At 36.1% G+C, this 115,343-nt stretch carries 125 protein-coding genes and 4 tRNA genes (2 of these 129 running past the window's edge); 46 read left to right on the top strand and 83 right to left on the bottom strand.

The annotated features are described in order from the left end of the window. The 3 genes in view from RHP76_RS17760 to RHP76_RS17750 are tightly spaced (each overlapping or abutting the next) and all read right to left on the bottom strand, a layout consistent with a single transcriptional unit that may run on beyond the window. Positions 1-414, bottom strand: the 5' portion of a protein-coding gene (locus RHP76_RS17760) for a DUF4129 domain-containing protein (RefSeq protein ID WP_311228700.1). Its footprint begins 378 nt before the window's first position; 414 of the gene's 792 nt are visible here — the first part of the coding sequence; the start codon lies at positions 412-414; the stop codon falls past the left edge of the window. Further along, the gene (locus tag RHP76_RS17755; RefSeq protein ID WP_062673691.1) at positions 407-1,369 is read right to left on the bottom strand and encodes a DUF4013 domain-containing protein; all 963 of its coding nucleotides are present in this window, start codon (positions 1,367-1,369) and stop codon (positions 407-409) included. Before RHP76_RS17755 ends, RHP76_RS17760 begins: the two co-directional genes overlap by 8 nt. Further along, complete coding sequence (locus tag RHP76_RS17750) at positions 1,353-2,336, bottom strand: stage II sporulation protein M (RefSeq protein ID WP_311228699.1); 984 nt, start codon at positions 2,334-2,336, stop codon at positions 1,353-1,355. Before RHP76_RS17750 ends, RHP76_RS17755 begins: the two co-directional genes overlap by 17 nt. A 28-nt stretch (positions 2,337-2,364) precedes the next feature. Between RHP76_RS17750 and RHP76_RS17745 the strand changes: the two genes are divergently transcribed. Both RHP76_RS17745 and RHP76_RS17740 read left to right on the top strand, forming a co-directional pair. Continuing rightward, positions 2,365-3,114, top strand: coding sequence for an RDD family protein (locus RHP76_RS17745; protein ID WP_311228698.1), 750 nt, complete (start codon positions 2,365-2,367; stop codon positions 3,112-3,114). 191 nt (positions 3,115-3,305) lie between these two features. Then, positions 3,306-3,596 (top strand): GNAT family N-acetyltransferase, encoded by a 291-nt coding sequence (locus RHP76_RS17740; protein WP_062673684.1) that lies wholly within the window; start codon positions 3,306-3,308, stop codon positions 3,594-3,596. On the opposite strand, the gene RHP76_RS17735 is transcribed toward RHP76_RS17740, so the two are convergent. The 5 genes from RHP76_RS17735 to smpB all read right to left on the bottom strand — a co-directional run bounded on the left by RHP76_RS17735 (position 3,585) and on the right by smpB (position 8,316). After that, positions 3,585-4,556 (bottom strand): glycosyltransferase family protein, encoded by a 972-nt coding sequence (locus RHP76_RS17735; protein ID WP_288443903.1) that lies wholly within the window; start codon positions 4,554-4,556, stop codon positions 3,585-3,587. The genes RHP76_RS17740 and RHP76_RS17735 overlap by 12 nt on opposite strands. After that, positions 4,557-5,381, bottom strand: a complete 825-nt coding sequence (locus RHP76_RS17730) for a UDP-2,3-diacylglucosamine diphosphatase (protein WP_311228697.1) — start codon at positions 5,379-5,381, stop codon at positions 4,557-4,559. Positions 5,382-5,438: 57 nt separating this feature from the next. Further along, positions 5,439-6,179, bottom strand: a complete 741-nt coding sequence (locus RHP76_RS17725) for a YebC/PmpR family DNA-binding transcriptional regulator (protein WP_034694756.1) — start codon at positions 6,177-6,179, stop codon at positions 5,439-5,441. A gap of 95 nt (positions 6,180-6,274) precedes the next feature. After that, positions 6,275-7,780, bottom strand: coding sequence for an OmpA family protein (locus RHP76_RS17720; RefSeq protein WP_062673678.1), 1,506 nt, complete (start codon positions 7,778-7,780; stop codon positions 6,275-6,277). A 77-nt stretch (positions 7,781-7,857) separates the two neighbouring features. Continuing rightward, positions 7,858-8,316: an SsrA-binding protein SmpB gene (gene smpB / locus RHP76_RS17715; RefSeq protein WP_034694839.1), complete on the bottom strand. Its 459-nt coding sequence runs from the start codon at positions 8,314-8,316 to the stop codon at positions 7,858-7,860. A 121-nt stretch (positions 8,317-8,437) separates the two neighbouring features. Here smpB and RHP76_RS17710 point away from each other — a divergent pair, with 121 nt between their 5' ends. Beyond that, on the top strand, positions 8,438-10,060 hold the full coding sequence (locus RHP76_RS17710; protein ID WP_034694751.1) for an ABC-F family ATP-binding cassette domain-containing protein: 1,623 nt from the start codon (positions 8,438-8,440) through the stop codon (positions 10,058-10,060). 81 nt (positions 10,061-10,141) lie between these two features. Here RHP76_RS17710 and RHP76_RS17705 read toward each other — a convergent pair whose 3' ends face one another. Then, positions 10,142-10,954, bottom strand: coding sequence for a M48 family metalloprotease (locus tag RHP76_RS17705; RefSeq protein ID WP_311228696.1), 813 nt, complete (start codon positions 10,952-10,954; stop codon positions 10,142-10,144). Between the two features lie 343 nt (positions 10,955-11,297). On the opposite strand from RHP76_RS17705, the gene recJ reads away from it, so the two are divergent. From recJ to RHP76_RS17665, 8 genes are all read left to right on the top strand, one after another. Next, complete coding sequence (gene recJ, locus RHP76_RS17700) at positions 11,298-13,010, top strand: single-stranded-DNA-specific exonuclease RecJ (RefSeq protein ID WP_123278489.1); 1,713 nt, start codon at positions 11,298-11,300, stop codon at positions 13,008-13,010. Between the two features lie 57 nt (positions 13,011-13,067). After that, positions 13,068-13,412 (top strand): four helix bundle protein, encoded by a 345-nt coding sequence (locus tag RHP76_RS17695; RefSeq protein WP_253297030.1) that lies wholly within the window; start codon positions 13,068-13,070, stop codon positions 13,410-13,412. A 35-nt stretch (positions 13,413-13,447) separates the two neighbouring features. After that, positions 13,448-14,032: a nicotinate (nicotinamide) nucleotide adenylyltransferase gene (gene nadD / locus RHP76_RS17690; RefSeq protein WP_120232612.1), complete on the top strand. Its 585-nt coding sequence runs from the start codon at positions 13,448-13,450 to the stop codon at positions 14,030-14,032. 83 nt (positions 14,033-14,115) lie between these two features. After that, complete coding sequence (locus RHP76_RS17685; protein ID WP_062673669.1) at positions 14,116-14,454, top strand: DUF3817 domain-containing protein; 339 nt, start codon at positions 14,116-14,118, stop codon at positions 14,452-14,454. Between the two features lie 364 nt (positions 14,455-14,818). Continuing rightward, positions 14,819-17,080, top strand: a complete 2,262-nt coding sequence (locus tag RHP76_RS17680) for a TonB-dependent receptor domain-containing protein (RefSeq protein WP_311228695.1) — start codon at positions 14,819-14,821, stop codon at positions 17,078-17,080. Positions 17,081-17,124: 44 nt separating this feature from the next. After that, positions 17,125-17,535, top strand: a complete 411-nt coding sequence (locus RHP76_RS17675) for a hypothetical protein (RefSeq protein WP_311228694.1) — start codon at positions 17,125-17,127, stop codon at positions 17,533-17,535. 27 nt (positions 17,536-17,562) lie between these two features. Further along, positions 17,563-19,383, top strand: a complete 1,821-nt coding sequence (locus RHP76_RS17670) for an outer membrane beta-barrel family protein (protein WP_311228693.1) — start codon at positions 17,563-17,565, stop codon at positions 19,381-19,383. Positions 19,384-19,463: 80 nt separating this feature from the next. After that, positions 19,464-20,324 carry an alpha/beta hydrolase fold domain-containing protein gene (locus RHP76_RS17665; protein WP_311228692.1) on the top strand — a complete coding sequence of 287 codons (861 nt, stop codon included), beginning with the start codon at positions 19,464-19,466 and terminating at the stop codon, positions 20,322-20,324. Positions 20,325-20,372: 48 nt separating this feature from the next. Here RHP76_RS17665 and RHP76_RS17660 read toward each other — a convergent pair whose 3' ends face one another. From RHP76_RS17660 to RHP76_RS17610, 11 genes are all read right to left on the bottom strand, one after another. After that, the gene (locus RHP76_RS17660; protein ID WP_288443914.1) at positions 20,373-22,127 is read right to left on the bottom strand and encodes a discoidin domain-containing protein; all 1,755 of its coding nucleotides are present in this window, start codon (positions 22,125-22,127) and stop codon (positions 20,373-20,375) included. 27 nt (positions 22,128-22,154) lie between these two features. Beyond that, complete coding sequence (locus RHP76_RS17655) at positions 22,155-23,180, bottom strand: hypothetical protein (protein ID WP_311228691.1); 1,026 nt, start codon at positions 23,178-23,180, stop codon at positions 22,155-22,157. 4 nt (positions 23,181-23,184) lie between these two features. Further along, positions 23,185-24,714: a flavin monoamine oxidase family protein gene (locus RHP76_RS17650; protein WP_311228690.1), complete on the bottom strand. Its 1,530-nt coding sequence runs from the start codon at positions 24,712-24,714 to the stop codon at positions 23,185-23,187. A gap of 37 nt (positions 24,715-24,751) precedes the next feature. Further along, on the bottom strand, positions 24,752-26,266 hold the full coding sequence (locus RHP76_RS17645) for a polyamine aminopropyltransferase (protein WP_311228689.1): 1,515 nt from the start codon (positions 26,264-26,266) through the stop codon (positions 24,752-24,754). Beyond that, complete coding sequence (locus RHP76_RS17640; protein ID WP_062673653.1) at positions 26,259-26,474, bottom strand: DUF350 domain-containing protein; 216 nt, start codon at positions 26,472-26,474, stop codon at positions 26,259-26,261. Before RHP76_RS17640 ends, RHP76_RS17645 begins: the two co-directional genes overlap by 8 nt. Before the next feature lie 13 nt (positions 26,475-26,487). Next, the gene (locus RHP76_RS17635) at positions 26,488-26,682 is read right to left on the bottom strand and encodes a hypothetical protein (protein ID WP_062673651.1); all 195 of its coding nucleotides are present in this window, start codon (positions 26,680-26,682) and stop codon (positions 26,488-26,490) included. Continuing rightward, positions 26,672-28,138, bottom strand: coding sequence for a DUF4178 domain-containing protein (locus RHP76_RS17630; RefSeq protein ID WP_311228688.1), 1,467 nt, complete (start codon positions 28,136-28,138; stop codon positions 26,672-26,674). The genes RHP76_RS17635 and RHP76_RS17630 overlap by 11 nt, the downstream gene beginning before the upstream one ends. Position 28,139: 1 nt before the next feature. After that, positions 28,140-28,499: an S-adenosylmethionine decarboxylase family protein gene (locus RHP76_RS17625; RefSeq protein WP_062673647.1), complete on the bottom strand. Its 360-nt coding sequence runs from the start codon at positions 28,497-28,499 to the stop codon at positions 28,140-28,142. A 21-nt stretch (positions 28,500-28,520) separates the two neighbouring features. Further along, positions 28,521-29,444, bottom strand: coding sequence for a citrulline utilization hydrolase CtlX (gene ctlX, locus RHP76_RS17620; RefSeq protein ID WP_062673645.1), 924 nt, complete (start codon positions 29,442-29,444; stop codon positions 28,521-28,523). Between the two features lie 55 nt (positions 29,445-29,499). Next, a complete protein-coding gene (locus RHP76_RS17615; protein WP_311228687.1) occupies positions 29,500-29,913 on the bottom strand; it encodes a four helix bundle protein in 414 nt (137 codons plus the stop codon). Positions 29,914-30,013: 100 nt separating this feature from the next. Next, a complete protein-coding gene (locus RHP76_RS17610; protein ID WP_062673641.1) occupies positions 30,014-30,928 on the bottom strand; it encodes a dimethylarginine dimethylaminohydrolase family protein in 915 nt (304 codons plus the stop codon). Positions 30,929-31,218: 290 nt separating this feature from the next. Here RHP76_RS17610 and RHP76_RS17605 point away from each other — a divergent pair, with 290 nt between their 5' ends. Further along, positions 31,219-31,383: a hypothetical protein gene (locus RHP76_RS17605; protein ID WP_156121335.1), complete on the top strand. Its 165-nt coding sequence runs from the start codon at positions 31,219-31,221 to the stop codon at positions 31,381-31,383. Positions 31,384-31,472: 89 nt separating this feature from the next. Here the strand turns inward: RHP76_RS17605 and RHP76_RS17600 are convergent, their stop codons facing one another. Beyond that, positions 31,473-31,859: a winged helix-turn-helix transcriptional regulator gene (locus RHP76_RS17600; protein WP_062673639.1), complete on the bottom strand. Its 387-nt coding sequence runs from the start codon at positions 31,857-31,859 to the stop codon at positions 31,473-31,475. Between the two features lie 121 nt (positions 31,860-31,980). Between RHP76_RS17600 and RHP76_RS17595 the strand changes: the two genes are divergently transcribed. Both RHP76_RS17595 and RHP76_RS17590 read left to right on the top strand, forming a co-directional pair. After that, the gene (locus RHP76_RS17595) at positions 31,981-32,775 is read left to right on the top strand and encodes an SDR family oxidoreductase (RefSeq protein WP_311228686.1); all 795 of its coding nucleotides are present in this window, start codon (positions 31,981-31,983) and stop codon (positions 32,773-32,775) included. Between the two features lie 18 nt (positions 32,776-32,793). Then, complete coding sequence (locus RHP76_RS17590) at positions 32,794-33,117, top strand: nuclear transport factor 2-like protein (RefSeq protein ID WP_120232602.1); 324 nt, start codon at positions 32,794-32,796, stop codon at positions 33,115-33,117. A gap of 60 nt (positions 33,118-33,177) precedes the next feature. On the opposite strand, the gene RHP76_RS17585 is transcribed toward RHP76_RS17590, so the two are convergent. The 8 genes from RHP76_RS17585 to RHP76_RS17550 form a co-directional block, all read right to left on the bottom strand. Next, complete coding sequence (locus tag RHP76_RS17585; protein WP_047427632.1) at positions 33,178-34,464, bottom strand: citrate synthase; 1,287 nt, start codon at positions 34,462-34,464, stop codon at positions 33,178-33,180. Between the two features lie 88 nt (positions 34,465-34,552). After that, a complete protein-coding gene (gene eno, locus RHP76_RS17580) occupies positions 34,553-35,845 on the bottom strand; it encodes a phosphopyruvate hydratase (protein ID WP_034694712.1) in 1,293 nt (430 codons plus the stop codon). A gap of 229 nt (positions 35,846-36,074) precedes the next feature. Then, positions 36,075-37,268 carry a hypothetical protein gene (locus RHP76_RS17575; RefSeq protein WP_311228685.1) on the bottom strand — a complete coding sequence of 398 codons (1,194 nt, stop codon included), beginning with the start codon at positions 37,266-37,268 and terminating at the stop codon, positions 36,075-36,077. 9 nt (positions 37,269-37,277) lie between these two features. Continuing rightward, complete coding sequence (locus RHP76_RS17570; RefSeq protein WP_120232600.1) at positions 37,278-37,685, bottom strand: hypothetical protein; 408 nt, start codon at positions 37,683-37,685, stop codon at positions 37,278-37,280. Between the two features lie 25 nt (positions 37,686-37,710). Further along, positions 37,711-38,040 carry a hypothetical protein gene (locus RHP76_RS17565; protein WP_114819956.1) on the bottom strand — a complete coding sequence of 110 codons (330 nt, stop codon included), beginning with the start codon at positions 38,038-38,040 and terminating at the stop codon, positions 37,711-37,713. Between the two features lie 71 nt (positions 38,041-38,111). Then, entirely contained in the window at positions 38,112-38,900 is a 789-nt protein-coding gene (locus RHP76_RS17560; RefSeq protein WP_311228684.1) for a sensor histidine kinase, read from the bottom strand. Positions 38,901-39,518: 618 nt separating this feature from the next. Next, positions 39,519-40,349 (bottom strand): hypothetical protein, encoded by an 831-nt coding sequence (locus RHP76_RS17555; RefSeq protein ID WP_288443932.1) that lies wholly within the window; start codon positions 40,347-40,349, stop codon positions 39,519-39,521. A gap of 5 nt (positions 40,350-40,354) precedes the next feature. Further along, positions 40,355-40,987, bottom strand: a complete 633-nt coding sequence (locus RHP76_RS17550) for a response regulator (protein ID WP_311228683.1) — start codon at positions 40,985-40,987, stop codon at positions 40,355-40,357. Positions 40,988-41,556: 569 nt separating this feature from the next. Here RHP76_RS17550 and RHP76_RS17545 point away from each other — a divergent pair. Continuing rightward, on the top strand, positions 41,557-41,991 hold the full coding sequence (locus RHP76_RS17545) for a hypothetical protein (protein WP_062673620.1): 435 nt from the start codon (positions 41,557-41,559) through the stop codon (positions 41,989-41,991). A gap of 144 nt (positions 41,992-42,135) precedes the next feature. Here RHP76_RS17545 and rplQ read toward each other — a convergent pair whose 3' ends face one another. The 29 genes from rplQ to RHP76_RS17400 form a co-directional block, all read right to left on the bottom strand. Beyond that, positions 42,136-42,657, bottom strand: a complete 522-nt coding sequence (rplQ, locus tag RHP76_RS17540; RefSeq protein ID WP_062673619.1) for a 50S ribosomal protein L17 — start codon at positions 42,655-42,657, stop codon at positions 42,136-42,138. Positions 42,658-42,663: 6 nt separating this feature from the next. Beyond that, a complete protein-coding gene (locus RHP76_RS17535; protein ID WP_062673617.1) occupies positions 42,664-43,659 on the bottom strand; it encodes a DNA-directed RNA polymerase subunit alpha in 996 nt (331 codons plus the stop codon). Between the two features lie 33 nt (positions 43,660-43,692). Continuing rightward, the gene (rpsD, locus tag RHP76_RS17530; protein WP_062673615.1) at positions 43,693-44,301 is read right to left on the bottom strand and encodes a 30S ribosomal protein S4; all 609 of its coding nucleotides are present in this window, start codon (positions 44,299-44,301) and stop codon (positions 43,693-43,695) included. 19 nt (positions 44,302-44,320) lie between these two features. Next, positions 44,321-44,710 (bottom strand): 30S ribosomal protein S11, encoded by a 390-nt coding sequence (gene rpsK / locus RHP76_RS17525; RefSeq protein WP_034694697.1) that lies wholly within the window; start codon positions 44,708-44,710, stop codon positions 44,321-44,323. A gap of 12 nt (positions 44,711-44,722) precedes the next feature. After that, complete coding sequence (rpsM, locus tag RHP76_RS17520; RefSeq protein WP_034694696.1) at positions 44,723-45,100, bottom strand: 30S ribosomal protein S13; 378 nt, start codon at positions 45,098-45,100, stop codon at positions 44,723-44,725. A gap of 7 nt (positions 45,101-45,107) precedes the next feature. Next, positions 45,108-45,224, bottom strand: a complete 117-nt coding sequence (rpmJ, locus tag RHP76_RS17515; protein ID WP_007839480.1) for a 50S ribosomal protein L36 — start codon at positions 45,222-45,224, stop codon at positions 45,108-45,110. Between the two features lie 64 nt (positions 45,225-45,288). Beyond that, entirely contained in the window at positions 45,289-45,504 is a 216-nt protein-coding gene (gene infA, locus RHP76_RS17510; protein ID WP_027381317.1) for a translation initiation factor IF-1, read from the bottom strand. Positions 45,505-45,507: 3 nt separating this feature from the next. Continuing rightward, complete coding sequence (secY, locus tag RHP76_RS17505) at positions 45,508-46,887, bottom strand: preprotein translocase subunit SecY (RefSeq protein WP_311228682.1); 1,380 nt, start codon at positions 46,885-46,887, stop codon at positions 45,508-45,510. A 9-nt stretch (positions 46,888-46,896) separates the two neighbouring features. Beyond that, positions 46,897-47,346, bottom strand: coding sequence for a 50S ribosomal protein L15 (gene rplO, locus RHP76_RS17500; protein ID WP_062673611.1), 450 nt, complete (start codon positions 47,344-47,346; stop codon positions 46,897-46,899). 21 nt (positions 47,347-47,367) lie between these two features. Beyond that, positions 47,368-47,544, bottom strand: a complete 177-nt coding sequence (gene rpmD, locus RHP76_RS17495) for a 50S ribosomal protein L30 (RefSeq protein WP_027371710.1) — start codon at positions 47,542-47,544, stop codon at positions 47,368-47,370. Positions 47,545-47,555: 11 nt separating this feature from the next. Continuing rightward, positions 47,556-48,077 (bottom strand): 30S ribosomal protein S5, encoded by a 522-nt coding sequence (gene rpsE, locus RHP76_RS17490; RefSeq protein ID WP_002983245.1) that lies wholly within the window; start codon positions 48,075-48,077, stop codon positions 47,556-47,558. A gap of 19 nt (positions 48,078-48,096) precedes the next feature. Beyond that, positions 48,097-48,450 (bottom strand): 50S ribosomal protein L18, encoded by a 354-nt coding sequence (rplR, locus tag RHP76_RS17485; RefSeq protein WP_034694689.1) that lies wholly within the window; start codon positions 48,448-48,450, stop codon positions 48,097-48,099. A 15-nt stretch (positions 48,451-48,465) separates the two neighbouring features. Next, on the bottom strand, positions 48,466-49,011 hold the full coding sequence (gene rplF, locus RHP76_RS17480; protein WP_034694687.1) for a 50S ribosomal protein L6: 546 nt from the start codon (positions 49,009-49,011) through the stop codon (positions 48,466-48,468). Positions 49,012-49,028: 17 nt separating this feature from the next. Further along, a complete protein-coding gene (gene rpsH / locus RHP76_RS17475) occupies positions 49,029-49,427 on the bottom strand; it encodes a 30S ribosomal protein S8 (RefSeq protein WP_002983236.1) in 399 nt (132 codons plus the stop codon). Between the two features lie 146 nt (positions 49,428-49,573). After that, positions 49,574-49,843, bottom strand: coding sequence for a 30S ribosomal protein S14 (rpsN, locus tag RHP76_RS17470; RefSeq protein ID WP_002983233.1), 270 nt, complete (start codon positions 49,841-49,843; stop codon positions 49,574-49,576). A 3-nt stretch (positions 49,844-49,846) separates the two neighbouring features. Next, positions 49,847-50,398, bottom strand: a complete 552-nt coding sequence (gene rplE / locus RHP76_RS17465; RefSeq protein WP_062673609.1) for a 50S ribosomal protein L5 — start codon at positions 50,396-50,398, stop codon at positions 49,847-49,849. A gap of 13 nt (positions 50,399-50,411) precedes the next feature. Beyond that, positions 50,412-50,738 carry a 50S ribosomal protein L24 gene (gene rplX, locus RHP76_RS17460; RefSeq protein WP_029297774.1) on the bottom strand — a complete coding sequence of 109 codons (327 nt, stop codon included), beginning with the start codon at positions 50,736-50,738 and terminating at the stop codon, positions 50,412-50,414. Between the two features lie 21 nt (positions 50,739-50,759). Continuing rightward, positions 50,760-51,128, bottom strand: coding sequence for a 50S ribosomal protein L14 (gene rplN / locus RHP76_RS17455; RefSeq protein WP_002983226.1), 369 nt, complete (start codon positions 51,126-51,128; stop codon positions 50,760-50,762). Between the two features lie 2 nt (positions 51,129-51,130). Further along, complete coding sequence (rpsQ, locus tag RHP76_RS17450) at positions 51,131-51,385, bottom strand: 30S ribosomal protein S17 (RefSeq protein WP_027371715.1); 255 nt, start codon at positions 51,383-51,385, stop codon at positions 51,131-51,133. A 12-nt stretch (positions 51,386-51,397) separates the two neighbouring features. Further along, positions 51,398-51,583, bottom strand: a complete 186-nt coding sequence (gene rpmC, locus RHP76_RS17445) for a 50S ribosomal protein L29 (RefSeq protein WP_034694678.1) — start codon at positions 51,581-51,583, stop codon at positions 51,398-51,400. A 12-nt stretch (positions 51,584-51,595) separates the two neighbouring features. Then, positions 51,596-52,021, bottom strand: a complete 426-nt coding sequence (gene rplP / locus RHP76_RS17440) for a 50S ribosomal protein L16 (RefSeq protein ID WP_034694677.1) — start codon at positions 52,019-52,021, stop codon at positions 51,596-51,598. 98 nt (positions 52,022-52,119) lie between these two features. Continuing rightward, the gene (rpsC, locus tag RHP76_RS17435; protein WP_034694675.1) at positions 52,120-52,869 is read right to left on the bottom strand and encodes a 30S ribosomal protein S3; all 750 of its coding nucleotides are present in this window, start codon (positions 52,867-52,869) and stop codon (positions 52,120-52,122) included. A 7-nt stretch (positions 52,870-52,876) separates the two neighbouring features. Beyond that, positions 52,877-53,275 (bottom strand): 50S ribosomal protein L22, encoded by a 399-nt coding sequence (gene rplV, locus RHP76_RS17430; protein WP_002983214.1) that lies wholly within the window; start codon positions 53,273-53,275, stop codon positions 52,877-52,879. Between the two features lie 2 nt (positions 53,276-53,277). Continuing rightward, complete coding sequence (gene rpsS / locus RHP76_RS17425) at positions 53,278-53,556, bottom strand: 30S ribosomal protein S19 (RefSeq protein ID WP_002983209.1); 279 nt, start codon at positions 53,554-53,556, stop codon at positions 53,278-53,280. Positions 53,557-53,558: 2 nt separating this feature from the next. Then, on the bottom strand, positions 53,559-54,380 hold the full coding sequence (gene rplB / locus RHP76_RS17420; RefSeq protein WP_027381305.1) for a 50S ribosomal protein L2: 822 nt from the start codon (positions 54,378-54,380) through the stop codon (positions 53,559-53,561). A gap of 22 nt (positions 54,381-54,402) precedes the next feature. Next, on the bottom strand, positions 54,403-54,693 hold the full coding sequence (gene rplW, locus RHP76_RS17415; RefSeq protein WP_002983204.1) for a 50S ribosomal protein L23: 291 nt from the start codon (positions 54,691-54,693) through the stop codon (positions 54,403-54,405). 3 nt (positions 54,694-54,696) lie between these two features. Beyond that, positions 54,697-55,326 (bottom strand): 50S ribosomal protein L4, encoded by a 630-nt coding sequence (rplD, locus tag RHP76_RS17410; RefSeq protein ID WP_034694672.1) that lies wholly within the window; start codon positions 55,324-55,326, stop codon positions 54,697-54,699. Continuing rightward, a complete protein-coding gene (rplC, locus tag RHP76_RS17405) occupies positions 55,317-55,943 on the bottom strand; it encodes a 50S ribosomal protein L3 (RefSeq protein ID WP_002983195.1) in 627 nt (208 codons plus the stop codon). Before rplC ends, rplD begins: the two co-directional genes overlap by 10 nt. A 223-nt stretch (positions 55,944-56,166) precedes the next feature. Beyond that, positions 56,167-57,030 carry a LysR family transcriptional regulator gene (locus RHP76_RS17400; protein ID WP_311228681.1) on the bottom strand — a complete coding sequence of 288 codons (864 nt, stop codon included), beginning with the start codon at positions 57,028-57,030 and terminating at the stop codon, positions 56,167-56,169. Between the two features lie 131 nt (positions 57,031-57,161). On the opposite strand from RHP76_RS17400, the gene RHP76_RS17395 reads away from it, so the two are divergent. Together RHP76_RS17395 and RHP76_RS17390 are read left to right on the top strand one after the other, a co-directional pair. Next, positions 57,162-57,554, top strand: coding sequence for a rhodanese-like domain-containing protein (locus RHP76_RS17395; protein WP_288443940.1), 393 nt, complete (start codon positions 57,162-57,164; stop codon positions 57,552-57,554). Positions 57,555-57,571: 17 nt separating this feature from the next. Further along, positions 57,572-58,015 (top strand): GNAT family N-acetyltransferase, encoded by a 444-nt coding sequence (locus tag RHP76_RS17390; protein WP_288443942.1) that lies wholly within the window; start codon positions 57,572-57,574, stop codon positions 58,013-58,015. Positions 58,016-58,099: 84 nt separating this feature from the next. On the opposite strand, the gene RHP76_RS17385 is transcribed toward RHP76_RS17390, so the two are convergent. Beyond that, complete coding sequence (locus RHP76_RS17385) at positions 58,100-58,864, bottom strand: DeoR/GlpR family DNA-binding transcription regulator (protein WP_288443945.1); 765 nt, start codon at positions 58,862-58,864, stop codon at positions 58,100-58,102. A gap of 116 nt (positions 58,865-58,980) precedes the next feature. Here RHP76_RS17385 and RHP76_RS17380 point away from each other — a divergent pair, with 116 nt between their 5' ends. The 6 genes from RHP76_RS17380 (at position 58,981) to RHP76_RS17355 (ending at position 65,461) form a co-directional block, all read left to right on the top strand. Beyond that, on the top strand, positions 58,981-60,579 hold the full coding sequence (locus RHP76_RS17380) for a glycerol-3-phosphate dehydrogenase/oxidase (protein ID WP_311228680.1): 1,599 nt from the start codon (positions 58,981-58,983) through the stop codon (positions 60,577-60,579). A 10-nt stretch (positions 60,580-60,589) separates the two neighbouring features. Then, positions 60,590-62,086: a glycerol kinase GlpK gene (glpK, locus tag RHP76_RS17375; RefSeq protein WP_123278505.1), complete on the top strand. Its 1,497-nt coding sequence runs from the start codon at positions 60,590-60,592 to the stop codon at positions 62,084-62,086. A 24-nt stretch (positions 62,087-62,110) separates the two neighbouring features. Continuing rightward, the gene (locus tag RHP76_RS17370) at positions 62,111-62,842 is read left to right on the top strand and encodes an MIP/aquaporin family protein (protein WP_062673601.1); all 732 of its coding nucleotides are present in this window, start codon (positions 62,111-62,113) and stop codon (positions 62,840-62,842) included. 5 nt (positions 62,843-62,847) lie between these two features. Continuing rightward, complete coding sequence (locus RHP76_RS17365) at positions 62,848-63,660, top strand: hypothetical protein (protein ID WP_311228679.1); 813 nt, start codon at positions 62,848-62,850, stop codon at positions 63,658-63,660. Between the two features lie 162 nt (positions 63,661-63,822). Continuing rightward, positions 63,823-64,245, top strand: a complete 423-nt coding sequence (locus RHP76_RS17360) for a hypothetical protein (RefSeq protein WP_311228678.1) — start codon at positions 63,823-63,825, stop codon at positions 64,243-64,245. A gap of 238 nt (positions 64,246-64,483) precedes the next feature. Then, on the top strand, positions 64,484-65,461 hold the full coding sequence (locus RHP76_RS17355; protein WP_288443950.1) for a hypothetical protein: 978 nt from the start codon (positions 64,484-64,486) through the stop codon (positions 65,459-65,461). A 2,362-nt stretch (positions 65,462-67,823) separates the two neighbouring features. Here the strand turns inward: RHP76_RS17355 and RHP76_RS23460 are convergent. The 9 genes from RHP76_RS23460 to rpsL all read right to left on the bottom strand — a co-directional run bounded on the left by RHP76_RS23460 (position 67,824) and on the right by rpsL (position 77,448). Then, positions 67,824-67,955 carry a hypothetical protein gene (locus RHP76_RS23460; protein WP_123278796.1) on the bottom strand — a complete coding sequence of 44 codons (132 nt, stop codon included), beginning with the start codon at positions 67,953-67,955 and terminating at the stop codon, positions 67,824-67,826. Between the two features lie 363 nt (positions 67,956-68,318). Continuing rightward, complete coding sequence (locus RHP76_RS17345) at positions 68,319-70,523, bottom strand: zinc-dependent metalloprotease (RefSeq protein ID WP_311228676.1); 2,205 nt, start codon at positions 70,521-70,523, stop codon at positions 68,319-68,321. A 142-nt stretch (positions 70,524-70,665) separates the two neighbouring features. Beyond that, positions 70,666-71,172 (bottom strand): low affinity iron permease family protein, encoded by a 507-nt coding sequence (locus RHP76_RS17340; RefSeq protein WP_394361131.1) that lies wholly within the window; start codon positions 71,170-71,172, stop codon positions 70,666-70,668. A gap of 126 nt (positions 71,173-71,298) precedes the next feature. Continuing rightward, positions 71,299-71,586, bottom strand: a complete 288-nt coding sequence (locus RHP76_RS17335; protein ID WP_311228675.1) for a hypothetical protein — start codon at positions 71,584-71,586, stop codon at positions 71,299-71,301. A 10-nt stretch (positions 71,587-71,596) separates the two neighbouring features. After that, the gene (locus RHP76_RS17330) at positions 71,597-73,768 is read right to left on the bottom strand and encodes a TonB-dependent siderophore receptor (RefSeq protein WP_311228674.1); all 2,172 of its coding nucleotides are present in this window, start codon (positions 73,766-73,768) and stop codon (positions 71,597-71,599) included. 320 nt (positions 73,769-74,088) lie between these two features. Then, entirely contained in the window at positions 74,089-74,394 is a 306-nt protein-coding gene (gene rpsJ / locus RHP76_RS17325) for a 30S ribosomal protein S10 (protein WP_002661363.1), read from the bottom strand. Positions 74,395-74,410: 16 nt separating this feature from the next. Continuing rightward, positions 74,411-76,528, bottom strand: a complete 2,118-nt coding sequence (gene fusA, locus RHP76_RS17320) for an elongation factor G (protein ID WP_062673585.1) — start codon at positions 76,526-76,528, stop codon at positions 74,411-74,413. A gap of 6 nt (positions 76,529-76,534) precedes the next feature. Further along, positions 76,535-77,011 carry a 30S ribosomal protein S7 gene (gene rpsG, locus RHP76_RS17315; protein ID WP_062673583.1) on the bottom strand — a complete coding sequence of 159 codons (477 nt, stop codon included), beginning with the start codon at positions 77,009-77,011 and terminating at the stop codon, positions 76,535-76,537. 23 nt (positions 77,012-77,034) lie between these two features. Then, the gene (gene rpsL / locus RHP76_RS17310) at positions 77,035-77,448 is read right to left on the bottom strand and encodes a 30S ribosomal protein S12 (protein WP_002983146.1); all 414 of its coding nucleotides are present in this window, start codon (positions 77,446-77,448) and stop codon (positions 77,035-77,037) included. Between the two features lie 435 nt (positions 77,449-77,883). Between rpsL and RHP76_RS17305 the strand changes: the two genes are divergently transcribed. The 3 genes from RHP76_RS17305 to RHP76_RS17295 all read left to right on the top strand — a co-directional run bounded on the left by RHP76_RS17305 (position 77,884) and on the right by RHP76_RS17295 (position 80,233). Then, positions 77,884-78,360: a Dps family protein gene (locus RHP76_RS17305; RefSeq protein ID WP_062673577.1), complete on the top strand. Its 477-nt coding sequence runs from the start codon at positions 77,884-77,886 to the stop codon at positions 78,358-78,360. A 96-nt stretch (positions 78,361-78,456) separates the two neighbouring features. Then, the gene (gene pncB, locus RHP76_RS17300; protein ID WP_311228673.1) at positions 78,457-79,635 is read left to right on the top strand and encodes a nicotinate phosphoribosyltransferase; all 1,179 of its coding nucleotides are present in this window, start codon (positions 78,457-78,459) and stop codon (positions 79,633-79,635) included. 127 nt (positions 79,636-79,762) lie between these two features. After that, positions 79,763-80,233, top strand: coding sequence for a YciI family protein (locus tag RHP76_RS17295; protein WP_311228672.1), 471 nt, complete (start codon positions 79,763-79,765; stop codon positions 80,231-80,233). A 144-nt stretch (positions 80,234-80,377) separates the two neighbouring features. Here the strand turns inward: RHP76_RS17295 and RHP76_RS17290 are convergent, their stop codons facing one another. After that, complete coding sequence (locus tag RHP76_RS17290; protein WP_062673572.1) at positions 80,378-81,778, bottom strand: MAC/perforin domain-containing protein; 1,401 nt, start codon at positions 81,776-81,778, stop codon at positions 80,378-80,380. A gap of 318 nt (positions 81,779-82,096) precedes the next feature. On the opposite strand from RHP76_RS17290, the gene RHP76_RS17285 reads away from it, so the two are divergent. Beyond that, positions 82,097-82,351: a hypothetical protein gene (locus RHP76_RS17285; protein ID WP_062673570.1), complete on the top strand. Its 255-nt coding sequence runs from the start codon at positions 82,097-82,099 to the stop codon at positions 82,349-82,351. Between the two features lie 72 nt (positions 82,352-82,423). Beyond that, the gene (locus RHP76_RS17280; RefSeq protein ID WP_280213380.1) at positions 82,424-83,179 is read left to right on the top strand and encodes a DUF5995 family protein; all 756 of its coding nucleotides are present in this window, start codon (positions 82,424-82,426) and stop codon (positions 83,177-83,179) included. A 59-nt stretch (positions 83,180-83,238) separates the two neighbouring features. On the opposite strand, the gene RHP76_RS17275 is transcribed toward RHP76_RS17280, so the two are convergent. From RHP76_RS17275 to RHP76_RS17255, 5 genes are all read right to left on the bottom strand, one after another. Continuing rightward, complete coding sequence (locus RHP76_RS17275; RefSeq protein ID WP_311228671.1) at positions 83,239-86,337, bottom strand: efflux RND transporter permease subunit; 3,099 nt, start codon at positions 86,335-86,337, stop codon at positions 83,239-83,241. After that, the gene (locus RHP76_RS17270; RefSeq protein ID WP_311228670.1) at positions 86,337-87,452 is read right to left on the bottom strand and encodes an efflux RND transporter periplasmic adaptor subunit; all 1,116 of its coding nucleotides are present in this window, start codon (positions 87,450-87,452) and stop codon (positions 86,337-86,339) included. Before RHP76_RS17270 ends, RHP76_RS17275 begins: the two co-directional genes overlap by 1 nt. A gap of 3 nt (positions 87,453-87,455) precedes the next feature. Further along, the gene (locus RHP76_RS17265; protein ID WP_311228669.1) at positions 87,456-88,730 is read right to left on the bottom strand and encodes a TolC family protein; all 1,275 of its coding nucleotides are present in this window, start codon (positions 88,728-88,730) and stop codon (positions 87,456-87,458) included. A 146-nt stretch (positions 88,731-88,876) separates the two neighbouring features. After that, positions 88,877-90,241, bottom strand: coding sequence for a sensor histidine kinase (locus RHP76_RS17260; protein WP_311228668.1), 1,365 nt, complete (start codon positions 90,239-90,241; stop codon positions 88,877-88,879). A 2-nt stretch (positions 90,242-90,243) separates the two neighbouring features. Then, positions 90,244-90,918: a response regulator transcription factor gene (locus tag RHP76_RS17255; protein ID WP_062673551.1), complete on the bottom strand. Its 675-nt coding sequence runs from the start codon at positions 90,916-90,918 to the stop codon at positions 90,244-90,246. 219 nt (positions 90,919-91,137) lie between these two features. On the opposite strand from RHP76_RS17255, the gene rmuC reads away from it, so the two are divergent. From rmuC to RHP76_RS17235, 4 genes are all read left to right on the top strand, one after another. Next, positions 91,138-92,643, top strand: a complete 1,506-nt coding sequence (gene rmuC / locus RHP76_RS17250; protein ID WP_120232577.1) for a DNA recombination protein RmuC — start codon at positions 91,138-91,140, stop codon at positions 92,641-92,643. 10 nt (positions 92,644-92,653) lie between these two features. After that, positions 92,654-93,493, top strand: coding sequence for a LytTR family DNA-binding domain-containing protein (locus RHP76_RS17245; protein WP_216443413.1), 840 nt, complete (start codon positions 92,654-92,656; stop codon positions 93,491-93,493). Positions 93,494-93,583: 90 nt separating this feature from the next. Then, positions 93,584-94,375: a CPBP family glutamic-type intramembrane protease gene (locus RHP76_RS17240; protein WP_311228667.1), complete on the top strand. Its 792-nt coding sequence runs from the start codon at positions 93,584-93,586 to the stop codon at positions 94,373-94,375. Between the two features lie 20 nt (positions 94,376-94,395). Then, positions 94,396-95,163, top strand: coding sequence for a TrmH family RNA methyltransferase (locus tag RHP76_RS17235; RefSeq protein ID WP_311228666.1), 768 nt, complete (start codon positions 94,396-94,398; stop codon positions 95,161-95,163). 122 nt (positions 95,164-95,285) lie between these two features. Here the strand turns inward: RHP76_RS17235 and RHP76_RS17230 are convergent, their stop codons facing one another. Next, positions 95,286-95,615, bottom strand: a complete 330-nt coding sequence (locus tag RHP76_RS17230) for a hypothetical protein (protein ID WP_034694620.1) — start codon at positions 95,613-95,615, stop codon at positions 95,286-95,288. 184 nt (positions 95,616-95,799) lie between these two features. Between RHP76_RS17230 and RHP76_RS17225 the strand changes: the two genes are divergently transcribed. Together RHP76_RS17225 and RHP76_RS17220 are read left to right on the top strand one after the other, a co-directional pair. Then, on the top strand, positions 95,800-96,981 hold the full coding sequence (locus tag RHP76_RS17225; RefSeq protein ID WP_311228665.1) for a hypothetical protein: 1,182 nt from the start codon (positions 95,800-95,802) through the stop codon (positions 96,979-96,981). Beyond that, positions 96,965-97,546, top strand: coding sequence for a hypothetical protein (locus tag RHP76_RS17220; protein ID WP_062673539.1), 582 nt, complete (start codon positions 96,965-96,967; stop codon positions 97,544-97,546). Before RHP76_RS17225 ends, RHP76_RS17220 begins: the two co-directional genes overlap by 17 nt. On the opposite strand, the gene RHP76_RS17215 is transcribed toward RHP76_RS17220, so the two are convergent. From RHP76_RS17215 to RHP76_RS17200, 4 genes are read right to left on the bottom strand one after another with little or no spacing between them, the layout of a single operon-like run. Beyond that, positions 97,495-98,022, bottom strand: coding sequence for a 5-formyltetrahydrofolate cyclo-ligase (locus tag RHP76_RS17215; protein WP_311228664.1), 528 nt, complete (start codon positions 98,020-98,022; stop codon positions 97,495-97,497). The two genes, RHP76_RS17220 and RHP76_RS17215, sit on opposite strands and share 52 nt — an antisense overlap. Positions 98,023-98,075: 53 nt before the next feature. Continuing rightward, positions 98,076-98,306 (bottom strand): ferredoxin, encoded by a 231-nt coding sequence (locus RHP76_RS17210; RefSeq protein ID WP_062673534.1) that lies wholly within the window; start codon positions 98,304-98,306, stop codon positions 98,076-98,078. Beyond that, complete coding sequence (locus RHP76_RS17205; RefSeq protein ID WP_311228663.1) at positions 98,306-99,550, bottom strand: peptidase U32 family protein; 1,245 nt, start codon at positions 99,548-99,550, stop codon at positions 98,306-98,308. The genes RHP76_RS17210 and RHP76_RS17205 overlap by 1 nt, the downstream gene beginning before the upstream one ends. 58 nt (positions 99,551-99,608) lie before the next feature. Then, positions 99,609-100,970 carry an oxygen-dependent tRNA uridine(34) hydroxylase TrhO gene (locus RHP76_RS17200; RefSeq protein ID WP_120232570.1) on the bottom strand — a complete coding sequence of 454 codons (1,362 nt, stop codon included), beginning with the start codon at positions 100,968-100,970 and terminating at the stop codon, positions 99,609-99,611. Positions 100,971-101,310: 340 nt separating this feature from the next. Between RHP76_RS17200 and RHP76_RS17195 the strand changes: the two genes are divergently transcribed. Next, complete coding sequence (locus RHP76_RS17195) at positions 101,311-102,837, top strand: trypsin-like peptidase domain-containing protein (protein WP_062673528.1); 1,527 nt, start codon at positions 101,311-101,313, stop codon at positions 102,835-102,837. 166 nt (positions 102,838-103,003) lie between these two features. After that, the gene (locus RHP76_RS17190) at positions 103,004-103,573 is read left to right on the top strand and encodes a GNAT family N-acetyltransferase (protein ID WP_311228662.1); all 570 of its coding nucleotides are present in this window, start codon (positions 103,004-103,006) and stop codon (positions 103,571-103,573) included. Between the two features lie 65 nt (positions 103,574-103,638). On the opposite strand, the gene RHP76_RS17185 is transcribed toward RHP76_RS17190, so the two are convergent. From RHP76_RS17185 to RHP76_RS17175, 3 genes are all read right to left on the bottom strand, one after another. Continuing rightward, positions 103,639-104,094 (bottom strand): hypothetical protein, encoded by a 456-nt coding sequence (locus RHP76_RS17185; RefSeq protein WP_062673523.1) that lies wholly within the window; start codon positions 104,092-104,094, stop codon positions 103,639-103,641. Continuing rightward, positions 104,094-104,474, bottom strand: coding sequence for a RidA family protein (locus RHP76_RS17180; protein WP_311228661.1), 381 nt, complete (start codon positions 104,472-104,474; stop codon positions 104,094-104,096). The genes RHP76_RS17185 and RHP76_RS17180 overlap by 1 nt, the downstream gene beginning before the upstream one ends. A gap of 144 nt (positions 104,475-104,618) precedes the next feature. After that, on the bottom strand, positions 104,619-107,204 hold the full coding sequence (locus RHP76_RS17175) for a putative LPS assembly protein LptD (RefSeq protein WP_311228660.1): 2,586 nt from the start codon (positions 107,202-107,204) through the stop codon (positions 104,619-104,621). A 53-nt stretch (positions 107,205-107,257) separates the two neighbouring features. On the opposite strand from RHP76_RS17175, the gene RHP76_RS17170 reads away from it, so the two are divergent. The 10 genes from RHP76_RS17170 to RHP76_RS17125 all read left to right on the top strand — a co-directional run bounded on the left by RHP76_RS17170 (position 107,258) and on the right by RHP76_RS17125 (position 114,711). Beyond that, positions 107,258-108,544: an N-acetylmuramoyl-L-alanine amidase family protein gene (locus RHP76_RS17170; RefSeq protein WP_311228659.1), complete on the top strand. Its 1,287-nt coding sequence runs from the start codon at positions 107,258-107,260 to the stop codon at positions 108,542-108,544. A 61-nt stretch (positions 108,545-108,605) separates the two neighbouring features. Then, positions 108,606-108,680 (top strand) — tRNA-Glu (locus tag RHP76_RS17165). Positions 108,681-109,115: 435 nt separating this feature from the next. Continuing rightward, on the top strand, positions 109,116-111,167 hold the full coding sequence (locus tag RHP76_RS17160) for a DNA/RNA non-specific endonuclease (protein ID WP_311228658.1): 2,052 nt from the start codon (positions 109,116-109,118) through the stop codon (positions 111,165-111,167). A gap of 447 nt (positions 111,168-111,614) precedes the next feature. Continuing rightward, complete coding sequence (locus RHP76_RS17155) at positions 111,615-111,935, top strand: hypothetical protein (protein ID WP_034694584.1); 321 nt, start codon at positions 111,615-111,617, stop codon at positions 111,933-111,935. 66 nt (positions 111,936-112,001) lie between these two features. Then, complete coding sequence (gene rpsT, locus RHP76_RS17150) at positions 112,002-112,256, top strand: 30S ribosomal protein S20 (RefSeq protein WP_002983073.1); 255 nt, start codon at positions 112,002-112,004, stop codon at positions 112,254-112,256. Between the two features lie 10 nt (positions 112,257-112,266). Further along, positions 112,267-112,338: transfer RNA gene (locus RHP76_RS17145), tRNA-Glu, on the top strand. 82 nt (positions 112,339-112,420) lie between these two features. Continuing rightward, positions 112,421-112,492 (top strand) — tRNA-Glu (locus RHP76_RS17140). A 64-nt stretch (positions 112,493-112,556) separates the two neighbouring features. Further along, positions 112,557-112,628, top strand: a tRNA-Glu gene (locus RHP76_RS17135). 296 nt (positions 112,629-112,924) lie between these two features. After that, positions 112,925-113,698 (top strand): T9SS type A sorting domain-containing protein, encoded by a 774-nt coding sequence (locus tag RHP76_RS17130; RefSeq protein WP_123278532.1) that lies wholly within the window; start codon positions 112,925-112,927, stop codon positions 113,696-113,698. Positions 113,699-113,922: 224 nt separating this feature from the next. Further along, entirely contained in the window at positions 113,923-114,711 is a 789-nt protein-coding gene (locus tag RHP76_RS17125) for a T9SS type A sorting domain-containing protein (protein WP_082798770.1), read from the top strand. 165 nt (positions 114,712-114,876) lie between these two features. Here the strand turns inward: RHP76_RS17125 and RHP76_RS17120 are convergent, their stop codons facing one another. Next, positions 114,877-115,343 carry the 3' end of a T9SS type A sorting domain-containing protein gene (locus RHP76_RS17120; RefSeq protein WP_311228657.1) on the bottom strand. The gene runs 1,792 nt beyond the window's last position, so the window shows 467 of its 2,259 coding nt (coding positions 1,793-2,259); its start codon lies off the right edge, out of view; it ends in the stop codon at positions 114,877-114,879.

Here is a 115,343-nt window from a genome sequence, read left to right as displayed (position 1 = left end):
ATATTTAATAATAAAATACAACAGAAAACCTACAAGAATAATTGCAAACAGACGAATAATGATCGTGGTCAGCTCTGCCGATTTAGTGAACGCTGTTTCTCCAAAAATACTCTGTATAATCTGATTGATTTTTCGCATCAGCTTTTGAAAGAAAGATTCTCTCGGTTTTGATACGGAATAGTCAAATTCATTTCCTTTATATCTTGACGGAATATTTTCTTTGAATGTTTTCGGATACACCTCATTCTCTGATACCGGATTTTTCATCAGCACAGAATCCGCACGCAGCATATTTCTGTAATGTCCGGTGGTGTATAGTGAATCTACCAGATCATCAGAATCGGAATTATCATCCTGAGCATGAACCAGCCCAAGAGAGAAAAAAAGCAGTATGAAAAAAATAATTTTATTCATTGATTCCAATCGTATCTATTTCTGCCAATTCTACTTTCTGGTGAAGATCTGTTCTGCTGTCATAATACATTAATCCCGCATTCACATACATCAGGTTTGAAAGAAAAAATGAAAATAACATAGAAAATCCATAGAATACAAAAAAAATGATTCCGGCAGTTCCGGTAAAAGGATTCTGTTCAAAATTTCCGTCCGGTGTAGAGGTAAGCAGTGATCCGTAAAAAAACATCATAGGGATAAATGTGAATATAGATGTTATCATATACATAATAATAAACATCACAAATGCAGATCCCCAATATTTCCAGTATGGTGATTTTTCACTTCCATTCGGGTAAGAAAACTGAGAACGTAAAGCATAGCTCAAGCTTCCCCAGAAACCTCTGTCCGAATTAAAATAATCATACATCAGAAAGGTAGTAAAATTAAATATCGTTGGATAAAGAAGCAGGATCAAAAACAATCCGATAATAATAAAAATCAGGATATAAGAAAAACCTACTACAAATAAGATTGCCGGAGTAACGATAAAGATCATTCCCAGACATAGTTTTCCAATTCTTCCGGCATTGTTTTTAAAGTCGCCGAGAATTTCATCAGTCTTTATTTTTTCTGCTCCCTGTGCAATTCTTTTTAAATAAAAAACAGGATACAGATAATTGACAATCATCAGGATCATGAAAAGCAGGAAAGTCAGTAATCCTACTGTGATCAGCATTCCGGAATTTTCTGAAAAATACTGTTCAAAATAATAGGTTTCACCGCCAAGATTAGATCCGAATATCTGTGAAAACAGTTCCTTATATCCGAAGATAACAACAGTAACCATTAAGATCAAAAGCAGGCCATTGATCAGAATATAGTTTTTGAAATAATTCTTTCCGTATAATTTGAAAAAATTGAAACTGTCACTGATGAAAGTTCCAAAATCTCTTTTTTTATAAAATTGTATCATAGATGTGTTTATTAGTTTTTTTGTAAACAACAGAAGGATATACAAAATAGTAGTATCCAATAATTGCAAGTGAGCCAAAAATGATGATAAGGTTTAAAATTAAAGGCATCTTCAATGCATGTCTGGTGACATATCCTTCTATAATCCCTGCACAAATAGTGAAAGGGACAGTACTTAAAAATATTTTAAATGAATCTTTAAATCCTTTTTTAAACGAGTTAAATCTTGAAAATGTTCTTGGAAATAAAATAGACGCGCCCAGAATCAATCCGCACATCGCTTCTACTACCATGGCAAAAATTTCAAAAACCCCGTGAAGCCATATTCCTCTTGCACTGTCTTTCAATGCTCCGTAATCATAGAAGAAATATTGAAAAGCTCCCAGCATCACACTATTCGAAAGCAATGCGAACAATGTTCCCACTCCCCCGGCAATTCCGTAAATATATAATTTTGCTCCAACCTGAATATTATTAAAGATAATTCCGATGGTGCTTCCCCAAGTGCTTCCGCTCTGATAAACGCCTACGGCATTATTATTTTTAATATTTTCGATCGTTTCATTCACATACCCATCCCCTAGTATAATATTCACAAAGCCTTTATCATAAATGGCAGAAAGCACTCCTATTGATGTAAACAAAATGAAAAAGAGAAAGGCATACATCAGATATCTCCGGTATTGATACATCAGCAACGGAACTTCAGTTTTGAAAAAGTAAACCAGCCTGTTCTCCTCTACTCTTTTTGTTTTATAAATTTTCTGAAAAATCTGGGCAGATAAATGGTTCAGATAAACAGTAGTATTGCTTTTGGGATAATAAGTCTGGGCAAAAGAAAGATCATTGATCAGGTTTATATACAATGAGGACAGGTCATCAGGATTTTTTTTTATTTTCCCTTGAATAACCTGTTCGATTCCCAACCATTTTTCTTTATTTTGTTTAATGAAATAAACTTCTCTCATAATTATTAAGGCTAAAATAATAAAAAATATGTCTCAAATTGCGATAAATACCTCACAAAATGTAAATATTAATTTTAATATTGCAGGCGTAGGAGAAAGGATGCTTGCCTTCATTATTGATCTTCTGATCAGGATTGCTTATGTAGTTGCTATCCTGTATCTGTTCTTCAATATTCTTGATTTGGGATATCTACTGGATGGTCTTGACGGCTGGTCAATACGTGCAGTATATCTTGTCCTTACCTTTCCTGTTTACATTTATCCGCTTGTATTGGAAAGTTTGATGGAAGGCCAGACTCCCGGTAAAAAACTCATGAAAATAAAAGTAGTGAAAATTGACGGTTATCAGGCTAGTTTCGCAGATTATATGATCCGGTGGGTTTTCAGAATTGTAGATGTTTCATTTGCCGGAGTAGTAGGACTTATTTCTATGATTGTTTCTAAAAATAATCAGCGTTTGGGTGACATTGCTTCCGGAACGGCCGTTATCTCTCTAAAAAACAACATTAATATTTCTCATACAATCCTGGAGAATATCCATGAAAATTATGTTCCTTCTTTCCCTCAGGTAATTGCTTTGAGTGATAATGATATGAGAATCATCAAAGATAATTACACCAAAGCTCTGAAAGTAGATGACCGCCAGATCATCAATAAACTATCCGAAAAAATCAAAAGCATTCTGAAACTGGAAATAGATCCTACGAAAATGACGGAAAGGCAGTTTATCAATGTGATTATCAAAGACTACAACTATTATACGGGGAAAGATAATTAGGTAGATCTATGGTCAATTTTGCTTCGCAAGTGAATGGTTATCAATTTAAAAACATTTATTGCTTATTGCTTATTGCTTATTGCTTATTGCTTATTGCTTATTGCTTATTGCTTATTGCTTATTGCTTATTGCTTATTGCTTATGCAAAGCTCGGTGTAATTTTTGTATATTGAAGAATAAAGTCCTGAATCATGAAATTTGAAAACAATAAATCCGGAAATGGCGGTGTTCTTACTTTAAATAATGAAACAAAAGAAGTAGGAAGACTTACCTATACTATTTTCCCGGAAGACCATAAATTCATTATCTCTTTCGTATTGGTACATCCCGAATTTGAAGGCAGAGGAATGGGAAAATTTTTAGTGGAAGAAGCCATCAAATTTGCCAGAGAAAATAACTGGAAAGTATATCCGCACTGTTCCTATGCAAGATCTGTAATGATGAGAATGAGTGATGTGGATGATATCTTTTTAAAGAATTAAAACTTCATTAAGAAGGATGTCTTCAATATCATCCGGATAATCTACTCTGAGATGATGATCTGACGCTACCCACTCCATAATTTCCTGAAGATTTAAAACCTTGGAATTGGGAATTCCCATTTTATCCAGAGCGCATGCATTGCATTCCTGCTCATATTGATTGTGGATGGGAATCACAAATAGCTTCTTATCCATAAATAGCGCTTCTGCCGGAGTTTCAAAACCTGCATTGCACAAAATTCCGTCGCAGCCTTCAAAGTATTTCAGATACTGGCTTTCATCAATAGGAAATACTTCCACATTTTTTACCTTGACCTGTACTTTACTGTATTTTGAAAACACTTTCCACTCCACGGGAATCTTTCTTAAAACCTTAATGATATTCTCATCTGCAAAACTGGGAAGATAGACCAGATAATATCCCTGTTTATAAGGGTTCAGATTTCTGATCTTTCTCCTGATTACAGGTTTTTTGATCTGCGGATGATAATTTTCAAAATGAAAACCGATTTTTCTTTGGCTGGGAACGTAATATTTTAAAATCATTTCTCCCAGAAAATCTTTTTTTTCTGGTTTGGGTGTTTCCACAAAACTCATGGAAGCCTGATGGCTGAGTTCTATCATGGGAAGCTTTTTCAGTTTGGAAGCCCAACCTGTCAAAGGTTCATAATCATTGATAATCAAATCATATTGTGACAGCTCCAGTTCTCTGATGGTTTTAACAGCTTCAAAGAATTTATTTTCTGTAAATGTTTTTCGGTAGGATAAACCGCCTGTTTTATTATAAAGAAGAGAAATACCTCTATGTTGAAAATTAATATTAAAATCAGCCTTTAATTGCGACTGGTGTCCACTGATCAAGGTATCAACAGACACATGTTTTTTGAGAAGAGGAATAATTTCCTGTGCTCGGGCAACATGCCCGTTTCCAGTACCCTGGAATGCATACAAAACCTTCATTTAGGAAAAGTTGGTTACAATTTTTAAAAGAGCAGAATTATCCATTTCCGGAATTTCTTCAGCTTCATCATCTTTCAGCAAATGCTTATGCTCATCGTAATAAAAAATCTTCCATTCTTTATCATGATATTCTAAAGCGGACAGATTTTCAATCCAGTCACCGGAATTCAAATAAGTACAAGATCCTTTTTTATTAACAACCTCACGGATCTGCGGTTGATGGATATGTCCGCAAACGACATAATCATAATGATTGTCAATGGCCAGCTCAGAAGCAGTAAGTTCAAAATCACCGATATATTTTACTGCTTTTTTCACATTGTTTTTGATCTTTTTGGAAAACGAGTATTTTTCTTTACCCATTTTTTCTAAGAACCAATTTACAACATTATTGATAATAATAAGGAGGTCGTAACCTTTTCCGCCGAGTTTGGCGATCCATTTGGAATGCTGGACGGATGCATCGAAAACATCACCGTGAAATATCCAGGTTTTTTTCTGATCTATGTTCAGACAGATTTTATTACAGACTTTAAGTTTTCCCAGTTCAAAATCTGTGAACTTACGGAACATTTCATCATGATTGCCTGTAATGTAATAAACATCTGTGTTTTTGGTAGCCAGTGAAAGAATCTTTCTGATTACCTTCAAATGAGGTTTAGGGAAGTAAGACTTTTTAAACTGCCAGATATCAATAATATCACCGTTTAAAACTAATGTTTTAGGGTGGATAGAATTGAGGTATCTCAACAATTCTTTAGCCTTACATCCATAAGTTCCCAAATGAACATCCGATATAACAACTAATTCAACGTTTCTTTTCATAGTTTTGTACAAAGAAACTAATTGAAAATTAACTGTATATGAATGCTATGTTATTTTTTATAAAGAGTTCATCAGCTCTTCTGTGATTTCCATATTGTGGTAAACGTTTTGCACGTCATCATCTTCTTCGAAACGCTCAAGCATTTTCATATTAGCCTTGAACTGTTCTGCATTTACTTCTTTTGTATTGTTTGGAATTCTCTGAAGTTCTGCACTTTTTGCTTCAATTCCAAGCGCATCCAATTTGTGAGATAGAGAACCGAAATCTTCAAAAGCTGTAGTGATCATTACTTCCTCCTCATCCTTTTCCACATCTTCTGCACCTCCATCAATCATTTCCATTTCGAAATCATCCCAATCCATTTTAATCTGGGCTAAATCTATTGTGAAAATACCTTTTCTGTCGAAGATAAATGCCAGCTCACCATTTTTCCCAAGGTTACCATCAAACTTATTGAAAACAGCTCTTACATTAGCTACAGTTCTTGTAGTGTTGTTCGTAGTGCATTCTACAAAAAAAGCAACACCACCTTGCCCATAACCTTCATAAGTGATTTCTTCATAGTTTTCTGCATCTGCACCACTTGCTTTCTTAATTGCTCTTTCAACATTATCCTTAGGCATATTCGCCCCTTTTGCGTTTTGGATACATCTTCTCAATGCAGGATTGGATTCCGGATCTGTTCCGCCAGCTTTCACTGCTAAAGCAATATCTTTTCCAATTTTAGAGAATGTTTTGGCCATCTTGTCCCATCTGGCCATTTTAGAAGCTTTTCTATATTCAAATGCTCTTCCCATTTTAATTTTTAAATTTCCAACAAAATTACTCAAAAGTCCACAAAAAAAAAATACCCCCAATCAAATTGGAGGTATTCATTATTTAGAAAAATTAATTATTTTTTCTTTTTAGCAGCAGCTTTTTTCTTAGCTGGAGCTTTTTTAGTAGCTTTTTTCGCTGGTTTAGCTACAGTTAAGTCATTTTTCTTATAAGTATCCCACTCAGCACCTGAGATAGCTCTTACGATAACTTTTCTGTCTTGTTGTCTTTCAGCATCACTTGCAGTTGCAGGAACAGTAGCTTCCTGAGAACCGATACCGATAGATTTCAATGTTGCAGGGTTAACACCTCTAGCTTCTAAAGCACCTACTACAGCAGCAGCTCTTTGTTTAGAAAGTTTCAAGTTGTAAGCAGCAGCACCTTTAGCATCTGTCATACCTACTACTACGAAGTTTTCAGCTGGAGCATCTTTGATGATCTTAGCAGCACTGTCTAATTTATCATTAGATTGAGGTCTGATTGTAGCTTTGTTGAAATCAAATAAGATATCTTTAAGAGCTTCAGTAGCAACAACAGCAGTTGGTTTCTTAGGAGCTGGACATCCGTTGTATTCAGGAAGACCTGGAACAGTAGGACAAGCATCATCTTTATCTAAGATACCATCACCGTCAGTATCTGGCCAAGGACAACCGTTGTTTTCAGCAGGACCCGCTACTGTAGGACAAGCGTCATCTTTATCGATTACACCGTCACCGTCAGTATCTGGCCAAGGGCATCCGTTGTTTTCAACTGGACCAGCCACTTCTGGACATTGATCGTCTTTATCTGGAACTCCGTCACCGTCAGTATCAGGACATCCTTGGAATTCTGGTAAACCTGGAGTATCTGGACAAAGGTCATCTTTATCTAGGATACCATCCTTATCTCTATCTCTGTTTCCAAATCTGAATAAGATAGAAGCAGAAGCTTGCCAGAAGTTAGCAACAGTAGATTTATCACCTGGAGTTGATACATAATCTCCCTGAATACCAAGACCGAAGTTCTTAGTTACCCAGAAGTTAGCACCAGCACCTGTAGCTACAGTAAAGTGATTAGCTTTACCGTTTTCGTTACCATCCTTACCGTTTGTTACAGTTTCGATTGCGTTACCGTTAGCGTCAACAGATGTTCTAGGGAAAGTAAGAGCTGTATAGTCATGTCTTAAGTAGTTAGCACCAACTCTTAAATATGGATCAAACCAAGATTCTTCGTTCCATAAAAGACCTGCAGCGTGAGCCTGGAAACCAAGACCTGTCATTAGGAAAAATTCTTTCCCCATGTTGAATCTTTTGTTTTCAACATTTCCAACAGAAGTTTGCCAGTCAATTACTAAACCTTTTCCAACGTTTCTAGCAACTGTTAACTTAGATAGTGGAGGTGTAATAGAAAAGTTGTTCACATTGAACATACTTTTTGTCAAATTGTTAGCAGAGAACGTATTACTGAAGTTACCTCTTGCTGCTACGTGGTTTTCAGCATGAGCACCAACTCCGATTAACCACGGATTGTTGGTAGTCTGTGCGAAAACAGTAGAGGCAACAGTAAGCGCCAATGCTGAAATTCCTAATTTTAGATTTTTCATAGAATTAAATGATTAAATAATTGATAATGCAAAATAAATATAATTTTTCTTTATATACAAAGTTTTTCAAATGATTTTTAACTTTTCTTTAATATTCTGTCGAGGTTCCGTTTATTTTCTCTATCTTTTATCGCCTCTCTTTTATCGAAAAGTTTTTTCCCTCTACCAAGCGCTATCAGCACCTTTGCTTTCCCTCGGTCAGTGATATATAATTTTAAAGGTATTATGGTGTTCCCAGCATCCTTTAACTTTTTTTCAAGTTTTTGTAATTCTTTTTTGTGCAAGAGCAATTTCCGTTCCCTTTTTGTTTTATGATTGTAAAAAGTTCCCAATTTATACTCATCAATCATCATGTTGATGATGTACAATTCCCCATCAATAAACTGACAGAAGGATTCTGTAATGGATGCTTTGGATGAACGTAAAGATTTTATTTCCGTACCCGTCAAAACCATTCCGGCTTCGTATTCTTCGAGAATTTCATATTCAAAACGGGCTCTTTTATTTAATATGCTAACTGTTTTCTCAATCTTCATCATTTTAAAATTTCGTTAATGAAATATATAAAAAATACCATACATTTAAAAACTTGACTATTATATTATTACAAAATACCCAAATTCTTTTCGTATTTTTGCGCCAAATTTACAAAACTATATGTTAACAGTATCTAACTTATCTTTACAATTCGGGAAAAGAGTTCTTTTTGACGAGGTAAATATTATGTTTACCAAAGGAAACTGCTACGGGATCATCGGAGCAAACGGTGCGGGAAAGTCTACATTCCTGAAAATACTAACAGGAAAGCAGGATCCTACAACAGGGCATGTATCTCTGGAACCAGGGAAAAGAATGTCAGTTTTGGAGCAGGATCACTTTGCATACGATCAGTTTACGGTTCTTGAAGCTGTTTTAAGAGGTAATAAGAAATTATTTGAGATAAAAGAGGAAATGGATGCGTTATACGCAAAGGAAGATTTCTCTGACGAAGACGGTATTAAAGCCGGAGAATTAGGTGTAATTTATGATGAGATGGGTGGCTGGACTGCCGAATCTGATGCTCAGACGATGCTTTCTAACGTAGGAATTACGGATGATATGCACTGGCAGCTGATGAGTGAACTTGAGAACAAAGACAAAGTAAAAGTACTTTTGGCTCAGGCACTTTTTGGAAACCCTGATGTATTGATTCTGGATGAGCCTACCAACGACCTTGACATTGACACCATCTCATGGCTGGAAGACTTCCTTGCTGATTATGAAAACACGGTAATTGTTGTATCTCACGACCGTCACTTCCTTGATACGGTTTGTACCCATATTGGTGACCTTGATTATTCTAAGCTTAACCTATATACAGGTAACTATTCTTTCTGGTACCAGGCTTCTCAATTGGCAACAAGACAAAGAGCTCAGGCCAACAAGAAAGCTGAAGAGAAGAAAAAAGAACTTCAGGATTTCATTGCACGTTTCAGCTCTAACGTTGCTAAGGCAAAACAGGCAACTGCAAGAAAGAAAATGATCGACAAATTAAATATTGACGATATTAAACCTTCTTCAAGAAGATATCCTGCTATTATTTTCGAAATGGAGAGAGAAGCAGGAGATCAGATCCTTGATGTAAAAGGTCTTGAGAAAACAAAAGACGGAGAATTATTATTCTCTAATGTTGATTTAAATCTTAAAAAAGGAGATAAAGTAGCTGTACTTTCCAAAAACTCTTTAGCCATTACAGAATTTTTCGAAATTCTGGCTGGAAATGTTGAAGCGGACAAAGGTACGGTTGCATGGGGAGTTACTACCAATCAGTCTCACATGCCTTTGGACAACACCAACTTCTTCCAGGAAGACCTAAGCCTGGTTGACTGGTTGAGACAGTTTACAAAGAACGATGAAGAGCGTCACGAAGAATTCGTAAGAGGATTCTTAGGAAGAATGCTGTTCTCAGGAGATGAGGCTTTGAAATCTTGTAAAGTACTTTCCGGAGGTGAAAAAATGAGATGTATGTTCAGTAGAATGATGCTTCAGAAAGCTAATGTTCTTTTATTGGATGAACCTACCAACCACTTAGACCTTGAGAGTATCACAACTTTGAACAACTCTTTATCTAACTTCAAAGGAAATCTTTTACTGGCATCTCATGACCACGAAATGCTTTCAACAGTCTGTAACAGAATCATTGAACTGACTCCTACCGGAATCATTGACAGAGAAATGACTTATGACGAATACCTTGCTGATAAAAAGGTAAAAGAATTAAGAGAAAAAATGTATTCTTAATCAGAACAACATTAAAATTTATATAAAAATACCTCAAAGCAATGCTTTGAGGTATTTTCGTTTAAACAATAAATAAAATAATTATTTCGTCAATTTAGCAGTGGGTAACGCTACAGTTCCCGGATCTTTCCATAAACCTTCTTTCTCTGCTTTCTTTTTGATAGATTCTGCTCTTTTGTTGCTGTCGGGATGAGAGTTGAACATTTTTTCAAAATTAGTCTGTGTACTTCTTTCTGAAAGTAAAGCTAATTTTTTAAAAGCCGTATAAGCACCTACTACATCATATTTATTAGCTTTCATAAAGTCATATGAATAAGTATCTGCTTCAGACTCCTGCTTTTTACTGTGCGAAGCATCTAAAAAGGCATTCGCCATCTTTCCTATCTGGCTTTCATTAAGGGTAGATACAGCTGACGAAGCTGATGATGCAGCATCTAATGCAGCCGCCTTCAGATAGGCTGATTTCATAGCATCTTTGGTATCCTGATTCTTTACATGGCCAATTTCATGTCCGATTACAGCAAGCAATTCATTATCAGTCATAATATCCATTAATGAAGAGAATACGCGTACACTTCCGTCAGCACAGGCAAACGCATTGATATCTTTTACTTTATAAACTTTATAATTCAGGTTCAGACCATCCTGAGATTTATGTTTTCCAAACAGCCTGTTCAGTCTCACAGTATATGGATCTTTAGGCCCTGCTACAGGATTGTTTTTATCCATCCAGTCTACTGATTCTTTGGATAATTTAATAGCATCTTCGTTGGTAAATGTTAAGGCTTTTGCACCATTTGAAACCATCCCGGCAGCTTTTCCAAGGTTAATCTTCTGTGCATTGATCGAATACATAGCCCCAAATGACATAAGGCTTAGCATAATTTTTTTCATAGTCATTTAAAATTTGGAGCACGAAGATAACATTTTTTAACAATTACTAAGTCAAAAATTCTCCTAATATCCGCATTGAATGTTATTTTTTTATTATTAGAAAGAAACCCGAAAGTTCTTACCGTTTATTTTAAACAAAACAATCATAGAAACGTGTGATACATATAGTTTGAATGAATATAATTTTCCTACAGAGATCATTTTTAAAATGAATAAAAATATAATTATTCTGATCAATTTAACTAACAAGTATCAATTTTCTCATCCTTATGCCACCTATTTTAAAATCTAATTTGCTGATTTTTAAAGACGCTTTTAGAACTTTTTTCCTTATTTTTGTGAAATGAGTCAAAAATGGATTTACAAGCCTGAACCCGATGAGGAAGTTGTTGACAGACTAAGTTCGTCACTTGGTTTTGGTACTTTTGAATCTAAAATCCTCGTTCTAAGGGGAATTGACAATTATCAAAAGGCCAGAGAATTCTTCAAACCCAACCTTAACGATATACACAATCCGTTTTTAATGGCAGACATGCAAAAGGCTGTAGAGCGTATTGCCACCGCCATTGAAAATGGAGAAAAAATATTGGTATATGGTGACTATGATGTGGACGGAACCACAGCTGTTGCTTTGATGTACCTTTATCTCAGCAAAATTGTTGAGAAAAAATATCTGGATTATTATATTCCGGATAGAAATTCTGAAGGATATGGAATTTCCACCGAAGGAATTGATTTCGCCAAAGAAAATGGTTTTTCATTAATCATTGCTCTGGACTGTGGAATCAAAGCCCTTGATATGATCAACTATGCCCGTAATCTGGACATCGATTTTATTATCTGTGACCATCACCTTCCGGGTGAAGAGATTCCTAATGCTGCGGCTGTACTTGATCCTAAAAGAAGTGACTGCAGATATCCTTTCAAAGAACTTTCCGGATGCGGTGTTGGCTTTAAGCTTTGCCAGGGACTGAATACGATTTATAAATTACCGGAAGCAGAATTATTTGAGCTGACAGATCTTCTGGCAATCTCCATTGCTGCAGATATTGTTTCGATGACAGGAGAAAACAGGGTTCTGGCTAAAATGGGATTAAAAACCCTCAGAAAGACCAGAAATCTTGGTTTAAGATTATTGATTCCTGAGGATAAGCTTTCTCATTTTGAAATTTCCAATATTGTTTTTGAAATCGCTCCTAAAATTAATGCTGCCGGAAGAATTTCCCATGGTAAAGCAGCTGTAGAGCTTATGGTTTCTGATAATCTGAAACATGCCAATCAGATTGTGAATGATATCATGAACCTCAACGATGAAAGGCGTGAACTGGATATGAATTCCACTCTTTCTGCCCTGAATCAGATCATAGAATCCCAGCAGGAAACCAAGCATACTACTATTGTTTATCATCCGGAATGGAATAAAGGAGTAATTGGTATTGTAGCCTCAAGGCTTATTGAAACCTATTATAAACCTACACTTGTTTTTACTGATGGTAATAACGGAGAAATGGTAGCTTCCGCAAGATCTGTTTCTGATTTTGACGTACACGAAGCTCTTGATATGTGTTCTGAATATTTCCTTAAATTCGGGGGACACCATGCTGCGGCCGGACTTTCGATGGAGAAGGATAAATTTGATGCTTTCAAGGAAAAATTTGAAAGAATTGTTTCGGAAAAAATCAAAGATCATCAGAAAGAACCTTCTATTACGATTGATACAGAGATTAAAGTAGATGAAATCAACAGAGAGTTTATCAATTTCCACAGAAAACTGGCTCCATTTGGACCGCATAATATGAAACCTATTTTTACATTAACGAATCAGAAGCTTTCCGGATATGTAAAAACAATGGGGAAAGATAATAATCACCTGAAGTTTTATATCAAACAGGAATCTACAGGACGAAATATTGAATGTGTCGGGTTCAAGCTGGGACAGTTTGTTGACGATTTTAAAAATAAAAACTTTGATCTTGCTTTTACCCTGGAAGAAAATCACTGGAAAGGCAATGTCACTCATTATCTTAATATCAAGGATGTAAAATTTAGAGAGTAAGAAATAGGGATTAGGATTTAGTAATCAACGAATAGGGAAATACATATGGGAAATTATATGGAATTAATTGTCTGGAACAAATCTGTAGATCTCGTTACTGAAATCTATTCAGTGACCACTATTTTTCCAAAAGAAGAACTATATGGACTTACTAGCCAGATTCGAAGAGCGTCAATTTCAGTTCCGTCCAATATTGCTGAAGGACATTCCAGAAGATCTACCAGCGATTATCTTCAGTTTTTGAAAATTGCAAGAGGTAGCTGTGCTGAGCTGGAAACCCAATTGATTATTTCAAAAAATTTAAGTTACCTTAGTTCTGAAAAATTTAAAATTCTAATTGAAAAAACCTCCGAAATATCAAAAATGTTGAATGCTATAATCACAAAACTTCAAACTCCCTAACCCCTAATTCCTACGACCTAGCTTCTTAATAGCACATGAAAAAAATCGGTTTATTTTTCGGATCATTCAATCCTATTCATATCGGGCATCTTATTCTGGCTAATTATATTCTGGAAAATTCTGATATGGATGAACTTTGGTTTGTAGTAAGTCCTCAAAATCCTTTTAAAGACAAAAAATCTTTACTCAATGACCATAACAGACTTGATATGGTACAGCTTGCGGTAAAGAATTATCCTAATATGAGAGCTTCCAATGTGGAGTTTTCTCTTCCGAAACCAAGTTATACTATTGATACCTTAACGTATCTGCATGAGAAATATCCTGATTATTCTTTCAGTCTGATCATGGGAGAAGATAATCTGAAAAGCCTTCACAAATGGAAAAATGCTGATATCCTGATCAAAAATCATCATATTATTGTTTACCCAAGAGTATTTGAAGGTGAGAAAAAAGATTCCGAATATTTACAGCATGAAAATATCTCTCTGGTAAAAGCACCGATAATAGAGCTTTCAGCTACAGAAATCCGTAATATGATAAAGGATGGTAAAAATGTAAGACCTATGCTGCCACCAGAAGTTTTTGACTATTTGGATGGTAGTAGTTTTTATAAGTAATTTTGCATATTGGAAATGAGAGGCTAAAATTAAAAGCAAGAGAAAGACTCTTACCTTTTATCTCTCACCTCATAATTTAAGAAATGGACTTCATCGAAAAAATATTCTCAAAATATTCTCAGGAAAAAATCATCAGATGGTTTAAGCAAATTTGTCTTGCGGAGGCCATTTCATGTCTTTTGTTGTATGGTGTTGCGATGATCTGGATCCGGTATGATGAAAATTTGTACTCTATCATCTTCATCAGTGTTATTGGTAGTTTACATGGTTTATTTTTTACCCTTTACCTTTTACTCTGCCTTCCTGCCAGAAAAATTTATAATTGGGATGATGAAGATTTTGTTTTTGCCTTATTATCTGCATTCTTCCCCTTTGCAACGGTTTGGGTAGATAAAAAGCTTGCCCGATTCGACAGAGAATAAACAATATAATGAAAGGACCTTTTCGGTCCTTTTTTATTTTTACAGTTATTACAACCCAGATTCACATATGTCTTTGTGTGAAGCATAACTCCGGAGCTAATGGGAATAAATTCCAGGTATTAATTAAAAATTTCTCATAATTTCTTTCATTGATGTAACATTTTGCATCATTTATTTGTCTTATTATACAGAAAGGTCAAGCAATCAATATTTTAATGTTAATTTTTATTAATTGATAATCAATTGATTATAATGATTTAAAAATATTTTTAAGTACTTTGTATTACAAAATACTAAATTTATTATATATCTTTGTAATGTTAAATAACAAACCATACAAGCTATTAATTAAAAAAGAATAATCATGAAGACTCAAATTCTTATTGCAGCATTATTTTTCGGTGGACTTATCACTGCCCAGCAGAAAAAAGATAGTTTGAAAGTCAATGCTATTGATGCAGTGAATCTCAAGAAGCAGGTTTTCAAAAAGCAGGGTGACCGTTTGGTATACGATGTAGCTTCTTCATCTATCGCTAAAGGAACCAACACCTTTAATCTTTTGAAACAAACACCGATGATTTCCAGCATAGACGGAAAAACGCTGAAGATTTTGGGAAAAAATGATGCAGTCATTTATATCAACAATAAAAAAACCAATATGGATTCTGAGGCATTGATTGAAATGCTGAAGTCTACTCCGTCTGAAGATATCCAGAAAATTGAAGTCATTACAGTTCCCGGAAGTGAATTTCAGGTTGAATCCAAAGAAGGAGTCATCAATATTGTCATGAAAAAAAGCAAAAACAACGGCTATAACGGAACGTTGAAAATGCAGAACGAGCAGGCTTATTACAATAATCCTAATGCGGGAGCTTCTTTTAATTTCAGACAGGGAAAATGGTCCGGTAATTCTAATTTCAGAATGGGAAGCTGGACAGACAGACAAAGATATACGCTGTCCAACGGTGATCCTACTTTCAGAAATGAGTCTTTTGGGTTTAATGATGATCCTAACAAAAATTTTGGTGGAGGATTCAATGTTGATTATGAAATCAATAAAAAACACAGTCTTGGATTTTCCTACAACATGAGATACAATAAAAGTTTCAATTCTGTACTGGATATTACCAACTGGCAAAACGGAGTATTAAATAACAGAACTGTCAACAACGAGGATGCACAAACAAGAAATCATTCTTTCAATTTGAATTATGAGATGAAAACAGATTCTCTGGGAAGTAAGCTTACATCCAACATTTCTTACTTATGGTTCAACAGGGATAAAGTAAGTTTCAATGAAAGTTTTCCTTTAACGAATGATACAATCAACAAATATTCAGCATTACATCAGGCAGTACCCCAAATCATCAACAACTACGCTGCCAATATTGATTATCTGAAAAAAACGGCTAAAGGAGCAACATGGTTAATGGGAATCAGTTATAACCACACCAATACAGATAACGACACCAAACAGGATAAATTAAAAAACGGACAATTTATCATCGATCCCAACCAGACCAATCACTTCATTTATAAAGAAAATATACTTGGGATTTACCTGAATTATGAAAGAAAATTAACGGAGAAGATATCCGGAAAAATAGGAGCCCGTTACGAAATGACCAGAAGTACAGGCGATATTGTGGATAAAACAGGATTTGAAAGAAATTACAACAACCTTCTGCCTTATCTGAATTTAAATTACGCCATCAATTCCGATCATAATCTGAGCTATACTTTCTCCAGCAGAATCAGAAGACCCAGATTCTGGGAACTGAATCCTTCAAGAACCTACTTTACTCCAACCAATTATACGCAGAACAATCCATTTATACTCGCTTCCAAATACTATAATCAGGAAATCAATTATATGTACAAAAATGCATTCTATGCCAATCTTAGTTTTAATATGGTGGAGGATGCAGCAGCCTCAGACCTGATTCCATTACAAGGAACTGTAACAGCTCCTAAAAAAGATTCTGAGGGGAAAATCATAAAGGACATCAAAGGAAATCCGATTATGGAAACTACCAGATTCTTAAGATATATCAGAACCAATTATGGAAAAAACAGGGAGATTGCTCTAACTCTTGGAATGAACAAATCCTGGTTTAAAGATATATGGACAACCAACTATTCTGTCAATTTAGGTTATGTTACCTACAAAGGCGGAGTATTTGAAGACCCAACTTCTATGCCCGTTCCGGGAGAAACTGAAGTAGTAGATCCTTACATCATTGATGTCAAAAACTACAATATGTCTGCAACCCTCAATAATATCATCAGACTTTCTTCTAAAAAAGACTGGTTCCTGGGAGTGAATTACTTCTTTGCTAGCCAGACTGCAATGGAAGGAGGAATGATAGGTACAAGACAAAGCTTCGATCTCAGTCTGAAAAAAATCGCTGGAGACTGGACGATTGTAGCGGAAGTGAGTGACTTATTCAATCAAAGCTTCTACAGTATTAAAGGAGTACAGCCTAACGGAAAATATAATAATATCACCAACTTCAATTATCCAAGGTTAATGAGCATCGGAGTTACTTATAATTTCGGAAATCAGAAACTTAAAAAAGCAAGGGAAATGAAATCAGCTAACGATGCTGTGAAATCCAGAACCTAATTTATAAAACTTATACACTAAATCCACTCTTAAATAAAAACAACATGAAACGTATAATTTTGTCAATGGCCATTGTATTCAGTACTTGTGCATTTGCGCAGGAAAAGAAAGCTGATACGGCAAAAACAAAAAACATAGAAGGAGTTACCATCACAAAACAGGTTTTCAAAAAGCAAAGCGATCGTTTTGTATATGATGTAGCAGCATCTCCTGTTGCAAAAGGAAATACCACTTTTGATCTTTTGAAGCAGACCCCATTATTATCTTCAACGGATGATAAAACATTGAAAATAGCAGCGAAAAATAATGCCCTGATCTATATCAACGGAAGAAAAAGCAATATGGACGCTGAATCTTTAGTTCAGTTTCTGAAAAATACTCCGGCAGAAAATATCCAGAAAATTGAAGTGATTACCGTTCCGGGAAGTGAGTATCAGGTAGAATCATCTGATTGAATCATCAATATCGTTTTAAAGAAAAAAATGAGTGATGGTCTCAATGGAAATATGAGAATGTCTAACACTACCAATAAATATAACGGGAGTCAGGCGAGTTTCTCGGCTAACTACAGAAAAAATAAACTGGGAGTAAGTGCCAGTCTTAGCGGGGGTGAAAATATCGAACCACAGACCTATACTTTAAGAAATGGTACTGCCAAAACTTCTAATGAATCCGTAGGAGATGTTGATGATCCGAATAAAAACATCGGTGGCTATCTGAATATTGATTATCAACTGAATGATAAAAGCAATCTCGCATTATCATGGAATACATGGGCTAATAAAAGTTATAATTCAACGGTAGATTTATTTAATACCATAAAAAAAACTAATACGGAATATACGTGGTCTAAAAACCGGGAGGATTCAAGATCTTATAACAATTCTGTGAATTTAAATTATGAATTAAAAACAGATTCATTGGGAAGTAAACTGAATGTAAATGCAGCCTACCTCAACTACAGAAGATTCCAGTCCACAGATAACCAGACCTTTGCTTCGGATATCAACAGAAAAGTAGGAAAAATAAAAACACAGGTATTCCAGGATCTTCCTCAGATTATTAATAATTTCTCCGGAATGGTGGATTATAATCAAAAGTTTAAAAATGATCTGACTGTATCTATAGGCGGAAATTATAATAAGACTAAGACAGATAACGATTCTAAAAACATAACTTATTCTTTTAATCCTGTAAAAGCTCCGGATTCAAGACCCAACCATTTTATCTATGATGAAAACATCTACGGAATGTATCTTACCGTTGAGAAAAAGATTTCCGACAAACTTTCCGGAAAAATAGGTGCCCGATATGAGATCACCAACAGTCTTGGAACTTCTGACAACGCTCCCACAGAAGCTCTTAGAAGAATTGAAAGAAATTATAAAAACCTTCTTCCCTATCTAAGTCTGAATTATGCAATTAATGATAAAAACAATATCTCTTATTCCTTCTCCAGCAGAATGAGAAGACCTAGTTTCTGGGAACTTAATCCGGTAAGGAACATTCTTACAGATGATAATTATACTCAGAATGACCCGTTCGTAAAGGCATCTTCTACCTATAATCAGGAGCTTACTTATATGTTCAAGAATTCCTATTTCCTGATTTTAAACCATTCCTACATTCAGGATGTAATTACGCAGGTACCACTTCAGGGATATCCGGTATCACCGGCTGGAAAGGAAGGCGAAAACCCGGCATTAAGATATATCAGAACCAATTTTGGGAATAAACAGGAAATTTCCGCAATGGTAGGTATTCAAAAGTCATTTTTCAAGCAATACTGGACAACCAATTTCAATATCGGTGTACAGCATAATATTAACAATGGAAGCCTTGATACTGATCCTACAACAGGAGACAGATTCAAAGATGAAAAAGGGCCCAGTGGAAAATTTATTACATACACCAATAAAACCAATTCTACCAGTCTTTTGATCCAAACCAACAACACCGTTCGTCTTGATAAAAAGAAAACATGGTTCTTCGGACTTAATTACTTCTTCGTAGATAAGCAACAGATTGAGCTTGGTTCATTGAAAAACCTGATGAGTTTAGATCTTAGCCTTAAGAAAATGTGGAACGACTGGACGTTTGCAGTGAATGTAAATGATGTATTGAATACCAACATCGTTAAAATTGAAGACTTTCAGGAAAACGGAAATTATAATTATGTCCACCAAAACCGCTACAACAGAAGCTTAATCGTAAGTCTTACGTATAATTTCGGAAATCAGAAAATCAAAAAGGTAAGAGATATCGAGGGTGCTTCAGATGCAATTAAAAGCAGAACCAGATAAAGAATTATCTTTCTTCATATTCAATTATTCTTACGATATCCGCTGATTCTTTTCAGCGGATTTTTTTATATTTAATAGCTATGAAAAAACACATACGAGTTATTTTAATTTGCCTTAGCCTCCTTTTTCTGTGGACGGCCTGCAAAGAAAAAAAGATAAAGCTTGGCAAAGATATCCACTTTGATAAGGAGGAAAATATTCACTATGGAAACAATCCAGAGCAGGTTATGGATCTTTATATTCCATCTACACGAACAAACAAAGAAAAGGATGTTTTTATTATAATTCATGGTGGAGGCTGGAGGGCTGGAGATAAATCGCAGCTTACCTTTTTCACACTCTCTATGATGCAGAAATTTCCTGATCATATTTTTGTCAATATGAATTACAGACTGACATCAGAAACTCATTATGGCTTACCCAATCAGATAAATGATATTAAATATGTTTCCGCCTTCCTAGAAAAAAAGCTTGGGTACAGTCCCAAGCTGATATTATTGGGAAACAGTGCGGGAGCCCATTTATCCATGCTGTATGCTTATAAATTGGATACAGATAAAAAAATAAAGGCTGTAATTAATATTGTTGGTCCTGCAGACCTTTCAGATCGGGGTTTTAAAAACTATCAGGAATATTCCTTTGTGGAAAGAAGACTTGTAGATCCTCGTGTAGTGGATTCTGAAACTTCCAGAATAGATTTCGCAAGCCCTGTGAAATGGATCAATGAAAACTCTCCTCCTACTTTATCTTACTATGGAAATTCGGATCGTGTTATCCCGTCTTCACAAGAGAAAATCTTAGATTCTGTTTTAAATAAAAAACATATCTTCCATGAGTCTTATTCATTCAATGGCGGACATCTGGACTGGGATAAACACCCAAATGATCAATTTCTTATCAATAAAATAGAAACATTTCTCAAGAAAACAGACAAAAAATAACACGTCCTGATTTTTCAAAACGTGTCATTTTTTATATTTTACTTTGATCTATTCTGATTTTACAACAGTCGTTCTTTCAGAAACGCCATTCGCATTAAAAGCTTCAATCTGGAAATAGTATGCATCTGTTCTGTCTGCCCCTGTAAAGAAATACTCATTCTTTCCGTAGACCATAATACTTCCATACAATTTATCGGGAGTCTTTCCAAAATAGATTACATAACCATCCGCTTCAGGGTTTTGCTGCCATTTCATCCAGATACTTCTTCTTTCACCATATTTCTTTGGATCAGCTCTCAGAGGAACAAACCCTTCCACTTTAGCAGGCTGTTTCCCTGCTCCTTTTCCAAACACTCTGAAGCCGCTTAATGCAAATTTTCCTGTTGGCATCTTCAGATTTTCCATTTTAAGGAAACGGGCTTTTGCAGGTTGTTCAAGTTCTACATAATCGTGAGGAACATCTTTAGTGTTTTTGCTTTTATCCACAATCACACTCCATTTTTTCCCGTCATTGGAACCATAGATTTTGTACTGATGCATTTTCCCAAAGGTTTTCCCCATAAACTCGGCATCCTGATCTGCATAATTGATCTGAATGGCATTGATGGTAGAAACTTCTCCCAGATCTGTCTGAAACCATTCTCCGGAATTTCCGGTTTTGGCACTCCAGTACGTTTTGATATCTTCATCTACAGCATAGTTGGGCTGATACCCTCCCAAAGTAGATGAAACCTGAACCGGTTTATTATAATTCAACAGCATCCATCCGGCAAAAAGACCTTTCGTAAAATCTTTGCCCTGTGCATATTGCGGAAGGTAAGTAGGATAATCGCCATATGCCGTATTACAGTACATCACATCATCTTTATCAAAGCCGGCCGGCCATATTCCCAGCCTTCTTTCAAAATTATTTTTAGTAGAAATAAAAATTGTGGAAACGTGCCACCAGTTCTTGTAATTGTCCTCAAACGTAGCTCCATGGCCTGCTCCTCTGGCAAAACCTCCCGGTTTATAAGAGAATGGATTATGTTGTTGATACTCGAACCCTTCCAAAGGACTTTTGCTCACATACACTCCATCCGAGTATCCACTGAATTCTGTTGCCGGAGCGCCATACTGCATATAATATTTTCCGTTGTGTTTTGTCATCCATGCCCCTTCTACAAAAGGCTGAAGAAAAACGTTGTCATTGTATTCTCCGAAGCGTTCCCAGCCGTGATCTTCAGGTTTTAGTTTAATAATGGGCTTAACGAAACCTTCAGACTGAAGATTTTTTACTTTCACCTCTGTTCCCAGCAATGGCCATTCATTACTTGAACCCCAGTACAGATAGAGTTTATTTTTATCTTCATCATAATGGAACGCCGGATCCCAAGCTCCCACTTTTAAAGTATCCACTGCAATTTTCCAATCATCCTTGGTGGGGTTTGTACTTTTCCAGATCGGAAAATCCTGTTCCCAGGTAGAACCATATACATATAGAGTGTCTTTCATTGCCCATACCGCAGGAGCATTAAGATCATGGATGTATTTATTATCTCTTAAAAACTTTCTTTTCACAAACTTCCAGTCCAGCATATCATCACTATACCAGTATCCTTCCTGGTTGGTAGAAAAAAGAAACAGTTTATTTTTAAAATTAACAATCACCGGATCTGCTGTAGCACGATGTTTCCCTTGTTTTGAAAAGACTTCAAACGGAGTATACCCATAATCAATATTGATGGGATTGCAGAATGTTTTCTGCTGAGCACCTACAATCATTCCTAGAAAAATTGCCAGTGACAGAAAATATTGTCTCATTTTTAGATTTTAAAGATTAAGACAAAGTTAGGCAACTTTTTTGGGTTTTCTCCAAATAAAGCCATCCAGAAGATAATGGGTAAGCTGCGGAACAACTAACAATGGAACAAGGAACTGTGATAATTTTTCTGAAATAATCACATTCAAGGAAAAATGTTCATTCCATACCAGAGTTTCCCACAAAAATTCTTCCATGAAAGCAAAGCTTAAAAGAACTCCTATAAACAAAAAGATTCCTGAAAAAGATTTAAAAATCTGCATCCTGTTCAGCTGATGATTTTCTTTTTGTTGTATTTCCCGGATGTAGATCAATGCGATATAGGGAATTCCGTGAGAAATCACATTCAGAAAAGTAAACAAAAGATCATTGTTAAAATAGACAATCCCAAAATACCAGGAAAGAAAAGTTCCGGTGATCAGTGCTGTTTTCGGAATGTTAATATTCTTTGTTTTAAAAGCTTCAATTACAGTTTTAATAATCCAGATGATCAGAATGGCAAAATAGATGATTGTAATGAACGGAATATAATCCGGAAGATTTTGAAACCAGTCAAATTCGTTATCGACAAACCACGTAAAGGCACGAGGAGTTTTAAACCAGTACAACATCGGATAAATGGTAGCAGAATAAACAGCCACCTCATCTATTCTTTTACTCCAGTTATTCGGTTCAAAGCGGGCGTAAATTCTCATAAAACCATATTGCTGGCGTATAAAATGAAAAACGGCTACCAATGCCAGTACCGACCAGAATGTAAGACTTCCAAATTGAAAAAGGATAATCCCTAAAATCCAGCTTACCGCAGGAATTCCGAGATAAAGCCATTTATTTTTCTGTATTTCTCCCTTTACGAAATACGTTTTGAACAGCGTAGAATATACGTGAGCTACATCCACAAAAACGATCAGAAAAAGCCATGTGTAAAAGGAATAATGATTTTCCAGCCCCTGAATCTGTTTCTGAAAAAGAAAAATAACAAGCAATACAAGGAAAGGTGGTGATAGAATAAACCACCAGTCTGTTTTTACGTTATGTATCCACGGCTGTTTCATTGTATCATTGTATCATTTGTCCTGCAGTCCGGATTCCCTGATAAAAGGCTTCTTCAAAAATGGATATTCCGGAAAGATCAGAGTGGGCAAAGAAAATTTTCCCTTCTATGGACTCTTTCGCTTTTTGAGTTTCTTCACCAAAAATCTGATTGGGAACCGGAGCAATCATTGCATGTCCTATTTTATGAAACTGCATTTCCAGAATGAAATCTTCTATCAATGGATGGGCTTTCTTCAAATCATCCAAAACTAAAGTTTTAAGTTCAGATTCTTTCATGGCATACAGCTTTTTCCTCGCTTTTTTGCAATCTGCAGTTGAAAAACTCTTATAGTGGGTAATTACTTTTTCACCTATAATCTGGTTCAGATTCTGATGCTGGTCAAAAATATACCCCAATCCGGAAGTCCCGTAGATCATATTATCCCAGGCCAGCTCTTCATCTCCTCCAAATTCATTCTTTAACGTAATCGTTGTTAAAAGCCACGGCACATAATGGAATGATGATGCTCTTTTTTGATTAAAAATTCTTTCATTCACAAATTGCGGGGTTGCAAACAGTACTTTATCTGCAATGATCTTTTTAGTTTTCTTTTGAGCATTATCAAAACTCAATACTTCAACTCTATCATTGATTTTCACATCAAAAACTAAGTTTTCTGGCATGTGTTTTCCCTCTGTATATTTTGAAAAATGGTTTGCCAGTCTTGCATTTCCTTCCGGCCATGTGAATACCTGATCTTTATATTTCGTGCTCCAGTTGTTTTTTCTTCCGGCAAAGTAATGGATACCTGCCCATGCTGAAACATAGTCAATTCCCAATCCGAAATCGTCTCTGCAGGAATAATCCAACAGCCAGAGAAGTTCCTCTGAATGATAGTTATTTTCTTTGAGCCAATCTTTGAATATTACTTTTTCAAGTTTTACCACCTCATCATCTCTACTGGAATCATGTACGGGAATGGCGAACCAATATCTTCCTTCAGTGTCTTTCTTTACACGAAGCTCATCCATCAGCTTAAAAAAACGGGTAAGCTCTTGTTGTGTTGTTTCTGAAATACCTCTCTGAGGCACAATATCATTCTGCCATGAGTTTTTATAGAAAAGTCTTTCCTGCTGTGGAAAAGTCATTTGGTATTCATCAAGAATGGGGTCTCCGTTTTGTTCTGTTCCCAAACAGATTTTACATTCTTTCAGGAAATCTATTATTTCTACGTTTTCCTTATTAGGTAAAGGTAAATAATGGGCTCCCAAAGGAAATTTTGAAAATGAATTCTGTCCGTTGGAAGAATTTCCTCCCAGATGGTTTTCCATCTCAAGGAGAAGATAATCCTGTTCATTATTCTGACTGAAGAATCTACATGCCGAAAGTCCGGAAATCCCACCACCCACGATAAGATATTTTGTGTGGATAACTTCTGAAAACTGTGGAAAATCTTTTGCCCATAACTTATGACCTAGAACATGATTAGTTCCGGTGATCTTTAGCAGTAAAGCTTTTACTTTCTTTCCGCAATACTGCAAAAAGGGAAGCATAAGGCTACCTAAAAATATAGTTGTAAGAAAATCCTTTCTACTGTACTTTCCCCCATTCTTCATCGAAATAACGGACTAATATCTGGTTGTCCAGACGGTTAACTTCTACATCTTTCACTTTCATATCTTTATTAAAATAAGACATCTGTGAAAAGTTATAATCATAGTATTTTAAGCCGGGAAGCTTTCTGTAAACTCTGTTGTTGACGGGCTCAAATGAAGCCATCGAAAATCCCCATTCTCCAAAAGACGGAACATAGGTATGATACGCTGCTGTGAAAGGAAAAATCTGATTGATTGTTTTCTCAATACACCAGAAAGATTTCGGAGCAAAATATGGAGATGTGGTCTGAACCACAATTTTCGTATCAAGCGTTGTCAGCTTCTCCAGTTCTTTATAAAACTGCAGGGAATAGAGTTTTCCTAAGCTATAATTGGACGGATCAGGAAAGTCTATGATGATGACGTCAAATTTCTTTTTACTGTCTTTTACCCATATGTAAGCGTCTTTATTGATGATTTCTACTTTTGGATTGGAAAAAGAATTCTGGTTCAGCCTGCGCATGGTTTCATTGGTCTTGAAAAACTGAGTCATTTCACCATCAAGATCCACCAGGGTTACTTTTTTAACGTCTTTGTATTTCAATACTTCTCTGGCTGCGAAGCCGTCACCTCCTCCCAAAATCAGGACATTATCAATGTTTTTTGCCATCGACATAGCAGGATGTACTAAAGCTTCATGGTAACGGTATTCATCCGTTGAAGAAAACTGTAAGTTATTATTTAAATACAAACGGAATTCGTGCGTATTCCTCGTTAAAACGATTCTTTGATAAGGTGAACTTTTAGTATAAACCACATTTTCGCCATATAGTTTTTCTTCAGAATAAGACAGAATCGTATCTGAAAAAAAGAAAAGTCCCAGCAAGAATGCAAATGCCGCGATAGATTTTACTTTGAGGGAAAGGGGTTTTGATAATTCCTTTGTAAGATAATAGCACAGGAATATCGCAATAGAGATATTGATCAATCCAAAAAACAAAGGTGTCTTTACAATTCCTAATTTCGGAATCAAAACCAATGGAAAAAGAATCGATGCCAATAAAGCTCCGATATAATCGAACGCAAAGACGTTTGAAACTAAATCTTTAAACTGAACTCTGTCTTTCAAAATGTTCATCAAAAGCGGAATTTCTACTCCGACGAGACATCCCGTGAAAAAGACGAAAAGATATAAAACGCTTTCAAAGTGTGCGAGTGTATTAAATAAAATAAACAGCATTACAGAGCTGATTCCCCCTACGATTCCCACCAGGATTTCGATCTCAATGAATTTATCAATAAGATTTCCTTTGATGAATTTCGCAAGATAGGAACCTACTCCCATTGAAAAGAGATACACTCCGATAATGAAAGAAAACTGCTTTACAGAGTCTCCTAAAAGATAGCTCGCCAGGGCTCCTGCCACCAGCTCATAAATCAATCCACATGTAGCAATGACGAATACTGAAAACAATAAAAGCAGCTCAAGAGGAATCCTCTTCTTATCCATGAATTGCCGCGCTTATAATCATTGAAATTCCGATGATAAATGCTCCGAAAACAATAGCCAGTGCTATATTTTTATTCTGAGCGATCTCATGCCATGTTTTTTCCGGGGTAAGCTTTTCAATAACGAAATAGCACACCAGCAGAATAGCGATTCCTAAAAATGAGTAAAGAACCGAGTTTAGTATGGGTAAGAAATTGATGTTGTCCATAGTTTTTATATTTTTATTTGTGATAGTATCTGTAGAATCCTACTCTGGAATGACTTCTTGTAGTTCCGTCGCGGTATGTTTCTGTTTTGGCACAGTCGCAGACCTGATTTCCCTGATAGGTAAGGTATACAAACCAGGTCATGAAAAACCCTCCGATCAAGCAGAGTATCCAGTTTTGTCTTATGTAATTGGTAATATTAGTTATCATTTGCAGGATAAGGGGTGTTTGAACTATTCTTCCATTTATTCACATTAAAGAAATGTTTTCCTATCCACATGGCGACAAAGAGTGCAATCATTATGAATAAAATGAATCCGAAGTTCCAGAATGAAACAGGAAGCCAGGTCGCTTTGAGCTGTATATAGGTATTGTTTGAAATAGGATCTGTAGTGAGTCTTAACCCTTCTGTATTGATAAGAGAATCTATTTTTGAAGTTCCAAAGGAAGCTTTCACCAGTTTACCTAATTCTGTTGTATCTTTTTCTAAAGTCTTTCCGTCTATGAAAGTGATAGGTTGCCCTTTATAGATATCGGTTACCTCTACTGTTCCTGATTTATCCCTGGAGATTAATATCCTTGAATCCGGTGACTGAAGACCGGAAAATGCAGGTAATAAAGATCCTTCCTTTTCTGCTGAAATAAGAAAGTGATATTGTCCCGAGCTTACTCCACAAAGGTTAAATTCTTCAGACTGACTTCCTTCTGACCAGCTTTCTCCATCTTCGTACCCATGATATTGTTCGATATCTTTTGAGGTATAGACAATTTCATTAGTCTTTTCATTCACAAGACTCAACTGAACATTAGCCCAGGAATTATCAACACCTGAAAATGCATTCACTTTTAATGGTGCAGAACCTCCTGAAAGGGTAAAACTTTTGCTGACCATTTCTTTGTCTTTTACATCAGCAAAATTGATGGTCTCCGCAAAAACAGTTTCGTTAGTTCGTGAGATATACACGTAGAGCTGAAGCAGACATATCATTAATGCGCCCACGCAAAAAATGTTCACCGCCTGTTTCATATCAAAATAATAAGGCTGGACAATTCCGACTCCTGTATAATACGGCATGTGAGCTATTTTAAAAGCTCTTTTAACATCATGTTTTGAAATGTGAACTCCATAAAAATACTGGCTTTTCTTAGCGGTCTTTTCCTGAGAGATCATACGGGTTCCGTTGACATATTCTTTGTAGGTCGCAACGCTGAAATCAATGTGTTCGTCAAAAAAGCCGGCAGCAGCATAAATAGTGCATGGAGTATTTTCGTACCAGCGATATGTTCGCCCGGCATAGGTAGGTAATTTAGAAGCTTTGCCTTTAAAATCATCAGGATGCATAGAAATCAGGAAAACCCAATGTCCATCACTCTCACTCAGGAAAGCATCATTTCCTTTGCTGTCTTTTAAAGAATACTCCCGCCAGAAAATACTGTTTCCGTATTTTTTGACAGTAATTGCAACGACTGTATACTCTACTCCATCAATATTTCCTTTCTGTCCTACATCCAAGACAACATTTTCTGTAGGTACTTTCAAATGTTTAATCTTTTTATTTCCTGCTACATCAATGAGGTGAGAGCAGGTTTTACAAACATATTCCTCGATAGGAAAATTAAGATCTAATGTATTTTCTGATTCGCATGCTGGGCAGACATAGTGCATTTTATCTGTAAATTTTGTGTTTCTGAATGGTATTAGCTTTAAAATACTGAACTACTTCATCTGCAATCTGCTCTACTTTTTTGGTATTGTCCTGCGTATAATTACAAAGGAAAACATCAAAAGTAAGCTGTTTAAATTCCGGCCACGTGTGGATACAAAGGTGAGACTCTTTCAGGATTACTGCAGAAGTAAAACTCTCATTTTCAAAAATATGATTGGTTACTCCTACAATTTCTACATCTTTAGTTTTCAGAATATCTTCTGTAAACGTCAGAAAACCTTTGCTGTCTAATAACAAATCTTCTGACTCTGTTTCCAAAGTCAGAAGAATATGTAAACCTTTACTTGATAATGGGTTCAATTAATTTTTTTGGTAAATATATTATTTTTTTGGAAGAAAAACCTCAGCAAGCATACATCTTGCGCTTCCTCCACCATTTACTTCAATAGTATTCAGGTCTGAATAGATAATTTCGCAGTATTTTTCAATAGCGGCTACCTGTTCTGAAGATAAAGACTGATAGGCTGTCTGGCTCATCACCAGGAACTTCTCGCCTTCTTTGTTTTGAACCTGAAGCATATTTCCTGCAAACTGCTGCATCTGCTCTTCAGAAATTTCGATGATTTCTTTTCCTGAGCCTTTAATCGTTTCCACTACTTTTTCTCTTTCCAGTTCATCATCGATACAGTCAAGGCAGATTACCACAAATCGGTCTGCTACACACATCATTACATTGGTATGATAGATAGGAAGTCTTTCTGTTCCTACCGTCTGGAAAGAATGGAAAACAACGGGAGCAAATCCGTATTTGGTACAGAATTCTCTGAACAGTTTTTCATCCAGTCTCAAAGAAACAGAACCATATGCAATTTTATTATCATGATCGAAAATCATGCTTCCTGTTCCTTCCAGGAAATGTCCCTGAGTTTCAGAAAAAGACCAGTCATCCACCTCAACTACTTCAAATCCCTGCTCCTGGATACTTTCAATAATATCTTCTCTTCTTTCCACTCTTCTGTTGGAGGCGAACATCGGATATAAAACCACCTTCCCATCTTTATGGAAGCTTACCCAGTTGTTTGGGAATATAGAATCCGGAGTATGGGGATCTAATGTATCTTTTATGGTGATCACATTGATTCCTTTTTCTCTTAGTTTTCCAACAAAGGTGTTGAACTCAGCCAACGCTTTTGACTGGATATCAGAACCGGTCTGCTCAACCTGGAAATAATTATTTTTTGCTGTCTCAGCGTTGTAACCGAATGCAATCGGTTCTATCATTAATACGGTATCTGTTGTCTGCATTTTTTATAAGTTTGAGGGTATTAGCGTATAAGAGTTTGAGAGTCTGAACAGCGTTTTACAAATTATTATCTTCTTTATTCACCGAAGAAAATGAACACCACTTTTCTGACTGGCTCATCATTTTAACTAACATCCATATTATTTGGTTATACTTGTTGTGCAAATTATTATATTGCTCTTCATTCATATAATGGCAGGCAAAGGCAAACTGAAGCCATGTTTGGGTTTCTCTCGCTTCTCCCTCCGAATCTGTAAGCTTAGCGATGAAGGATTTTTCATATTTTCTTTTCCCCCAAGCCTCACTAATATTTGCCGTTACAGATCTTGATGATCTTCTTATCTGATCTGTAAGTGAGTAAAGTTCTTCTTTTGGAAAGGATTTTGAGAGTTCGTAAATCAACTGTGCTGTTTCAAATGATTGTTGATAAACTTTTAAGTCCTGATGAAATTTAATTGTCGAAATACCCAAATATTTTTTTAAATTTAAACAAATATTCAAACCCACCAACACTCTAACGCTCAGACTCTAAAACTCCTCCACTCTCAAACACTAAAACTCTCCCACTCCATTATTCTCTCACAAGCGGCATTGTAGAGCATCTCAATAAACCTCCCATTTTGGAAATTTCTCTGTAAGGAATTTCTTCAACGGTCATTCCCCACTCGTTTCTTAAATGGTCATTCATTCTTGTGAATGCTTTGTCTGAAACTACTACATCAGGAGAAATAGAGAAAATATTCGGAAACATTTCAAACATTTCTTCATCATTGATGTGGAAGCAGTTTTCTTCTCCAAAAATATCGATGATTAAACGGTAATCACTTTCGTCTACGAAGCCGTTTTTATAAATGATACATTTGTCTTCTCCCACAGGATTAAATGTACAATCCAGATGCAGAATCCCTTCAAACGGAACTTTATCGTTTTTCTTCAATTCCAGATCGATAATTCTTTTCTTAGGAAAATATTCTTTTAAGATTTCGATGGCATACTCGTTGGTTCTTGCCGTTTTATAGTTTCTGTAATCTTCGCTGAAGCAGGTTCCGATGAAAATAAAGTCATTCCATACAATTACATCTCCTCCTTCAATATGTGCGGTTTCTGGAAGATTAATAATTTTTCTCCATGCTACTTTTTCAAAAACACTTTTGTAGGCTTCCTGTTCGTCTGCTCTGTCTGCAATCACATTGGAAATGATCATCTTGTCATCAATGACAAAGGCTACATCTCTTGAAAAAACCTGATTGTAGTCTTTGATGATACTAGGACGCAGAACTTCAACATCATACTTTTTTAAAACCGCTTCAAAAGCGTTCATTTCATTGATAATATCCTCTTCTTTAGGATAAATGTTGTGTTCGATTGAGTAATATGACTTTGCGTCATAACTTTCCTCTAGTGTGGGAACTGGTCCCAATGAATTAGGCTGGCCTAAAACTACTGACTTCAGCCTGCCCGTTTCGTTTTTAATATTTAGTCTCATAAAGATTTATGCAATACTACAAATATAAGTAAAGGTCTCTACCTGTAAAACTTTTGGATTATTTTATGTATTAAATTTGATTTCTAAAATCAACACCCTTCAACAAAATTTCCTTGTCAGTTCAGCCAACTGCAGTGAATAGTCCCAAAAACATCTACAACTTACTATTTTCCATCTACATAAGAACAAAAAAATAGATAATTATATTATTTAATTTCCTATATTAGTGATATAATTTTCGCGAAATTATAGATCATAAAACTTAACTATTAACACCAAAAATCAAAGTCATGAACAAAAACAATCCGGTGCTGAAAAACGCACAAAAATTAGGAAGAGATCAACAAAAATCTGTAATGGGAGGCGCTCCGATTTCCACTGGCAGAAGATGCTGCGAATGGGATGATGCAGGAAACTGTTATATCTGGACATGTGACAGATGCCAATGTCCATAATAAAAAAACGAAAACCTGCTTTTGAAAGCAGGTTTTCTTCTCCTATTGTATAGACTTTTTCACCTGATGTTAAATCAAAAAAGCTAATATCAGGTATTGTTTCTCTCACTTTGTGACAAGTTTTCAAGCCTTCTCAATATCAATATCCGTAAGCGTTCTTCATGATCATCACCCCATTTCCCTAATGTGGCAATTACCGGAATCAACGTCTGTCCGAATTCCGTAAGCCTGTATTCTACTTTTGGCGGCACAACAGGATAAATTTTCTTAGTGACAAGATCATGTTCTTCAAGTTCTTTTAACTGAACATTCAATACTCTGCGGGAAGCATCAGGAATTTTCCGTTGTAATTCACTTGGCCTTTGAAATCCTTCATTGATAAACCACAGCAAACGAATCTTCCATTTGCCATAGAGCACTTCAGCAATCAGATCAAGACCGCAATTCAGATTGGGTAAGATTTTTCTTTCGTACATAAAACAAATGTAACACAATGAGATGAGATCTCAATAGGGGATTAATTTATCCCTATGTGATTCGTAAGACCGTACTTGTAAGAGCCGGTCATACTCCTGAAATTTGTACAAAAAAGAAATCATGACAGAATCATTTCATTTCAACAACGAATTATCAGGTAAAATTGCTTTGGTGACCGGAGGCACAAAAGGAACCGGAAAAGCTATTGCCGAAAGACTACTTACTGCTGGTGCTACTGTAATTGTCACTGCAAGAAATCAGCCTGAAGAGATGAATAATCAATTTTATTTTATTTCAGGAGATCTCAGCCTGGCAAAAGGTACTGAAAAGCTGGTAAGAGAAGTACTGTCTACTTTTGGCAAGCTTGATATTTTAATTAATACATTGGGTGGTTCAGAGACGCCTGGTGGCGGCTTCTCTGTTTTGAGTGATGAAGACTGGGAAAATACAATTCAGACCAATTTATTGGCACCCGTTCGTTTAGACAGAGGGTTTCTGCCGCAAATGCTGGAACGAAAAACGGGAGTGATTATTCATATTGCCTCCATTCAGGGAAGGCTGCCTTTATTTGATTCTACATTACCGTATGCTGCTGCCAAAGCCGGACTGATCAACTATAGTAAAGGTTTATCAAAAGAAGTTTCTCCAAAGGGAGTTCGTGTTCTTACTGTTTCTCCAGGTTGGATCATGACCTCATCTGCCATCCGAATGATGGAACGTATTGCTGAAAGTTCAGAAACGTCAATAGAAGAGGCTACTCAAAGTGTCATGGATGCGTTGGGTGGAATTCCCATTGGTAAACCCGCCCAGCCAGAAGATATTGCAGAGTTTGTTGGGTTTTTAGTTTCTCCAAGGGCACAATATCTAACCGGAACCGAATATGTAATAGATGGCGGCACTATTCCAACTGTTTAATCATTTAAAAATAACAATATGAACTTACCTAACATTTTACAGGAATTCTTGAAGGCACAGGAACTTTTTGACAGTATTTCTTTCTCTAACTGTTTTTCTGAACAGGCATCCGTATTTGATGAAGGAAAAATATACACGGGAAAAGAAGAAATAAGACAATGGAATGAAAAATCCAATAGTGAATACAAAACCTTGTTTGAGGTAAAAGATTTTTCGGTGAATGATAATACAACTGTTTTAAGAATTAACATTTCAGGTTCTTTTGATGGAAGTCCGGTAATGCTGAATTTTCATTTCCGAACGAAGAATGATCTTATTACGGCTTTAGCTATTACTGAATAAGTTGTAAAAATAAAGAATCCCAAAGCAAGCTTTGGGATTCTTTTATATTGTAAGCAAATATTATCTGCTTGCGATGTCGATGTAGTTTCTTTCCTGAGCACCTTGGTACACCTGTCTTGGTCTTCCAATCGGGTCTCCTTTCAGTCTCATTTCTTTCCACTGAGAAATCCATCCTGGAAGTCTTCCTAACGCAAACATTACAGTAAACATTTCTGTAGGAATTCCTAATGCTCTGTAGATGATACCTGAGTAGAAGTCTACGTTTGGATATAGTTTTCTTTCTACGAAGTACTCGTCTTCAAGGGCAACTCTTTCTAACTGCATTGCAATGTCAAGAGCTTTATCCTGAATACCTAATGCAGTAAGGATATCGTCAGCAGCTTTCTTGATGATTTTCGCTCTTGGGTCGAAGTTTTTGTAAACTCTGTGTCCGAATCCCATTAGACGGAAATTATCAGCCTTATCTTTAGCTTTAGCAACATATTTAGATACATCACCACCATCTTTTTCGATTAGTTCAAGCATTTCGATTACCGCCTGGTTAGCACCACCGTGAAGTGGGCCCCAAAGTGCAGATACCCCAGCAGAGATAGAAGCAAAAAGACCTGTGTGAGCAGAACCCACCATTCTTACTGTAGAAGTAGAACAGTTTTGTTCGTGGTCTGCGTGAAGGATTAATAATTTATCTAAAGCATTTACTACTACCGGATCGATTTCGAAATCAGCGTTTGGTAATCTGAATGCCATTTTGTAGAAGTTCTCTACGTAGTTCAGGTTGTTATCACCGTGGTTTAATGGTAAGCCCTGAGTTTTTCTGTAAGTCCAGGCACAAAGATGAGAGAATTTAGCGATCATCAGCTCAGCTGCGTGATCCATTTCTTCTTTAGAGTTTACGTTCACTGCTTTCGGGTTGAAAGCTGTCAATGCAGAAGTTAAAGAAGATAAAACTCCCATAGGGTGAGCAGAACGAGGAAAAACATCAATGATCTTTTTCATTTCGTCTGCGATGAAGTTATATTTTTTAATATTGTTGTCGAATGAAGTAAACTGATCCTGAGTAGGTAATTCTCCATGTAATAAAAGATACATTACTTCAGTGAAGTTAGATTTCTCAGCAATCTGCTCGATTGGATAACCTCTGTAGAATAATTCTCCTTTATCTCCGTCTAAGTAAGTGATGTCGCTAATAGTAGCTCCTGTATTTTTGTAACCTAAATCCAGAGTGATTAAACCTGTCTGGTCTCTTAATTTTGAAATATCAATCCCTCTGTCTCCGATAGTACTATCCACGATTGGATATTCATATGAATTACCGTCGTAATTCAATATTACTTTGTTGTCTGACATTATTTATTTATTTTTTTTAAATATACCACTTTCCATAAAATACGGCAAACTAAAAATTTCGCTTGCCGTTATTTATAAATTCGATTAATTATCTTTTGATTTTAAAAGCTTCCAACCCTGGGAAAATTGCAGTTTCACCTAAAGCTTCTTCAATTCTCAATAGCTGGTTGTATTTTGCCATTCTATCTGATCTTGACGCTGAACCTGTTTTGATCTGTCCACAGTTCATTGCTACCGCCAAATCAGCAATTGTAGAATCTTCAGTTTCTCCTGATCTGTGAGACATTACTGAAGTGAATTTATTATTCTGAGCCATTTGTACAGCAGCCATTGTTTCAGAAAGCGAACCGATCTGGTTTACCTTTACAAGGATAGAGTTGGCAATACCTTCTTTTACTCCTCTTGATAATCTGTCTACGTTTGTTACGAATAAATCGTCACCTACCAACTGTACTCTGTCACCAATTTTATCTGTAAGCATTTTCCATCCTTCCCAGTCATCTTCCTGCATACCATCTTCGATAGAGATAATCGGATATTTAGCAGCCAATTCTGCAAGGTAAGAAACCTGCTCTTCTCTTGATCTGTGAGCGCCTTTGTCTCCTTCGAATTTTCTGTAATCGTATGTTCCGTCTTTGTAGAATTCTGAAGCGGCACAGTCTAATGCCAACATGATGTCGTCACCAGGCTTGTATCCAGCTTTTTCGATCGCCTGAAGTAATGTATCCAAAGCATCTTCTGTTCCGTTGAAAGTAGGAGCAAAACCTCCTTCGTCTCCTACTGCTGTAGAAAGACCTCTTCCTTTAAGGATCGATTTTAGGTTGTGGAAAATTTCAGTTCCTTTTCTCAAAGCGTGAGAGAAAGAATCTGCTTTTACCGGCATAATCATAAATTCCTGGAATGCGATAGGAGCATCTGAGTGAGAACCACCGTTAATTACATTCATCATTGGAACTGGAAGTGTATTGGCATTCACTCCACCAACATATTTGTAAAGAGGCATTCCCAATTCAGCAGCAGCAGCTCTGGCTACCGCTAGAGAAACACCAAGAATAGCATTAGCACCAAGATTTCCTTTGTTAGGCGTTCCGTCAAGATCAATCATAATCTGATCGATATAGTTTTGTTCAAAAACCGGTTGTCCAACTAAATTCTCTGCAATTACTTCTTTTACATTTTCAACAGCTTTCAGAACTCCTTTCCCCTGATATTCTGAACCACCGTCACGTAATTCTACCGCTTCGTGTTCTCCTGTAGATGCTCCTGAAGGTACAGCTGCACGGCCCATTGCCCCGCTTTCTGTAAATACATCTACTTCAATGGTAGGATTTCCTCTGGAATCTAAAATCTGTCTTGCTTCTATGTAAGAAATTGCACTCATTTTTTATTTTTTTTAGTTTAGACAAATTTAATCAAAATTTAACTTTCAGGGGCATTTCACGGGATTTTTTTGAGATAAATCCGAGTTAAATTTTAGTTAATTTATATTATGATAATTCTACAAATTCTTTGTGAAGAACCAGGTTTTTAAAATGGTAAAACAATCTTACGAAAAAACTCCAGACACTATAAAATGCTGGAGCTTTAGAATTGTTTATATTATTGTATAATTACTGTATCTTACGTTTTGTACCGATACCGCTTAAAAAAGAAAGACCTGCAATAACATTACCTTTTTTAATGAAGCTATTGTCAAAATCTTTGCCCAGAGATAGTGTCAGGTGCTGGTTAGGAAATATTGCATAATCCAAATTCAAAACGCATTTCCATGTAGGTTTCAAATCGGAGCCTGAGATAAAACTTCTGTAAAGCCCCTCAAAACTGCCTGTAAATTTTGAATCTTTTGGTGAATACTCATATTTCACGCCCGCATCAAATGTTGAGAAGTTACCTTGTGGTTTAAAATCATCTACTGTCATCCAATCATTTTTAGGATTATACATGTAGCGTAAAAGGAAAAGAGGCGTTCCTGCTTTTTCAGTTGCATATCCTAAAACAGTCCATAAACCTGCATTGTAAACTCTTGAATTATCAAATTGCTTTTCTTTAAACTGAATACTTGTTCCGCCTGCGAAGTCCCAAAGGAAACCAGTACGGGTTATTTTTAAAGTTGTTTTACCTAACTCTTCCGTACTTTGAATGAGATATTTATCTTTTTTAGGAAATTCTTCCTTAAGTACTTTAAGTCTTGCGTTTACCCTGTCATCTGCTTCTTTGTATTGTGGGGTATTCATCTGTAAGCTCTTTCTTAACTGAACTGCTTTTTGATATTCGTCGTCAGCAGCAAGAAATTCACCAAAATTTTGATTAATATATTCCCCACGCTCATCTAATTTTGTTTGAATAATTTTAAAATCTGCTTTCGTTTTATCATCAGGCTTCCCTCTAAAAAGTGAAAATTTTATTCCTATTGATGTATACACTGCATTAGAAGGCAAATCTGAAGATTTAGACTCATCAACATTTCTTGCAGCAAATGAAAAAACAAAGGTTTGAGGTAAAGTATATTTAATATCATCATTCAACATTTGTTCAATCGTCTTATTTTTTGTTTTATTTGGAAAGATCCAATAAGGAGCAACCTCTATCGAGTATCCTCCATTATTTATAAAATTAATAGGAAAGTTTCTAATTCCAATCATTAAATCGGAAACATCTGTAGGCTTACTTATCTCTGTGGTTGCAATATTCAGGATATTTGATGCAGGAGATGCAGGCCCTCTTAAAATATCAGTATTTACTTTCTCTTGCCCCAATAACCAGCTTGAGAGCATTACCAATATTACTCTATAAAATGTTTTCATGATCTCAGTTTAATTAAAATGGATAATTACAATAAAATCAACAAGTCCATTATTGTCTGTTTGGGAAGATAAATGGTAAACCCTATCCTGAATTACCACAGTAAATATACAAGAGACATTTGCTTTTCCCTTACAAGAACAATTAATAACTATCATCGTTCCTTTTAAATCTTTAACAACACCAACACTTGTAGGCGTTGTTTTAAGAATGAAACGATTTGTTCCTATTTTAGCATAAACTTTTCCTGGAACAATTTCTCCTGTAAGAGCAGCGCTTAAATAAATTAAATCTTCCGGTTCACCATTACTTCTATATTCAACATCCATTCCGCTACTTTTAACAGTAACAACATCTAATTTCTCCCTCAATAATTCTTTTGCATCAATTCTTGATTTCAGTTCTTTTTTAGCTTTCATGACATTTCGTTTTTTAAGTTTTTTATTATTTTCTCGGTGTAGGCGATAAAAGTCCGGCTAAGGCACCTATTGCACCCGAAGAAATAGTTGCAAAAATAGTAACCAACTGATTATCTTTAGCGGCACCATCATTCCAGTAAGCAATGAGAATAAGTCCTGCTATAATGGTAATGACTGCCAACCCGAGCATAAGTACAATAATTCTGTAGATCCAATAGTCTGTGTCTTTCGGGTTTTTTATTTCTACATTTTTAATAGCCTCTATCGGATTGGTTTTGAACTTCTCCTGAAGATCAGTGTTGTTTTTTAAAGCAGCTTCCAAATCTCCAATACTGTCGTTAATAAGAGTTTTCATGGCTTTTAATTTTATCTATCAAATTTCCCTCTAAAAAACGGACCAGTCAATTACACAAAAGGGTAATTTATTTATAGGACTATTTTAAACACAATACAGGTTCCAGGGTTTTCGGATATGATAGAACATTCACCAGATAGTTCATTCATTCTTCGTTTCATATTTCTAAGGCCATTACCTTCTTTCTGTCCATCGGGAATTCCGTTTCCGATATCGGAAATTTTCATAAAGAAGTTATTTTCATCCTGCCAAAATGAAAGTTTTACAGTATTTGCCTGACTGTGTTTGTACACGTTATTGACCGCTTCTTTTAAGCAGAGAAAAAGATTGCGTCTCATTTCTGTGGAAATAGGTGTTTCTGCTATAATATCTTCACATTCTGAATACACCATTATTTTTGTTTTCTTCAAAAAGTTTCCGTTATAAAGGATGGCATAATCGATAAAGCTTCCTAAGGTGTCATTTCCTGAATTCAGACTCCATAGCATTTCTCTCATGGAGATATTCATTTCTTCAGAGGTTTTCAGAAGCTCATTGATATCGCTTTGCAGATCATCATTCTCAGCCTTCTGTTTCAGAAATTCTGCCTGAAGTTTCAATGCAGAAATTCCTGCTCCCAGATCATCATGCATATCGTGTGAGATACGTTCCCGCTCCTGCTCCAGCACTTTTTGTTTTTCGAGTTCTTTCTGGAGAAGCTGGTTTTGGTGTTCGGATTCTTTGAGTTGTTGTTCTTTAAGGTATAAAAGCTGTTTCCGGTTGTACATTAGTACAATGAAAATAGTAAAAGCAACTAAAAGCACAACCAGGAGTAATGCTATTAAAAAAATAAGTTTTATTTCTGAAGGTAAAGACTTCATTTTCTATCCATCAATTTATATTTGTGTAAAGCAATAAAGAATAAGCCACAGCATACGATATTGATTATATTCAATATCTGTTTCAACAATTTGAGAAATGGTTTATCAATTTCATCCAGCAGATACATAGGAATAATTCTGAAAAGAAAAAAACAACTCCATAAAAGTATTGAAGTTGAAATCCAAAAGACAGGATCTTCCGTAATTTTCGATTCACTAATATTGTTTAATTTATAACTGCACCAGTACAATACCTGGAGTATATTGATAACACAATAGGTAATCGCAATATTCAGATTATACTTATCAACATAAAAAAGCTCAATATTCAGGAGTATAGCTATTGCAACTACTATGGATATTACAACCATTATCTTTTTATTTTTAATGTACCTGAAATAAAAGATCATAAAATAAAAGCTATTGAAAAGATTCAGATAATTATACTGAATTGATTTCGTTGAAATAAGATTAATTTCTGAAAAAAAATCTACAGTAAAATTGACGATTAAATACAACAAAAAATAGTCTTGAGAGGACAATTTGCTTCCTCTCAAAACTATGATTCCTTTTATCAATACCATAAAAGAAATAATATAGTAGGCTGTAATAAGCATTTTATGGCTCTAAGCTTCCCTGATCATAATATGGAAAATCTGAACTGAGCAATTGTTTATTATTATCTGAAGGCATAGTTGCAAGATATAGTGACTCTTTTCCAGTCGCAAAAGTCATAGTCTTTTTCCTTCCAATACATGGTATAAAATCAAGTCTAACAACATTTTTTCTAAGACAGCCCTCCAAATACATGTGTATTCTATCAATATATTGTTTTACTAGAATCAAATCATAACGTATACATTCGGCGACATATGCATCGCTTGATGCATTAATAAGAATTTGGCCTACGCGAGATCTCTTGAAGTCCCCAAATGAATTAACATTAATCTCATGATAAGTATCCAAATTAAATATAAAATAATGTTTGGCAGGATTAGCCTCTGTATCCGGTTCAACGTGGAAGGAAAGTGTGGCATATAAATATTCTTTTTTACTTTTTAAGAACATTTGATTCTCTTCGCCCAGTATTCTGGAATACTCACTAATGATACTATCTGTAATTTCTCTGAAAGAGATTTTCATCAATGTATAACCTTCATTTAAACGGTCTCTGACAAGGGTTTCAAATAAACGGAAGTCGACATATAACTCCTGTGCAAGGTTGGGAACCCGTTGCTGGAATACGCCACTGTTTACTCGAAATTCTTCATCACCAATAGGGTGCGTCACAAAAAATTTCACACCATTTTTTACAATATAATCCTTTATCCATTGCTCCTGTTCAGTAAACTCGGCCATTTCATAGAAATCTCTAATTGTTCCTGCTTTCTGCATAACAACGATGGTTGCTTCCAGGGCACATTTAAAATCGTACAGTTCTTTTTCCATTTTTCTTAGTTTTTTGATTGATTAAATTTATTGACTGCCTCCACCTTATTGTTTACGTGGAGTTTTCTGTAGATATTTCCGACGTGTTTTTTCACGGTATCAATGCTGATGAATTTCTGATCTGCAATCTCTTTGTAGAGAAGTCCCTGGGAAAGAAGTTCAAGGATTTCCTTTTCCCGCTCTGTAAGTTCATCAAAGCCTTTTATTTCCGGAAGTTTTTTCTCGAAATGGTTCAATACCCTTCTTGCAATAGAAAAACTCATAGGTGCACCGCCGTTGTATACATCGCGGATGGAAGAAAGAATTTTATCCATGCTTTCTCCTTTTACAAGATATCCCATGGCTCCTGCCTTTAAAGAATTAAAAATCTTTTCATCATCATCAAAACTAGTACACATGATAAACTGTGTATTGGGCATTCCTTTTCGTAATTTTTCTATGATTTCAATTCCCAGCATATCCTGTAATTGGATATCCATCATCACAACGTCAGGAGAAATATCGGGTAGATTTGTTATGGCATCATTACCATCAAAGAACTGAGCAATCACTTTCATATCTTTTTGATAATCGATGACCTTCTTCAACGCATTGTTGTAGTTTTTCTCGTCTTCTACTATGGCTATGGAAATGCTCATGACTTTATTTGTTTGAAGCAAATTTCAACAGAAAACAATTTGAAATCAATTACACCTTTGTGTAATATTAATGTTTGAGTTTGAAGTTGTGATTCAGTCTTTTAGTTTTTATTAAATTTAATCAATTTTTGATTCCAAAAACAATATACGACTAAATATTTCACAATAAATTAAAAATAAAAACAAATAAACAACAATAAATCATTTAAAATTAACAATTATTTCATAATCTGATTAAAAATCTACGGATCATTTCGGCGTACTGTAATATGGAATTTGATCCACTCAAAGATCTGAATCAGGTTCTTACCTTTCTAAAGCCATATTGCAGGAATGTAAAGTAGCTGCTGATGACCTGCTACAATATTCCACTATATTCCGGAATTTTTTCATTTGACAAGAAGTGCTGCCTCTCTTTAATTTCAAAATTTTCTTTTTGCTAAGCCTAGTATTCAAAGAGAAAAACAATAGAAATATGCATGAATAATCGTTAAATTTTCTCATATTGTAAGGCATGATTTTTGTAAAATTAAATTATAAAATCATATTGAATATCAAATAATATAATCATGAAAAAAAGTCTTTTAGCACTAAGTGCTTTGCTTGCATTAACTGTAGTCAGCTGTAAAAAAAGTGAAAGCGGAAATAAAATCGTTATCAAAACAGACAGTTCAGAAACTGTTGTTACAGACCATAATGGAAAAATAGATTCGGTGACACAAAGTTCTTCGACTGTAGATATCAACGGAAAGAAAATTGAGAAAACCGATTTTGTTTATAAAGCTACAGACGGAACATTAGTAAAAGTTGTATTTAAAAATGATCCGAAGGAAAGTACAGTAGCCATTACCAGCAATAAGAAAACATTTACGTTACCTAAATCGGAAACCAAAGGGGATGAAACGATTTACAAAAAAGATGATATGACGGCAAGGGTAAAAGGAGATAGTCTTCACCTTGAACAAGGGAATAATATTATTGAACTGAAAAGAACAAAGATTTAAATAAAAAAAATGTCCTTCAAAATTGAGGGACATTTTTTGGGTACTTTACCAATGCTTTTCATCATACCCTGGATAATCCAAGTATATTATGGAAATAAAAAACCATCCGTTTTCGGATGGTTTTTATATATATCTGAACGAATATTATTCTTCAGTTTTTTCTTCAGTAGTATCAGCTTTAGCTTCTTCTACTTTTTCTTCTACTACAGGAGCATCAGCAACTACTGCTTCAGCTTTTTTAGTAGTAGCAGTTGATCTTCTGCTTCTTCTTGTAGCTTTTTTCTCTTCAGCATTAGGGTTGTAAAGCTCGTTGAAATCTACTAGTTCGATAAGAGCAGTATCAGCAGCATCACCTGGTCTGAATCCTGTCTTGATGATTCTTGTATAACCACCGTTTCTTTCAGCGATTTTAGGAGCTACAGTTCTGAATAATTCAGCAACCGCAAATTTATTTTGAAGGTAAGAGAATACTACTCTTCTGTTGTGTGTAGTATCTTCTTTTGCTTTTGTTAATAGAGGCTCAACATATACTCTTAAAGCTTTAGCTTTAGCTACAGTAGTGTTGATTCTTTTATGCTCAATTAGAGAACAAGCCATATTAGAAAGTAAAGCACTTCTGTGAGAAGCTGTTCTTCCTAAGTGATTGAATTTTTTACCGTGTCTCATTATTAATTATTTATCAGCGTCTAACTTATATTTTGCAACGTCGAAACCGAAGTTAAGACCTTTTGAATGCACTAATTCTTCTAGTTCTGTCAAAGATTTTTTACCAAAATTTCTGAATTTCATCAAATCAGACTTACTGTAAGAAACCAGTTCTCCAAGAGTTTCTACTTCAGCTGCTTTTAGACAGTTAAGGGCTCTTACAGAAAGATCCATATCTGCTAATTTAGACTTAAGAAGTTGTCTTGTGTGAAGAGTTTCTTCATCGTACTGGATAGATGCTTTTACAGCTTCAGTTTCAAGAGTGATTCTCTCATCGGAGAATAACATGAAGTGATAAATTAATATCTTAGAAGCTTCAGTTAAAGCATTCTGAGGGCTGATAGACCCATCAGTTTCTATATCTAATACAAGTTTTTCGTAGTCTGTTTTTTGCTCTACACGATAATTTTCAATGCTGTATTGTACTTTCTTGATCGGCGTGAAAATAGAGTCAATAGCAATAGTTCCAATAGGAGCATTGTTTGACTTATTTTGTTCAGAAGGAACATACCCTCTTCCTTTTTCAATATTGAAAGTAATTTCGAAAGTTACATCACTGTTTAGGTTGCAGATCACTAAATCTGGGTTCAGAACCTCAAATCCGTTGATAGACTTTCCTAAATCACCAGCAGTAATAACCGTTTGACCTGAAACTTTAGCAACAACCTGCTCGTTAGCCTGGCCTTCTGCTGCAGCTTTTAATCTTACCTGCTTAAGGTTAAGAATAATTTCGGTAACGTCTTCGATTACTCCTGGAATAGTTGAAAATTCGTGCTCTACACCTTCTATTTTGATAGATGAAATAGCGTATCCTTCCAGAGAAGAAAGCAACACTCTTCTCAAAGCATTACCGATTGTAAGCCCGAAACCTGGTTCTAAAGGTCTGAATTCAAATTGACCTTTAAATTCATCAGAGTTAAGTAAAATTACTTTATCGGGTTTTATGAATTGTAAAATTGCCATATTATTGGGTTGAGCAAAAATTTGATTAAAAAATTATTTAGAGTAAAGTTCGACGATAAGGTTCTCCTTAATGTCCTCCGGAATCTGGATTCTTTCAGGAGCAGAAATGAAGGTACCTTCTTTCTTCTCATCGTTGAATTGTAACCACTCATAGTTTGACTTAGAAGCCAATGCATTGGTAACAACTTCAAGAGACTTAGACTTTTCTCTTACAGCGATTACATCACCAGCTTTTACCAAGTAAGAAGGGATATTAAGAATCTCTCCGTTCACAGTGATGTGTCTGTGAGAAACTAATTGTCTAGCTCCAGATCTTGTTTTAGCAAAACCTAATCTGAATACTACGTTATCCAATCTTGATTCACAAAGTTGTAATAGAACTTCCCCTGTTACACCTTTACTTCTGTGTGCTTTGTCAAATAAGTTAGCAAACTGTCTTTCTAAAATACCGTAAGTATATTTAGCTTTTTGTTTTTCAGCTAACTGAACTGCATATTCTGATTTTTTAGCACCTCTTCTTTTGTTAGGACCGTGTTGTCCTGGCGGTTGGTTTTTTCTCTTTTCGAAGTTTTTGTCATCTCCGTAGATTGCAGCACCAAACTTTCTAGCAATCTTAGTTTTAGGTCCAATATATCTTGCCATAATGGGTAAATTCTAAAAATTAAACTCTTCTTCTCTTTGGTGGTCTACATCCGTTGTGTGGCATTGGAGTCACATCAACGATTTCGCTAACTTCAATTCCTGAATTGTGAATAGATCTGATAGCAGATTCTCTACCTGCACCTGGACCTTTCACAAACACCTTTACTCTTCTTAAACCAGCTTCGTGAGCTACAGCAGAGCAATTTTCAGCTGCCATCTGAGCAGCAAATGGAGTATTCTTTTTAGAACCTCTGAAACCCATTTTACCGGCAGAAGCCCAAGAGATAACCTCTCCGTTTTTATTTGTTAAAGAAATGATGATGTTATTGAAAGAAGCCTGAATATGTGCTTCTCCAATAGCTTCAACTTTTACTTTTCTCTTCTTAACTACTTTAGTTTGTTTTGCCATAATTCCTAACGATTATTTACTAGCTTTTTTCTTGTTAGCAACAGTTTTTCTCTTTCCTTTTCTGGTTCTAGAGTTGTTTTTCGTTCTCTGGCCTCTTAAAGGTAATCCAAGTCTGTGACGTATTCCTCGTTGGCATCCTATGTCCATCAATCTCTTGATGTTCAATTGCACTTCAGATCTTAATTCTCCTTCAACTTTTACGTTTTCTAAGATATAAGTTCTGATGGCAGCCAATTCATCGTCATTCCATTCGTTGACTTTTTTGTCTTCGCTGATACCGGCAGCTTTAAGGATTTCAGAAGAAGTACTTCTTCCAACACCATAAATGTAAGTTAAACCGATAACTCCTCTTTTGTTTTTTGGTAAATCAATACCTGCAATTCTCGCCATAATTTAATTAACCTTGTCTTTGTTTAAATTTTGGGTTCTTCTTGTTGATTACGAACAGTACACCTTTTCTGCGTACGATTTTGCAATCAGCGCTTCTTTTTTTAATTGATGCTCTTACTTTCATTTTGATAGTATTTATTTTTTAACAAGAGCCAAATGGAGATCTAAAGATTCCATTTGGCGTTTGTTTAATATCTAAATGTGATTCTCCCTTTTGATAAATCATAAGGAGACATTTCTAGTTTTACCTTATCACCAGGTAAAAGTTTAATATAATGCATTCTCATTTTACCAGAAATATGAGCGATAAGAATATGCCCATTTTCTAGTTCTACACGGAACTGAGCGTTCGAAAGTGCTTCCGTTATAACGCCGTCTTGTTCAATATGTTTTTGTTTTGCCATAAATTAATATCCAGTCGTTCTTGATAATTTAGACTGCATTAAGCCATCATAATGATGGTTCAGCAGATATGTATTAATCTGTTGAACTGTATCTAAAATTACACCCACCATAATTAATAGGGACGTTCCCCCAAAAAATAGGGCAAACGCATCTGTCTGAACAAAGGTTCCATGCACAATTGCCGGAAGGATTGCAAAGATAGATAAAAATATTGCACCTGGCAAGGTAATTTTTGATAAAATATCATCTAAATAATCAGCGGTCTCTTTTCCTGGTCTTACTTTTGGTACTAAACCTCCATTTCTCTTCAAATCATCAGCCATCTGGTTTACCGGAATTGTAATCGCAGTATAGAAAAATGAGAAGATAATAATTAATAGCGCAAACAATACGTTGTACTGCCAGCTAAAAACATTCTTGAAACCTGCAAGAAAAGTATTAGACTCATCGAATTTTGTTAATAATCCTGGTACGAACATCAATGCCTGAGCAAAGATAATCGGCATTACACCAGCAGCATTTACTTTCAATGGAATCCATTGTCTTGCTCCCTGCATAAGATTTCTGTTTACACCTCCTCTTGCTTGAGCTCTGCTTACATACTGAATTGGAATTTTTCTAACAGCTACTGATAAGATTACTGCTAAAAGAACAACCAACATCCAGAATAATACTTCAATAAGGATCATGATAGATCCCATTCCTCCTTTTCCGTTCTGCACGGCCATCTCCTGTACGAATGCCTCAGGTAATCTTGAAAGGATCCCCACCATAATAAGGATAGAGATACCATTTCCGATTCCTTTATCGGTAATCTTTTCACCTAGCCACATTGCAAATACTGAACCGGCAACCAAAATAACAATACTTGGTAACCAGAACATAATTGAATTTGGCTCTACATAGTATGCAGACTGGAACTGAGCATATGGTAAGAATAATTGAGTAATAGAAGTTAAGTAAGAAGGTGCCTGTACCAGACAAACTCCAATCGTTAACCATCTTGTAATTTGGTTCAATGTATTTCTACCTGACTCTCCATCTTTCTGAAGCTTCTGAAGATAAGGAATAGCCATCCCCATCAACTGAACAATAATAGAAGCAGAAATATAAGGCATGATTCCTAACGCCATTACGGAAGCGTGGCTGAAAGCTCCCCCCGTAAACGACGAAAGCAAGCCAAGGAGACCTGCTCCTTGCTTGTTACCGCCTTGATTTTTATAATGCTCTAAGAGATCTCCCACCTCTGCAAGGTTAATCGCAGGAATCGAGATATAAGATGCGAATCTATACACAAGGATAATACCTAAAGTAAAGAGAATTTTATCTCTAAGTTCTTTAAGACTCCAAATATTTTTAAGTGTTTGTATAAATTCTTTCATTAGTAAGTATTATAAGGTAATTGCTTTTCCACCTGCTTTAGCAATAAGCTCTTCAGCAGATTTAGTGAATTTGTCAGCAGAGATTGAAACCGCAGATTTCAATTCTCCTCTACCCATAATTTTCACTAATTCGTTTTTAGAAACTATCCCGTTTGCTACTAAAACTTCTTTCGTGATATCTCCAGTGATGGATTTGTTCTCGATTAAAGTTTGAATAGTATCAAGGTTAATTCCTCTAAACTCTTTTCTGTTTACGTTTTTGAATCCGAATTTAGGTAATCTTCTTTGTAAAGGCATCTGTCCACCTTCGAAACCGATTTTTTGAGAATAACCAGCTCTCGCTTTCTGACCTTTGTGACCTTTTGTTGAAGTACCTCCTTTTCCGCTACCTTGACCTCTACCAATTCTCTTTGAGTTGAAAGTAGATCCTGCAGCAGGTTTTATGTTATTTAAATTCATTTTAATTTCTCTTTTATAAAATTATTTTTGAACTTCAAGTAAGTGTCCTACAGCAGCGATCATTCCTAAGATGGAAGGAGTAGCTTCATGCTCTACAACTTGGTGAAGTTTTTTTAATCCTAATGCTTCAAGCGTTCTCTTTTGGGTTTTTGTTCTACCAATAGCGCTTCTTACTTGCTTTACTTTAATTGTTGCCATTGCCTTAATTATTAACCGTTAAACACTTTACTTAGAGAAATTCCTCTCATTCTAGCGATTTCTTCAGGTCTTCTGATGTCTAATAACGCTTTGAAAGTAGCTTTCACTACGTTGTGAGGGTTAGAAGATCCTTTAGATTTTGAAAGGATATCGTGAATACCAGCAGATTCCAATACCGCTCTTACCGCACCTCCGGCGATCAATCCAGTACCGTGAGAAGCAGGTCTTAAGAAGATATCTGCACCACCGTATCTAGCAGTAGTTTGGTGAGGGATAGTATGGTTCATTACAGGAACTTTCACAAGGTTTTTCTTAGCGTCTTCAACTGCTTTAGCAATTGCAGAAGCAACCTCTTTAGATTTTCCTAAACCGAAACCGATAACACCTTCTTCGTTACCTACTACAACAATAGCAGAAAATCCGAAAGCTCTACCTCCTTTTGTTACTTTTGTTACTCTGTTAACAGCTACGAGACGATCTTTTAATTCTAATCCTCCCGGTTTTACTCTTTCTATATTATCTAGTCCTAACATATTTTCCGAAATTTAATGATTAGAATTTAAGTCCACCTTCTCTTGCACCATCAGCTAGAGCTTTCACTCTACCGTGGTAAACGAATCCGTTTCTGTCAAATACAATACTTTCGATTCCTGCAGCGATAGCTTTAGCAGCGATAGCTTTACCAACAGCAGCAGAAACTTCAGTCTTAGTACCTTTAGCGTCTACACCTTTCTCTCTTGAAGAAGCTGATGCTAAAGTTTTACCATTTTTATCGTCGATTAACTGAGCGTAAATTTCCTTATTACTTTTGTATACAGATAATCTTGGCAATTCAGAAGATCCAGAGATTTTCCCTCTTACTCTTCTTTTGATTCTTATTCTTTTTTCTAATTTACTTAATGCCATAATACTTATAATTTATTAAGCAGATTTACCAGCTTTACGTCTAACAATTTCTCCTACGAATCTTACACCTTTTCCTTTGTATGGCTCAGGCTTTCTGAAAGAACGGATCTTTGCAGCTACCATTCCTAGAAGTTGGTTGTCGTGAGACGTTAAAGTAATAATTGGGTTTTTACCTTTTTCAGTCAATGTATCAACTTTTACTTCACCTGGAAGTTCTAATACGATACCGTGAGAGAATCCTAAAGCTAACTCAAGTTTTTGACCTGCGTGTGAAGCTCTATATCCTACCCCTACTAGTTCAAGTTTCTTTTCGAAACCTGCACTTACACCAACAATCATGTTGTTGATTAACGCTCTGTATAGACCGTGAAGTGCTTTGTGTTGTTTAGAATCAGATGGTCTGTTTACGTTAAGTTCACCATCTTTCTGTTCTATAGTAATTCCTGCCGTAAGCTCCTGAGAAAGTTCTCCTTTAGCTCCTTTTACAGTTACTACACCGTTATTTTCAGTGATTGTAACTCCAGCTGGAATTGTTATAATTGCTTTACCAATTCTTGACATTTTCCTCTGATTAAAAATTAATAAACATAGCAGATTACTTCACCGCCTACTTTCTCTTCTCTAGCTTTCTTGTCAGTCATTACTCCTTTAGAAGTAGAGATGATAGAAATACCCAAACCGTTTAGTACTCTTGGAAGCTCAGCTGAACCTTTGTACTGTCTCAAACCTGGTCTAGAAGCTCTTTGGATAGACTTGATAGCCGGTTTGTTAGTTTGCTTATCATACTTTAAAGCGATTTTGATCACTCCTTGAACAGCGTTATCTTCAAACTTGTAGTTTAAGATATACCCTTGATCAAATAAGATCTTAGTAATCTCCTTTTTGATTTTCGATGCAGGAATTTCCACCACTTTGTGGCCTGCGCTTTGTGCGTTCCTTACTCTAGTTAGGAAATCTGAAATTGGATCTGTTACCATTTTTCTTTTATAATTATTGGTTAAAGAACAATCAGTTTTGCAAAGACTTGAAGAGTAAAATATCAGACGTCAGAAATCTTCAGTCTGATATTTTTATCTTTAGTATCTGAACAACTTAATTGTTCCGATTTTTTATCTAGTGATTATTACCAGCTAGCTTTTCTTACTCCTGGGATAAGACCGTTGTTAGCCATTTCTCTGAAAGTTACTCTGGAAATACCAAACGTTCTCATGTATCCTCTTGGTCTACCTGTTAGTTTACATCTGTTGTGTAATCTTACAGGAGAAGCATTTTTAGGCAATTTTTGAAGTCCTTCGTAATCACCAGCTTCTTTAAGAGCTTGTCTTTTAGCAGCGTATTTAGCAACTAGTGCTTCTCTTTTGCGCTCACGCGCTTTCATTGATTCTTTAGCCATTTCTTAGTTCTTTTTAAATGGTAAACCGAAGTGAGTTAATAATGCTTTAGCTTCTTTATCTGTTTTCGCAGTAGTAACGAAAGTGATGTCCATCCCTTGGATTTTTTTCACTTTGTCAATTACGATTTCAGGGAAGATAATCTGCTCAGTAATACCTAAGTTGTAGTTACCTCTACCATCGAAACCATCAGCTTTGATTCCAGAGAAATCTCTGATACGAGGCAAAGCAGAAGCAGTAAGTCTGTCTAAGAATTCATACATTCTGTCAGCTCTCAATGTTACTTTAGCACCTACCGGCATTCCTTTTCTCAATTTGAAAGCAGCTTCGTCTTTTTTAGAGATTGTACCAACAGCCTTTTGACCAGTGATATTTGTAAGCTCTTCTACAGCATAATCAATGATTTTCTTGTCTGCAGTAGCATCACCTAAACCTTGTGATACAACGATTTTCTCTAATTTAGGTACTTGCATTACTGACTTATACCCGAATTCTTCCATCATTGCAGGAACAATTGTCTCTTTATATGCTTTTTTGGGTCTTGCTATATATTCCATGTGTTATTTAAAATTATAAAGTTTCACCCGTTTTTTTGTTGATTCTTACTTTCTTATCTCCTTCGATTTTGTAACCTACTTTGATAGCTTTTCCGTCTTTACCAACTAAAGCTACGTTTGAGATATGAATAGAAGCTTCCTTCTCAGTAATTCCTCCTTGAGGATTAGAAGCTGAAGGCTTAACGTGTTTTTTAACGATGTTAAGTCCTGCAACGATTACTCTTGGGTCTCTACCTTCTTTCTTGATCACTTCAATAACTTCACCAGTCTTACCCTTGATATCTTTCTTACCAGTAGTAATGATTACGTTATCTCCTCTTTTTATTTTTAACTTTGACATTTCTTTTAAAAATTTTTAAAATTAAAGTACTTCAGGAGCTAATGAAATGATTTTCATATATTCTTTGTCTCTCAACTCACGAGCAACTGGTCCGAAAACACGCGTTCCTCTCATTTCTCCCGCTGCATTTAGTAATACACAAGCATTGTCGTCGAATTTGATGTATGAACCATCTTTTCTTCTTACTGCTTTTTTAGTTCTTACTACTACAGCTTTAGATACCTGACCTTTTTTAGCATTTCCGGATGGTGTAGAATCCTTGATCGTAACAACGATTTTATCACCAACTGAAGCATATCTTCTTCTGGTTCCTCCCAGAACTCTGATCACTAGTACTTCTTTAGCACCTGTGTTATCAGCAACTTTTAATCTTGATTCTGTTTGTAACATTATTACTTAGCTTTTTCAATGATTCTTACTAATCTCCATCTCTTGCTCTTGCTCAAAGGTCTAGTTTCTTGGATCAAAACTGTATCACCTTCTGTGCATTCGTTGTTCTCGTCGTGTGCAGTATATTTTTTCGTTTTCAAAACGAATTTACCGTACATCGGGTGCTTTACTCTTGTAGTTTCACTAACAACAATAGTTTTTTCCATTTTATTGCTGGAAACCACTCCGATTCTTTCTTTTCTTAAATTTCTATCCATTGTAAAATGAAATTATTGTTTGTTAGTTAACTCAGTGTTTAGTCTTGCGATTGTTTTTCTCAAATCTCTGATTTGAATCGGGTTTTCAATTGGGCTGATTGCATGAGCCAATTTCAATTTAGAATATTGAGCTTTTGCTTCAGTTAATTGAGCTTGAATATCACCCGCGCTTAAATTTTTAATATCAGCATTTTTCATTGTATTCAAAGATTATAGAGGTTTAACAAAATCGTTAGCAACGATGAATTTAGTAACTACTGGTAATTTTTGTGCAGCAAGTCTAAGAGCTTCTTTCGCAATTTCGTAAGGAACACCTCCAACTTCGAACATAATTTTACCTGGTTTTACTACAGCTACCCAATATTCAACAGCACCCTTACCTTTACCCATACGTACTTCCGCTGGTTTCTTAGTAATTGGCTTATCTGGGAAGATTTTGATCCATAGTTGACCTTCTCTCTTCATATATCTTGTCGCAGCGATACGAGCCGCTTCAATCTGTCTTGCAGTGATCCAAGCTCCTTCCGTTGCTTTGATCCCAAAAGTTCCGTAAGCAAGTTGACTACCTCTCTGGGCATTCCCCTTCATCTTCATCTTGTGAACTCTACGGAATTTGGTTCTTTTTGGTTGTAACATAATTTCTAAATTTTAGATTTTAGATTTTAGATTTTAGATTTTTTTTAATTTTAAAAAAGTAACGGTAATTTAAAATTCAAAATTTCTAATCTAAAATTTTAATTATTATTGTTATTGTTGTTGTTTTTTCTAGGTCTTCTGTTGTCTCTGTCTCCTCCTCTGTTTCCTCTGTCTGACTGACCTCCTTTTTTCTGTTGTCCCACTAGTGGAGAAAGTTCTCTTTTACCGTAAACTTCACCTTTCATGATCCAAACTTTAACCCCTAGTCTACCGTAAGTAGTGTGAGCTTCTGCCCAGTGGTAATCGATATCAGCTCTGAAAGTTGACAATGGAATTCTTCCTTCTTTGAAAGATTCTGATCTTGCCATTTCAGCTCCGTTTAATCTACCAGAGATTTGAACTTTGATACCTTCAGCACCCATTCTCATAGTACTTGCCATTGCCATTTTAACAGCTCTTCTGTAAGAAATTCTGTTTTCAATTTGCTTAGAAATACTATCAGCAACTAGTACAGCATCTAATTCAGGTCTTTTGATTTCGAAAATGTTGATTTGAATATCCTTACCAGTCAATTTCTTCAACTCTTCTTTCAATTTATCAACTTCCTGACCTCCTTTACCGATAATAAGTCCCGGTCTAGCAGTAGTAATAGTTACTGTAACTAATTTTAAAGTTCTTTCAATATAAATTTTTGAAATACCACCTTTAGATAATCTAGCTTCAAGGTATCTTCTGATTTTGTAGTCTTCAGCGATTCTGTCTCCATAATCGTTTCCACCAAACCAGTTAGAATCCCATCCTCTGATGATACCTAATCTGTTACCAATTGGATTTGTCTTCTGTCCCATACCTTGATTAATTTTCTTTGTTACCTAAGATTAATGTAACGTGGTTAGATCTTTTTCTGATTCTATACCCTCTACCTTGTGGAGCTGGTCTTAGTCTCTTCAATTGTCTTGCACTATCCACAAATATTTCTTTAACGATAAGGTTTGCTTCCTCGATGTCAGCACCTTCGTTTTTCACTTGCCAGTTAGCCATAGCAGAAAGAAGTAATTTCTCTAACTTGTTAGAAGCATCCTTCTTAGAATATTTTAGGATATAAAGTGCTTTGTCTACCTGCTCTCCTCTAATGATATCAGCAACTAATCTCATTTTTCTTGGAGAAGACGGGCAATTATTTAATGAAGCTTTTACAACGTCTTTGTTAGCTTCTTTTCTTGCGATTGAACTATCTTGTTTTCTTGATCCCATGATTATCTGCTTCCTTTGTTTTTGTTACCACCATGACCTCTGAAAGATCTTGTTGGAGAAAATTCGCCTAACTTGTGACCAACCATGTTTTCTGTAACGTAAACCGGGATAAAAGATTTCCCGTTGTGTACAGCAATAGTTTGTCCTACGAAGTCCGGAGAGATCATAGATGCTCTAGACCAAGTTTTGATAACTGTCTTCTTACCAGACTCTATATTTGCCTGAACCTTCTTATCTAAAGTATGATGAATGAACGGTCCTTTTTTAAGTGATCTTGCCATAATTATTTTCTTTTAGATACGATGTAACGGTTAGACACTTTGTTTTTCTTTCTAGTTTTGTAACCTTTAGCCGGTTTACCGTTTCTAGATCTTGGGTGACCTCCTGAAGAACGTCCTTCACCACCACCCATTGGGTGATCTACTGGGTTCATTACAACCGCTCTTGTTCTTGGTCTTCTACCTAACCATCTGCTTCTACCAGCCTTACCTGATACAGTTAATTGGTGATCTGAGTTGGAAACAGAACCAATCATTGCCATACATTCAGTAAGGATCATTCTTGATTCTCCTGAAGGTAACTTGATGATTGCATATTTACCATCTCTGGAAGTTAATTGAGCTGAAGAACCAGCACTTCTTGCTAAAATTGCACCTTGTCCAGGCTTCATTTCAACACAAGAGATTACAGTACCCAATGGAATATTTTTCAATTTCATTGCGTTACCTACGTTTGGTTCAACGCTTTCTCCTGATACTACTTTCTGATCAACTTTGATACCGTTTGGAGCGATGATATATCTCTTCTCTCCGTCTGCGTACTCTAATAAAGCGATAAATGCAGTTCTGTTTGGATCGTATTCTACAGATTTTACAGTTGCTTCAACGTTTGCTTTGTTTCTTTTGAAGTCAATAATTCTGTATTTCTTTTTGTGTCCACCTCCGGTGTAACGCATGGTCATTTTACCTGTTTGGTTACGTCCACCTGACTTTTTAATACCAACTGTTAGAGATTTCTCTGGTTTGTTGGTAGTAATTTCCTCAAAATTGTTTACAATTCTGAATCTCTGTCCCGGGGTGATAGGTTTTAATTTTCTAACAGACATTACTATTATTTATAATTAATAATTAATTTACAGCAAAAATATCGATAACCTCACCTTCAGCAAGTTTGATTACCGCTTTTTTCAATTTATTTGTCTTTCCTACTTGAAGACCTTTTTTAGTGTATTTTGAAGAAACCTTCGGAGCATAAATCATTGTGTTAACGTCTGCTACTTTTACACCGTAAGCTGCTTCAACAGCTTTTTTGATCTCGATTTTATTCGCCTTAGGATTCACTAAGAAAGAATAAGAACCTCTTAAATCTGTAAGGTAATTAGCCTTTTCTGAAATAACTGGTTTAATAATAACTGACATGATTTATTTCTTTAAATTTTCCTGGAATTTTTCAACTGCACCTTCGAAGAAAATGATCTCACCAGCGTTTACTAAATCGTAAGAACTGATCTCGTTGAAGTTCATTACTTTAGTTTTAGGTAAGTTTCTTGAAGATAAATACACATTCTTATTAGCTTCAGGAAGAACGAATAAAGATTTTTTACCGTTAAGTTCCAATGCATTTAATACATTGATGAAATCTTTAGTCTTAGGAGCGTCAAAGCTCACATCTTCTAAAACTTTAATGCTGTTGTCTCTCATTTTCTGAGATAAAACAGATTTCTTAGCTAATCTCTTAAGAGCTTTGTTCAATTTGAATCTGTAGTCTCTTGGTTTTGGTCCGAATACTCTACCTCCACCTCTGAATACTGGAGATTTGATATCACCGTATCTAGCAGATCCTGATCCTTTTTGCTTCTTAAGCTTTTTAGTAGAAGCAGTAATTTCGCTTCTTTCTTTTGCTTTATGAGTACCTTGTCTTTGAGCAGCAAGATACTGCTTAACTTCTAAGTAAACCGCGTGCTGATTTGGCTCAATTCCGAATACTGTTTCGTCTAGAGTTACTTTTCTTCCGGTCTCTTTTCCTGATGTATTTAATACTACTAGTTCCATTTTCTGATAATTACATAAGAATTTTTAGCTCCCGGAACAGCACCTTTTACTACTAAAAGATTTTGTTCTTGATCAACTTTTAACACTTGAAGGTTTTGAACAGTTACCTGCTTACCTCCCATTCTTCCAGCCATTCTCATCCCTTTGAATACTCTTGAAGGGTCTGAACCAGCACCGATAGAACCTGGAGCTCTAAGTCTGTTGTGCTGACCATGAGTTGCCTGCATTACACCTCCAAATCCGTGTCTCTTAACAACACCCTGGAAGCCTTTACCTTTTGAAGTTCCTGTTACGTCAACATATTCACCTTCAGCGAATAGATCAACTTTTACTTCTTCTCCTACTTTTACTTCATCAACGAATTCTCTGTAGAATTCTACTAATTTAGCTTTAGGAGCAGAACCAGCCTTTTTAAAATGACCAGCTAACGCTTTACCAACGTTCTTCTCACTCTTGTCATCGAAACCTAACTGAACAGCTTTATAACCGTCTTTTTCTAAGGTTCTGACCTGTAAAACCGAGCATGGACCAGCTTGAATAACTGTACAAGGAATGTTTTTTCCTTCTTCGTTAAACAAAGACGTCATACCGATTTTTTTACCAATAATACCTGACATTGTTTATATTATAATAAAATTTATCCTTTATTTATCCCCATTTTTCGGAAGTCTGAAGTAATTTCTACTTTTGATATAGGCATACTACGCCCCTAAAATGAGTGTGCAAATTTATGAATAATTTTGTAACTGACAAATATTTAGACTAAAATATTTTGATTTTTAATCATTTAGCAGTTTCAGAAAAAAAACTATCCGAAATTTTGAAAATATTCTTTGAAGTTTAAAAGAAAGTCGTTAATATATTTTTTCCGGCATCCGATTTTCTTACCACCAGATAATGTTTTCTTTTCAAACCCTTACTTCCGATTTTTTTAAATTTCAGCTCATCAGACAGCCTGAATGAATGCAATGCCCATTTCGGCATACAGGTAATGCCCATATTGGCCTGCACCATTTCCAAAGTAACTTCTGTTAACGGAACTGCTGAAATCTTCACAGGCATCATTCCGCTGGGATTAAGGAACCGATCGTAAACAGAAACGGTTTCTAAAGGAAAAGAATGAATGATTAAATGAGCATCCCGAAAATCCTCAGCACTAAGATATTCAGTATCATTTAAAAGGTTTTCCTGATGAATTACTGCAAAAACTTCATCCTCAAAAATCTCAATGCAGATCAATTCATTATTACCGGCAGGTTTTGAAGTGACCACTGCAATATCAATTTCATTGGATATGATTTTTTCCACAGGCTTATGAGTCGCTTCCAATACCAGATCCACTTCAATCTCCGGATATAATACTTTCATTTTCTGAATAAATAACGGCAGTCCCTGATAGAATGAGTAACATTCTGTACTGATTTTTATGGTACCCGCTGCTCCTGCTCTTATCTGCTGAATCTCATTCAGACCATTCCCGATACTATCTATTACAGTACATGCAGTTTTGTAGAGCACACTTCCCTCCTCAGTAAGCTCCCATTTGTTCCTTGCCCTGTAAAACACTTTAAACCCAAGCTGGATTTCCAGATCTTTAAGCTGATGGCTTAAGGCTGACTGTGTCAAAAAAAGTTTTTCAGAAAAACCTGCAATACTCCCTTCCTCCGCAATTGTTTTAATAAGTTTTAAAAACTTGATTTCCATAGCGCAAAGTTAATCATATAACAAAAAACACTATCTGAAAATATTTCATTTAACACTGCAGAACATTCAATTTCAATCTTAGGAAAAGAATAAACCCGATCATAGCTTTGCACTACAAACAATTTAACATTATGCAAGAACAAATTGAATTCTACCAGAAAAAATTAATGTATGAAATGGATCCTTCAGATTTATATGATGGATTTCAAAACAGCACAGATTACATTGCAGTAGATACCAGAAGACCAAATGGCTATAGCAAAGAACACATCCCATCTGCAATTAATCTGCCCCATCGGGAAATGACAGAAGAAAGCACCCGGCACCTTGATAAGTCAAAAATATATGTCTGCTACTGCGACGGGATAGGCTGTAATGCTTCCACAAAAGGAGCTTTAAAAATGACCCAATTAGGATTTAAGGTGATGGAATTAATAGGAGGAATGGAATGGTGGAAATTTGATGGCTATGCCACAGAAGGAACAGATCCTACCAATAGTTCCGCTTTTGCATGCGCCTGCTAATTCAGCAACATAAAGATATGAAAATAAGATTCGCCGAAGAAAAAGACATAAGTTCCATTATCGAATTGTGTAAAGCCCATGCGCACTATGAAAGAAACTTTTTTAAGGAAGAAAACAAAAAGGAACAGCTCGCTAAACACCTCCTTGATCCGGATTCCCATATAAAATGTCTGGTTGCAGAATCTGATACTGAAATAACAGGATATGCAACATTTTTCAAACAGTTCTCCACCTGGGATGTAGGTTACTATATGTATGTTGACTGCTTATTCTTAAAAGAGAATGCAAGGGGAAACGGAACAGGAAAACAAATAATGGAATTAATAAAAATCCACTCAAAAGAAGAAGGCTGCTCGATGATTCAATGGCAAACCCCGGATTTTAATACAAGAGCCATTAAGTTCTACACTGTACTTGGAGCGGAAAGAAAAAACAAAAAGAGATTTTTCTGGAAAGTATAAGTCAAATGATTTCTATTTTAAAATAGAGACCGCCTGAAGTCAGACGGTCTCTATTTTTAACTATTTAATTAAGCTGAATACAGCCTATTTTACAATAACCGTAACCCCTCTCTCTTCCAACGCAGACCGGTCTTCTTCACCGATACCATTATCTGTGATCAGATAATCCACTTCGTCCAATGAGGCAATTTTACCAAACCCCTTCTTATTCAGTTTGGACGAATCTGCCAAAACGACTGTCTTATCCGCACACTCAATCATTACCTGATTAAGATGTGCCTCCGCTGCATTGGAGGTACTGATTCCAAATTCAAGATCAATACCGTCTACCCCCAGAAAAAGTTTATTACAGGAAAACTGTTTGAGAATTCCTTCCGAAATGGATCCTACGATTGAAGTTGAACTTTTCCTCACCTCCCCTCCCAGTTGGATCACATTAATATTAGGATTGTTACAAAGCTCAATAGCCACCCTTAGTGAGGACGTTAAAACAGTAAGCGAATTGAAATTCACAAGCATTCTGGCAAGATAATGCATGGTTGTTCCGGACGCCAGTATAATACAGTCATTTTCCTGAATCAATGACAGTGCAGCTTTCGCAATAGCCTGTTTTGCTTCCACATTGATACTTTCTTTCTCCCCTACATTTTTTTCATAAGCATATCTTACCTGCTTACTTGCTCCTCCATGATTTCTGAAAAGAAGCCCCAGGCTTTCGAGATAATTCAGATCCTTTCGGATCGTAACTGAAGAAACATTGAGCTTTTCACACAGATCCTGGACAAGCACATGCCCTTTCTCATCCAGCTCTTTAAGTATTTCATCCTGCCTTGGTAATAGCTTTTCCATTTTATTCGTTTCATCAAAATTACCGATTTTTTCCGATATTTTAAAATTTCATTTATTTTCTTTTTGCTTTCATTTTTAATTTATATATTTGAAAACGAAACATAAACGAAACATTTATGAAACGAAACGAAGAACTCAGTAAGTTAACCAATGTAAAAGAATGGGACTTTATTGTCATAGGAGGAGGAGCCAGTGGTTTAGGTTCAGCATTAGATGCGGTAAGCAGGGGATTCAAAACTTTATTGCTTGAATCTCATGACTTCGCAAAAGCAACATCCAGCAGAAGTACCAAATTGGTACACGGCGGGGTGAGATATCTCGCTCAGGGAGATGTCGGATTGGTAAAAGAAGCATTAAAAGAAAGAGGACTCTTAGCAAAGAACGCAGCACATATCGTAAAAAATCAGTCTTTCATTATTCCGAACTACACATGGTGGGGAGGAATCTACTATAAGATAGGTTTATCTGTTTATGATTTCCTTGCGGGAAAACTAAGTTTGGGTAAAACGAAATACATCAGCAAAGCGAAAACCGTTGAAAAGCTTCCTACTATTGAACAAAATCACTTAATGAGTGGTGTTGTTTACCAGGATGGACAGTTTGACGACGCCAGACTTGCCATTAATCTTACCCAAACGATTATTGAAAAAGGAGGAAGTGCTGTTAACTATGTGAAAGTAATCAACCTTTTGAAAGATTCTTCTGATAAAGTAGTAGGCGTAGTTGCTGAAGACCAGTTTTCTAAACAGCAATATCAGATCCATGGTAAAGTAGTCATCAATGCCACTGGTGTATTTACGAATGACATTCTTAATATGAACAACCCTAAGCATGGTAAATTGGTGGTACCAAGCCAGGGAATTCACCTGGTACTGGATAAATCTTTCCTGAAAAGCGATGATGCCATCATGATTCCAAAAACATCAGACGGCAGGGTTTTATTTGTTGTGCCGTGGCACGACAGAGCCTTGGTGGGAACCACCGATACTCTTTTAAAGGATGAAAGCTTTGAGCCTCGTGCACTGGAAGAAGAAATCAGCTTTGTTTTAAATACAGCAAGACAATATCTGGCTAAAAAACCAACCCGTGAAGATGTGAAATCAGTTTTCGCAGGTCTTCGTCCGCTTGCCGCTCCTAAAGATGGAAGCAAAAGCACCAAAGAAGTTTCCCGTAGCCATAAAGTTATTACTTCAGAAACCGGATTAGTTTCTATTATCGGAGGAAAATGGACTACTTACCGTAAAATGGCAGAAGATACTGTAAACGAAGCCATGAAAGTTCACAGATTGGGAAATAGCCCATCTAAAACAGAACATCTTTCCATTCATGGAAATGTAAAACCAGAACAGGTAGACAGAACCAATCATCTGTATGTGTACGGATCTGATATTCCGGCTATCAAAAGATTACAGGAAAGTAATCCGCGCTATGCTCAAAAAATCCATCCTGATCATCCCTTTACTGTAGCAGAAGTGGTATGGGCCGTAAGAGTTGAAATGGCAGAAACCATTGAAGATATCCTGGCAAGAAGAGTACGTCTGCTTTTCCTGGATGCCAGAGCAGCGATAGACAGCGCTCATAACGTAGCAAGAATCATTGCTGAAGAAAAAGGATATTCTGAAGAATGGGCGCAGCAGCAGGAAAATGAATTCATTGAACTGGCAAGAGGATATTTACTGACTCCTTATTCACCTAAAGTTATCAACCTAAATTAGCATTATATACATGAATGAAAAACTAATTCTCGCTCTAGACCAGGGAACAACTTCCTCCAGAGCGATTCTCTTCAATCACAGTGGAGAAATAGAATATGTATCTCAAAAAGATTTCAGACAAATATTTCCTACTCCGGGTTGGGTAGAACACGATCCAAACGAAATTTGGTCTTCACAGATCTCTGTAGCAGCTGAAGTTATTGCAAAAGCCGGAATCTCCGGATTGGAAGTTGCCGCTATCGGGATTACCAACCAACGTGAAACTACCATTGTCTGGGATAAGGAAACCGGCGAACCTATCTACAATGCTATTGTATGGCAGGACCGAAGAACTTCAAAATACTGCGACGAACTGAAAGATCAGGGACATGCAGAAACCATCAAGGAAAAAACAGGATTGGTTCTGGACGCTTACTTTTCAGCGACCAAGCTGAAATGGATTCTTGATAATGTAGAAGGAGCAAGACAGAAAGCCGAAGAGGGAAAATTATGTTTCGGAACTGTTGATACATGGCTTGTATGGAAACTGACTCGTGGAAAAATGTTTATCACAGATGTTTCCAATGCCAGCAGAACAATGCTTCTTAATATTCATACTTTAGAATGGGATAATGATTTATTAGAATTATTTGACATTCCTAAAAACATTCTCCCTGAAGTCAAGCAAAGCAGTGAAATATATGGAGAAACAGCAACTACACTTTTCTCTACCAAAATTCCAATCGCAGGTATTGCTGGTGACCAACAGGCTGCCCTGTTCGGGCAGATGTGTACCACTCCGGGAATGGTGAAAAATACTTACGGAACAGGATGCTTCTTATTAATGAACACAGGAACAGAAGCCGTTTCTTCTAAAAACAATCTTCTCACTACTGTAGCGTGGAAGATCAATGGAGAAGTAAATTACGCACTGGAAGGAAGTGTATTCGTAGGAGGCGCTGCTATTCAATGGTTAAGAGATGGTCTTAAGCTTATACGTTCTTCTGAAGAGGTAAACAAACTGGCAGCTTCTGTACCAGATAATGGTGGTGTTTACTTCGTACCTGCACTGACAGGTCTTGGCGCGCCTTACTGGGATCAGTATGCCCGCGGAACCATTGTAGGAATTACCCGTGGAACGACCGATGCACATATTGCAAGAGCAACATTGGAAGGAATTGCATTTCAGGTATATGAAATTGTAAAAGCAATGGAAGCAGATTCAGGAAGAGCAAGTCTTGAATTAAGAGTAGACGGTGGTGCTTCTGCAAGTGATCTTCTGATGCAGATCCAGTCTGACTTATTTGGATTTAAAATAACAAGACCAAAGACATTGGAAACTACTGCTCTTGGAGCAGCCTACCTTGCAGGACTTGCAGTAGGATACTGGAAAAGTATTGACGAAATCCAGCAGCAATGGATTGTAGACAAAGACTTCCACCCTCAATTAAACAGAGAACAAGTGGATAAAATGACCCACTTCTGGAAGAAAGCGGTAAAAAGCGCTCAAAGCTGGATAGAAGATTAATTCACCCATCAAAAAAAAACTTATATGACCCCATTTATTGCAGAAGTTATCGGAACGATGCTTCTTATATTGTTAGGCAACGGTGTTGTAGCCAATGTTGTCTTAAAAGATACGAAAGGAAATAATTCCGGATGGATTGTTATTACTACCGCATGGGCACTGGCCGTATTTGTGGGAGTAACCGTTGCAGGGCCAATAAGTGGGGCCCATCTGAATCCGGCTGTAACCATTGGTCTTGCGACAGCAGGAAAGTTTTCGTGGGACCTGGTTCCCTCTTATATTGCAGCCCAAATGATTGGAGGAATGCTGGGTGCATTTTTAGTGTGGCTGTTTCATAAAGATCATTTTGCCATTACAGAAGATGAAGGTGCAAAACTGGCATGTTTCAGTACAGGTCCGGCCATCAGAAAAACATCTTCCAATCTTATCAGTGAGATCATCGGAACGTTTGTACTGGTATTCTGTGTCTTCTACTTTGCAGATCCAAGTATTTCTTTACAGGCAGACCCAACAGCTAAAGTAGGATTAGGTTCTATTGGAGCCATTCCCGTTACGTTTGTAGTGTGGGCAATTGGTTTATCTCTTGGAGGAACTACAGGCTATGCCATTAACCCGGCAAGAGATCTTGCCCCAAGAATTATGCATACCATTTTGCCTGTAAAAGGCAGCAGTGACTGGAGCTATGCGTGGATTCCTGTAGTAGGTCCGGTTACCGGAGCGATTATCGCAGCAATATTATATGGATTTTTAAAATAAAACACATGATGAGAAAAATCTTAAAAGGGATCTTCTTTCTTGTTTTAGGAACAGGAAAACTACTTTCACAGGAAAGTGCTGAAGCCAAGGAATCCAAAGAAGGAAGACTTGATTTTACAGCCAACATTCAGAATAATCATTTATGGAGAGGTCTTATCATTACTGATAAACCAGTTGTAATGGGAAATCTGTCGTATGTCCTGGATGCAGAGAAAAAATGGAAGGTAGGAATCTGGGGAGCATCTGCACTGGCTGATGACAAAGACAACACTCATTATAAAGAGATCAATTATTATATTCAATATTCTGACGGACGTTTTTATATAGGGCTATGGGATCTTTACAACTCCCGAAACATCAATACTGCAGTGGCTGCTGATGATATCTTCAGCTATTCACAAAGAAGAACTGCTCATATTATTGATTTAAGGACCAACTATACTTTCGGACCATCACTCCCGATCAATATTGAGGCTGATATCATGCTGTATGGAGGAGCCAATGCAGGAGAAGTTATTCTGGAAGCTGACGGAAGTTACAAAAAGAACAGATATTCTACCTATGTACAGGCGAGCTATCCTGTTATTAAAGGACAGAAAGTCAATCTGGATGCATTTGTAGGAGCAGGATTTGCCCTCAACGACAAAACCTTTTTATATGGCAATGGCAAAAACAGCTTTGACATTGTAAACGTAGGCCTAAAGGCCGGAAAGGTTGTTAAGATTACCGATCATTACAGTCTTCCTGTAACCATGATGGCGATGTGGAATCCATCGAATAAGTTTGCAAGGATTCAGCTTGCGGCAACCGTTTTTTAATCTGATTTTAACTCATTATAGAAAGCCACTCCCAAAAGAAGTGGCTTTATTGTTATAAAAAACTTTCAGTGAAAGAGATTTTGTACAACACATCTTTTAAACAACCGTGTTTTTACGGTGAATGTTTTTGCTTAAAAATCTTTACTTTTGAAAAAAATATCTATGAAAAAGTTTTTCAGTATAATGATTCTGTGCATCAGTATTTTTACGTGGGCACAGCAGACAGAGCTTCCTTTTATTGGATACAGAGCTTTTGATATCATGAAAGGATATAGCGGCACAGGTACTCCTCATTATTATCTGGATCTCAAAAATAATGGTGATGTACATTTTGGATACGTTCAGGTGAATCAGGCCAGCGGAGAAGAAACAACGGAAGAAATCAATGTTGGTAAATACGCACCCAATAAGGTAATGAAAGTGGTTTTTAAAAAATATGAGGAAACGTTTTTCGTAAAGTTTGATAAAGAAAAAATTTACCTTACGGATGAAAAAGGAAATGTTAAGAATCTTGAAGGTTGCTGCTCATCAACTGAGAGCGTTAATAAAGAACCCTGCACCTGCGAAAGCGAATTTTTTAAGTAGTACAATATAGAGAAAAAAGCCACTCCATTTGGGGTGGTTTTCTTGTTGTGTAAAACCACCCCGTCAAATTACAAATTTGCCACCCCTCCGGAGGAGGGGAATCGTTATACAACCTACTGCATTTGAACAAATCATACTACATCAATACAATATTTTTTGCTTATTACCTTTAATCACCGGGATTTTACGGTTTATATTCTGCCAAAATATCTTTAATTTTGAAGGGTGATTTACACCAATGAAACATTTTAAAATTTTATTTCTATTTCTCCTCTTTCTTACTGTATCATGCAACAGGAAAGAGAATCATCCTTACACTTTCTATTACTGGAAAACCAAACTGAAGCTTGACAATGCAGAAAAGAAAGCATTGGATAAAGCTACGGTTCCTTACTTATACACCAGATTCTTTGATGTAGATAAAGTAAACGGAAAATTTCAGCCAGTAGCAGTGATTACCAAGGGCCAGAGTTTTCAGACAGACAAACAGATTGTTCCTACGGTTTTCATTACCAATCAGACCTTGCTGGGGATCTCTGCAGATGAGATCCGATTTCTGGCAGAAAGCATTCATCTTTTAATTCAAAAGAAAACAGAAGAATATCATCTCAAAACCAATAACGAAATTCAAATTGACTGCGACTGGACTGCGGGAACACGAAATGACTATTTTAAACTTCTGAAAGAGCTCAAAAGGATTTCCGGAAAAGAAATAACCTGTACGCTTCGCCTTCATCAGGTGAAAGATAAAAAGCAGACCGGAATTCCTCCTGTGGAAAAAGTATACCTGATGTGCTACTCTACTTCATCACCTCTTGAAAACTCCGATAAAAATTCTATCCTGGATGTGAATATTCTGAAAAGTTATCTTTCGAAAATAGAAGATTATCCGATCAAAAATGTTGAAGTGGCACTTCCCATTTATTCATGGGGGATTGTTACCAATCACTTAGGAAAACACAGACTTATTAATGCCTTATCGAAAAGAGATCTGGAAAACTCCAGTTTCAAAAAAATTTCAGATCACGAAATTGAAGTCATGAAAGACGGATTCTACTTCGGAAGTTATTTGAATAAAGGTTTCAAAATAAAGGCAGAAGAAATCTCCGAAGAACAGCTTAACGATGTCATTGTATTTTTACAGAAAAAAATCCCGCATTTTAATATTATTTATTATCAATTAGATAGTAAATTTGTTTCAGACCGGAAATTTTAATCTCTTAGAGATAGAGGCATACTTGCCAGAGCACTACCATCATACAATATTAAAACTAAAAAAAACACTACACTCCCTATGAAAAAGTATATTCTTTCACTTGCGGTCGTATCACTTTTCTATACACAATCTGACGCCTGTGCGTGGTCAGATCCTGATTATGATTACTTCAACCTTTTTACGCAAACCATCATCAAAGACAAGGCTTATCTTCCCTTCCTGCACAATTATTCAAGCAGATTTTATGGAGGATATAACTCAGCATTGATTCCTGATGACAATGTGGAAACCTGGAAGAAGTTTTTCAACAATCAGCTGAGCTATTCTGAAACTCAGAATCTGGTGTATAAGATGAGTATGAACGACCTGAATGCTTTAAAGAACGGAAATCCTACCAACCCTCTTTTACAAAAACTAGGCACCGGATTTTACCAGAAATATAAGGAAGGTATTGATTATTTGATTGAAGCCAAATATCTTGAGCCTTATATGAGCATCAATTATATAGAAAGTGAAAACTCATTCTATTACGACAGGGATGCCAACAGAAAAAATGCTACTGCTCTTGATTACCATAAAACAATTGCAGCCTTAACCTCTCTGTACAATGCAGCAAGAAATCCGGAAATCAAACAGCGTTACGGATATCAGCTGGTACGTCTGAATCATTATACAAGAAATTACGATTCTGCAGTACAGGCTTTCAAAACGTATGTAGAGCCTATCAAATTAAAAGGAACGGTGTACTTCATGTCTCTGGACCAATTGGCAGGAGCACAAAGAGGACTGGAAATGAACAGTGATGCCAACTGGAACTTCTTCCAGGTATTCATGAACAGCAAAGACCGTAAGGAATCTGCATTTGTTTCGATGAAGCTTTCCGACACGGCCTCTTTCAGCAATATCATGAAAAGAGCCAATACGAATGAAGAAAAGAATATGGCTTACTTCCTTTTAGGCTATGAAGACTTCAACAATCCTATTCCGATGATGGAAAAGATGTATGAAATCAATCCAGATTCCGAGATTCTGAAGGTAATGGCTGCCAGAAGTATCAACGAGCTTGAAAGAAGCTATCTGCCTACCTATTACTACACTTCAGATGCTCAGAAAGCAGCAGAAAAAGAGAATTCAACGGATAACACCTCAAAAAGTACATCTGCAGATTCAACCAAAACTGAGGTGAAAGAAGAAAAGCTTTCTTTCTGGCAGAAAATTGTAAGGTTCTTCAAAAATCTTTTCGGTGGTTCCAAATCTGATAAAAAAGGTGACAATGCCAAGGCAGACCAAAGTGATGATGAGCTGTTCAGCAATCCGGACAGAATTCCATTCTATAACAGAACAGGGTATTATTACGATGAAAAAACACAGGATTTCCTTAACGACCTGGAAAAATTCACAAACAAAACAAAAGAAAAGTCTAAGGATGAATACTGGCAGATTGCAGATGCTTATCTTAAGTTTTTAAAGAAAGACTATAAAGAAAGTTCTGAAATTCTTAATGGCATCAAAACGGCCAATCCGGAATATCTGGAGGAAATCAAAAGGATGAAAGTTCTGAATGACATCGTTTCCCAGCCGAAAATTGATGCAGACTATGAAGACCATCTGATGAAAGATTATGCAGAATACTTTGTAGAGAAAAAGGTAGAGAAAGATACAGCCACTACAGATCATTTCGATTATTATGGTGAAGTACCTTCTACAGCAGATTTCCTTAAAGATGTTATTGCGAACCGTTATTTTCTCCAGGGAGAGGATGGAAAGTCATTCCTGATGAACAATAAACTTTCAGATCTGCAGTACAATCCGAATTCCAGTTTGGTAAAAAGCGTGGAAGAGTTTTACAGAAAGCCTGATAAAACACAATTTGAGCAGCAGATTATTGCCAAAAATATGGACAGCGTAGGTAATATTGATGCCTTCTTTAATACCATTTATGGAGACAGAGCCATGAGACTTGCCGATTTTGAAAAAGCAAAAGCGTATTATGAAAAAGCAAAAAGTTTTGCGGGTATTCCAAGACAAAATTATGAATGGACAGAAAAGAATGGGCAAACCATCACTCCAAAGCAATATGCTCCTTCAGAATATAATGGATTTAAAAATATTTCAAATCTCGTATTCGGACATAATGTGTGGGAAAGTTTCGGAAGTGCTGACACCGAAAGTATGAAAGCAGAAAACTATACTGATTTCCCTTTCATCAAAACAAGAATGGACAAACTTGAGCTGGCAGATGCATTGATTCAATTGAAAAAGATCGGAAACGGTACGGGTGAAAAAGCGGCAAAAGCCAATCAGCTTATCGGAAACTTATTGTACAATACTTCTATTTTAGGATATTACCGTCAATTATTTGTTATGGATATCGACAACAGCAACGGAGGTAAATATGATTTCTGGAATACAGACAGAAAGAATCCTTACAAGTATTACTACAAAAACTTCCTTGATACTTCTTATATTGAACCTGATAATTTTGATCTGTCAATCAACTATTATCAAAAAGCACTTAAGCTTTCCAGTAATAAAGAGGAAAAAGCAAGAATCTTATTCCAGATGGCAAGTGCTGAACAGGGCAAGTATTACCAGTATGAAGCGAAAGCACCAAAAGACTTTGATTATTCTGATCCAAAATGGTCTGAAAAAGAAGATGCCAGACAAAAGGAAATGGACAACCTTAAAAACCAAAAATACAGAACCTATTTTGCTCAGTTGAAAGCTCAGTATTCTGATACTGAAACGACGAAGAACTTAATGGGAAGCTGTAGTTATTTCAACTATTTTATGAGATAGTATAAACCATAAAAAAAACTCTGAGTGATCAGAGGTTTTTATTTGATTGTTAACCGGATTATTTTTTTACAAACTTAGTGGTACTCTTTTCTTCTTTATTGGTAATAGTAATAAAGTAGATTCCTTTCACAAGAGTTCTTACATTAATTTTGCCTTCTCCTATTGTTCCTTTTGCAATCAACTGGCCTGGAGCATTAAAAATTTCATAAGAAGCACTGGAAGAGACATTCATCACATTCAATACATCTTCTACAGGGTTTGGATAGATTTTAACAGATTTCAAATTTTCTCCTTCAGAAACTGCCAGTAGACTGGACACACTAGCCTGATTCACGGCATAGAAAACATTTCCGATTGCTGAAACTCTCAAGTGAATTGTTTTTCCGGCTAAAGATGCAGGGATGAAAACGTTTGCCGATCCGCTATTCGGAACTGATGCAGCAAGGACATTCCAGGTTGCTCCCGCATCTTCTGTATAATCAATTTTTACATTAGCTACATTATATGGAGCAGCTGTTGTTCCGGAAACAGTCCATGCAATTGCAGAGTTCACATTAGGTGTCAATGATGTTGTGTTTACAGTAAATGCCGCTGCAGAACCTACTACAACAGTTTGTGTAGCATAAGCAGTCTGAGCCTGTCCTCCTGGTTTGTTATCTCTTACTGTCACGCGGAAGTTAGTCGTTCTTGCTACCGTACTTGCAGCTTCAAAATCTGTTGTATTTTTTACAGCTCCTCCCAATACGGTTGCCAGCTTAGGGAAATATCTGGTAGGACTTGTGGTTGGCGCCCAGGATCTAAAGTTTGCTCCTGAACTTGTATTTCCGATGTTCGTTTTGGAAACTCCATTACTCAAACTACTTGAGTTCACCTGTTCCCAGCAGTAACTCAAAGTATCTCCATCAGGATCTGTTGCAGATGCTGTTAGCACAAACGCCGTGGATTTTGGAATAGTATAGGTTGTATTAATTGCAGCGACAACAGGTGGATTATTAACAATAGGTGTTTCTACATCAACAGTTACTGCAGCAAGATTAGTCTGTACCTGATCAATACTTACAGTATGGAAATAAGCATCAGAATGTTGCTGAACATCTGTATTGTTACCTGTAATTCCGGCATAACCCATAATTGTAGATCCCGATCCTGGTTCCACACATACGCCTGTTCCTTCATTAAAACTGTAGGTATGATTGTCTCCCAATTGATGCCCTATTTCATGAGCTACATAATCTATGTCAAAAGTATCTCCCATTGGGACACTATTTGCTGGCGAGGTAAACCCACTTCCTTTATAGTTACTTGGAGAAGGGGAGTTATTACAATCTGGATCAATAGTGGTAGATATATCATTGCTTCCAATACAGCCTATACAGCCTGCATTTCCACCTCCTCCAGAAGCTCCGAACAAGTGACCTATATCAAAATTAGCATCTGTAACCCCATAAGCTCCTCCATGCAATGTATTCATCAGCTCATAATTCCATTTACACATCTGGCTGGAATCACTGTAAGGATCGGTAGCTGCGTTAGTAAATATCAGGTTAGGAGCATCAATTGCATTGACATGAAGATTAAATTCTTTTTCAAATACACCGTTTACTCTAGATAAAGTAGCATTGATCTGTGTCAGTGCGCCAGCAACACCACCAAAATAGGCAGTATACTCACCTGTAACAGACATGGCTAATCTCAAGGTATGGAAGGTTTTATTATTTGATTTTGCTGCTGCTCCAGAATTCTTAAGCTTTTCAAGATTAGCCACAGCTTCTTTATCTTCTTTGGTAGAGCAGGCAAATGCATGTCCGCTTTTATTAGTCTTTCCATGTACGGAATAATAAGACTTATCAGACGTTGCAGGTTCTATAAATTCATATTGACCCTCAGCACCAATAATCATAGACTGAAAATCATGGGGAGCAACACTGAATCTAATATATTTAGTAGGATCATCAACGCCAATTCCAACATAGGATCCCAGCTGGTATTTGTTAGCCAAAGTTTCATCCATTACCTGAAAACTACTGACTGTAAATTTCTCAATTTTGCCTTCAAGAGTTGGAATATTAATAGTGATGGGAGAACCTTCACCTATTTTAGGAGCTCTTAGCAGCTGTGTTCTTATCTGGTCAATATCAAGCTTGTAGTAAACAGAATGATCACTTTTTTTTATTATTTTCTGCTGAGGCAATCCTCTGCTCCATTGGGCATTTGCGGATATTGCTAACAGGAATATCGGCAAACAAAATAATTTTACTTTCATATGTTTTTTCAATAAAAGTAAATATTTATTAAAACAAACACTAAAAACAAGATTAAAAATTAAAAATAACCACTGAAATCCATAATAACACCAATAAGAGAATTAAAAAAAACCATAATATTCAAAAATATTTAGAAAATTTTTAATTCTGTTTTTTATGTCCCTGTTTCTGTATCCATTCTTCATGTTTTCTTTTAAAGAACTCATATTTGTAATCATGGTTCCTCTGTGCTGCATCAATGGAATGAGACGTATGGATATCCGCATCTTTTTTGGCCAGCTCCCCCAGTTTTTCATAGTAGACATGGAGCTGATCCAGCTCTGCTTCTGTAAGATCTTCAATATCCACAATGCGATTGCTTGCTTTTTCGTGAGCCGCAATAAGCTCATTGAGTTTAATCTGTATGGCTTTGGAGTCTTTGTTCTGAGCTTTCTGAATGAGGAATACCATCAGAAAAGTAATGATTGTAGTTCCGGTGTTGATTACCAGCTGCCAGGTTTCAGAATAATTAAAAAAAGGTCCTGTTACTGCCCATATTACTACAATAATAAAGGCTCCTATAAAAGCATATGGACTTCCTGTAAATTTTACAGCCCAGTTTGAAAATTTCTCAAAAAAGCTATGGTTCATTTTTTCCATGGTGATCATTTTATAGATTGATTAAATGTATAAAATTAACAGGAATCAGGAATCATAAATACAAACAAAAACATTAAGACAATAGTACTGTCTTAATGTTTTCTAATTAAAATTGATATGAATGTTTGAAATATATTATTTGATTTTTCCTGAAAAACGGTTTTCAAGGTTTTGTTTTTCTTCCGCTATCATACTCTTTCCGATTTGAGCAGATGAAAATGGTTTTGGATAAAATGTATTATTCCAATGATCCTTCCAGGGAGAAATATTACCCCATGAATATATACTTCTGGGATTTGTGTAATGTCTTTCTATATTTTCTCTTGCTGTTTTCAGTTCCTCTTCAGACAGATGCTCTTCGGAACATGAGCTTAAACCGGCAACGGTAATTAATAATAAGAATACTGTTCTGCAAATTTTCATAATTTTTGTGTTAGAATTTATAGTTTACCTGTACAGCAAAGTTTCTTGGCTGGATCTGATCAATATATCCGCCTCTGAAATAAGAGTTATATCCTACGGAATCAAAAATATTATTGAAGAATCCTCTTAATCCTAATCCATTTTTGAAGGAATATCCTATTTGGGCATCTACCGTAGTATACTGCGGCATGAAGAAAGGTTTTTCTCCAGGCTGGGTTCCGTTCACATGACCGTTTTCTGTATTGGTATATTTCTGTTTATAATCATCTACTGGTCTTTCTCCAACAAAATAAATTCCGGCTCCTACGTCAAGACCTGTAAGAATCCCCTTATCGAATTTATAATTCAACCATGCATTAGCAGAATGTTTAGGAGTATTAATAGGTGCTGAACCGTTCACAAATGAAGGACTGTCTTTATACTGTGCATCTACATAGGCCCATCCGGTCATTACCTGTAAGTTGGGAAGAATTTTACCTATCAACTCAACTTCTACACCTTGTCTTTTTAGGTTACCTGCAAGTGCATATTTCCCTGTAGGGTTTCCACCATCAAGAAGTTCATATGATAAATTATCCGTATTGATATCAAAAACGGTTACATTAAATCTCAATCTTTCATTCAGCCAGTCGGACTTAATTCCAGCCTCCATTTGTTTTGTAGTGGAAGCTCCAACAGTTCCACCGGTAAACAATACGTTATTGGAACTTCTCAACGCTGTAGTACTTGTATAGGAACCAAAGATGTTCATATTTTCAATCGGAGAAATCATAATTCCCAATGAAGGGTTCCATGCGTAGTCTTTTTCTTTATCCGAACCGATGAGTCTGCTATAACGAACTCCTAGATGAGCCTTTATATATTTGTTGAACGTAATAACATCCTGTGCCATTAATCCCATAGTAGGAGCTACCGTATTGATTGCATTAGCTGTTGATAAGTCTATATTAACTCCGGCAGGCAGGATATTGTTGATTTCATTCAGAACATTGATCTGGTCAACATCTTTTGCTTTATATGAAGTTGTAGTAACGTTAGATTCTTTCCAGTCAAAACCTACCTGGAAAGTATGTTTCATGAACCCTGTCATTACATCAGCACCAATAAAATCAAATTGGAATACCTTATTTAAATCTTCCCTGTCAGATCTTGTTAATGTTCTGTTACGGAATTCTGTCGGATTATCTCTCTTTAGAGGTGCCAGTGCTGCACCTACAATTTCGGTCTGATAGGATGAGCTCATATAAGCCGCTCTTACCTTCAATTTTTCAGTCAGTTTTCGTGTAACAGTTGTTGAAAAGTTGAATGTTTCAGTCTTTGCTTTATCTGTAGAAAAACCAAGGAATTTTCTACCTGGCATTCTGTATATTGCTTCTGTATCTCCTTTAGCAAGGTTTACAGTTCCTCTATCTGGTGTTGTATTGTTATGCATATAATCCATTTCCACTACAATCTCCGTTTTATCATCCGGACGAATGGCAATAGATGGATTTACATAAATACGTTCTGTATTAATAAATCTTCTGAAGCTGTTATTATTTTGGTAAGCAGCATTTAGTCTCACTGCAACTTTCCCCTGAGAATCTAGTACTCTCTGAAAATCGACTGTTGGTCTATAGAAATCCCAGCTTCCATATCTGAAACCTACATTAGTCTGGTTGATAAATTTGGGTACTTTAGTTACCACATTTATCACTCCACCTGCAGAGCCTAGACCATCCCCTATTCCTTGTGTAACGGCAGCAGAACCTTTAATTATCTGAATACTTTCTATTCCCTGCATATCGGTAAGCATTCCTGCAGTACGGAAATCAGAATCCATCTGGACTCCATTTTTTAAAACGGGTACTCCTCTGTATCCTCTGATAGACATACTTTCTCTGGTCCCTCCATAGCTGCCGAACTGAGTTACTCCCGGAACATTCTTTGCTACATCAGTAACCGTCAGCCCTCCAAGGTCTTCAATTACTTTATGCGAGATTACGGAAATACTCTGAATCTGGTCTCTGGTTTTTAAAGGCAATCTTGTGATTGCTTCCAAACCTTGCGGTTGCTTTTTTCTTTCACCGAATAATTCTACTTCATCAATTTCTTTCGACTTTTTGATAGAATCGTTAACTTTCTGTGCATTTACAAAAACCCCACCCAATACAAGCAGAGAAAAGGATACTACTTTATTCATCTGATAATTTTTTGCAAAATTATTATTTTTATTAATTCTAAATAAATAAAGCAATGTGACATATGTCACCATGAAAAGCCCAGCCAATATCAGATTATTAACCTAGTTCACAGACTCTTTAAGATCCCCGAATGGATTATCTGTATTATTAAGACAAAACCCATGAAGATCTTTTATCATTATAGAAAGTACAATGCAAAAAAAGCCGATTTGATAAAATACAAACCTGCTTTTCTATTAATTTTTTAAAAGTCATAGTTATAAAAAAATCCGTCCCTGAAAAGGAACGGATTGTATAATCATTGCAAAGTATGCATTTATCACACTTTAATTTCAACGTCTACACCTGAAGGAAGTTCTAATTTCATTAGAGCATCAACAGTCTTAGAAGAAGAAGAGTAGATATCCATTAGTCTCTTGTGAGCTGAAAGTTGGAACTGCTCTCTTGCTTTCTTGTTTACGTGCGGAGATCTCAACACTGTGAAGATTCTCTTATTCGTTGGTAATGGAATAGGACCGTTTACAACAGCACCAGTAGCCTTTACCGTTTTTACGATTTTCTCAGCAGACTTGTCTACCAAGTTGTAATCGTAAGATTTTAGTTTTATTCTGATTCTTTGTGACATTTCTTTAATTTAAAAATTAACCTTTTGCTTTAGCTATGATTTCTTCAGCAACGTTTTGTGGAGTTGGTGCGTATTTCTCTAATTCCATAGAAGAAGTAGCTCTTCCTGATGAAAGTGTTCTTAGAGTTGTTACATATCCAAACATTTCAGAAAGTGGAACAGAACCTTTGATTACAACAGCTCCGTTTTTCTCTTCCTGGCCACTGATAGTACCTCTTCTCTTGTTAAGGTCACCAATGATGTTACCCATATATTCTTCCGGAGTTACAACTTCCAGTTTCATAATAGGCTCCATAATTACTGGTTTAGCAGCTTTACCAGCTTCTTTAAATCCTAGCTTAGCAGCCATTTCGAAAGAAAGAGCGTCAGAATCCACTGCGTGGAAAGATCCATCTTTAAGAGTAACTTTAATACCTTCAACTTCGAAACCAGCCAATGGACCGTTCTTCATTGCAGCTTTAAATCCTTTTTCAATTGCAGGAACGAATTCTCTAGGAACGTTACCACCTTTGATCTCATTGATGAATTCTAAACCAACTTTACCTTCGTCTGCAGGTCCTAGTTCAAATACAATGTCAGCAAATTTACCTTTACCTCCAGATTGCTTTTTGTAAACTTCTCTGTGGCTGGCAACTTTTGTTAAGTTTTCTTTGTACTCTACCTGAGGTTGTCCCTGGTTTACTTCAACCTTGAACTCTCTCTTCATACGGTCTACAATGATATCTAAGTGAAGCTCACCCATACCAGAGATGATCGTTTGTCCAGAAGCTTCGTCAGTTCTTACAGTAAACGTTGGATCTTCTTCAGCCAATTTAGCTAGAGCGTTACCCATTTTATCCTGGTCAGCTTTAGTTTTAGGCTCAACAGCGATACCGATTACCGGATCAGGGAAAACCATCGATTCAAGAACGATTGGGTTTTTCTCATCACACATCGTATCACCAGTTTTGATAGATTTGAATCCTACCGCTGCACCAATATCACCAGCTTCAATGTATTCTACCGGGTTTTGTTTGTTAGCGTGCATCTGATAGATTCTTGAGATTCTTTCTTTATCTCCTGAACGAGAGTTCAAGATATAAGAACCAGCATCCAGTCTTCCAGAGTAAGCTCTGAAGAATGCTAATCTTCCCACGAATGGGTCAGTAGCAATCTTAAATGCTAAAGCTGCGAAAGGCTCATCTACAGATGGTTTTCTTGTGATTTCAGCGTCTGTTCTTGGATCAGTACCTTTGATATCATCTTTATCCAATGGAGAAGGCAAGTATTTACATACTGCATCCAACATAAACTGTACTCCTTTATTCTTGAATGAAGAACCACAAGTCATTGGGATAATAGATAAATCGATAGTAGCAGCTCTCAATGCAGCATTGATTTCTTCTTCTGTAATTGAATCCGGATCTTCGAAGAATTTCTCCATCAAAGTTTCGTCATATTCAGAAACAGCTTCTACTAGTTTTTCTCTATATTCAAGAACTTCATCTTTCATATCTTCAGGAATTGGCACTACTTCGAAAGTAGCTCCTTGTCCTGCTTCATCCCAGATGATCGCTCTGTTTTTAATTAAGTCAACAACTCCTTTGAAATCTTCTTCAGCACCGATTGGTAAAACGATTGGAACTGCGTTAGATCCTAACATTTCTTTAACCTGGTTTACCACGTTAAGGAAGTCAGCACCTTGTCTGTCCATTTTGTTTACGAATCCCATTCTTGCAACTTTGTAGTTGTCAGCAAGTCTCCAGTTTGTTTCAGACTGAGGCTCTACTCCATCTACTGCAGAGAATAAGAATACCAATCCATCCAATACTCTTAAAGATCTGTTTACCTCTACTGTGAAGTCAACGTGTCCCGGTGTATCAATGATGTTGAAGTGGTAAGGTTTAGTTTCTGGTAAAGCTTTTCCTTGATCTGTTGGAAAGTTCCAAGAACAAGTGGTAGCTGCAGAAGTAATAGTAATACCTCTTTCTGCTTCCTGCTCCATCCAGTCCATTGTAGAAGCACCATCGTGAACCTCTCCAATTTTGTGGTTTACCCCTGTATAGAATAGAATCCTTTCTGTAGTGGTAGTCTTACCTGCATCAATGTGAGCAGCGATACCAATATTTCTTGTAAATTTAAGATCTCTTCCCATTTCAGATTAGAATTTGAAGTGTGAGAAAGCCTTGTTAGCTTCCGCCATTTTGTGAGTATCAGATTTCTTTTTGAAAGCAGCACCTTCTTCTCTTGAAGCAGCTACAACTTCGTTAGCTAATTTCAAAGCCATAGACTTATCATTTCTAGCTTTAGAATACTTGATTAACCATTTCATTGCCATAGAAATCTTTCTATCAGCTCTGATTGGCATAGGGATCTGGAAGTTAGCTCCACCTACTCTTCTAGAACGTACTTCTACGTGAGGCATTACATTTGTAAGTGCATCTTTCCAGATTTCAAGTGCAGTTTTTTCGTTATCTCCTTTTTTAGTTTCTACGATATCTAATGCATCATAGAAAATTTTGAATGCGATTGACTTCTTACCGTCAAGCATTAAGTTGTTTACGAATCTCGTTACCAATTGATCATTAAATTTCGGATCTGGTAACAACGGTCTTTTTTTCGCTTTTGTCTTTCTCATTGCTTTTGTACCTTATTTAATGATTATTTTTTCTTTCCTTTTGCAGGAGCAGCAGCTGCTTGTCCTGGTTTAGGTCTCTTAGCTCCGTACTTAGATCTTCTCTGTGTTCTTCCATTTACACCAGCTGTGTCTAATGCACCTCTTACGATGTGGTAACGTACTCCCGGTAGGTCTTTCACCCTTCCGCCTCTAACCAATACTATCGAGTGCTCCTGAAGATTGTGTCCTTCGCCCGGGATATAGGCGTTAACTTCTTTACCGTTAGAAAGTCTTACCCTTGCAACTTTTCTAAGTGCAGAGTTTGGTTTCTTAGGTGTAGTTGTATATACTCTCGTACATACACCACGTCTTTGTGGACAAGAATCTAGGGCAGCCGATTTGCTCTTCTTGGCAAGCGTGGCTCTTCCTTTTCTTACTAATTGTTGAATAGTAGGCATTTAATTGCTTTTTATTTTAGGGTGCAAAAATAGTAATATTTTTTTAATCTACAAATACTTATATAAAAATTAAAATCAAATACTTACATCGAAAATAGAAGACGTTTCGATATAACATTCAAAGAAATATAATATATACGAGGAAAAGAGATAGAAAAGAATCTTTTTTCAAGTTTAAAAAATGTGTATTAAATAATTATGAATTTATAAAATTTTCATCCATAGTAGAATCATAATTCCTTACAAGATATATCCAAACTATATTTAAAAACTTTCTTATAGTTATGATCTATTAATAATCAGTGGAGTTCGGCACGATATTTCGTAAATTTGGGATATACAAATGATAAACAAATCAGTCATCATAAAAAAAGCTTCATACTCTACTGAACCGAAGTGGTGATTGTATCACATTTTAAAAATAAATATATACATATGAAAAACGCAAGTATTATCGGTCTTAAAGAAGCCGATTGTAAAAACATCTCAGAAAAATTAAATGTACTATTAGCTAACTATTCAGTATTCTACCAGAACACAAGAGGTTCTCACTGGAATATTAAAGGTGATCAGTTTTTCACCCTTCACCCAAAGTTTGAGGAATTATACAATAGCCTGGTCTTAAAAATTGATGAGATTGCAGAAAGAATCCTTACGTTAGGAGCTACACCTGCACATAACTATTCAGATTACTTAAAGGTAGCAACCATTAAGGAAAGCAAAGAAGTAACTGATGGTACCAAAAGTGTTGAGCAAATTCTAAGTTCATTCAAAGTAGTAATTGACCTGCAGAGAGAACTTTTAGATATTACAGATAAAGCAGGAGACGAAGGTACAAATTCGCAGATGAGCGACTATATCACCGAGCAGGAGAAAGAAGTTTGGATGTACAATTCTTATCTTGGAAAATAACTCCATCCATAAGCATGGAAATATTTCAAAAAAATCGCCTTACATTTAGGCGATTTTATTTTTTATTTTTATATTTGTGTTAAAATTACACATATTATGAGCGACGTCAGATTAAACTCTATCCTTGATAATGATTTCTATAAAATAACCATGCAGAATGCTGTGGTAAAGCTATTCCCGAGTTCTATCGTAAAATACGAATTTATCAACAGGGGAAAACACCACTTTCCGGAAGGGTTTGACGCTGCTTTAAGAGAAGCTGTCAATAAAATGGCTGAACTTAAACTTACAAAAGATGAAAAAAAGTTCATGGCAAGAACATGTCCTTATATAGATTTGCCCTATCTTGATTTTTTAGAAGGTTATCACTATGATCCTTCTGAAGTAAAAATCCATCAGGAAGGAGGTGATCTTTCTGTCATTGTTGAAGGGCTTTGGTACAGAACGATTCTTTGGGAAGTTCCACTGCTGGCATTGATCAGTGAACTGCATTATGAAATGAACCACATGGAAAGAGATTCCAACGAGGTGGTAATGAGCAAAACAATCGAAAAGGCTGACTCCTTGGGCAGACTTGGAGTAACATTTGCAGAATTTGGGACGAGAAGAAGACACTCTTATAAGGTACAAAATCTGGTGATGGAAGCTTTAACCCAGAAAAAAGAGTCTACTTTTATCGGAAGTTCAAACGTACATTTTGCGATGAAATACGGTGTAAAACCTATTGGAACGCATGCTCATGAATGGTTTATGTTTCATGCTGCCGAATATGGATTCAAAATGGCCAATGAGTTGGCGCTGGAACACTGGGTAGATGTTTACAGGGGAGATCTTGGAGTAGCTTTGTCTGATACTTATACCACAGATGTATTTTTCCAGCAGTTCGACAAAAAATTTGCAAAGCTTTTCGATGGCGTTCGTCATGACAGTGGAGATGCTCTGGAATTTGCAGATAAAACCATTGCCCACTATCAAAGAAATGGAATCAATCCTATGTTTAAATATATTATTTTTTCAGATGCATTAAATCTTGAAAAAGTAGAGGAAATTACCAATTATTGCAGAGGAAAAATTGGCATCTCATTCGGAATCGGCACCAACCTTACCAATGATGTGGGATTGAAACCCATGAATATTGTAATGAAACTTATTGGTGTACAGGCTTCTAATAAAGAATGGATTCCTACAGTAAAACTTTCCGATGAGCATGGTAAATATACCGGAGATCCAAAGATGATCGAACTGGCGAAAGAATTTTTAAGAATAAAAAATTAGTAACCTCATCAGAACAATTAGATATAAGCCTCGAAATCATCGAGGTTTTTTTGTTTCATAGTGACATTTGAAATTCAGTTTTCGGAAATCTGTGAGGATTTATTATATTTATCAAAATAAAAACAAGATGAAATCAAGAATACTACTACTTGCAGGTCTCTTTCTTTCAGCATTTTCTTTTGCTCAGGAAAAGAAAGCAGAAAAATCTAAATATAATCAGGAATTGGCCACTTCTTTAGGAGCTGACAAATATGGGATGAAACCTTATACGATTGTTATGCTGACAACAGGTACTACTAAAATTGAAGACAAAGCTAAAATGGGTGAACTTATGAAAGGGCATATGTCTAATATCGGTAAACTTGCCAATGAAGGCAAAATTGTTGTTGCCGGACCTTTTCTTGAAAAGAATAAGGAAAACTACCGCGGTATGTTTATTTTCAACACCCAATCTAAGGAAGAAGCCGAGCAGTGGGTAAAAACAGATCCTGCAGTTCAGGCTGGTGTATTCAGCTATGAAATTTTCCCTTGGTATGGTTCTGCAGCGCTGCCTTTGTATCTTAAACATCACGATGAAATCTCGAAAGAAAATCCTTAAATAAAGCAGGAAAAGAATTAACTTCTTTCCTGGAATAAACACATAAAATATTCCGTCTGCATTCAAATAATTATCCACAAACATTTGAGAAATAAAAAGAGACTGTCTGGTGTGACAGTCTCTTTTTACAGTTATAATTTTAAATTAAAAAATATCGCTACCTATTGTATAACCACTAGTACCATTTATTTTTTTAACTGCATTGTTATTAAATCTATATTTATTATAAATACCAATATTTGGAATATATCTTAAAGTATTACCTTCTCTCATATAAATCTTATTGGTATAATTATCCTGTTTGAGATCATTATCAGGTGTTAAATCTGCTCCACGTTCCACTGTAGATAAATTGCTTGGGCTCACCGTAGCGATTTCACCACTGGTAATATTAAATAATCCATAAAGGGTCATAGGGCTTTGGATATATCTCAGTTTGTTTTCAAACATAAAAAAGATCTGGTTGGTCGCAGGATTTCTAACAAAATTACCATTGACAAGGTTTGCCGTATTGGTATAATCTAATTTCACCTGATTATCAATTAAATATTGATCGATATAAGCTTTCAATTGAGCTTTCTTTACTGGATCTTTAATAAATTCATAAAGAGGGATCAAACCATTGCTTCCAAATTCTACCAATACCGCATTCGTTGGTGTTGAACTGTTCTGCCAGCTGGAAATATTAATTTTAGGATTCGCCTGATCAAGGTTTAACTCTCCTACCAAACTCTTAGACGGATCTCCTCCTCTTGTTTTAAAGGATAGTTTTCTTGAAAAGTTTTTATTGGATTCTGAAGTATCTACGTCATTATCAACATTGGCATCAAAAATACTTTTTACACCTACTTTAACCCCTACTCTGGCAGCTTTTTCACGGCTTTGATTCGTTGTTTCGGATTGAAACATTACATCTAGCTTAGCACCGGTATAAATATCTACCGCAACATGGGTTCCATAATCGTTTACAATCTGTGCAGGGCTGTTGTTCTGTAGATCACTGGAAAACTCCGGAGTCAAATAATCTGATAGTAAAGCAGGGGTAGCATTAAATCTGAATCTTCTTTGTTTAATTAAAAGGTTATAGCTTCCATAAATATATTTAGCATCAAATTTATTGGTCGTCGTGTTGCTCACAGAAGAACTAAAAGTAACCGAAATGAGCTTTTTAAATAAAGAGAATCCTGCTGTTGCTCCTACTTTCGTAGATACCATTTTTGAATACGCTTCTGCATTTTCACCATATTCTTCAAGATATTCCTGAGAAAAGACATTATCAGTAATCAATCTTCCGGCCTGTTCGTTTTTGAACTTTTCAAGATCAATTACCTGATATCCTGAGGAGTTCGAATTTGCATATTCTCCTGTTGCGTTATAACCATATCCTAAGATATCATAAGCGCCATCACCAGCAAATTTAGCAAAATTTCTCCCTGAGCTTTTTTTTGAGTTTTCATTTTGGTTAGAATTTTCAAATTCTTCAGTAGAGCAAGATGTTAAAAACAGCAAAACAATACTGGTAAAAAAGAAACTTAGTTTTTTCATATTTTTATTTTAAGTGCACAAACTTAATTCTTTGCATTCAAAACCAGAATGACATAAATCATGAATAAGGGAATTAATAAACAATTAACAATAGAAAACAACAATAATTTATATCTCTTGATATAGAAATAAGTACATCATTTAAGACACAATCTGTTTTATTTCAAATGATTACCTATGAAATAAAATGAAAAATTCAAAACATATTACTTTTATCAATGAATTAATTTAATTATTTTAGCTAATCAGCAACTCAACTCACTCTATTAATGTTGAGCGGGTTACAACAAACCAATACCATAATTAAAAATTAAACTCATGAAAAAATTAAGCATCACAAAACTTTCGAGAACAGAACTGAAAGATGTATTTGGAGGAACCCTGTATCCGGCAGAATGTCCGGGCGGATGCCATGGTGAAGGCATGATCAGATGTCCTGACGGCACTACCACTATGACCAATTTTATATGCATGGGAGGAACCTGCCAACCGGCTGCCATGTGCAAGCCACTGATTCTTGAACCTTTTCCAGATCCGATTATCATCACCGATCCGGTTATCATCACCCCATAATCAGAATGAACCATACATAAAGTGAGCTTTGCGGCTCACTTTTTTAGTATCTTTAAATAACAAAAAACTATCATGAAAACCATTGAGGAAGTTCTGAAAAAACTGGATGAAATTATTATCTGGTGTAAAGAAAACAAGAGTCCGGCAGGATATTTTGCCTGTACCTACAGAATCATGACCGCACAGGTTCTGAAAGGAATTCAGCAGAAAAAATTTGAAGATAATCCCAGAATGACATTGCTTGATATTGCTTTTGCACAAAGATATCTTCAGGCATGGGACAGCTACAGTAAACATGAAAGATGCACCAACTCATGGTACATCGCTTTTGAAGCTGCTAAAAACAGGAATCTTTTGATATTACAGCATATTTTTCTTGGGATGAATGCACACATCAATCTGGATCTGGGTATTTCTGCAGCCACCATAATGCCTTACCGGAAAATAAACCCCTTGAAAAAGGATTTTGAGAACATTAATACTGTTATTGCTTCCATTAATCAGAACGTACAGGATTCTTTAAACAAAATCTGTTATCCTGTGGATCTTGTGGACAAACTTTCTAATGGAAAAGATAATGCTGTCCTTGACTTTGCCATATCCAAAGCAAGAGATACTTCCTGGGCAACAGCAGTTATCGCTTCCAACACTCCAAATTTCCTAAGAGAATCTGTGATCGGTATTGTTGATTACGCAGCCGCTAAAGTTGCCACCCAAATTCTGAATCCGAAGATCCTCACTCCTGCTCTTTTAAAAGAATTAAAAAAATGTGAAAGCAGTGATGTGGTAAAAAATATTGAGATTTTAGAATCTACAAAAAACTCCTAATAAAAAGGCCGGGATCTTCCTCACGGATCCCGGCCTCATAATGAACAAAATAAAAGAAACTATATTGCTTCCTTATGCTTTTTACGGTAGGCATAATGGAAAATGATAGGTAGAATTGTAAATGACAGCAGCATACAGACGATCAATCCACCTACAATCATAATGGCTAAAGGCTTCTGAATTTCTGATCCCATTCCGTTTGACATAGCTGCCGGAAGAAGTCCCATAGATCCCATCAGGGCAATCATCACCACCGGACGTATTCTGCTTTTCACTCCCTGAGCTATGGATTCTTTGAGGGACATCCTGTTTTGTAGGTTTTCTTTCATAACCCCGATCAGAACAATACCGTCTATGGTTGCCACTCCGAAAAGGATAATGAAACCGATTCCCGCTGAAATTCCGAAGATGGTTCCCGTAAACCAAAGAGATAAGAATCCTCCGATAAATGCAAATGCGAGTGTAATGGATGAAATCAGCGTATCTTTTATATTTCCGAAATTAAAGTACAACAGCATCAGAATAAGAACTAAAGAAATCGGTACTACCATAGCCAGCTGTTTTGCGGCTCTTTCTTTACTTTCAAATTCTCCGGCCCACGTCATTTTATGCTTTTTCGGAAGCTTCACTTCTTTATCTACTTTCGCTTTGGCTTCTTTAATGGTACTTCCCAGATCGCGTCCTTCAATATTAAATCCGACTCCGATATATCTGCTGTTTCCTTCACGGTAAATAAATGATGGTCCGGTATGATAATCAATGGTTGCAATTTCTTTCAGCGGAACTTTTTTATTGTCCTGAGTCGGGATCAAAATATTTCCCATTTTTTCAGGCGTATCTCTGTAATCTTTTTCAAACCTGAGCATTACGTCAAACATTCTCTCCTGTTCATAAAACTTGGTAGCGGCCTGCCCTCCGATGGTCATTTCGATGACGGCCTGTGCATCTGCTGTGGAGACACCATATTTTGCCATTTTGGAATCGTGAAGCTGTATTCTCAATTCCGGAAGTCCGATATTTTTGAAAACATTGACGTCCGATATTCCCGGAACTGTTCTGATCGAATTAGCTACTTTATTGGCGTAATTTTCCAGCTCAAATAAGTCATTTCCAAAAATTTTAATGACCAACGGAGCTTTTACTCCTGCTACATATTCTTCCACATTATCCTGTATCGGCTGGCTGAATCCAAAATTGATACCCGGAAATTTCTCAAGGGAGATTCTCATTTCTTCAAGAAGTTCTTCTTTGGATATTTTTTTCTTCCATTCATTTTCTGGCTTCAGCTGAATATTAAATTCGATATTGAAAAATCCGGTGGGATCGGTTCCATCATTAGGACGACCTGTCTGGGTCATGACAAATTTTACTTCATCATACTTCATGAGAATCTCCTTCATCTCTTTAGTTAACCTTACAGATTCATCCAGATTGACACTGTTGGGAAGGGTCGCTCTTACATAAATTGCACCTTCATTCAGTTTGGGCAAAAACTCAGATCCATAATTGGAAAATCTCCATCCACACACGGCAAGCAAAGCAACGAAACCAACAATGAATCCTTTTTTGTGGCGGTCACTGAACTCGTAGATTCTGTAGATATTAACTCTGAAGAATCTTGAAATAAAGTTTTCTTTCTCTTCAATATTTTTTGTCAATAGCAGTTTACACATTGCCGGAACGTAGGTCAAACTTAAAATCAATGATCCTAATAATGCATACCCAAGAGTAAATGCTAATGGTGAGAACATTTTTCCTTCAACTTTCTGGAAAGAGAAAATCGGCATCAGGGCAACGATCAGAATCAACAGGGCAAAGAAAATATAACTTGCTACACTTCCTGCGCTTTTCTTGATGATTCCCAGTTTTGAAATTTTGTTAAATCTCCGCAGTCCAATCTTTTTCGCTTTAAGTTCAAGGGCGACAAAGACGTGTTCGACAATAACCAGTGTTCCTTCCAAAAGCAGCCCAAAGTCCAGTGCTCCCATGGAAATCAGGTTGGCCGGCAGACCCTGAATTTTCAACATAATAATAGCAAACAGGAAAGCCAGAGGAATAACTGATGCTACAATAAAGGTTGTTCTCCAGTTGTAAAGGAAAATAAACACAATAATGGAAACGAGAATAACTCCTTCAATGAGGTTTTTGGACACGGTATGAACCGTTGTATTTACAAGTTCTGTACGGTCAATGATGGGAACAATCTGAACATCACCTGGCAATTCTCCCCCATTCAGTTCTTCTATTCTGTCTTTCAGTCTTGCAATGACTTCACTTGGGTTTTCCCCTCGAAGCATGATCACAATTCCTTCTACAACATCATTGTCTTTGTTGTATCCTACCTGCCCTAATCTAGGTTTTGCAGAAACTTTTACTTCCGCTACGTGTTTCACCAAAATAGGGGTAGAACCTTTGACCTCGATCTGAATATTCTCTATATCTTCTTTTTTCTCCAAAAGACCGATCCCCCGCACTACATAAGCCTGATCACCTTTTGCCACTACATCTCCTCCTACATTGATATTACTCTTCGAAACCGCTTCATACACATCCAGGGGGGAAAGGTCGTAATTGTGTAATTCCGTAGGATTAATTTTTATTTCATAGATTTTTTCTTCTCCACCAAAGCTTACCACATCTGCCACACCAGGGACGGCAAGCAATTCTCTTTCCACTACCCAATCCTGAATAGCGGTTACTTCTTTGATCGGCAGTTTACTCTTGATAATATATCTGTAAATTTCACCGGTAGCTCCTGAAGGAGGCTCAATACTATATTCTGCTCCGGTAGGCAGCTCTACATTTCCCAGTTTATTGGAAGCATACTGCTGGGCATAAAAATCATTCACATGATCATCAAAAATAACTGTCACCACAGACAATCCGAATAAAGAAATAGAACGTACCGAAGTTTTATTCGGGATAGCATTCATTTCTTTGGAAATGGGTAAGGTGACGAATTTTTCAATTTCCTCAGCACTTCTCCCCGGCCATTGGGTAATAACTCGTACCCTTGTATTGGTAACATCCGGAAATGCTTCAATAGGTGTATGCATATAGGAATAGATTCCTCCGGCCAGCAAAAGAAAAGTTCCCAAAAGAACAATCAGTGAGTTTTTTAATGAGAAGGAAACTATATTCTGTACAAATTTTCGCATTACTTCGTGGAATTATTTAATTGGTTTTTCAGGTTCTCATAAATCAATAGTCCGTTGGAAGCAATGACGTTTTCACCTGGTTTTAAATTTCCTTCTACATAAATATACTGGCTGTTGGAAGCAATCTCTGTTACGGGTCTGATCTCCAGTTCACAGTCTTTCTTATAAACCACTACATAGCTTTGGTTATTATCAAAGATTAAAGCCTTTGCTGGAATAGCCAGTGCGCTTTTGTTTTGTGAATTAACTGGCAATACAACATCTGCAGACATTCCCGGTCTCAGTTTCATTCCATTATTATCCATGATGATTTTGGCTTTGAGTACCCTTTCGTTTTCATTGAAAACCTGGGAAATCGTATTGATCTTTCCGGAGAAACTGTCATCAGGATAGGCAAGCGTTTTTACCACTACCGGCTGATCCACATAAACATGCCTCATGTTGGTAGCATACACATTGGCCATTACCCATACTTTATCCAGATTGGAAATGGTAAACAGTTGATCTCCTCCCGCAGTAACAGGCATTCCTTTGGAAATATTCTTTGAAATCACATATCCATCTGCCGGAGCTTTTATCTGAATGGTATTTCCTCCTGCGGAATACAGCTGCATATTTTTCTGTGTTTTAGAAATATTGGATTGCAAGATGGCTACTTCGGAACGTGCTTCCTGCAAATCCTTCTGAGAGGCAATGTCATCTTTATACATGGCTTCTACAGAAGACAACCTTCTTTTCGCAACGGCCAGCTGAGCCTGCAAGGTATGTGTATCATCCTGCATTTCATTCACAGCTGTACTCTTTACGCTTGCCAACGTTTGTCCTTTTTTTACATAATCACCAAGTGAGAAATAGGTATCCATCACGACTCCGTCTACAAGACTTACAAAAGGAACCGTTTTATCAGAATTGCTTTCCACTTCCCCGGTAAGCGTAATACTTTCTTCTATGGGAAGCAGTTCTGCTTTTGCCAGTTTAATATCTTTTTTAAGTTCTTTACTGATGCAATAACTTTTTTCAGCTTCTTTATTTTCCTGTTTTCCGGCACAGCCTGTAAAAATGATGAGGGCAGACAGGTAAGCTGCAGCGGTGTATTTAGTAATATTTTTGTTCATATCTTATAAATCTTGTCCTACAACATACTGCAGGTTTTCGTAGTATTGGTTCAATTCTTTTTTAGTATCCAGGATGATCATTTTATTTCCGATGTAGGTATCCAGAAAATCCATATACTCAAGCATACTGATATTTCTTAGTCTGAAATTTTTCTCGTGGCTTACTAACAAACCGTCCAGAGTAGATTCGTAATTGCCATCAATCTCTTCTGAAACCTGCTGTGTTCTGATATAATTTCTGAAAACAGAGACAATTTCATTCTCAGATTTCAGTATATTTTTACGGGTCTCCAGTTTGCTTTTCTCAATCTCAAGCCTTGCTTCCTGGATATTCCCTTTATTACGGTCGAAAATGGGAAGATCCATAGAAACCCCTAATCCTATAAAGTCTTTCATGATATTTCCTCCACGGTCGTATCCTATAGAAACAGCAACGTCAGGAGTTTTCATGGCATTTTGAAGTTCCAGGTTTTTTGCAGCATGTTTCTCTTTATTTTTCGAGATCATAATATCGGGGCGGTTTTCTTTTGCCTTGTCTATCCATTGGCTCACTTCCAACTCAGAAAGTTGTTTTTCAGGCATCACAAATGAATCTGTTATCACCAGGTAAGATTGAGAAGGCAGCATCAATAAGGCTTTAAGCTCTACCTGCTGATCTTCGATTTCCTGTTTTAATGAAATCAGCTTCTTCTTGAATTCAATTTCCTGTGCTTTTAAGCGGACATATTCAGCTTTACTGATATTCCCGAGGTTTAATTGATTATTGTAGGATTTCGTTAATTTCTCAATGGAAGTAATTTGCCCTTGATAGATTTTTTGCTGTTCCTGATTGTAAAGAATTTCGGTAATGGTATTTCTGAGTGTTTTTTTAAGTTCACGTAAAACTTCCTGTAACTCATACTTCTCTCCTTCCACTTCTATTTTCTGGAGCTCAATATTTTTTCGTCTTTTACCCGCAGTCTGAATCACCTGTTCTATTTCCGCAGAAATCTGAGTATTTTTTCCCCAGTTTCTGATCAATGCCGGCTGTTCTTCTATGTCATAAGTTCTCCATAGATTGACTTCACTGATACTCAATGTAGGGTTAGGCCAGTATTTAGCCTGAACAGCTCTTGCTTCTGCTTGTGAAATTTCAAGCTTCTGAGCAATAAGGTCAAGGTTTTTAGCCAAAAAGATAGTTTCAGCTTCCTTTCTTCCAACTTTCAGGGTATCTGAAATCTGTGCTGAAAAGAAACTGAAACAATGAATATAAAATAGGGTAAAAAATAGCTTCTTCAAAGTCTCTTATTTTAAGACCACAAAGCTATTTGTCTAAGATTAGAGGGAATTGTAAAGAAAATTAAAATTCGGTTAGTTCAACATTAGAGTTTGATTAGAACTTTTTTAAAACACGAAAAACACAAATCTTTTCACAAATAACACGATTACGAATGGGCAGGAAATTCCAGGAGAACATTGGTTCCCACATTGACCGTAGAATCAATTTTCATCACTATATGATGATGGTCAAAAATACTTTTTGAAAGCGATAAACCAATTCCGCTGCCTTTTACAGTATCTACATTTTTTCCTCTGTAGAAAGTCTCAGATATTTTCACAAGATCATCAGCCGGAATTCCTCTTCCTTCATCTCTGACCTCGATATATAACTGATTGCCCTTTTCTGATAAGGTAATCACTACAGGTTTATCAAAGGAATATTTGATCGCGTTTTCTACAATATTATATAATGCCAGATACAGCAGAGTTTCATTTCCGGGAAATTCCAGCAAAGCAGGTTTCGTTACCTTAAGCTGTATTTTAATGGATGAATGGCCTTCCTTTGCTTTGGGTTCTAATTTCTCATAAATCTTCCAGACCAGTTCATCCACTCTCATCGGTTTGTGAGAAGACTCAAGCTTTGTCATTCCGGACATCAGTAAAAGATTGTTGAGAATATTTTCAATCTCATATACATTTTCCAATGACTCTTTAGCCACTTCCCTGTATTCTTCCGGTGTACGGTCTTTTTGGGCAAACACCTCCAGATTTCCAGAAATCGCTGCTAAAGGTGTTTTGAATTCATGGGAAACATAATTGATAAAGTTCTGCTGCAAGAGTACATTTTCAGAGATTCTGCCCAACAGTTTATTATAGGACTTTATCAAATCTTCAATCTCGTCATTGGTATTGGTAGAAGTAATAATTGCCGTAGAAATGTTATTATACTCTACTTTATTGATCCGTTCTACTACATTGGAGATAGGTTTATAAACTACTTTAGAAAGGTATCTGCTCAGAAAATAGATTGCGAGAAGCCCGATCAACAATACGGAAAGCATGATAATAGCAAGCCTCAGAATCTGCGACTGGAAAGAATCGTTGGAAGACTTCACAAAAACCACAAAGTCACCTTGGTTATCAGGATAAAAAATTCCGTAGTAGAATTGATTATCAGACATAAACTGTATTCCTTTGTTTTTTCGGACAGCCTGCAAATGGGAAAGCTTTATATTCTTATCGTTCAGGTTATGTCCAAAGGTAACTTCATTATTCTGATTATAAACCGCTACCCTGTTATTCTGAATCAGATGGTTGTATTCTTTTTTAATCTGGGCATGTCGGTCTTTCGGGAGTTCATCCTTTTCAAGATAATAAATAGCAGAGATAAGAGCCGTATTTCTGAGCTTTTCAAAATAGAAAATCTTGGTACTGTCATAATAGGCAAAAAATATCACCGCAGATGTGATGATAGAAACGATGCCAAATGAGAGGCTTGAAATAAGGGTAAATCTACTTCTTAGCGTCATCTTCAGTCTTTGATCAAATATCCGGTTCCTTTTACTGTATGAATAATTTTCTGTTCTGTCTCATCAATCTTATTACGGACATAGGAAATATAAACATCCACTACATTCGTTGTATTATCGAAATCAATTCCCCATACCTTATGCAAAATCTGGGTTCTGCTCAACACTTTATTTTTATTCTCCATCAGAAAAGTAAACAGTTTGTATTCCGTAGGGGAAAATTCTATTTCCTTATCATTCTGAGTTACTTTATGAAGATCTGTATCAATCACAATATTTCCGCATGATAAATATTGATCCTCCTTTTGGTAGCTCATTTTATTTCTTCTGGTTAAAGCTTTAATCCTTGAAATCAATTCTTCAAAATGGAAGGGTTTGGATAAATAATCATCAGCACCCATATCGAGCATTTTGATTTTATCATCAGGACTGTTCAGGGCACTTAAAACCAAAATCGGAGTATAGTTTCCTTTAAATCTGATGATCTGGGTAAGCTGCATTCCATCCAGTCCGGGAAGCATGATGTCCATTAAAATAATATCAAAATCATAGGTATGAAGAAGTTCGCGTGCCTTTTCCCCGGAATCTGCCAGGGTTGTATTATAGCCAGCCTCGGAAAGGCCTTTTATCAGGAAATTACTGATTCTTTGATCATCTTCTACCAGCAAAATATTCATAAGTCTCTGAAATTTCCCATAAATATAGGTATTCTAATTCAGAAAGAAAGCTGGGGGCCGGAAGCGAGAGGTAATGGAATTTTATAAAGCGATTGTTTCCATTTTATTTCCCTTTAAAAAAATTGAATTTAATTGTAAAAAAAGTCAGTTCTTATCTGTCCAAAAGGAACTTCCAACATCCCGCTTCCAGCTTCCGACCTTTTTTCATAATTTTGGAAGATGGAGATGATATATTTAATTATTGGATTGATTGCCGGTGGTGTACTGGGCGCTGTTATACTATATTTTGTACTGAAATCATCAATGGTTTCAAGAAGTTCTTATGATGCACTGAACACTTTATCCATTAAAACCCAATCTGATCTTGAAAATTCAAACCAGAAAATTCAGGAGCTTAATCAAATCATCAGTAAAGAGAAAGAAGCCAATATGCTGCAGCAGGATCTATTGGATGACCTTAAAAATGAATTTTCTAAAATCTCTGCCGAATATTCATCCTTAAATCTTCAGTTTCAGGAGTTAAAACAAATCAATCAGAGACAGACTTCTCAGATAGAAACTCACATTCTTGAAAAACAGACTCTTTATGCTAAAAACTCTGAACTTTCTGCCAAAAATGAAGGTCTTCAACAATCTCTTGACACCCAGAAAGAAGAAATTGTTAAAATTCAGGAAGATTCTAAACTTCAGTTTGAAAATCTTGCCAATAAAATTTTAGAAGAAAAAACTGAAAAGTTTACTACCTTAAATCAAAATAACTTAAAAAATATCCTTGAACCTTTTCAGGAGAAAATCGCGGATTTAAAAAATAGAGTCAACGAAGCTTACGAAAAGGAAAATAAAGAACGTTTCTCCCTTGCAGAAAAGGTGAAAGAACTGGCAGAACTGAACCAGCAGATTTCCGAAGATGCCAAAAAACTGACCCGTGCCCTGAAAGGAGAAAGCAAAACTCAGGGAAACTGGGGCGAGATGATTCTGGAAAGTATTCTTGAAAAATCAGGATTGGTAAAAGGAAGAGAATATTTTCTCGAACATGAATTGCGCGATGAAGACAATAAAGCTTTATTTTCTGAATTCTCCGGAAAGAAAATGCGTCCTGATGCTGTTGTAAAATACCCGGATGAAAGAAATGTCATCATTGATTCTAAAGTATCTCTGACTGCTTTCACAGAATTGGTTGACGAAACTGATGCTGATGTTTACGCCATAAAACTGAGCCAGCACCTCGGATCTATCAAGAATCATATTAATCAACTCAGTCAAAAAGCATACGATGACTATGGAAAATCACTGGATTTCGTGATGATGTTTATTCCGAGTGAACCGGCTTATATTGCGGCAATGCAGGCAGACCAGAACCTTTGGAACTATGCCTATGAAAGAAGAATCCTTCTGCTTAATCCAAGCAATCTGATCACTTCTCTTAAGCTGATTGCCGATCTTTGGAAACGCGAATATCAAAACCGAAATTCTATTGAAATTGCTGATCGAGGAGCCAGACTTTATGACAAATTCGTAGGTTTTGTAGAAAACCTGGAAAAAGTAGGCAGAAATCTGGATCAGGCGAAAAACGTATTCAATGATGCCTACAAACAGCTTCATACCGGAAATGACAACCTGGTGATCCAGACTCAGAAATTAAAATCATTAGGCATTAAAAATAAAAAAGAGCTGCCACAAAGTCTTATTGACAACGGCAATTTTATTGAAACATCAGAAAGCTAAATCTGGATTTATGTTTTCATTTACAGCACATCCATACCCCAAATCCGAATCTTTCAAAGAAATTTTTGTTTCTTCACTGGGAGCAGGAGCTGCTGTTTATTTATTTCTGATTATTTTTCAGCCTTTTGGTACGGAAAACTTTCAGCATCCCTATAAATTTGTATTACTTTTTCCCTATTGCATAATCTTTGGAACTGCATTTTTAATGGCCAATCTTATAACTTCCCGTTTCAGCAACTGGAATATTGGTTCGGAACTCTTAAAAATAACTTTCATTCTATGTACGGGTTCTATTCTATCCTACTTTTACAATTCATTATTCTTGAGCCATGTAAAACTGGATATAGTCAATTACTTTTATATGTTCCTGTATACTTTGGCTGTCGGAATTCCTATTTCTATCATCTATATTTTATCACGGTATATCTATTTAAAGACTATTCATGAAAAGAAAGCCCGCGACATTTCTCAACACCTTCCCGTTTCGCCTCCTGCAGAACGACAAAATCTGTTAAAAATATCAGCCCAGAATACCGAGCTTGTCATGAATAAAAAAGATTTTCTTTGCGTTCAGTCTATGGAAAACTATTGTACATTTTACTTTTTAGAAAACAACAGCTTAAAAAAAGCATTGATCAGAATAAGTTTAACCAATGTTTTACAACAAATCGAAACAAGTTCTGTCAAAAAATGCCACCGTTCTTATATTGTCAATCTTGGAAGGGTAAAGAAACTCAAAGGAAATGCTCAGGGTTATAAATTAGTTCTTCCGGAAATCGATTTTGAAATTCCTGTTTCAAGAAGTTTTATTCCTTCAGTTATTCCTCAATTGCAACAGCAGCATTCATAATTTTTGTCATTCGTCACTATTCTTTGTCATTGATCACATTAACTTGAAAGCATTGATTTAAAGCTACATTTTTGCTCAAAATTAACAGACATGAGTAAAAACATCCGCTTCTTTTCCATCTTTATTCTAGGGTTTACAGCCTATTATTTCTTCGATTTTCTCTTTTTTAAAACCATACAGACTTTCTCAAAAGATCTGTTTCACAGTAAAGCAATAGCCCATATAATTGCTTATTCGGTAACATTAATTCCATTGATAGTCACGTTAAAAATTCTGTTACCTCAAAGAAATATCCTTGATCTGTTCTCATTAAACAAACCCATTATCAAAGGATTTCTGTTAGCACTTACCGGAACTACTCCTATGCTCATTGGATACCTGATTCATTTTAAACCAATCTCAAAAATAAATTTTGAATCCTTGTTTATCAATACTCTTTTATCAGCATTTTTTGAAGAAATTATTTTCAGAGCTTTTCTTATTGGAATACTATACAGATTTACACAACTTGGATTTTTATCATCCGCATTATCAGGATCTTTACTTTTTGCACAGGTACATTTGTATCAAAGCCAAAACTTAATAGAACTTACCGAAATATTTACCATTACATTTTTAGGGTCAATATTCTTTGCCTGGGCATATTTTGAATCAGAGTATAACTTATGGACCGCCATTTTCCTTCATTTTTTTATGAATTTGTACTGGGAAATTTTTAATATTTCGGAAAACGTTTCCGGAAATTTCTATGGAAACCTCTATAAATTGTTATCCATTGTCGTCTTGATCTTAGTCATTATCTATTATAAAAGAAAAAATAAAATTCCAATGGAGATGACATGGAAAAACCTTTTTATTAAAACCAGAGAAGTTCAATCATAAATTTTGCATAATTTTGCAGCATGTTGATAGAAAGTTTTCAAAACGATAAAATAAAAAATGTCACTAAGCTTCTTACTGACAACAGGTTTCGTAAAAAATCAAAAGTTTTTGTAGTAGAAGGACAGCAGGAAAATGAAAGAGCCATGCAGTATGATTTTGAGCCGCTGGAGTTCTTTATCTCTGAAAATATCTTTAAAGGAACTCTTCCCGATGGAAAAATCCATTATGTAAGTGAGAAGGTATATGAAAAAATCGCTTACAGAGGAAGTTCCGAAGGAATTATCGGCATTTACCATACCAAAGAAAATTCACTTTCATCATTTGTTCCTAAAGAAGATGCTACAATAATCATTGTAGAAGGCGTAGAAAAACCGGGAAATCTTGGCGCTATTTTAAGAAGCTGTGAGGCATTTGGTATTGATGCCCTGATTGTTGCTGACGGGAAAACCGATTTCTACAACCCTAATGTGATCAGATCCAGTGTAGGATGCCTGTTCGGAATGGAAGTCTATCAGGCTGAAAATACGGAAACATTGGAATTCCTGCAGAAAAACAGTTTCAATATCTACACTACGCTGATGGACGAAAGTGCTGAAGACCTTTATCAAAGAGATTTCAGACAGCGTTCTGCCGTATTATTCGGGACGGAACATTCCGGATTGAGTGATTTCTGGATTGGAAAAGGAAAAAATACTTTAATTCCGATGGCAGGAAGTATTGATTCTTTAAACCTGAGTAATGCAGTAGCTATTACCTGCTATGAATCTTTGAAACAGAAGAAGGGATAAGCTATTCCTGATCTGATTTTGATATGAAAGAGATTGCTTCGCCTTTAGCTCGCTATGACTAAGCATAAAAAAACCGTTTCACTGGGTGAAACGGTTCTTTTATTGTTAAGCGTATGCTAGAATTATTTCTTAGCAGCATCTTTAGCAGCATCAGCAGCTCCTTTAGCAGCATCAGCAGCTCCTTTAGCAGCGTCAGCAGCACCTTTAGCAGCATCTTTAGCAACTTCAGCACCAGCAGCAGTAGTAGCAGCAGCAGCATCTTTAGTAGCTTCTACAGCAGTAGTTGCAGCAGAATCAACAACTTTAGCAGCTGAATCAGAAACTACAGCAGCAGAATCAGCTACAGTAGCAGCAGCAGAATCAGTTGTACCTTCAGTAGCAGTAGCTTCAGTTTTTTTACAAGCAACTAGAGAGATTGCAGCGATAGCAGCTACGAATAATGACTTTTTCATAATAAATTAAATTTAATTTTGTTAATATTGTTTTTATAAAATTTTCTTCTGTTCTGTTATTTGAACAAGACAAAGGTAGAGCAGTTAGAAAATTTGTCTATGAAAAATAATTGTAATACCTTTGTAAAATAGTTTTACAAAAAAACATAGCTGATAATCAACAATTTAATTATTTTTTGAAAAATTGACAGATTTAGATCTATTACACTTTGAACAGCTAAAAAAGGATGTTCAGGGTCAATACTTAAAAGAATATACCCCTTCGCAGGATGACATATCCAAGTGGAAGGGTATAGATATTATATATTTTCAGGAAGACCTTCGAAAAAAAGCGAAAGGAAACATCAGTGAAAAGTCATTTTACACTTATTTTAAAACTTCACCGGTTACTAAACTACCAAGAATAGACATGCTCAATTTATTGAGCATTTATGCGGGTTACAACTCATGGTACGATTTCAAGAAACAGCATCTTTTTGCGGGTGAATTACTTCAGGAAAATGAAAATTTTGAAGACGAAGATATCGAAGAACTTGAAAAAACAGTTTCTGAAGCTCCTGAACTTCCAAAAATTGAACTTCAACCTAAAAAAGTTGAAATCAGGACCCCAGAAAATACTGATTTACAAAAATCGAATACTGAAAATCAACAAATTACACAAAACAAAACAATAACAAATGAGATAGAAATTTCAGATGTTCCGCCTAAGAAAAATTTCTTCAAAAAGAATGCCTGGGCACTTGTCACTTCAGTTTTGATTACGATTACCGGTCTTTTAGGTTTTAAAGATGTACTTTTTTCAAAAACTTACAAATATTGTTTCATTGATAAGGACAGAGGTGTTTCTGTGATCAATACTTTAGAAATAATGGTAGTGAAGGAAAATGAATCTCCGTTGATGTATAAAATAAAACCAGGCGAATGTTTTTATTATTCTACCAAGGATAAAAATTTAAAAATGCGAATCAGTGCTCCTTTCTATGAGCCTCTGGAAGTGAACAGAAATCTTGAAAATGCCCCTGAAGAAGAAAAAATAGAACTAAAGCCGGATGATTATAAGATGGCTGTCTATTATTTCTCTATCAAAGATATCAAAGGAGGGAATCCTGACGAACAGGTTGCACTCATTAAGCAGAAGAGAAACCAGCTGGAAAACCTAATCAGCACAAATGCCGTGATCTACCAGGTATATGATAATGATACTTATGGCATTGAAAGACTGGATAAGCAGAAGTATATCACGCTGGTAACGACTCCAACGACCTCTCTGAAAAACCTGAATGTAATAGAAATGAAAAAGGATACCAAAGGTAAAATTGTATCCATCAAATTTAAAATTGCTACCACAGATGAAAAGAATAAGTAATTTTTTAATTTTCACCGTGCTTCTGACTTTATTTATTGCATGTAATAATAAAACATCAGAGGTGAGCGACCTCGATAAACTACGAAACAGCAACAATGAAAAAAGCTATCCTGCCGTACAGATGGATAGTATGCAGGCGATTAATTCCATCACCAAGCAGAAAGTTCAGGAGCTTCTTGATCTGTCTACCTTATATCTCAGCGGAAACAGAAATACAGAAATAGATACCGTGATTTATTCACAAATGGAAAGCTATTTCCACAAACCGGATTCTCTGACGTTTAAAAGGCTGCTGAAAGAACTGGACAGCATGAAAGCAAAAACAGCTAAAGTGAGCAACCTGAATGTCTATAAAGAGTTTTATAAAAAAGATACGCTGGACTACGCCAAGTTCAATGTGGAATACTTTGATAATAAAAATAAGTCTTTAGGGAGCTTTGAAAAGAATGCACAGTATATTCTGCTTTCTACTTCCAAACTTAAAAAAGAATTTAAATTTTACTTTTTAGATTTTTATTCCAAACCGCTTAAGAAAGACAGCACTTCAGTAGCAGTAACCAAATAGTCCAGGGGAATATCCTTTTCCCAGACATCATCCACATATTCATCGGGGTCAAAGTAATTGACTCCGATTTTTTTGGTCTCCTCAGATATACTTTGAAACAAGCTATCATAAAATCCTTTACCATAGCCTACTCTATTCCCTTTTTTGTCGCAATACAACAAAGGCGTAATCACATAATGAAAGTATTTTTCGCCGGAATCTTCATTGGAAACAGGTTCTGAGATCCCCCAATTGTTGGTTTCAAAAACAGTATCTTCAGAAATCTCAATATTAATAAGCTTATCCCCAACAATTTTAGGAACATAAACACGGATGTTGTGCGCTAAAAAATATTGAATGAAGATTTGGGTATCAATTTCTTTTCTTGCCGGAATCGGGATAAAAACATGAATCTTATCTTCTTCTTTTGGCTTAAAATATTGAATGAAATTTTCAAAAATCTTCTCAGATAACAGAAAAGCCTCATCTGGAGACAAGGCTTTCCTTTTTTGGGTATATTTTTTTCTAAGCTCAGCTTTCAGCATAATGATCAAGTAATTCTTACAGAAATAATTTTCACAGGACAGGCGTTGGCGGCTCTCTCCAAATATTCAAACGCTTCGTGGTCTGGTGTTTTTAACGTGTAGAAGCCTTTTTTATCAATCGTCTTAAGCAATACTGATTTACCATCTTTTTTAGACATTCTAAAATATTCCGGAGCAAATTCGACACAGTAATTACAACCAATACATTTATCTCTCTGAAGTGTAGCAATGACCATTACGCTTTAACAATTTTATATAATTTGTCACTTGGCCGTACACGGAACTTCGTAGGGAAAGTAATCACATCAGACTTTGTTGCCTTGTCTGCCCCAGCCTTCTCATCAACGATCATACTTTCAATGACCATTTCCTGTGATCCTGTAGTGGGTCCCTGTATAAGGACACTGTCTCCTACAGAAATATCATAGGCCTCAACCACAAATTCTGCGATATTGGATTTCGGGTAGAAATGCCTTCCTTTTCCAATATAGACTTTCTTTTGTGTTGCACTGGAACCGGAGTTTGAAGACCAGTCACCCAGCTCCTGACCAAGATAATAACCACTCCAGAAGCCTCTGTTGTATACGGTCTCCAGAACTTTCATCCATTCCTCCACTTTTTCCTGAGAAAACGTTCCCTCGGCAATACTGTCAATTGCTTCTCTATAACATTTTGTAACTGTTGCTACATACTCAGGAGCCCTTCCTCTTCCTTCTATCTTCAAGACTTTCACACCGGCATCCACAATCTGATTCAGGAAACCAATCGTACAAAGGTCTTTGGGAGACATCATATATTCGTTATCAAGTTCAATTTCAAAACCTGACTCCTGATCAATCACAGTATATTTTTTCCGGCAGTTCTGTTTACAGGCCCCTCTGTTTGCCGAAGAATTATGGGAATGCAGGCTCAGATAACATTTCCCGGATACTGCCATACATAAGGCACCATGCCCGAAAATCTCCACTTCAACAAGATGACCGGAAGGTCCTTTTACCTGATCTTTTTCAATCTGAGTACAGATTTTTTTGATCTGGCTGATACTTAATTCACGGCTCATCACCATGGTATCAGCAAAAAGAGCATAGAATTTTACGGTTTCAATATTGGTTATATTAATCTGGGTGGAAATATGCACCTCCATACCAATTTGCCTTGCATAAGAAATTACAGCCTGGTCCATTGCAATCACAGCTGTAAGACCGGCCTCCTTCGCTTTATCTAAAAGTGTTCTGACGATAGAAAGATCATGATCATAGATGATGGTGTTAAGGGTCAGATACGTTCTTACTCCTTTTTCAGCACATCTTCTGGCGATTTCCGGCAGGTCATCAATGGTGAAGTTCATTGTTGCTCTTGCACGCATGTTGAGCTGCTCAACTCCAAAATAGACAGAGTCTGCACCGTTATCTATAGCCGCCTGAAGTGATATGAAATCTCCTGCAGGAGACATCAGTTCTATTTTTCCGCTTGTTGTCATTGTAAGTCTGGAATTATTAAGTTGTTAAAACAGAAATAATTGTATTGACAGCTATGAATTATGCATTTTGCACAATTCTGTACAATTTATCAGACAAACGAACTCTGAATGGCAGCGCAAAAGTAATCTGATCTCCAATGTTTGCCGTTTCACAAGGCCCTCCGTTAGCATAGATTTCAGTAATGGTGACTTCCTGCTCTCCCGTTGTAGGACCTGAGATCAATACTTTATCACCCACTGATAAATCCTTATGTTCAATTAAAAACTGTGCAATCTTTGATTTTGAGTAGTAATGTTCTGCCTTTCCAATCAATTCTTTTTTAACAGCAATCTTCTGACGGATATTTTTTGTCTCAGCTTTTGCTAAAGGCTTATCAGTTAAATCTCCTGAGTTTTTAAATTTCAGGGCATCTGATTTTCCTTTTCTGAATACTTTATTTCCAACCTGTAATCCCTTTCTCAGTTTCACCTGTTCATCCCACGGCAAATGAATGGTCTCCAGACATTCCGTAGAACAGCAGTTTTCCATCGCAGCTTTACAGTCGTCGCATTGGATAAACAACAAATGACAGGCATCATTGGCACAATTGGTATGATTATCACAAGGTTTTCCACACTGGTGGCATTGTGCAATAATATCATCTGTAATTCTCTCCCCCAGTCGGTGGTCAAATACAAAGTTTTTACCAATGAATTTACTTTTTATTCCTTCTTCTTTGATCTGTCGTGTATATTCAATGATACCTCCTTCCAATTGATAAACATTTTTGAAACCTTGGTGTTTGAAGTAAGCACTGGCTTTTTCACAACGGATTCCTCCGGTACAGTACATCAACAGGTTTTTATCTTCTTTAAAATCCTGTAGCTGTTCATTGATGATGGGTAAACTTTCTCTGAAATTTTCCACATCCGGAGTAATGGCACCTTCAAAATGCCCTACTTCACTTTCGTAGTGATTTCTGAAATCTACAACAATGGTATTGGGATCTTCCAGCATATTATTGAATTCCTGAGCTTTTAAGTGAATTCCTTTATTGGTCACATCAAAAGTTTCGTCATTCAAACCGTCAGCAACAATTTTGTTTCTGACTTTTATGGTTAATTTTAAAAATGAGTAATTGTCCTGGTCTACCGCTACATTCAAACGGATTCCTTTCATGAAGTCATAAACTTCGAGCGTATCACGAAAAGCCTCAAACTGATCTGCAGGAACACTCATCTGAGCATTAATTCCTTCTGTAGCAACATAAATACGGCCAAGAGCATCAAGGGCATTCCAGGCTATAAATAATTCGTCGCGAAATTTTTTGGGGTCTTCGATTTTGGCATACGCATAGAAAGACAAGGTAAGACGGTCTTTACCGGCTTCATCAATAAGTTGAGCTCTTTCTTCTGCGCTTAAGGTGTTATACAGTTGCATGCTATAAACGTTTTAAGTGAGAATAAAAATTTTTGCAAAGATAATCATTTTAGAATTAAGTATATTTATGACACCAATCACGAACAATAATCAGTAACCTGCCAGCAATGAAAATCAGATCACTATGTATGATAAGTCTGCCATATTTTCTTTAATTTTTTTTTAAGTTTTGTTAACTGTGGCATTAACAATTATGACATAAGGCACAAAATCATATAATAGCCGTTAAATTTTAGTTAAAATTGAAACATAGCATACTAATTGCTTACTTATTTAACATTAAATTTGTTTACTCAAAAACATAAAAAGAAAATTAATTAATAAACAAGAAAGATATACAATGAAGAGTACTTTAAAAAAACTATTACCATTTGCAGTAGTTGGAGTCCTTTCCGGAGCTACTACCGTTGGAGCTTTACAATATTTCGGACACGGCTCCAACAATGGAGATCAATCTTATTTCACAACAGCAGCACCCAATACTTCATTCGCAGGAATGAATACGGGAGCAGTAGGTGATGATTTTGTAAAGGCGGCTAAAACAACCGTTCCCGCTGTAGTAACTATTAAAAATTATCAAAGCAGAACATCAAGCAGAGCTTCAGAGCAGGATTTGTTTGACTTTTTCTTCGGAGATCCTTTCGGTGGAAGAGGCCAGCAGAGACAAAAGCAGCAGGTTCCTGATAATATGCCATCGGGAATGGGTTCAGGGGTAATCATCTCTCCGGACGGTTATATCATTTCCAACAACCACGTGGTAGCAGGTGCTAATAAGCTGGAAGTCGTACTAAGCAACAAGAAATCATATATCGCAACATTAGTAGGAACAGACCCTAATACAGATATCTCTTTATTAAAGATTGAAGAAAAAGGGCTTCCTTATCTGAATTTTGCGAATTCTGACAATATTGATGTAGGACAATGGGTTCTTGCAGTAGGAAATCCATTAGGATTAAACTCTACGGTAACAGCAGGTATTGTTTCTGCTAAAGGAAGAGGTATCGGAATCCTGGGAAGCCAGGGAAAAGCTGCTAATCCTATTGAAAGCTTCATCCAGACGGATGCTGCTATTAACCCGGGTAACTCAGGAGGTGCTTTGGTAAATACCAATGGAGAACTGATCGGGATCAATTCTGCGATTCAGTCTACCACAGGATATTACCAGGGATACGGATTTGCCGTTCCTTCTAACCTGGCGAGAAAAATTGTTGAGGATATCAAGAAATTCGGAATTGTACAGAGAGGATTCCTTGGAGTTCAGTCTTTAGATCTTTCAAATGATCAGTTAGTAGCATCTTACAACAAGCAGTTTAAAACAAATCTGAAAGTAGGTTCAGGAATTTATGTTACAGGATTTGGTGAAAACAGCGGTGCTGAAGATGCAGGATTGAAAAAAGGAGATGTAATCACTAAAGTAGACAACTACGACATCACAGATTTTGCCGATCTTTCCATGTCTATCGGAAGCAAACGTCCTGGTGATAAAGTTCAGGTAACGTATTCAAGAAATGGTAAAGAAGGCACTACTACTGTCACACTGAGAGACCAAAAAGGAGGTACTTCTACCAGAACAAAAGCAGATCTTACCGTAACTGAAAAAATCGGAGCAGAATTTGACCCTCTTACAGAGCGTTTCAAAACAGAATACGGACTGAACAGTGGTGTAGTTGCTAAAAACGTATCTGAGGGCAGCGAAATGGCTAAAATCGGAATTGTAGATAACTACATCATCATTGAAGTCAATGGTAAACCTGTCAATTCACAGAAAGACGTAGAAAAGATCCTTGAGAAATATCAGGGGAATGTACAGGTGAAATTCGTGGATGATTACGGAAGAATTTATACCAAAGGATTCAAAATGCCTTAATCGGATTTTTTTGATTTCACATGAAAAATTTAACCATTCTTGCTTAAGAATGGTTTTTTTATGAAAAAAATAAGTTAACTAAGCTCAATGCAGAAACTAACACAAGCCATATAAAACCCTGATTAACACACTTCTATTTTTTATATATTTGAAAAAACAAAAATGCATGAAAAAAGCTACCTATGAGGACAGAGAAAAAGTCGTTACTATTTTATGCCAGGCTTTCATAAATGTTCTTATTCCTAATTCTATCAATTTTGTCATAAAGAATTCTGGCAACAGATATAAGAGATTGAAAGCATTAATGGAGTTTCAATTCGATGTATCAATACTAAATGGAAGCATATTTCTCAGCGACGATCACAAAGCGTGCATTTTACACTTAGACAAATTCCCGATCAGTTTAAAAAAAATCTGGCTTGAAATAAAATTGCTGTTCAATTGTATTGGAATTAAAAATATCTTTAAAGTTTTACAACGAGAAAAACTCTTAGCAAAATTTCATCCGGAAGAAAAATTTGTTCATTTATGGTTAATGGCTGTAGTTCCTGGTGAACAGGGAAAAGGAATTGGAACAAAACTTTTAAAAGAATCTATGAGTAAATATGAGAACGAACTCATATATGTTGAAACAACAACATTAGAAAACAGAACCTTCTATCAACAAAATGGATTTACCATTTTCCATGAAACCTTTGAGCTGGATTATCCCCTTTATTTTTTGAAATATGTTTAATATGGAAATCTACTAACTCTTTTCAACAAAAAACGCCGCAGAATCTGCAGCGTTTTTTTTATTATTTATTTAGACTTATTCATTTTGTCAGCGATACTTTTCTTTTTATTTCTTTCGTAGATAACTTCTACAATCTTACCTCCAATCCAGGAAAACGGAAAGAACGTAAGGAAAATGGAGATCTTATAAAACGTAGGATGATAGGGAAAAATAATAACATCCAACATGGCAATAAAAAGCATAATAAAGCCAATCAGAATAGCATAGGCTACTTTAGCATATTTAACAATGATAGCGGTTGCCACTCCCCCGATGGTAGTCCCTAATCCGGAAATAAACAAAAGGAAGCCGAAAAACGCCTTATCATCTTTCATGCTGAAAAGAAACCTTTGCCAATGCTCAAACGGAGCAAAAGCCTCAAAAGTTACCCATTGCGGAAAAGCCCTTATACCAAGAGTAATAATAAGTCCTGTAATACCAAGACCTATCAGAACCGCAATTGTATTTCTTATAAAGTTCATTAATCCTGATGTGCAATCATAGAAATTTCGATATCCACATTTTTAGGCAAACATGAAACCTGTACTGTTTCACGAGCTGGATAGCTTTCTGAATCTAAGTAAGATGCATAGATATCATTCATTACAGCAAAATCATCCATACTCTTAAGGAAGATGGTAGCTTTTACAACATTTTTGAAAGTCATGCCGGCTTCAGTAAGAATCGCTTCAAGGTTTTTCATTACCTGGTGCGTTTCCTTTTCAATACCTTCTACCAATTTACCAGTTGCAGGATCTACAGGAATCTGTCCGGAGATATACAAAACTCCGTTGGCCATATTAGCTTGTGAATAAGGTCCGATAGCTGCAGGTGCATTAACTGTGCTGATTATTTGTTTCATAACGGATATTTATTTTTTTCTATGGTTATATGCAATCACTATCTGCAATATTCGTTGGTATTTGAATTCTGCCAACAGTGATTTTCATTAGAATTTATTTTGCTTGCAAATATAAAATTTATATTGTCAAATGCCAATCTGATATTAGAAAGGTGCATTAGGCTGGGTAAAGCTTCTGTCTTTGTACTTCAATGCATCACTTAAAATATTGGCTTTGATACCGATAAAGAAGTCATACACTTTATACTGACCAAACGGAACCCAGTTGAAATTGATGGTAAAACTTCGCTGATCTCTTGAAAAACCAATTCTTGTATATGCCAATTCTTTAGTCACCATGTCATAATGCGTACTTCCGTTGATATTCCAGTAAGGAGTTAGCTTGATACTTCCATCCAAACCTAGGGATGCAATTTTATTACCAAACCTGCTCAAGCCTTTAGAGTACGCATAATTGGCACTGATATTTAAAGTCCATGCCTGATCAAAATGAGCATAATGATCATCATCAAAATAGTAATTTTCATTTCGGACTTCTCCCTTCGAGGAATACTTTTTAGCATAATCTGTTTTTTCTCCAAAGATCTCGCTGCTTAAAGGATAAGATAACTGAACGTTGAACCCCTGTACACTGAAGTGTCCGAACTGCTCAGTTCTGATTCCTGTATCCTGTCCTGGTAAGAACTCAATTTTATAAGGTTCCAGTGCAAGGCTGGTATTTACTGTCAGTTTATTATTGAAAAATGAAGATTGTCCGTTGATTGAAAATACAGACCAGGGATGATCTTTAGCGGCAAAGTTGTAGCTTCCTGCAAGATTTAAAGATTCAAAAATTTTGATTTTCTTTACCCCTGTAGAATCACTCTTAGACTTTACTTTCATCTCAATATTGTTACCAATATTGAAACCTAAAGCTCCCTGCATTCCACTTGACGGGCTTCCGATAATTCCTTTTTCAAAAATAGAATATGGCGTCAACGCTCCGTTTGCATTATAATAGTTTCTGTAATATCCGAAGTTAGGACTTGAAAAGTCTGGTGAATAAGTAAAGCTCAAACTTGGAGTCATCATATGTCTCACCGCTTCTACCGTAGATCCTTTTTTGAATTTCATCATTCCGAAAAGTGTGGTCTGAAGACTGGCAGAAGTAGAGAAAGTAGAGTATCCTGTAAAGTTTTTATTGATTTCGTCAACCGTTACATTTTTTACCGGATCATAATATCTGTTCAACGTTTTTGTTGTTAAAGCATTGTCGATATTGGCACTTAAACTGAAAGTGAAATATTTTGCCAATGTTGTATTGGTTGCTAATGCGATATTGTTTTTAAGTCCTGTCTGCATTTTATCCCACATTTCTTTTTTAAACAACTCATTCTCCTGAGTGTTTACGAAATTGGTAAGGTTGAAGCCGGTATTTACCGTAATATTTTCAAGAAGCCCTTGTCTGATTCCTGTTTTTGATTTAAATAAATAGAACTGATTGATGGCCACGTTCATCTGTGGAAGACGAAGATCTGCCAATCCTGTGGCAAAGTTCTGGGAATAGGAAGCCGTTCCTGTAATCGTCACCGGCAGTTTCAGGAATCTTTTGGTAAGGGTTACCGTAGAGTTCTGCTGGGTATTCAATACATTCTGATTGAAAATGTAATTGTTATTCAACGGGTTATTATAGAACTTGGTACTTACAATATCTACAGAAGCACTGAATGTAAGGAAAGGATTGGCCTTAGAATCCTGGGAGTGTGTCCAGTTGATTCTGTAGGTACTGTTTTTAGTATAATCATCCAAACCTTTAATTCCTCTTACCATGGTACCAATATCTGCAGTAAAGTTTCCTGAGTAACGGTATTTTTTCTGGTAATTCACCTGAGGACGTAAGTTCCAGCTTCCTTTTGTATAAATATCTGCTAAAACTTTAAGGTCGAAGTGCTCTCCGATCGGTTGGTAATATCCTATCCCGTTCAGGAAGAAACCTACATCTTCCCTTTCCCCGAAACTTGGAATCAGAATACCTGCAGCTCTTTTATCTGAGAATGGTAAAATAGCGAATGGAAGATAAAGAGGTGTAGGAACCTGTTCGATAAACATCTGAATAGGACCTGTAACGATCTGGGATTTTGTTTTGGTTTTAATCAGCTTAATATTATAAGCTCTCATAAAATAATCCGCTGCCGTATCTTTTTTCTTGATAAAATAATCATCCGTTGTATAATCTGCTTTTCTCATTGCAAATACGGAATCATTATATTTTTTAGTCTTCTGAGCTATAATTACCCCTTCACTTTCTTCTGTTCTTGCATTGAAGGCAATGGCCTGTTTTGTTTTTGTATTATAGCTAAATTCGTTGGTTTCGTATTTTTTCCCGGCCTGCGTCGTAATTACAGGTTCTATAATTTTTCCTAAAGAATCCTGTTTTCCTCGCGCATAGATCAGATTTTTGTTATCATCAATAGAGATATAATCTGCATCAATCTGCATATCCTGATATTTTACCTGAGCATTTTTGTTCAGGAATGTCATCTTTTTAGGGACATCTCTTCTCTGATCATCTGCTTTTGTACGAAGAACATCATTTAAAGGTTCTTTTTTTACAACTATGGTATCCTTTTTGGAAATAGTATCATTAACCGCATTTTTAGGCAATTTTTCAGGAGTTTTCTGTGCTAAAAAATTGTTAAAAATTAGGATAATTAAAATTTGTAATATATTTTTGAAGACGGTTTTGGCCAATTTTATACTATATAATTAAGGCCCAAAATTAATATAATTTTTATAACTGTAAGATGCACAAACAAAATTTTAAAATAATTTTATCATTTCTCCTTATCCTAACCAGCAAATTTATTTTCTCTCAAAAGAAGTTTACTATCGTTCTGGATGCGGGACACGGAGGAAGTGATCATGGAGCCAACAGGACCTATTCCGACATTGGAAGAGTCGCAGAAAAAGACATTACACTTGCCATTACGTTAAAAGTAGGTGCCATGTTAGAAAAAAACAGAGATTTCAAAGTAATATATACCCGTAAAATTGACGAATACCCTTCTCTGTCTGACAGAACCAATCTGGCTAACAGGAGCAAAGCAGATCTTTTTGTATCCATTCACTGTAATTCTTCCCAAAGACCTACCGCCTACGGTACCGAAACTTATGTACAGGGACCTAACCAGAATAACGAAAATCTTGAAGTAGCCAAAAGAGAAAATGACGTGATCTTCCTGGATGAAAAAGATAAGCAGATCTTTGGTTCTTATAATCCGGACTCACCGGAATCATTAATTGCTCTGAAACTTCAGCAAAGTAAATATCTTGAATCAAGTCTTCTTTTGGGAGGATTGGTAGAAGATAATTTTGTGAATAAAGATAAAAGATCATCAAGAGGTGTATTTCAGAAAAACCTTCACGTTCTCCGTATGAATGCCATGCCATCTGTACTGATAGAAACAGGGTTCATCAATCACCCTGAGGAAAGCCACTACATCGCCTCAGACAAAGGACAGACTGAAATTGCAGAAAGTATCTACAATGCTATTATTGATTATAAAAAGGCGATTGACAGAAAATCCGGCGGTTCTATTGCAACAAGAAAGCCAGAGCCAGAAAAACCTGCAGAGGTTCCTTTGAAAAATGATTTCAGAATTCTATTAATGAGTTCTCCTACGAAATACAATGAAAATGATCCTGCCCTGAAAGGCCTGAACTATATTCTTACGCTTAAAGAAAACGGGCAGTACAAATATTACTATGCTGTAACCAATATGGCTTCGGTAAAAGATATTAATCTTAAAACAGCGAAAGATGCAGGTTTCAGAAATGCATTTGCTGTAGGATTTATGCCGAATCAGAGAATCAGCATGGGATATTATACGATTGAAGTATATGCAGGTGATAAACTGAATGGTAATTCTTATATTCTTCAGAATTTAAAAGATGTGGAACGAAATAAGGACAATGGTGTATTTTACTACACCTACGGAAAAGTATACACATTGGAAGATGCTGTAAAACTTCAAAAGGAACTTGAAGCTAAAGGTATCAAAAATACCGTGATACAAAAGGTCTACAAATAAATCAAAAAAAAATAATTTTGAAGTTTAAAAGTTAATTCCTACTTTTGCAACCTCAAAATTTGGCCTATTCGTCTAGTGGTCAGGACTCAAGATTTTCATTCTTGCAACAGGGGTTCGATTCCCCTATAGGCTACCAAACTACATCACTCAATCCCTGATCAATGCAATGTTCAGGGATTTTTTATTCCAAAATTCAACGGAATCTCCACAAGTTTTAAAAGGACTCTTGTACACACTTCGTACGGGGCGAATTCCATAATCTTTCTTCATCCCTTTTAAAGATTCTTTAGGGCAATAGTTTCATTTTTTTCCAATATCCACAAAGTCAAACTTTGATGGCCCCATATTACATTTCTCATTTCAAAAACCATTTTGAGCAAATAAAACTCAATCTCAAAATCACGAAAAAGGGTAATTGAAATGATTCTGATTATAACTGAAATTTGTACTCATGCATAATCTAAGTATTGTACAAACTGAACACCGTTGTAAAAAATTGAGCATCAAATTAAAGTATAGGAGTAGAGAATTGACATTCATATATACAGTCGTAAAAACTAATTAAAAACATATGAAACTATCCAATCTAAAATTCATAGCAGAGACTGAAAAAAGATTTTCAAAATTGAGTCTTCCTCATGCTAAAGCAGCAATTGAATCACCAACATGGTTAAGTGAGAAAGTTATTATTAACGAAAGATTAGATCATCTTGTTTCAAATCGCTTTGAACCTTTCAATCTTGCAAGGGAAAGAATCTTGAAGAAAAATGATTTAATGAGTATAAATTATTTACAATTGGGTTTTTTAGCATCAAATCCTGTATGCAGAATTCACATAAAGAATATAAGTGGTGATAACATAGGTTTTGGAACTGGTTTTTTAATATCTCCCAATCTCTTGCTCACAAACAATCATGTATTTGCCAACGAGCACGATGCCCAAAATAGTCTGGCTGAATTCAATTTTCAATACGACCAGTTTGGCGAACCTACAGTAAGCCAGATATTCACTTTTAATGTGAGTAAATTCTTTTATACAAATGAAAGATTAGACTTTACAATTGTCTATGTAAATCCCGATTCTAAAAGCAAGATTAAACCGCTCTATCATTTTGGATTTTTAAAGCTTAGTGAAGACCCGAATAAAGCACTCGTTTCAGAATACGTGTCAATTATACAACATCCTTCAGGACAATATAAACAGATTGCTATTAGGGAAAACCAGTTAATTGCTAAAACAGAAGACTTTATAACCTATTTTACAGACACGGCACCGGGCTCTTCCGGCGCACCTGTTTATAATGATCAGTGGCAGGTTGTTGCATTGCATCATAGCGGAGTCCCCCGAAAGGACGAACAAGGTAATTATTTATGTAAGGACGGAACCGTATTTCAAGAAAACATGGATGAGAATCTTATAGACTGGATTGCCAATGAAGGCGTCAGAATTAGTTCCATTCTGCAAAATGTTAAAAACAACATAAACAGTATACGGGCAAAATTCCCCAATAATCTGGTTGAAGAAATATTCAATAATTCAAATTCAAATTCTGATGTACAGATCTTAACAGAACAAAATCTCCATCAACCTCTATCTGACAATAAAAAATTAAATGAAATGAGCAACAAAATTACACTTAACGTACCAGTTGAAATTACAATAGGTATAGGTCTTGCAGACAACTTGGCTTTACAAAATACAACAGACAGTATTCCCACTAACCAAGATACTAAGGAGCAATCTTTCTTCATAGAAAAAGCAAAAAATCCAAATTACAAGGGTCGAAACGGATATGACGCAAACTTTGTAAGCTCAGATAATTTCAAGATTGACATCGAGGACTTATTAAAATCTCAAAGTAAAAATTTAGCACCATTATTAAACCCTACAGAGACCAATAAAAGTCTTCTGCATTATTTTAATTTTTCGATAGCCATCCATAAGAGCCGAAAGCTATGTATGATGACAGCAGTCAATATCGATGGGAATAGACTTGATCCTATAAAAAGAGAAAATACAAAATGGATAATTGATCCAAGAATGGACGAGAAATATCAAACAGGTCCAGCCGTGTATGCAGATAATGATCTGGATCGCGGACATATGGTTAGGAGATTGGATCCTGTTTGGGGGCCAAATGCAGCTGCTGCAAATGATGATACTTTTCATTTTTCAAATTCTACTCCACAACATAAAGACCTGAACCAAAAGACCTGGTTAAGTCTTGAAAACTATATATTGGATAGTGCAGGACGGGAAGATATTAAAGTTTCTGTTTTTACAGGTCCTGTATTTAGTGAAGATGACATTCCATACAGAGGTGTTTTGCTGCCATTACAATTTTGGAAAGTGGCCGTGATGATAAAAGCAGATGGAACACCTTCCGTAAGTGGTTATATGTTAAAACAACCAGATAACATTGAAGATTTTAGGAATAAAGAAGGAATCAGAGAAGATGGTTTTGGGCAATTTAAGACTTATCAGGTTCCATTACAAAAAATTGCAGATCTTACGGGTATTGCTTTTAATGATTACAATGAATTTGATCCTTTAAACAGAGTTGATCTGCGCGAGACTCTACAAATTATTGAAATTACAGGGAAAGATGATATAAAATTATAAATTCCCTTTAATGGCTTAAAAATGCTACTTTTAATGTGAAAATTTTGAACATCAAACTTTTTTGGAGAACAATAAAGAAGGACAATTAATTGCCCTTCTTTATTATTTAAAATAAATTTCAGGGTATTGATTTTCAACACCAAGCCATCGTTCAGAAATATTTATAATCATTAATAGCGATGAAAAACTTTTCAAATTTTGATACTTATATTCATGAAGGAACACCAAAATTTCAGAACACTGAAAGTCTGATAATTACTGTCATTATCCTGAAAAGACCGGGACTTTTATTTGAAAAAAGCATTCCATTTATGTTATATGTCACAAAAGCATTATATTTGCAAAAAATTTATCCATAGTTGGTTCTACCAATATGGTAACACTGATGAAAAATATTATTGATAAATCATTGTTTGTAGTTTTCTACAGACTATCAAATTTTATATCATGCCGGATTTAAAAATACAAGAAGCGAAATTGCTTTTTAAGAAAATCCACTCTAACCCAAAAAGTTATGATTTACAAATCAATGAAGGCGGGATTACAGGCAGAGATGATAAAATCAGTTTCAGACTTTACAGGACTGGAGAAAGGGTTGCTTTTGAAGTAACAATTGACGAACTTACTTTCACCAATACCACTGGAGAATGGAATAATGCACTGATCATGCTGGGAAATACGATCAAAAAAATAGAGAAAGAACAAGAAAATTTAAAAATAGAACAAGCAATAAATAAACTGAGAAAGTACCTATCAGAAGAAAATTAAAATTTTTAAAAATAAATTTGGTAGTTTAAAAAAAAGTTTATAGTTTTGCACTCACATTTAAACGATATGGCAAATCATAAATCAGCACTAAAGAGAATCAGACAAAACGAAACTAGAAGACTTCGTAACAGATATTACCACAAGACTGCTAGAACAGCTTTAAAAGCTTTAAGAAATGAAGAGAACAAAGCTGCTGCTACAGAACAATTGCCAAAAGTTATCGCTTTATTGGATAAATTAGCTAAGAAAAACATTATCCACAAAAACAAAGCAGCTAACTTGAAAAGCAAATTAACAAAGCACGTTAATAAATTAGCGTAACAATATAGCTGGCCCGTTCGTCTATCGGTTAGGACCTCAGATTTTCATTCTGGTAAGAGGGGTTCGATTCCCCTACGGGCTACTTACATCTTATAAGACCACTGTAACAACGGTGGTTTTATAAAGATCACTGTAGAAAAAGCTATATTTAAATAAATCTAACCGGCCCGTTCGTCTATCGGTTAGGACCTCAGATTTTCATTCTGGTAAGAGGGGTTCGATTCCCCTACGGGCTACAATAAGAGTTGATACTTATAAAAACAAAAAGCTAACACATTACTTCGGTAATGGAAGATAGAGGGCCCGTTCGTCTATCGGTTAGGACCTCAGATTTTCATTCTGGTAAGAGGGGTTCGATTCCCCTACGGGCTACAAAAGGACTTTTTCGAAAGTCCTTTTTTCGTTTCTATATACATTACTATTTCAGCAAATTCTTCCCAAAAGAATCAACAGGTTTAAGCTTTCTATAGTATTACACCTACTCTATCGAGCGAAAACGTTTTTTTCAGTCAACATATCTCACCGACAAAACTTCTTATGTCATTCATCACAGCCAGCGAAGTATATTAAATTTCATTAAAAATATCACCAATAATGGAAATATTATTTCATACTTCTTTCATTAATCCTTAAATTTGAATAAAACTATTCATTCTAAAATATATAACATGAAATTCAATTTATTTTCGGGAAGTTCTTCTTCTTTAAAAGCCGGATTGATGGCTTTATTTTTATTTTCTGCCAGCGCCATGTCATTGGCACAAAACAGAATTTATGCCCATGCACAAAGCTCAGGGGTATTCGGTGTAGCCTGCCTTGGATGTCGTATAGATAATCCGCTTAATGCAGTAGGAGACAATGAAGACGACTATTCAACAATGGTATTGGGCACAGTACTATTGGGAGGAATCCAGCAAACGCTGATTTTCCCAGATCTGAGATCAGATACTAGGCTGGTAGTAGGAATCGGAACAGATAATATCCCATTATCAGTACAGTTATTAAGCGGAGTAACGCTTGAAACCATGAATGGAGGCACTTCTAATGACGACCGAAGAACAATTGATGTAAGTCTTCTTAAACTGGGTGCAACTCCTAACAGAGGTACGGTAGAATTCAAACCTACAAAACCTTATGATGGGATAAGAATCGGATTAACAGGTGGCGTTCTCAGCCTTGGAGGTGGTTTCAGAATCTATTACGCTTACCAGGATCCCTTAATGAACATTATGGCTCATAGTCAAAACGGCCAGATTATTCTTGGCGGGAATGTTCCTCTAGAAGGTTCGGAAATTACTTTGTTCAACACTTCGGGAAAAGAAGTATTCCGTTCCACATTGAGATCAAATACATTTGAGTCAAAACAACCGGAGGGTGTTTATATTATGAATATACAAACCAAAGAAGGGAAAACGTATTCCAGAAAAATTTTAATCAAATAATATTCAATAAGCGATACAAGAAATACGGTAGACTTTTAAAGCTGCCGTATTTTTTTCATTCATTCTCAGACAAATACAACCTGTAATTATTAAATAAAATTAAATCCATAATTACAAATATCAATAAATTATTAACAAATCACATAATTATGAAATAAAATAATCAACATAATCATTTTATTTATAAATTTACAAAAAAGCTAAAACCCAAAATTTTTCTACATATGAAAACTTATTTATTATTTGGCCAACGCACAATGAAAGCTGCAATCCTGGCATCATTCCTATTTTTAACAAGCGCAATGTCTTCTGCACAAATTGTAAAAACTTATGCAAGCAGCCAAACCAATCAGGTTCTTGGAGTATGCCTGGGTTGTGGTGTATTAAATCCTCAAAATGCTGTAGGAAGCAACGAGAATGACTACTCTACTTTACAGGTTTCAGTGGGTCTTCTTGCAAGAACAGAACAGACATTGATTTTCCCTACAACCAATATTGCGAACAATACCAATAAACTTGTTCTTGCGATAGGTTCAAATGGAACTCCTCTATCTGCACAGCTATTGGGCGGAGTATCTATTGAAACATTTAATGGAGATGTTTCCAATAATGATTACACAAGTCTTGCTACAAAACTGATCAATCTTGGAGCGGGCGATCCTAGCAAAGGTGAAATTGAGATGACCATGAACATTCCTTTTGACCGTATCAAAATTAATGTTAACTCAGGATTATTGAATATTGGTGGAGAGCTTAGAGTATACTATGCTTACCAATACAAAGATCCTTTCATCAATTTCATGGCTCATAGCAAGGATGGACAGTTTACTCTGGATAAAAATGTTTCTGCTGAAGGTTCAGAGGTTACTCTTACCAATACTTCAGGAAAAGAAGTATTCCGTTCTAAACTGACATCCAATTCTTTTGAAACCAAACAACCACAGGGAGTATATATTATGAAACTTCAGACAAAAGAAGGAAAAACATACTCTAAAAAAGTGATTATCAAATAAAAAAGATACATAAGAGAACGAACCCGGCAAGCTTTCCAAGCTTGCCGGGTTTTTATATCCCATTAATGAACCTATCCCATATAAAATCATACTGAAGGACAAATAAAAACCTCTGATCAACATTGACCAGAGGTTTATTTAACAAGATTACGATCTAAACTCTTATTAGTTTTTAATTAATTTTTGCTGATAAACAGCTTTATCCGTCGTAGCTTTTAAAATATAAATACCTTTTGGAAGTGCGCTTACATTGATCTGTCCGTTGTTCAATTGAGCATTAACAATTCTTCCTGATGCATCATAAATAGAAACATTTTGGATTTTCTCCTTGGTTTTAATAGTAAGAATATCAGTAACCGGATTGGGATAAATACCAAATTCAAGTTTCTTCACCTCAGCGGTTGCCAAAGTGGAAGCTGTACTGTTTACTGTAAGTGTTTTTTCCACAAGCTTACCATTTGAGTTAAAACTGATCACAATGTCAGATGTGCCTGAAACAAGCGGCGTCAAAACCAGCTCATCATTATCATTAATTACAGCAGAAACTGTTGTAGGATTGCTGTTTGATTTGATTGACTTTACTACTGACACAGCCAAATTATCAGCATCAGAAACGATTGCTTTCAGATCAA

Origin of the sequence: Chryseobacterium sp. SG20098, from assembly GCF_031844745.1 — a bacterium.
GTDB lineage: Bacteria > Bacteroidota > Bacteroidia > Flavobacteriales > Weeksellaceae > Chryseobacterium > Chryseobacterium cucumeris.
This window is presented reverse-complemented; position numbering and strand designations above follow the sequence as displayed.

Coding starts and splice junctions, on each gene's coding strand:
- RHP76_RS17365 (WP_311228679.1), top strand. CDS start 62,848: ATGATGAGAAAAATCTTAAAAGGGATCTTCTTTCTTGTTTTAGGAACA.
- recJ (WP_123278489.1), top strand. CDS start 11,298: ATGAGTCAAAAATGGATTTACAAGCCTGAACCCGATGAGGAAGTTGTT.
- RHP76_RS17240 (WP_311228667.1), top strand. CDS start 93,584: ATGAGTAAAAACATCCGCTTCTTTTCCATCTTTATTCTAGGGTTTACA.
- RHP76_RS17355 (WP_288443950.1), top strand. CDS start 64,484: ATGAAACATTTTAAAATTTTATTTCTATTTCTCCTCTTTCTTACTGTA.
- RHP76_RS17390 (WP_288443942.1), top strand. CDS start 57,572: ATGAAAATAAGATTCGCCGAAGAAAAAGACATAAGTTCCATTATCGAA.
- RHP76_RS17680 (WP_311228695.1), top strand. CDS start 14,819: ATGAAGACTCAAATTCTTATTGCAGCATTATTTTTCGGTGGACTTATC.
- RHP76_RS17635 (WP_062673651.1), bottom strand. CDS start 26,682: ATGATAACTAATATTACCAATTACATAAGACAAAACTGGATACTCTGC.
- RHP76_RS17130 (WP_123278532.1), top strand. CDS start 112,925: ATGAAATTCAATTTATTTTCGGGAAGTTCTTCTTCTTTAAAAGCCGGA.
- rplO (WP_062673611.1), bottom strand. CDS start 47,346: ATGAATTTAAATAACATAAAACCTGCTGCAGGATCTACTTTCAACTCA.
- rpmC (WP_034694678.1), bottom strand. CDS start 51,583: ATGAAAAATGCTGATATTAAAAATTTAAGCGCGGGTGATATTCAAGCT.
- rplD (WP_034694672.1), bottom strand. CDS start 55,326: ATGGAACTAGTAGTATTAAATACATCAGGAAAAGAGACCGGAAGAAAA.
- rpsM (WP_034694696.1), bottom strand. CDS start 45,100: ATGGCGAGAATTGCAGGTATTGATTTACCAAAAAACAAAAGAGGAGTT.
- rplX (WP_029297774.1), bottom strand. CDS start 50,738: ATGTCAAAGTTAAAAATAAAAAGAGGAGATAACGTAATCATTACTACT.
- RHP76_RS17195 (WP_062673528.1), top strand. CDS start 101,311: ATGAAGAGTACTTTAAAAAAACTATTACCATTTGCAGTAGTTGGAGTC.
- RHP76_RS17570 (WP_120232600.1), bottom strand. CDS start 37,685: ATGAAAGCTAAAAAAGAACTGAAATCAAGAATTGATGCAAAAGAATTA.
- RHP76_RS17380 (WP_311228680.1), top strand. CDS start 58,981: ATGAAACGAAACGAAGAACTCAGTAAGTTAACCAATGTAAAAGAATGG.
- RHP76_RS17605 (WP_156121335.1), top strand. CDS start 31,219: ATGAACAAAAACAATCCGGTGCTGAAAAACGCACAAAAATTAGGAAGA.
- rplB (WP_027381305.1), bottom strand. CDS start 54,380: ATGTCTGTTAGAAAATTAAAACCTATCACCCCGGGACAGAGATTCAGA.
- RHP76_RS17655 (WP_311228691.1), bottom strand. CDS start 23,180: ATGAAACAGCCGTGGATACATAACGTAAAAACAGACTGGTGGTTTATT.
- rpsC (WP_034694675.1), bottom strand. CDS start 52,869: ATGGGACAGAAGACAAATCCAATTGGTAACAGATTAGGTATCATCAGA.
- rpsK (WP_034694697.1), bottom strand. CDS start 44,710: ATGGCAAAACAAACTAAAGTAGTTAAGAAGAGAAAAGTAAAAGTTGAA.
- rpmJ (WP_007839480.1), bottom strand. CDS start 45,224: ATGAAAGTAAGAGCATCAATTAAAAAAAGAAGCGCTGATTGCAAAATC.
- RHP76_RS17285 (WP_062673570.1), top strand. CDS start 82,097: ATGAAAAAATTAAGCATCACAAAACTTTCGAGAACAGAACTGAAAGAT.
- RHP76_RS17160 (WP_311228658.1), top strand. CDS start 109,116: ATGAAACTATCCAATCTAAAATTCATAGCAGAGACTGAAAAAAGATTT.
- RHP76_RS17750 (WP_311228699.1), bottom strand. CDS start 2,336: ATGAGAGAAGTTTATTTCATTAAACAAAATAAAGAAAAATGGTTGGGA.
- rpsD (WP_062673615.1), bottom strand. CDS start 44,301: ATGGCAAGATATATTGGACCTAAAACTAAGATTGCTAGAAAGTTTGGT.
- ctlX (WP_062673645.1), bottom strand. CDS start 29,444: ATGCAGACAACAGATACCGTATTAATGATAGAACCGATTGCATTCGGT.
- rplE (WP_062673609.1), bottom strand. CDS start 50,398: ATGGAATATATAGCAAGACCCAAAAAAGCATATAAAGAGACAATTGTT.
- RHP76_RS17735 (WP_288443903.1), bottom strand. CDS start 4,556: ATGAAGGTTTTGTATGCATTCCAGGGTACTGGAAACGGGCATGTTGCC.
- RHP76_RS17400 (WP_311228681.1), bottom strand. CDS start 57,030: ATGGAAATCAAGTTTTTAAAACTTATTAAAACAATTGCGGAGGAAGGG.
- RHP76_RS17565 (WP_114819956.1), bottom strand. CDS start 38,040: ATGAAAACTCTTATTAACGACAGTATTGGAGATTTGGAAGCTGCTTTA.
- RHP76_RS17600 (WP_062673639.1), bottom strand. CDS start 31,859: ATGTACGAAAGAAAAATCTTACCCAATCTGAATTGCGGTCTTGATCTG.
- RHP76_RS17180 (WP_311228661.1), bottom strand. CDS start 104,474: ATGAAACAAATAATCAGCACAGTTAATGCACCTGCAGCTATCGGACCT.
- RHP76_RS17660 (WP_288443914.1), bottom strand. CDS start 22,127: ATGAGACAATATTTTCTGTCACTGGCAATTTTTCTAGGAATGATTGTA.
- RHP76_RS17340 (WP_394361131.1), bottom strand. CDS start 71,172: ATGATCACCATGGAAAAAATGAACCATAGCTTTTTTGAGAAATTTTCA.
- secY (WP_311228682.1), bottom strand. CDS start 46,887: ATGAAAGAATTTATACAAACACTTAAAAATATTTGGAGTCTTAAAGAA.
- RHP76_RS17755 (WP_062673691.1), bottom strand. CDS start 1,369: ATGATACAATTTTATAAAAAAAGAGATTTTGGAACTTTCATCAGTGAC.
- RHP76_RS17220 (WP_062673539.1), top strand. CDS start 96,965: ATGAAAAGAATAAGTAATTTTTTAATTTTCACCGTGCTTCTGACTTTA.
- RHP76_RS17255 (WP_062673551.1), bottom strand. CDS start 90,918: ATGAATATTTTGCTGGTAGAAGATGATCAAAGAATCAGTAATTTCCTG.
- RHP76_RS17290 (WP_062673572.1), bottom strand. CDS start 81,778: ATGAAAAAACTAAGTTTCTTTTTTACCAGTATTGTTTTGCTGTTTTTA.
- RHP76_RS17245 (WP_216443413.1), top strand. CDS start 92,654: ATGTTTTCATTTACAGCACATCCATACCCCAAATCCGAATCTTTCAAA.
- rpsN (WP_002983233.1), bottom strand. CDS start 49,843: ATGGCTAAAGAATCAATGAAAGCGCGTGAGCGCAAAAGAGAAGCACTA.
- glpK (WP_123278505.1), top strand. CDS start 60,590: ATGAATGAAAAACTAATTCTCGCTCTAGACCAGGGAACAACTTCCTCC.
- RHP76_RS17720 (WP_062673678.1), bottom strand. CDS start 7,780: ATGAAAAATCTAAAATTAGGAATTTCAGCATTGGCGCTTACTGTTGCC.
- RHP76_RS17210 (WP_062673534.1), bottom strand. CDS start 98,306: ATGGTCATTGCTACACTTCAGAGAGATAAATGTATTGGTTGTAATTAC.
- RHP76_RS17645 (WP_311228689.1), bottom strand. CDS start 26,266: ATGGATAAGAAGAGGATTCCTCTTGAGCTGCTTTTATTGTTTTCAGTA.
- rmuC (WP_120232577.1), top strand. CDS start 91,138: ATGGAGATGATATATTTAATTATTGGATTGATTGCCGGTGGTGTACTG.
- RHP76_RS17695 (WP_253297030.1), top strand. CDS start 13,068: ATGGAATTAATTGTCTGGAACAAATCTGTAGATCTCGTTACTGAAATC.
- RHP76_RS17205 (WP_311228663.1), bottom strand. CDS start 99,550: ATGACAACAAGCGGAAAAATAGAACTGATGTCTCCTGCAGGAGATTTC.
- RHP76_RS17675 (WP_311228694.1), top strand. CDS start 17,125: ATGAAACGTATAATTTTGTCAATGGCCATTGTATTCAGTACTTGTGCA.
- RHP76_RS17740 (WP_062673684.1), top strand. CDS start 3,306: ATGAAATTTGAAAACAATAAATCCGGAAATGGCGGTGTTCTTACTTTA.
- RHP76_RS17705 (WP_311228696.1), bottom strand. CDS start 10,954: ATGAAAAAAATTATGCTAAGCCTTATGTCATTTGGGGCTATGTATTCG.
- RHP76_RS17640 (WP_062673653.1), bottom strand. CDS start 26,474: ATGGACAACATCAATTTCTTACCCATACTAAACTCGGTTCTTTACTCA.
- RHP76_RS17370 (WP_062673601.1), top strand. CDS start 62,111: ATGACCCCATTTATTGCAGAAGTTATCGGAACGATGCTTCTTATATTG.
- smpB (WP_034694839.1), bottom strand. CDS start 8,316: ATGAAGATTGAGAAAACAGTTAGCATATTAAATAAAAGAGCCCGTTTT.
- pncB (WP_311228673.1), top strand. CDS start 78,457: ATGAGCGACGTCAGATTAAACTCTATCCTTGATAATGATTTCTATAAA.
- RHP76_RS17395 (WP_288443940.1), top strand. CDS start 57,162: ATGCAAGAACAAATTGAATTCTACCAGAAAAAATTAATGTATGAAATG.
- RHP76_RS17235 (WP_311228666.1), top strand. CDS start 94,396: ATGTTGATAGAAAGTTTTCAAAACGATAAAATAAAAAATGTCACTAAG.
- rplR (WP_034694689.1), bottom strand. CDS start 48,450: ATGGCATTAAGTAAATTAGAAAAAAGAATAAGAATCAAAAGAAGAGTA.
- RHP76_RS17595 (WP_311228686.1), top strand. CDS start 31,981: ATGACAGAATCATTTCATTTCAACAACGAATTATCAGGTAAAATTGCT.
- RHP76_RS17730 (WP_311228697.1), bottom strand. CDS start 5,381: ATGAAAAGAAACGTTGAATTAGTTGTTATATCGGATGTTCATTTGGGA.
- rpsG (WP_062673583.1), bottom strand. CDS start 77,011: ATGAGAAAGACAAAAGCGAAAAAAAGACCGTTGTTACCAGATCCGAAA.
- RHP76_RS17585 (WP_047427632.1), bottom strand. CDS start 34,464: ATGTCAGACAACAAAGTAATATTGAATTACGACGGTAATTCATATGAA.
- RHP76_RS17555 (WP_288443932.1), bottom strand. CDS start 40,349: ATGGAAAAAGAACTGTACGATTTTAAATGTGCCCTGGAAGCAACCATC.
- fusA (WP_062673585.1), bottom strand. CDS start 76,528: ATGGGAAGAGATCTTAAATTTACAAGAAATATTGGTATCGCTGCTCAC.
- RHP76_RS17590 (WP_120232602.1), top strand. CDS start 32,794: ATGAACTTACCTAACATTTTACAGGAATTCTTGAAGGCACAGGAACTT.
- RHP76_RS17535 (WP_062673617.1), bottom strand. CDS start 43,659: ATGGCAATTTTACAATTCATAAAACCCGATAAAGTAATTTTACTTAAC.
- RHP76_RS17155 (WP_034694584.1), top strand. CDS start 111,615: ATGCCGGATTTAAAAATACAAGAAGCGAAATTGCTTTTTAAGAAAATC.
- RHP76_RS17685 (WP_062673669.1), top strand. CDS start 14,116: ATGGACTTCATCGAAAAAATATTCTCAAAATATTCTCAGGAAAAAATC.
- RHP76_RS17295 (WP_311228672.1), top strand. CDS start 79,763: ATGAAATCAAGAATACTACTACTTGCAGGTCTCTTTCTTTCAGCATTT.
- RHP76_RS17345 (WP_311228676.1), bottom strand. CDS start 70,523: ATGAAAGTAAAATTATTTTGTTTGCCGATATTCCTGTTAGCAATATCC.
- RHP76_RS17545 (WP_062673620.1), top strand. CDS start 41,557: ATGAAAAAAAGTCTTTTAGCACTAAGTGCTTTGCTTGCATTAACTGTA.
- RHP76_RS17610 (WP_062673641.1), bottom strand. CDS start 30,928: ATGAGACTAAATATTAAAAACGAAACGGGCAGGCTGAAGTCAGTAGTT.
- RHP76_RS17385 (WP_288443945.1), bottom strand. CDS start 58,864: ATGGAAAAGCTATTACCAAGGCAGGATGAAATACTTAAAGAGCTGGAT.
- RHP76_RS17650 (WP_311228690.1), bottom strand. CDS start 24,714: ATGCTTCCCTTTTTGCAGTATTGCGGAAAGAAAGTAAAAGCTTTACTG.
- rplW (WP_002983204.1), bottom strand. CDS start 54,693: ATGTCAGTTATTATTAAACCAGTTATTTCAGAAAAGGCTAATTACCTT.
- RHP76_RS17270 (WP_311228670.1), bottom strand. CDS start 87,452: ATGAACAAAAATATTACTAAATACACCGCTGCAGCTTACCTGTCTGCC.
- RHP76_RS17360 (WP_311228678.1), top strand. CDS start 63,823: ATGAAAAAGTTTTTCAGTATAATGATTCTGTGCATCAGTATTTTTACG.
- rplQ (WP_062673619.1), bottom strand. CDS start 42,657: ATGAGACACGGTAAAAAATTCAATCACTTAGGAAGAACAGCTTCTCAC.
- RHP76_RS17560 (WP_311228684.1), bottom strand. CDS start 38,900: ATGAAGTCTTTACCTTCAGAAATAAAACTTATTTTTTTAATAGCATTA.
- RHP76_RS17630 (WP_311228688.1), bottom strand. CDS start 28,138: ATGCACTATGTCTGCCCAGCATGCGAATCAGAAAATACATTAGATCTT.
- RHP76_RS17670 (WP_311228693.1), top strand. CDS start 17,563: ATGAGTGATGGTCTCAATGGAAATATGAGAATGTCTAACACTACCAAT.
- RHP76_RS17275 (WP_311228671.1), bottom strand. CDS start 86,337: ATGCGAAAATTTGTACAGAATATAGTTTCCTTCTCATTAAAAAACTCA.
- RHP76_RS17280 (WP_280213380.1), top strand. CDS start 82,424: ATGAAAACCATTGAGGAAGTTCTGAAAAAACTGGATGAAATTATTATC.
- RHP76_RS17335 (WP_311228675.1), bottom strand. CDS start 71,586: ATGAAAATTTGCAGAACAGTATTCTTATTATTAATTACCGTTGCCGGT.
- rpsJ (WP_002661363.1), bottom strand. CDS start 74,394: ATGTCACAAAGAATCAGAATAAAACTAAAATCTTACGATTACAACTTG.
- RHP76_RS17550 (WP_311228683.1), bottom strand. CDS start 40,987: ATGAGCATTTCCATAGCCATAGTAGAAGACGAGAAAAACTACAACAAT.
- RHP76_RS17725 (WP_034694756.1), bottom strand. CDS start 6,179: ATGGGAAGAGCATTTGAATATAGAAAAGCTTCTAAAATGGCCAGATGG.
- RHP76_RS17200 (WP_120232570.1), bottom strand. CDS start 100,970: ATGCAACTGTATAACACCTTAAGCGCAGAAGAAAGAGCTCAACTTATT.
- rplP (WP_034694677.1), bottom strand. CDS start 52,021: ATGTTACAACCAAAAAGAACCAAATTCCGTAGAGTTCACAAGATGAAG.
- rpsT (WP_002983073.1), top strand. CDS start 112,002: ATGGCAAATCATAAATCAGCACTAAAGAGAATCAGACAAAACGAAACT.
- RHP76_RS17710 (WP_034694751.1), top strand. CDS start 8,438: ATGTTAACAGTATCTAACTTATCTTTACAATTCGGGAAAAGAGTTCTT.
- rpsL (WP_002983146.1), bottom strand. CDS start 77,448: ATGCCTACTATTCAACAATTAGTAAGAAAAGGAAGAGCCACGCTTGCC.
- RHP76_RS17190 (WP_311228662.1), top strand. CDS start 103,004: ATGAAAAAAGCTACCTATGAGGACAGAGAAAAAGTCGTTACTATTTTA.
- RHP76_RS17330 (WP_311228674.1), bottom strand. CDS start 73,768: ATGAATAAAGTAGTATCCTTTTCTCTGCTTGTATTGGGTGGGGTTTTT.
- RHP76_RS17305 (WP_062673577.1), top strand. CDS start 77,884: ATGAAAAACGCAAGTATTATCGGTCTTAAAGAAGCCGATTGTAAAAAC.
- rpsQ (WP_027371715.1), bottom strand. CDS start 51,385: ATGGATAGAAATTTAAGAAAAGAAAGAATCGGAGTGGTTTCCAGCAAT.
- rpsE (WP_002983245.1), bottom strand. CDS start 48,077: ATGTTAGGACTAGATAATATAGAAAGAGTAAAACCGGGAGGATTAGAA.
- RHP76_RS17260 (WP_311228668.1), bottom strand. CDS start 90,241: ATGACGCTAAGAAGTAGATTTACCCTTATTTCAAGCCTCTCATTTGGC.
- rplF (WP_034694687.1), bottom strand. CDS start 49,011: ATGTCAAGAATTGGTAAAGCAATTATAACAATTCCAGCTGGAGTTACA.
- RHP76_RS17185 (WP_062673523.1), bottom strand. CDS start 104,094: ATGAACTTTATAAGAAATACAATTGCGGTTCTGATAGGTCTTGGTATT.
- nadD (WP_120232612.1), top strand. CDS start 13,448: ATGAAAAAAATCGGTTTATTTTTCGGATCATTCAATCCTATTCATATC.
- RHP76_RS17170 (WP_311228659.1), top strand. CDS start 107,258: ATGCACAAACAAAATTTTAAAATAATTTTATCATTTCTCCTTATCCTA.
- RHP76_RS17745 (WP_311228698.1), top strand. CDS start 2,365: ATGTCTCAAATTGCGATAAATACCTCACAAAATGTAAATATTAATTTT.
- rpsS (WP_002983209.1), bottom strand. CDS start 53,556: ATGGCAAGATCACTTAAAAAAGGACCGTTCATTCATCATACTTTAGAT.
- rplN (WP_002983226.1), bottom strand. CDS start 51,128: ATGTTACAAACAGAATCAAGATTAAAAGTTGCTGATAACACAGGTGCT.
- RHP76_RS17665 (WP_311228692.1), top strand. CDS start 19,464: ATGAAAAAACACATACGAGTTATTTTAATTTGCCTTAGCCTCCTTTTT.
- eno (WP_034694712.1), bottom strand. CDS start 35,845: ATGAGTGCAATTTCTTACATAGAAGCAAGACAGATTTTAGATTCCAGA.
- rpmD (WP_027371710.1), bottom strand. CDS start 47,544: ATGGCAACAATTAAAGTAAAGCAAGTAAGAAGCGCTATTGGTAGAACA.
- rplV (WP_002983214.1), bottom strand. CDS start 53,275: ATGGGATCAAGAAAACAAGATAGTTCAATCGCAAGAAAAGAAGCTAAC.
- infA (WP_027381317.1), bottom strand. CDS start 45,504: ATGGCAAAACAAAAACATATTGAACAAGACGGCGTTATAACGGAAGCA.
- RHP76_RS17230 (WP_034694620.1), bottom strand. CDS start 95,615: ATGAAAAAGTCATTATTCGTAGCTGCTATCGCTGCAATCTCTCTAGTT.
- RHP76_RS17125 (WP_082798770.1), top strand. CDS start 113,923: ATGAAAACTTATTTATTATTTGGCCAACGCACAATGAAAGCTGCAATC.
- rplC (WP_002983195.1), bottom strand. CDS start 55,943: ATGTCAGGTATTATTGGTAAAAAAATCGGTATGACGTCTTTGTTTAAC.
- RHP76_RS17575 (WP_311228685.1), bottom strand. CDS start 37,268: ATGAAAACATTTTATAGAGTAATATTGGTAATGCTCTCAAGCTGGTTA.
- rpsH (WP_002983236.1), bottom strand. CDS start 49,427: ATGGTAACAGATCCAATTTCAGATTTCCTAACTAGAGTAAGGAACGCA.